This is a genomic window from Curtobacterium sp. VKM Ac-2887, from assembly GCF_015350935.1.
Classification (GTDB): domain Bacteria; phylum Actinomycetota; class Actinomycetes; order Actinomycetales; family Microbacteriaceae; genus Curtobacterium.
This window is the reverse complement of the sequence record NZ_JADKSB010000001.1, coordinates 449,814-562,416: the sequence shown is the minus strand read 5'-3', so window position 1 is coordinate 562,416 and position 112,603 is coordinate 449,814. Positions and strand designations below refer to the sequence as shown.

107 protein-coding genes, 1 tRNA gene and 1 pseudogene are annotated in these 112,603 nt (G+C 71.8%); 55 read left to right on the top strand and 54 right to left on the bottom strand.

Going from position 1 to position 112,603, the window contains the following annotated elements; genetic code table 11:
- Positions 1-118: 118 nt before the first annotated feature.
- From ITJ69_RS02775 to ITJ69_RS02760, 4 genes are all read right to left on the bottom strand, one after another.
- Complete coding sequence (locus ITJ69_RS02775) at positions 119-3,220, bottom strand: choice-of-anchor G family protein (protein ID WP_194671918.1); 3,102 nt, start codon at positions 3,218-3,220, stop codon at positions 119-121.
- 192 nt (positions 3,221-3,412) lie between these two features.
- The gene (locus tag ITJ69_RS02770) at positions 3,413-5,398 is read right to left on the bottom strand and encodes a potassium transporter Kup (RefSeq protein ID WP_185094282.1); all 1,986 of its coding nucleotides are present in this window, start codon (positions 5,396-5,398) and stop codon (positions 3,413-3,415) included.
- Between the two features lie 290 nt (positions 5,399-5,688).
- Positions 5,689-6,399 carry a 5'-methylthioadenosine/S-adenosylhomocysteine nucleosidase gene (gene mtnN / locus ITJ69_RS02765; RefSeq protein ID WP_123340234.1) on the bottom strand — a complete coding sequence of 237 codons (711 nt, stop codon included), beginning with the start codon at positions 6,397-6,399 and terminating at the stop codon, positions 5,689-5,691.
- A 104-nt stretch (positions 6,400-6,503) separates the two neighbouring features.
- Positions 6,504-7,400: a serine hydrolase domain-containing protein gene (locus ITJ69_RS02760; protein ID WP_194671916.1), complete on the bottom strand. Its 897-nt coding sequence runs from the start codon at positions 7,398-7,400 to the stop codon at positions 6,504-6,506.
- Between the two features lie 269 nt (positions 7,401-7,669).
- Here ITJ69_RS02760 and ITJ69_RS02755 point away from each other — a divergent pair, with 269 nt between their 5' ends.
- The 3 genes from ITJ69_RS02755 to ITJ69_RS02745 all read left to right on the top strand — a co-directional run bounded on the left by ITJ69_RS02755 (position 7,670) and on the right by ITJ69_RS02745 (position 10,728).
- Positions 7,670-8,752: a Fic family protein gene (locus ITJ69_RS02755; protein ID WP_323742917.1), complete on the top strand. Its 1,083-nt coding sequence runs from the start codon at positions 7,670-7,672 to the stop codon at positions 8,750-8,752.
- A gap of 156 nt (positions 8,753-8,908) precedes the next feature.
- Positions 8,909-9,925: a zinc-dependent alcohol dehydrogenase gene (locus ITJ69_RS02750; protein ID WP_194671914.1), complete on the top strand. Its 1,017-nt coding sequence runs from the start codon at positions 8,909-8,911 to the stop codon at positions 9,923-9,925.
- Positions 9,925-10,728 (top strand): hypothetical protein, encoded by an 804-nt coding sequence (locus ITJ69_RS02745; RefSeq protein ID WP_194671913.1) that lies wholly within the window; start codon positions 9,925-9,927, stop codon positions 10,726-10,728. The genes ITJ69_RS02750 and ITJ69_RS02745 overlap by 1 nt, the downstream gene beginning before the upstream one ends.
- Here the strand turns inward: ITJ69_RS02745 and ITJ69_RS02740 are convergent.
- Together ITJ69_RS02740 and ITJ69_RS02735 are read right to left on the bottom strand one after the other, a co-directional pair.
- Positions 10,621-11,283: a response regulator transcription factor gene (locus ITJ69_RS02740; RefSeq protein WP_194671912.1), complete on the bottom strand. Its 663-nt coding sequence runs from the start codon at positions 11,281-11,283 to the stop codon at positions 10,621-10,623. The two genes, ITJ69_RS02745 and ITJ69_RS02740, sit on opposite strands and share 108 nt — an antisense overlap.
- Positions 11,280-12,458 carry a sensor histidine kinase gene (locus ITJ69_RS02735; RefSeq protein WP_123293818.1) on the bottom strand — a complete coding sequence of 393 codons (1,179 nt, stop codon included), beginning with the start codon at positions 12,456-12,458 and terminating at the stop codon, positions 11,280-11,282. Before ITJ69_RS02735 ends, ITJ69_RS02740 begins: the two co-directional genes overlap by 4 nt.
- A 146-nt stretch (positions 12,459-12,604) precedes the next feature.
- Here ITJ69_RS02735 and ITJ69_RS02730 point away from each other — a divergent pair, with 146 nt between their 5' ends.
- Positions 12,605-13,165, top strand: a complete 561-nt coding sequence (locus ITJ69_RS02730) for a hypothetical protein (RefSeq protein ID WP_194671911.1) — start codon at positions 12,605-12,607, stop codon at positions 13,163-13,165.
- Positions 13,166-13,181: 16 nt separating this feature from the next.
- On the top strand, positions 13,182-13,706 hold the full coding sequence (locus tag ITJ69_RS02725) for a hypothetical protein (RefSeq protein WP_194671910.1): 525 nt from the start codon (positions 13,182-13,184) through the stop codon (positions 13,704-13,706).
- 86 nt (positions 13,707-13,792) lie between these two features.
- On the opposite strand, the gene ITJ69_RS02720 is transcribed toward ITJ69_RS02725, so the two are convergent.
- From ITJ69_RS02720 to ITJ69_RS02710, 3 genes are all read right to left on the bottom strand, one after another.
- The gene (locus ITJ69_RS02720) at positions 13,793-13,987 is read right to left on the bottom strand and encodes a ferredoxin (RefSeq protein ID WP_123293815.1); all 195 of its coding nucleotides are present in this window, start codon (positions 13,985-13,987) and stop codon (positions 13,793-13,795) included.
- Complete coding sequence (locus ITJ69_RS02715; RefSeq protein ID WP_194671909.1) at positions 13,984-15,261, bottom strand: cytochrome P450; 1,278 nt, start codon at positions 15,259-15,261, stop codon at positions 13,984-13,986. Before ITJ69_RS02715 ends, ITJ69_RS02720 begins: the two co-directional genes overlap by 4 nt.
- A 61-nt stretch (positions 15,262-15,322) precedes the next feature.
- Positions 15,323-16,585 carry an NAD(P)/FAD-dependent oxidoreductase gene (locus tag ITJ69_RS02710; RefSeq protein WP_194671908.1) on the bottom strand — a complete coding sequence of 421 codons (1,263 nt, stop codon included), beginning with the start codon at positions 16,583-16,585 and terminating at the stop codon, positions 15,323-15,325.
- A 107-nt stretch (positions 16,586-16,692) separates the two neighbouring features.
- On the opposite strand from ITJ69_RS02710, the gene ITJ69_RS02705 reads away from it, so the two are divergent.
- On the top strand, positions 16,693-17,250 hold the full coding sequence (locus tag ITJ69_RS02705) for a cysteine hydrolase (protein ID WP_194671907.1): 558 nt from the start codon (positions 16,693-16,695) through the stop codon (positions 17,248-17,250).
- A 141-nt stretch (positions 17,251-17,391) separates the two neighbouring features.
- The gene (locus ITJ69_RS02700; RefSeq protein ID WP_194671906.1) at positions 17,392-18,222 is read left to right on the top strand and encodes an SDR family NAD(P)-dependent oxidoreductase; all 831 of its coding nucleotides are present in this window, start codon (positions 17,392-17,394) and stop codon (positions 18,220-18,222) included.
- Positions 18,223-18,254: 32 nt separating this feature from the next.
- Here ITJ69_RS02700 and ITJ69_RS02695 read toward each other — a convergent pair whose 3' ends face one another.
- Positions 18,255-18,926: a TetR/AcrR family transcriptional regulator gene (locus ITJ69_RS02695; RefSeq protein ID WP_228504506.1), complete on the bottom strand. Its 672-nt coding sequence runs from the start codon at positions 18,924-18,926 to the stop codon at positions 18,255-18,257.
- A 132-nt stretch (positions 18,927-19,058) separates the two neighbouring features.
- Here ITJ69_RS02695 and ITJ69_RS02690 point away from each other — a divergent pair, with 132 nt between their 5' ends.
- From ITJ69_RS02690 to ITJ69_RS02670, 5 genes are all read left to right on the top strand, one after another.
- On the top strand, positions 19,059-20,030 hold the full coding sequence (locus tag ITJ69_RS02690) for an alpha/beta hydrolase family protein (protein ID WP_194671905.1): 972 nt from the start codon (positions 19,059-19,061) through the stop codon (positions 20,028-20,030).
- Positions 20,027-21,004 (top strand): SDR family NAD(P)-dependent oxidoreductase, encoded by a 978-nt coding sequence (locus ITJ69_RS02685; protein WP_194671904.1) that lies wholly within the window; start codon positions 20,027-20,029, stop codon positions 21,002-21,004. Before ITJ69_RS02690 ends, ITJ69_RS02685 begins: the two co-directional genes overlap by 4 nt.
- A 31-nt stretch (positions 21,005-21,035) precedes the next feature.
- Positions 21,036-21,905 (top strand): PrsW family glutamic-type intramembrane protease, encoded by an 870-nt coding sequence (locus ITJ69_RS02680; RefSeq protein WP_194671903.1) that lies wholly within the window; start codon positions 21,036-21,038, stop codon positions 21,903-21,905.
- A gap of 77 nt (positions 21,906-21,982) precedes the next feature.
- Positions 21,983-22,735, top strand: a complete 753-nt coding sequence (locus ITJ69_RS02675) for a CPBP family intramembrane glutamic endopeptidase (protein ID WP_228504504.1) — start codon at positions 21,983-21,985, stop codon at positions 22,733-22,735.
- A gap of 146 nt (positions 22,736-22,881) precedes the next feature.
- The gene (locus tag ITJ69_RS02670) at positions 22,882-23,781 is read left to right on the top strand and encodes a helix-turn-helix transcriptional regulator (RefSeq protein ID WP_194671901.1); all 900 of its coding nucleotides are present in this window, start codon (positions 22,882-22,884) and stop codon (positions 23,779-23,781) included.
- Positions 23,782-23,805: 24 nt separating this feature from the next.
- Here the strand turns inward: ITJ69_RS02670 and ITJ69_RS02665 are convergent, their stop codons facing one another.
- Positions 23,806-25,179 (bottom strand): MFS transporter, encoded by a 1,374-nt coding sequence (locus tag ITJ69_RS02665; RefSeq protein WP_323742916.1) that lies wholly within the window; start codon positions 25,177-25,179, stop codon positions 23,806-23,808.
- Between the two features lie 79 nt (positions 25,180-25,258).
- Here ITJ69_RS02665 and ITJ69_RS02660 point away from each other — a divergent pair, with 79 nt between their 5' ends.
- The 4 genes from ITJ69_RS02660 to ITJ69_RS02645 all read left to right on the top strand — a co-directional run bounded on the left by ITJ69_RS02660 (position 25,259) and on the right by ITJ69_RS02645 (position 29,373).
- On the top strand, positions 25,259-26,860 hold the full coding sequence (locus tag ITJ69_RS02660; RefSeq protein WP_194671900.1) for an alpha-L-fucosidase: 1,602 nt from the start codon (positions 25,259-25,261) through the stop codon (positions 26,858-26,860).
- A gap of 178 nt (positions 26,861-27,038) precedes the next feature.
- The gene (locus tag ITJ69_RS02655) at positions 27,039-27,665 is read left to right on the top strand and encodes an ABC transporter permease (RefSeq protein ID WP_307860918.1); all 627 of its coding nucleotides are present in this window, start codon (positions 27,039-27,041) and stop codon (positions 27,663-27,665) included.
- 2 nt (positions 27,666-27,667) lie between these two features.
- Positions 27,668-28,435 carry an ABC transporter permease gene (locus tag ITJ69_RS02650; RefSeq protein WP_194671899.1) on the top strand — a complete coding sequence of 256 codons (768 nt, stop codon included), beginning with the start codon at positions 27,668-27,670 and terminating at the stop codon, positions 28,433-28,435.
- Entirely contained in the window at positions 28,435-29,373 is a 939-nt protein-coding gene (locus tag ITJ69_RS02645; RefSeq protein WP_123671902.1) for an ABC transporter substrate-binding protein, read from the top strand. The genes ITJ69_RS02650 and ITJ69_RS02645 overlap by 1 nt, the downstream gene beginning before the upstream one ends.
- 70 nt (positions 29,374-29,443) lie before the next feature.
- Here ITJ69_RS02645 and ITJ69_RS02640 read toward each other — a convergent pair.
- Positions 29,444-29,515: transfer RNA gene (locus tag ITJ69_RS02640), tRNA-Gln, on the bottom strand.
- A 79-nt stretch (positions 29,516-29,594) separates the two neighbouring features.
- Here ITJ69_RS02640 and ITJ69_RS02635 point away from each other — a divergent pair.
- Positions 29,595-30,089, top strand: a complete 495-nt coding sequence (locus ITJ69_RS02635; protein ID WP_194648573.1) for a MarR family winged helix-turn-helix transcriptional regulator — start codon at positions 29,595-29,597, stop codon at positions 30,087-30,089.
- 10 nt (positions 30,090-30,099) lie between these two features.
- Positions 30,100-30,540: a VOC family protein gene (locus ITJ69_RS02630; protein ID WP_123671924.1), complete on the top strand. Its 441-nt coding sequence runs from the start codon at positions 30,100-30,102 to the stop codon at positions 30,538-30,540.
- A gap of 6 nt (positions 30,541-30,546) precedes the next feature.
- On the opposite strand, the gene ITJ69_RS02625 is transcribed toward ITJ69_RS02630, so the two are convergent.
- From ITJ69_RS02625 to glp, 8 genes and pseudogenes are all read right to left on the bottom strand, one after another.
- Entirely contained in the window at positions 30,547-31,893 is a 1,347-nt protein-coding gene (locus ITJ69_RS02625) for an ABC-F family ATP-binding cassette domain-containing protein (RefSeq protein ID WP_416354922.1), read from the bottom strand.
- A gap of 56 nt (positions 31,894-31,949) precedes the next feature.
- Positions 31,950-32,316: pseudogene (locus ITJ69_RS21055) on the bottom strand (ATP-binding cassette domain-containing protein); the annotation flags it as partial.
- 498 nt (positions 32,317-32,814) lie between these two features.
- On the bottom strand, positions 32,815-33,213 hold the full coding sequence (locus tag ITJ69_RS02620; RefSeq protein ID WP_194671898.1) for a PLDc N-terminal domain-containing protein: 399 nt from the start codon (positions 33,211-33,213) through the stop codon (positions 32,815-32,817).
- 75 nt (positions 33,214-33,288) lie between these two features.
- Positions 33,289-33,912, bottom strand: coding sequence for a hypothetical protein (locus ITJ69_RS02615; RefSeq protein ID WP_194671897.1), 624 nt, complete (start codon positions 33,910-33,912; stop codon positions 33,289-33,291).
- Positions 33,913-33,946: 34 nt separating this feature from the next.
- Entirely contained in the window at positions 33,947-34,330 is a 384-nt protein-coding gene (locus ITJ69_RS02610) for a molybdenum cofactor biosynthesis protein MoaE (RefSeq protein WP_235035953.1), read from the bottom strand.
- 50 nt (positions 34,331-34,380) lie between these two features.
- The gene (locus ITJ69_RS02605) at positions 34,381-34,893 is read right to left on the bottom strand and encodes a molybdopterin-binding protein (protein WP_194671896.1); all 513 of its coding nucleotides are present in this window, start codon (positions 34,891-34,893) and stop codon (positions 34,381-34,383) included.
- On the bottom strand, positions 34,890-35,405 hold the full coding sequence (moaC, locus tag ITJ69_RS02600) for a cyclic pyranopterin monophosphate synthase MoaC (protein ID WP_194671895.1): 516 nt from the start codon (positions 35,403-35,405) through the stop codon (positions 34,890-34,892). The genes ITJ69_RS02605 and moaC overlap by 4 nt, the downstream gene beginning before the upstream one ends.
- Complete coding sequence (glp, locus tag ITJ69_RS02595; RefSeq protein WP_194671894.1) at positions 35,402-36,628, bottom strand: gephyrin-like molybdotransferase Glp; 1,227 nt, start codon at positions 36,626-36,628, stop codon at positions 35,402-35,404. Before glp ends, moaC begins: the two co-directional genes overlap by 4 nt.
- 105 nt (positions 36,629-36,733) lie before the next feature.
- On the opposite strand from glp, the gene ITJ69_RS02590 reads away from it, so the two are divergent.
- The 7 genes from ITJ69_RS02590 to pgm all read left to right on the top strand — a co-directional run bounded on the left by ITJ69_RS02590 (position 36,734) and on the right by pgm (position 43,159).
- Positions 36,734-37,678: an MTAP family purine nucleoside phosphorylase gene (locus ITJ69_RS02590; protein WP_194671893.1), complete on the top strand. Its 945-nt coding sequence runs from the start codon at positions 36,734-36,736 to the stop codon at positions 37,676-37,678.
- Entirely contained in the window at positions 37,675-38,745 is a 1,071-nt protein-coding gene (locus ITJ69_RS02585) for an NAD-dependent epimerase/dehydratase family protein (protein WP_194671892.1), read from the top strand. Before ITJ69_RS02590 ends, ITJ69_RS02585 begins: the two co-directional genes overlap by 4 nt.
- A 311-nt stretch (positions 38,746-39,056) precedes the next feature.
- Positions 39,057-39,842 carry a glycosyltransferase family 2 protein gene (locus tag ITJ69_RS02580; RefSeq protein WP_323742915.1) on the top strand — a complete coding sequence of 262 codons (786 nt, stop codon included), beginning with the start codon at positions 39,057-39,059 and terminating at the stop codon, positions 39,840-39,842.
- Positions 39,839-40,471: a TIGR04282 family arsenosugar biosynthesis glycosyltransferase gene (locus ITJ69_RS02575; protein ID WP_159573255.1), complete on the top strand. Its 633-nt coding sequence runs from the start codon at positions 39,839-39,841 to the stop codon at positions 40,469-40,471. Before ITJ69_RS02580 ends, ITJ69_RS02575 begins: the two co-directional genes overlap by 4 nt.
- Positions 40,468-41,130, top strand: coding sequence for a class I SAM-dependent DNA methyltransferase (locus ITJ69_RS02570; RefSeq protein ID WP_194671891.1), 663 nt, complete (start codon positions 40,468-40,470; stop codon positions 41,128-41,130). Before ITJ69_RS02575 ends, ITJ69_RS02570 begins: the two co-directional genes overlap by 4 nt.
- A gap of 59 nt (positions 41,131-41,189) precedes the next feature.
- A complete protein-coding gene (locus tag ITJ69_RS02565) occupies positions 41,190-41,435 on the top strand; it encodes a hypothetical protein (protein WP_194671890.1) in 246 nt (81 codons plus the stop codon).
- Between the two features lie 104 nt (positions 41,436-41,539).
- On the top strand, positions 41,540-43,159 hold the full coding sequence (gene pgm / locus ITJ69_RS02560) for a phosphoglucomutase (alpha-D-glucose-1,6-bisphosphate-dependent) (RefSeq protein ID WP_131846971.1): 1,620 nt from the start codon (positions 41,540-41,542) through the stop codon (positions 43,157-43,159).
- A gap of 39 nt (positions 43,160-43,198) precedes the next feature.
- Here the strand turns inward: pgm and ITJ69_RS02555 are convergent, their stop codons facing one another.
- Genes ITJ69_RS02555 through ITJ69_RS02535 form a run of 5 tightly spaced genes read right to left on the bottom strand, consistent with a single transcriptional unit; the run spans position 43,199 to position 49,965 of the window.
- The gene (locus ITJ69_RS02555) at positions 43,199-44,473 is read right to left on the bottom strand and encodes a glycoside hydrolase family 125 protein (protein ID WP_323742914.1); all 1,275 of its coding nucleotides are present in this window, start codon (positions 44,471-44,473) and stop codon (positions 43,199-43,201) included.
- Positions 44,470-46,803, bottom strand: coding sequence for a glycoside hydrolase family 3 protein (locus tag ITJ69_RS02550; protein WP_194671888.1), 2,334 nt, complete (start codon positions 46,801-46,803; stop codon positions 44,470-44,472). The genes ITJ69_RS02555 and ITJ69_RS02550 overlap by 4 nt, the downstream gene beginning before the upstream one ends.
- The gene (locus ITJ69_RS02545; RefSeq protein WP_123293697.1) at positions 46,800-47,654 is read right to left on the bottom strand and encodes a carbohydrate ABC transporter permease; all 855 of its coding nucleotides are present in this window, start codon (positions 47,652-47,654) and stop codon (positions 46,800-46,802) included. The genes ITJ69_RS02550 and ITJ69_RS02545 overlap by 4 nt, the downstream gene beginning before the upstream one ends.
- Positions 47,655-47,706: 52 nt before the next feature.
- On the bottom strand, positions 47,707-48,645 hold the full coding sequence (locus tag ITJ69_RS02540; protein ID WP_131921229.1) for a carbohydrate ABC transporter permease: 939 nt from the start codon (positions 48,643-48,645) through the stop codon (positions 47,707-47,709).
- Between the two features lie 30 nt (positions 48,646-48,675).
- Positions 48,676-49,965 (bottom strand): ABC transporter substrate-binding protein, encoded by a 1,290-nt coding sequence (locus ITJ69_RS02535; protein WP_194671887.1) that lies wholly within the window; start codon positions 49,963-49,965, stop codon positions 48,676-48,678.
- 121 nt (positions 49,966-50,086) lie between these two features.
- Between ITJ69_RS02535 and ITJ69_RS02530 the strand changes: the two genes are divergently transcribed.
- The 3 genes from ITJ69_RS02530 (at position 50,087) to ITJ69_RS02520 (ending at position 55,036) form a co-directional block, all read left to right on the top strand.
- Entirely contained in the window at positions 50,087-51,133 is a 1,047-nt protein-coding gene (locus ITJ69_RS02530) for a LacI family DNA-binding transcriptional regulator (protein ID WP_194671886.1), read from the top strand.
- Between the two features lie 13 nt (positions 51,134-51,146).
- Entirely contained in the window at positions 51,147-52,391 is a 1,245-nt protein-coding gene (locus ITJ69_RS02525) for a glycoside hydrolase 5 family protein (RefSeq protein WP_131921232.1), read from the top strand.
- 146 nt (positions 52,392-52,537) lie between these two features.
- A complete protein-coding gene (locus ITJ69_RS02520) occupies positions 52,538-55,036 on the top strand; it encodes a DHA2 family efflux MFS transporter permease subunit (protein ID WP_323742920.1) in 2,499 nt (832 codons plus the stop codon).
- Positions 55,037-55,392: 356 nt separating this feature from the next.
- Here ITJ69_RS02520 and ITJ69_RS02515 read toward each other — a convergent pair whose 3' ends face one another.
- The gene (locus ITJ69_RS02515) at positions 55,393-56,283 is read right to left on the bottom strand and encodes a DNA-methyltransferase (protein WP_194671884.1); all 891 of its coding nucleotides are present in this window, start codon (positions 56,281-56,283) and stop codon (positions 55,393-55,395) included.
- A 102-nt stretch (positions 56,284-56,385) separates the two neighbouring features.
- Here ITJ69_RS02515 and ITJ69_RS02510 point away from each other — a divergent pair, with 102 nt between their 5' ends.
- Positions 56,386-56,670, top strand: a complete 285-nt coding sequence (locus ITJ69_RS02510) for a GNAT family N-acetyltransferase (RefSeq protein ID WP_123293692.1) — start codon at positions 56,386-56,388, stop codon at positions 56,668-56,670.
- A 14-nt stretch (positions 56,671-56,684) separates the two neighbouring features.
- On the opposite strand, the gene ITJ69_RS02505 is transcribed toward ITJ69_RS02510, so the two are convergent.
- From ITJ69_RS02505 to ITJ69_RS02495, 3 genes are all read right to left on the bottom strand, one after another.
- Positions 56,685-57,014 (bottom strand): hypothetical protein, encoded by a 330-nt coding sequence (locus tag ITJ69_RS02505; protein WP_123937560.1) that lies wholly within the window; start codon positions 57,012-57,014, stop codon positions 56,685-56,687.
- A gap of 170 nt (positions 57,015-57,184) precedes the next feature.
- Positions 57,185-58,234, bottom strand: coding sequence for a lipoate--protein ligase family protein (locus tag ITJ69_RS02500; RefSeq protein WP_194671883.1), 1,050 nt, complete (start codon positions 58,232-58,234; stop codon positions 57,185-57,187).
- Between the two features lie 85 nt (positions 58,235-58,319).
- Positions 58,320-59,198: an alpha/beta hydrolase gene (locus ITJ69_RS02495; protein WP_194671882.1), complete on the bottom strand. Its 879-nt coding sequence runs from the start codon at positions 59,196-59,198 to the stop codon at positions 58,320-58,322.
- 87 nt (positions 59,199-59,285) lie between these two features.
- On the opposite strand from ITJ69_RS02495, the gene ITJ69_RS02490 reads away from it, so the two are divergent.
- Both ITJ69_RS02490 and ITJ69_RS02485 read left to right on the top strand, forming a co-directional pair.
- A complete protein-coding gene (locus ITJ69_RS02490) occupies positions 59,286-60,446 on the top strand; it encodes an inorganic phosphate transporter (protein ID WP_194671881.1) in 1,161 nt (386 codons plus the stop codon).
- A gap of 11 nt (positions 60,447-60,457) precedes the next feature.
- Complete coding sequence (locus ITJ69_RS02485) at positions 60,458-60,727, top strand: hypothetical protein (protein ID WP_131880778.1); 270 nt, start codon at positions 60,458-60,460, stop codon at positions 60,725-60,727.
- A 117-nt stretch (positions 60,728-60,844) separates the two neighbouring features.
- Here ITJ69_RS02485 and ITJ69_RS02480 read toward each other — a convergent pair whose 3' ends face one another.
- Complete coding sequence (locus ITJ69_RS02480) at positions 60,845-61,597, bottom strand: SDR family NAD(P)-dependent oxidoreductase (RefSeq protein ID WP_194671880.1); 753 nt, start codon at positions 61,595-61,597, stop codon at positions 60,845-60,847.
- Positions 61,598-61,691: 94 nt separating this feature from the next.
- Here ITJ69_RS02480 and ITJ69_RS02475 point away from each other — a divergent pair, with 94 nt between their 5' ends.
- Entirely contained in the window at positions 61,692-62,102 is a 411-nt protein-coding gene (locus ITJ69_RS02475; protein WP_111085532.1) for a MarR family winged helix-turn-helix transcriptional regulator, read from the top strand.
- The gene (locus ITJ69_RS02470; RefSeq protein WP_323742911.1) at positions 62,099-63,445 is read left to right on the top strand and encodes an MFS transporter; all 1,347 of its coding nucleotides are present in this window, start codon (positions 62,099-62,101) and stop codon (positions 63,443-63,445) included. Before ITJ69_RS02475 ends, ITJ69_RS02470 begins: the two co-directional genes overlap by 4 nt.
- A 177-nt stretch (positions 63,446-63,622) precedes the next feature.
- On the opposite strand, the gene ITJ69_RS02465 is transcribed toward ITJ69_RS02470, so the two are convergent.
- A complete protein-coding gene (locus tag ITJ69_RS02465; protein ID WP_194671879.1) occupies positions 63,623-64,516 on the bottom strand; it encodes an alpha-E domain-containing protein in 894 nt (297 codons plus the stop codon).
- A 163-nt stretch (positions 64,517-64,679) separates the two neighbouring features.
- Between ITJ69_RS02465 and ITJ69_RS02460 the strand changes: the two genes are divergently transcribed.
- Entirely contained in the window at positions 64,680-65,198 is a 519-nt protein-coding gene (locus ITJ69_RS02460) for a MarR family winged helix-turn-helix transcriptional regulator (RefSeq protein WP_131921240.1), read from the top strand.
- Positions 65,199-65,208: 10 nt separating this feature from the next.
- Positions 65,209-65,412, top strand: coding sequence for a hypothetical protein (locus ITJ69_RS02455; RefSeq protein ID WP_111085536.1), 204 nt, complete (start codon positions 65,209-65,211; stop codon positions 65,410-65,412).
- Between the two features lie 45 nt (positions 65,413-65,457).
- Here the strand turns inward: ITJ69_RS02455 and ITJ69_RS02450 are convergent, their stop codons facing one another.
- The 6 genes from ITJ69_RS02450 to ITJ69_RS20840 all read right to left on the bottom strand — a co-directional run bounded on the left by ITJ69_RS02450 (position 65,458) and on the right by ITJ69_RS20840 (position 71,540).
- Entirely contained in the window at positions 65,458-66,294 is an 837-nt protein-coding gene (locus tag ITJ69_RS02450) for an NAD(P)-dependent oxidoreductase (RefSeq protein ID WP_323742919.1), read from the bottom strand.
- 82 nt (positions 66,295-66,376) lie between these two features.
- Entirely contained in the window at positions 66,377-66,976 is a 600-nt protein-coding gene (locus ITJ69_RS02445; protein ID WP_323742909.1) for a M23 family metallopeptidase, read from the bottom strand.
- A gap of 256 nt (positions 66,977-67,232) precedes the next feature.
- Positions 67,233-67,586, bottom strand: coding sequence for a hypothetical protein (locus ITJ69_RS02440; RefSeq protein ID WP_194671877.1), 354 nt, complete (start codon positions 67,584-67,586; stop codon positions 67,233-67,235).
- Positions 67,587-67,720: 134 nt separating this feature from the next.
- Positions 67,721-68,467 carry a lysophospholipid acyltransferase family protein gene (locus ITJ69_RS02435; RefSeq protein ID WP_194671876.1) on the bottom strand — a complete coding sequence of 249 codons (747 nt, stop codon included), beginning with the start codon at positions 68,465-68,467 and terminating at the stop codon, positions 67,721-67,723.
- 91 nt (positions 68,468-68,558) lie between these two features.
- Entirely contained in the window at positions 68,559-70,412 is a 1,854-nt protein-coding gene (recQ, locus tag ITJ69_RS02430) for a DNA helicase RecQ (RefSeq protein ID WP_194671875.1), read from the bottom strand.
- Positions 70,413-70,421: 9 nt separating this feature from the next.
- The gene (locus tag ITJ69_RS20840) at positions 70,422-71,540 is read right to left on the bottom strand and encodes a CPBP family intramembrane glutamic endopeptidase (RefSeq protein ID WP_194671874.1); all 1,119 of its coding nucleotides are present in this window, start codon (positions 71,538-71,540) and stop codon (positions 70,422-70,424) included.
- A 36-nt stretch (positions 71,541-71,576) separates the two neighbouring features.
- Here ITJ69_RS20840 and ITJ69_RS02420 point away from each other — a divergent pair, with 36 nt between their 5' ends.
- Positions 71,577-72,506 (top strand): EamA family transporter, encoded by a 930-nt coding sequence (locus tag ITJ69_RS02420; protein WP_194671873.1) that lies wholly within the window; start codon positions 71,577-71,579, stop codon positions 72,504-72,506.
- A 9-nt stretch (positions 72,507-72,515) separates the two neighbouring features.
- Here the strand turns inward: ITJ69_RS02420 and ITJ69_RS02415 are convergent, their stop codons facing one another.
- Positions 72,516-72,944: a GNAT family acetyltransferase gene (locus ITJ69_RS02415; RefSeq protein ID WP_194671872.1), complete on the bottom strand. Its 429-nt coding sequence runs from the start codon at positions 72,942-72,944 to the stop codon at positions 72,516-72,518.
- Positions 72,945-73,036: 92 nt separating this feature from the next.
- On the opposite strand from ITJ69_RS02415, the gene ITJ69_RS02410 reads away from it, so the two are divergent.
- Positions 73,037-73,849, top strand: coding sequence for a class E sortase (locus tag ITJ69_RS02410; protein ID WP_323742907.1), 813 nt, complete (start codon positions 73,037-73,039; stop codon positions 73,847-73,849).
- Positions 73,846-74,022 carry a hypothetical protein gene (locus ITJ69_RS02405; protein ID WP_159573240.1) on the top strand — a complete coding sequence of 59 codons (177 nt, stop codon included), beginning with the start codon at positions 73,846-73,848 and terminating at the stop codon, positions 74,020-74,022. Before ITJ69_RS02410 ends, ITJ69_RS02405 begins: the two co-directional genes overlap by 4 nt.
- 41 nt (positions 74,023-74,063) lie before the next feature.
- Here the strand turns inward: ITJ69_RS02405 and ITJ69_RS02400 are convergent, their stop codons facing one another.
- From ITJ69_RS02400 to ITJ69_RS02385, 4 genes are all read right to left on the bottom strand, one after another.
- The gene (locus tag ITJ69_RS02400; protein ID WP_194671871.1) at positions 74,064-77,039 is read right to left on the bottom strand and encodes an AAA family ATPase; all 2,976 of its coding nucleotides are present in this window, start codon (positions 77,037-77,039) and stop codon (positions 74,064-74,066) included.
- The gene (locus tag ITJ69_RS02395; RefSeq protein WP_194671870.1) at positions 77,039-78,202 is read right to left on the bottom strand and encodes an exonuclease SbcCD subunit D; all 1,164 of its coding nucleotides are present in this window, start codon (positions 78,200-78,202) and stop codon (positions 77,039-77,041) included. The genes ITJ69_RS02400 and ITJ69_RS02395 overlap by 1 nt, the downstream gene beginning before the upstream one ends.
- Positions 78,203-78,263: 61 nt before the next feature.
- Positions 78,264-79,442: a S24/S26 family peptidase gene (locus ITJ69_RS02390; RefSeq protein WP_194671869.1), complete on the bottom strand. Its 1,179-nt coding sequence runs from the start codon at positions 79,440-79,442 to the stop codon at positions 78,264-78,266.
- A gap of 91 nt (positions 79,443-79,533) precedes the next feature.
- Positions 79,534-80,133 carry a hypothetical protein gene (locus ITJ69_RS02385; protein ID WP_111085548.1) on the bottom strand — a complete coding sequence of 200 codons (600 nt, stop codon included), beginning with the start codon at positions 80,131-80,133 and terminating at the stop codon, positions 79,534-79,536.
- 203 nt (positions 80,134-80,336) lie between these two features.
- Between ITJ69_RS02385 and ITJ69_RS02380 the strand changes: the two genes are divergently transcribed.
- Complete coding sequence (locus ITJ69_RS02380; protein WP_123937540.1) at positions 80,337-80,879, top strand: MarR family winged helix-turn-helix transcriptional regulator; 543 nt, start codon at positions 80,337-80,339, stop codon at positions 80,877-80,879.
- A gap of 36 nt (positions 80,880-80,915) precedes the next feature.
- Positions 80,916-81,425: a mycothiol transferase gene (locus ITJ69_RS02375; protein WP_194671868.1), complete on the top strand. Its 510-nt coding sequence runs from the start codon at positions 80,916-80,918 to the stop codon at positions 81,423-81,425.
- A gap of 128 nt (positions 81,426-81,553) precedes the next feature.
- Here ITJ69_RS02375 and ITJ69_RS02370 read toward each other — a convergent pair whose 3' ends face one another.
- Together ITJ69_RS02370 and ITJ69_RS02365 are read right to left on the bottom strand one after the other, a co-directional pair.
- Positions 81,554-83,701, bottom strand: a complete 2,148-nt coding sequence (locus ITJ69_RS02370) for a DEAD/DEAH box helicase (protein ID WP_194671867.1) — start codon at positions 83,699-83,701, stop codon at positions 81,554-81,556.
- Between the two features lie 268 nt (positions 83,702-83,969).
- The gene (locus tag ITJ69_RS02365; RefSeq protein ID WP_258373280.1) at positions 83,970-84,824 is read right to left on the bottom strand and encodes a PPK2 family polyphosphate kinase; all 855 of its coding nucleotides are present in this window, start codon (positions 84,822-84,824) and stop codon (positions 83,970-83,972) included.
- A 187-nt stretch (positions 84,825-85,011) separates the two neighbouring features.
- On the opposite strand from ITJ69_RS02365, the gene ITJ69_RS02360 reads away from it, so the two are divergent.
- Together ITJ69_RS02360 and ITJ69_RS02355 are read left to right on the top strand one after the other, a co-directional pair.
- Positions 85,012-86,022 (top strand): alpha/beta hydrolase, encoded by a 1,011-nt coding sequence (locus ITJ69_RS02360; protein ID WP_123937537.1) that lies wholly within the window; start codon positions 85,012-85,014, stop codon positions 86,020-86,022.
- 243 nt (positions 86,023-86,265) lie between these two features.
- Positions 86,266-86,604, top strand: coding sequence for a hypothetical protein (locus ITJ69_RS02355; RefSeq protein WP_194671866.1), 339 nt, complete (start codon positions 86,266-86,268; stop codon positions 86,602-86,604).
- A gap of 27 nt (positions 86,605-86,631) precedes the next feature.
- Here ITJ69_RS02355 and ITJ69_RS02350 read toward each other — a convergent pair whose 3' ends face one another.
- The 3 genes from ITJ69_RS02350 to ITJ69_RS02340 all read right to left on the bottom strand — a co-directional run bounded on the left by ITJ69_RS02350 (position 86,632) and on the right by ITJ69_RS02340 (position 92,084).
- Positions 86,632-89,799 (bottom strand): efflux RND transporter permease subunit, encoded by a 3,168-nt coding sequence (locus ITJ69_RS02350; RefSeq protein ID WP_194671865.1) that lies wholly within the window; start codon positions 89,797-89,799, stop codon positions 86,632-86,634.
- Between the two features lie 52 nt (positions 89,800-89,851).
- Positions 89,852-90,538, bottom strand: a complete 687-nt coding sequence (locus tag ITJ69_RS02345) for a DUF6518 family protein (RefSeq protein ID WP_194671864.1) — start codon at positions 90,536-90,538, stop codon at positions 89,852-89,854.
- Positions 90,539-90,632: 94 nt separating this feature from the next.
- Complete coding sequence (locus ITJ69_RS02340; protein ID WP_194671863.1) at positions 90,633-92,084, bottom strand: PLP-dependent aminotransferase family protein; 1,452 nt, start codon at positions 92,082-92,084, stop codon at positions 90,633-90,635.
- A 61-nt stretch (positions 92,085-92,145) separates the two neighbouring features.
- Between ITJ69_RS02340 and ITJ69_RS02335 the strand changes: the two genes are divergently transcribed.
- The 3 genes from ITJ69_RS02335 to ITJ69_RS02325 all read left to right on the top strand — a co-directional run bounded on the left by ITJ69_RS02335 (position 92,146) and on the right by ITJ69_RS02325 (position 94,432).
- On the top strand, positions 92,146-92,799 hold the full coding sequence (locus ITJ69_RS02335) for a YczE/YyaS/YitT family protein (protein WP_194671862.1): 654 nt from the start codon (positions 92,146-92,148) through the stop codon (positions 92,797-92,799).
- Between the two features lie 134 nt (positions 92,800-92,933).
- The gene (locus ITJ69_RS02330) at positions 92,934-93,854 is read left to right on the top strand and encodes a DUF4097 family beta strand repeat-containing protein (RefSeq protein ID WP_228504500.1); all 921 of its coding nucleotides are present in this window, start codon (positions 92,934-92,936) and stop codon (positions 93,852-93,854) included.
- On the top strand, positions 93,851-94,432 hold the full coding sequence (locus tag ITJ69_RS02325) for a PadR family transcriptional regulator (protein ID WP_131880746.1): 582 nt from the start codon (positions 93,851-93,853) through the stop codon (positions 94,430-94,432). The genes ITJ69_RS02330 and ITJ69_RS02325 overlap by 4 nt, the downstream gene beginning before the upstream one ends.
- A gap of 158 nt (positions 94,433-94,590) precedes the next feature.
- Here the strand turns inward: ITJ69_RS02325 and ITJ69_RS02320 are convergent, their stop codons facing one another.
- Positions 94,591-95,379: a MerR family transcriptional regulator gene (locus ITJ69_RS02320; protein WP_194671861.1), complete on the bottom strand. Its 789-nt coding sequence runs from the start codon at positions 95,377-95,379 to the stop codon at positions 94,591-94,593.
- A gap of 130 nt (positions 95,380-95,509) precedes the next feature.
- On the opposite strand from ITJ69_RS02320, the gene ITJ69_RS02315 reads away from it, so the two are divergent.
- The 4 genes from ITJ69_RS02315 (at position 95,510) to ITJ69_RS02300 (ending at position 99,346) form a co-directional block, all read left to right on the top strand.
- Positions 95,510-97,729, top strand: a complete 2,220-nt coding sequence (locus tag ITJ69_RS02315; protein ID WP_123293661.1) for an APC family permease — start codon at positions 95,510-95,512, stop codon at positions 97,727-97,729.
- Between the two features lie 11 nt (positions 97,730-97,740).
- Entirely contained in the window at positions 97,741-98,496 is a 756-nt protein-coding gene (locus ITJ69_RS02310; RefSeq protein ID WP_111085562.1) for a hypothetical protein, read from the top strand.
- 53 nt (positions 98,497-98,549) lie between these two features.
- Positions 98,550-98,795 (top strand): DUF3072 domain-containing protein, encoded by a 246-nt coding sequence (locus ITJ69_RS02305; protein WP_123293659.1) that lies wholly within the window; start codon positions 98,550-98,552, stop codon positions 98,793-98,795.
- Between the two features lie 110 nt (positions 98,796-98,905).
- Positions 98,906-99,346, top strand: a complete 441-nt coding sequence (locus ITJ69_RS02300; RefSeq protein WP_194671860.1) for a DoxX family protein — start codon at positions 98,906-98,908, stop codon at positions 99,344-99,346.
- Positions 99,347-99,477: 131 nt separating this feature from the next.
- On the opposite strand, the gene ITJ69_RS02295 is transcribed toward ITJ69_RS02300, so the two are convergent.
- Positions 99,478-100,593 (bottom strand): NAD(P)-binding domain-containing protein, encoded by a 1,116-nt coding sequence (locus ITJ69_RS02295; protein WP_194671859.1) that lies wholly within the window; start codon positions 100,591-100,593, stop codon positions 99,478-99,480.
- Positions 100,594-100,751: 158 nt separating this feature from the next.
- On the opposite strand from ITJ69_RS02295, the gene ITJ69_RS02290 reads away from it, so the two are divergent.
- Positions 100,752-100,970 (top strand): DUF3073 domain-containing protein, encoded by a 219-nt coding sequence (locus ITJ69_RS02290; protein WP_111085566.1) that lies wholly within the window; start codon positions 100,752-100,754, stop codon positions 100,968-100,970.
- Positions 100,971-101,212: 242 nt separating this feature from the next.
- Here ITJ69_RS02290 and purM read toward each other — a convergent pair whose 3' ends face one another.
- Positions 101,213-102,310 (bottom strand): phosphoribosylformylglycinamidine cyclo-ligase, encoded by a 1,098-nt coding sequence (gene purM, locus ITJ69_RS02285; protein WP_159573606.1) that lies wholly within the window; start codon positions 102,308-102,310, stop codon positions 101,213-101,215.
- A gap of 73 nt (positions 102,311-102,383) precedes the next feature.
- On the opposite strand from purM, the gene purF reads away from it, so the two are divergent.
- Positions 102,384-103,841, top strand: a complete 1,458-nt coding sequence (gene purF / locus ITJ69_RS02280; protein ID WP_111085568.1) for an amidophosphoribosyltransferase — start codon at positions 102,384-102,386, stop codon at positions 103,839-103,841.
- Between the two features lie 83 nt (positions 103,842-103,924).
- On the opposite strand, the gene ITJ69_RS02275 is transcribed toward purF, so the two are convergent.
- On the bottom strand, positions 103,925-104,320 hold the full coding sequence (locus ITJ69_RS02275; RefSeq protein WP_111085569.1) for a hypothetical protein: 396 nt from the start codon (positions 104,318-104,320) through the stop codon (positions 103,925-103,927).
- A 162-nt stretch (positions 104,321-104,482) separates the two neighbouring features.
- Between ITJ69_RS02275 and ITJ69_RS20835 the strand changes: the two genes are divergently transcribed.
- A complete protein-coding gene (locus ITJ69_RS20835) occupies positions 104,483-107,014 on the top strand; it encodes a helix-turn-helix transcriptional regulator (protein WP_194671858.1) in 2,532 nt (843 codons plus the stop codon).
- A 222-nt stretch (positions 107,015-107,236) separates the two neighbouring features.
- Here the strand turns inward: ITJ69_RS20835 and ITJ69_RS02265 are convergent, their stop codons facing one another.
- On the bottom strand, positions 107,237-107,599 hold the full coding sequence (locus ITJ69_RS02265) for a sterol carrier family protein (RefSeq protein ID WP_131846930.1): 363 nt from the start codon (positions 107,597-107,599) through the stop codon (positions 107,237-107,239).
- A gap of 57 nt (positions 107,600-107,656) precedes the next feature.
- On the opposite strand from ITJ69_RS02265, the gene purD reads away from it, so the two are divergent.
- Together purD and ITJ69_RS02255 are read left to right on the top strand one after the other, a co-directional pair.
- Positions 107,657-108,925: a phosphoribosylamine--glycine ligase gene (gene purD, locus ITJ69_RS02260; protein ID WP_159573604.1), complete on the top strand. Its 1,269-nt coding sequence runs from the start codon at positions 107,657-107,659 to the stop codon at positions 108,923-108,925.
- On the top strand, positions 108,922-109,791 hold the full coding sequence (locus tag ITJ69_RS02255; RefSeq protein ID WP_123293653.1) for a phosphoribosylaminoimidazolesuccinocarboxamide synthase: 870 nt from the start codon (positions 108,922-108,924) through the stop codon (positions 109,789-109,791). The genes purD and ITJ69_RS02255 overlap by 4 nt, the downstream gene beginning before the upstream one ends.
- Before the next feature lie 244 nt (positions 109,792-110,035).
- Here ITJ69_RS02255 and ITJ69_RS02250 read toward each other — a convergent pair whose 3' ends face one another.
- Positions 110,036-111,241, bottom strand: a complete 1,206-nt coding sequence (locus ITJ69_RS02250) for a PP2C family protein-serine/threonine phosphatase (protein WP_131921262.1) — start codon at positions 111,239-111,241, stop codon at positions 110,036-110,038.
- Positions 111,242-111,382: 141 nt separating this feature from the next.
- Between ITJ69_RS02250 and ITJ69_RS02245 the strand changes: the two genes are divergently transcribed.
- Positions 111,383-111,703, top strand: a complete 321-nt coding sequence (locus tag ITJ69_RS02245; protein ID WP_194671857.1) for a hypothetical protein — start codon at positions 111,383-111,385, stop codon at positions 111,701-111,703.
- Between the two features lie 12 nt (positions 111,704-111,715).
- On the opposite strand, the gene ITJ69_RS02240 is transcribed toward ITJ69_RS02245, so the two are convergent.
- Positions 111,716-112,579 (bottom strand): helix-turn-helix transcriptional regulator, encoded by an 864-nt coding sequence (locus ITJ69_RS02240; protein ID WP_194671856.1) that lies wholly within the window; start codon positions 112,577-112,579, stop codon positions 111,716-111,718.
- Between the last annotated feature and the right edge of the window lie 24 nt (positions 112,580-112,603).

The following is a 112,603-nucleotide window of genomic DNA, read 5'->3' as shown; positions in this document are numbered from 1 at the left end:
CGCATGATGCACACGCATGCACCGCACACGCACACGCACACGCACACGCACGCAGGCTCGCACGCTCGCAACAGCGCCCGCCGGGACGGATCCCGACGGGCGCTGCTGGCGGTGCGGACTAGGCCCGACGGAAGCGGCGGGCGATGGTGAGCCCGACGCCCGCGAGCATCAGCAGGATCGCGAAGGCGATCACCGGCGCCGGGTCGCTACCGGTGTAGGCGAGCGTCCCGTTCGGGCCGGCACCACCCGCGCCACCGGTCCCGGCGGTTGCCAGGCGGACGGTGAACGTCACCGGGTCGGACGCCGCCGAGGTGCCGTCTGCGCCGGTCTGGGTGGCGGTGATGGTCACCGTTCCCGGGCCGAAGCCGACGATCGGGGTGCACTTCCAGGTGCCGTCGGCCGCGACGACCGCGGTGCAGACGACGACCGTGCCGTCGGTGACCGTGACGGTCGCGCCGGGCTGACCGGTGCCGGTGATCGGCGGGTTGGGCGTCGTGACGGTGCCACCGTCCGTCGGCGAGGTGATCACCGGCGGCGGGGTCGTCGTGGTCGACGCGGGGTTGTAGGTGTAGACCAGCGGGTCGGACGTGCCACCCGGGGTCGTCACCGTGACCTCGACGTCACCGGCAGCGTGCGCCGGGGTCGTGAAGGTGAGCGTCGTGCCGTCCGCCGACACGCTGTCCGGCGTGATCGGGTCGGAACCGTCCACCGAGACCGTGGAGTCGTCGGTGAAACCGGTGCCCGTGACGGTCACGACCGTGCCACCCGCGGCCGGACCGTTGTCGGGGTCCAGCGCGGAGATCGTCGGGACCGCGGCCAGAGCCGGGTTGTACGTGTACGGCAGCGGCGCCGAGGTGCCGGAGCCGTTGGTGACGGTCACGGGGACCGCACCGGCGGTGTGCGCCGGCGTCGTGAACGTCAGCTCGGTGCCGTCGTCCGACACGCTGTCCGGCGTGATCGGGTCGGAACCGTCCACCGAGACCGTCGAGTCGTCGGTGAAGCCCGTGCCGGAGACCGTGACGACCGTGCCACCGGTGACCGGACCGTTGTCGGGGTCCAGCGCTGTCAGCGTCGGAGCCCCGGCGGGTGCCGGGTTGTAGGTGTACGTCAGCGGGTCCGAGGTCCCGGCGTCGGTCGTGACCGTCACGTCGACGGGACCGGCGACGTGCGCCGGGGTCGTGAACGTCAGCTCGGTGCCGTCGTCGGAGACCGACTCCGGGTCGATCGGGTCGGACCCGTCGACCGAGACGGTCGCGTCGTCGGTGAACCCGGTGCCCGTGATGGTGACGAGCGTGCCGCCACCGACCGGCCCGTTGTCGGGGTCGAGCGTCGTGAGCGTGGGCACCGCTGCGGGTGCCGGGTTGTACGTGTAGTCGAGCGGGTCGGATTCACCGGCGGGCGTGGTGACCGTGACGTCGACCGTCCCGGCGTCGTGCGCCGGCGTCGTGAAGGTCAGCTCGGTGCCGTCGTCCGAGACGGAGTCCGCCGCGATCGGGTCGGAACCGTCGACCGACACCGTGGCGTCGTCCGTGAAGCCCGTCCCGGTGACGGTGACGACCGTGCCACCGGCGACCGGCCCGTTGTCCGGGTCGAGCGTCGTGATCGTCGGGACCGCAGCCGCGTCGTCGGTGTAGGTGAAGTCGAGCGGGTCGGATTCACCGGCGGGCGTGGTGACCGTGACGTCGACCGTGCCGACGTCGTGCGCCGGCGTCGTGAAGGTCAGCTCGGTGCCGTCGTCCGAGACGGAGTCCGCCGCGATCGGGTCGGAACCGTCGACCGACACCGTGGCGTCGTCCGTGAAGCCCGTCCCGGTGACGGTGACGACCGTGCCACCGGCGACCGGCCCGTTGTCCGGGTCGAGCGTGGTGATGGTCGGGACCGCGAGCGGACCGGCGTTCGGGCCGACCGCAGCCGAGGCGAGGTTGACGACGGCGGTGCCGGCGGCCGGCACCAGTGCGACGCGCAGGGCACGCTGGGTGAAGACGCCGTCGGCGCTGGTCTCCTGCACGTTGGCCTGCAGCGACACGACGGTCGTCAGGGCGTTGGCGAGGGGCGTGACGACCGTCTCACCGAGGCCGGCGACGACCTGGTTGATCGGGGCGACGACCTGCGCGATGACCGGGTTCACGACGTCGAGGAGCTGACCGATCGGCAGCGGGAGCCCCGCCACCGTGACGGTGAGCCCGCGGAGCGACTGGGTGAGCTGGGTCACGACCCCCTGCAGCGCGGTGGTGACCGCCGGCAGGAGCTGGGTCGTGAGTGCCTCCGTGATGTACGGCAGCAGCTCGGTGTTCGCCGGCAGGTTGTTGATGTCCAGGCCGGCGTTCGTCAGCACTGCGGCGACGTCGACCGTGATCGCACCGGTCTGCAGGTTCGCCGTGATCGAGCCGTCGGCGCTGGTGACGTCGCCGGTGGCCGAGTCGAGCACCGTGACGAGGTCGGGCAGGCCCTGGACCTGCACGAGCGGGCCGAGCGCGTTCAGGGTGTCCTCGACGCCGTCGACCGTCGGCTGGAGCGTGCCGAGGGTGGTGCGGAGCCCGGAGACGGTGGTGCCGAGCGCGGGGCTCGTCAGCGACAGGTCGAGTCCGGCGATGCCGTAGTCGCCCGTCTGCGCACCGTCCGGGCCGGCTGCCTGCGCAGCGGTGGCCGACACGGCGCCGACCTCGAGCTGGGCGTTCGCGAGGGCGCCCGCCAGGTCGGCCCCGATGAGACCCGACAGGTCGAGCGTGGCGTTGGACTGCGGGACGCCGTCCTGTCCGCCGACGCCGATCCCGCCGGTGTTCGTCACCGCGCCGGACGCGGCGACGGAGCTGCCGTCGGCGTTGGCGGCGGCGTACTGGTTGACGGCACCGAGGGTGAGGATGCCGTTGTTCCCGAGCAGGTTGAGACCCCCGCCCAGGTTGACGTTGACCGCGTTGAGCGCGGTGACGTCGAGCGGGTGGACGTCGGTGTCCGTGGCCCCACCGGTGTTGACCGCGTCCGCCGGGGTCACGGTGAGGATGTCGTCGAGGTTCAACCCGAGCGCGGAGCCGCTGAGGAAGCGCCCCTGCCCGGTCGACGCGACGGGCGCTGCCGTCGCGGGGGCGGCGGCGAGGATGCTGCCGCCGGCGCCGAGGAGGGCTGCGGTGACGATCGCGACGCCCTTGCTCCGGCCTGACCATCGGGTGGAAGTGGACGCCCGTGGGTCTTTCTGGGCGCGCTCGAGTACTCCAAGCCTCATGTGGCTTCGCTCCTGATCCTGGTGCTGGTCCGGCAGTTGGTGATGCTGCCTGCAGCTGTGGTGTGGTTCCGATGAGCGTAACCCTGAACGGGTGCACAAGACCATCACCCCCGAACGGGGGCCTGCGCTCTGCGGATGCGGATGCCGATGCAGAACGCCGGAGCACGACGCGGTCAGATCTCGACGACGCGGTCAGATCTCGACGTCGCTGCCCATCGTCACGGTGCGCTGCGCGGGGAGCCCGAAGCGTGCTGCGGGGTCGGCGGCGTTGTGCGCGAGTCCGACGAAGAGCTTCTTCCGCCAGGCCACCATCCCCCGGTTGCCGGGCATCGGACGGAGGGCCCCGCGGGAGATGAAGTAGGACGCTCGGAGCACTTCCTCCGGGTCGATGTCCAGGACCTCGGCCAGGCAGGCGGCGTGCAGGGCCTTCGGCAGGTCTTGGTCGTCCGAGAACCCGAACTTCACCGTGATGTGGTCGATGCCGTCGTCCTCGTAGCCGAGGTCGTCGCGGAAGAACGCCTTCGCGTGTGGGACGTGCGGCACGTTGGCGGTGAGCACCGAGACGATCAGGACGGTCCGGTGCACGACGTGGTTGTGCTCGACGTTGGCCCGGAGCGCCAGCGGCGTGGTCTCCTTGTTCGGGTGCGGGAAGACCGCCACCCCGGGCACCCGCGGGATGTGCTCGTGGTTGATGCGGTCGATGAAGTCGGCGAGCGACCCTTCGCGCTCCTTGCGTTCCTCCTGCACGAGCGCCCGGCCACGGCGCCACGTCGTCATCACGGTGATCACCGCCAGTGCGATGAGGAGCGGCACCCAACCGCCGTGGATGATCTTCGACAGGTTGCCGGCGAGGAAGGTCAGCTCGAGGCCGCCGAACGCCACCGCCGCGACCACGAGCTTCCAGGTCGCCCACTTCCACAGCGGGCGGACGACGAGCAGGAGCAGGAGCGTGTCGACGACCAGGGCTCCGGTGACGGACACCCCGTACGCGGTGGCCAGGTTCGCCGACGACCGGAACGCGAGCATGATCGCGAGCACGCCGATGAACAGCAACAGGTTGACCGCGGGCAGGTAGATCTGCCCGCTCTCCCGCCGCGAGGTCTGCCGGATCGTGAGTGGCGGCAGCAGCCCGAGCTGGACGGCCTGGCGGGTGAGCGAGAACGCCCCGGAGATGACGGCCTGGCTCGCGATCACCGTCGCGAGCGTCGCCAGCACCACCACCGGCAGTCGCAACGCGTCCGGGAACAGCAGGAAGAACGGGTCCTTCGCCGCCGACGGGTCGCGCAGCACCAGCGACGCCTGCCCGAGGTAGTTGAGGACGAGCGCCGGGAACACCACGAAGAACCAGGCCTTCAGGATCGGCGACCGTCCGAAGTGCCCCATGTCGGCGTAGAGCGCCTCGGCACCGGTGATGACGAGCACCACCGCCCCCATCGCCACGAACGTGATGTACGGGTGCGCGAAGGCGAACGAGATCGCCCACGTCGGCGAGAGGCCCTGCAGGACGCCGGGGTGCTCGAGGATGTGCGGGACGCCGGCGGCGGCGATCACGACGAACCAGAGCAGCATCACCGGGCCGAACAGGTTGCCGACCTTGCCGGTACCGAAGCGCTGCACCGCGAACAGCACGACCAGGATGACCGCGGCGATCGGCACGATCAGGTGCTCCACGGACGGCGCTGCGGTGCCGAGCCCCTCGACCGCGGACAGCACCGACACCGCCGGGGTGATCACGGAGTCGCCGTAGAAGAGCGAGACCCCGACGATGCCGATCACCAGGAAGATGACCGCACCACCGCGACGCTTCGCGTAGAGCCGGCGGGCCAGGGCGGCGAGCGCCATCACCCCGCCCTCGCCGTCGTTGTCGGCGCGCATCAGGATCAGCACGTACTTGATCGAGACGATGATCGTGATGCTCCAGAACATCATCGAGATGACGCCGTAGACGTCTTCCTGGTTCGCCTTCACCAGGCCGTCGTCGATCGTGAACACGGTGCGCAGGGCGTAGAGCGGACTCGTCCCGATGTCGCCGAACACGACACCGAGTGCGGCGAGCGCCAGGACGGCGACGCCCTTGCGCGGGCCGTGGCCGCCGTCGTCGGTGGCCTCGGTCGTGGGGGTGGTGTGGTCCGTCGGCTTCGACGGTTCCGTCGGGGTCTCGGAGCGGGTCTCGGTCACGCTCGGCACTTCCGTCTCCGGCCGTCCGGGCGACGGCCGCCGCTCATCATCGCACCGTGCGCGGGATGCGCTCGCAGGTGGCGCACATGCGTGCGCACCGCGGCTCTCGACGTGCGCCGGGGGCGGACGGGAGGACCGTGGCGGGCCCGCACCGCGCCTCCCGTCCGACGGCGGCCGGGCCCACATCCGCGAAAGCGACAGCGTGCCGCGAACTGTTCGCGGAGATGTGTCGCGATGCCGGACCGGACGGTGCCCCGTGCCGCAGGACTGTCGCTTTCGCGGGCCGGGCCTCAGGGACGCAGGCCGCGCACCAGGTCGTGGACCACGCGGGCGGCGCGCGCCGCGGCGCCGTCCAGGTGCTCGCGGAACTCGGCACCGTCGGGGGCGCAGAGGTCGCTGATGCAGCGCACCGACACGAACGGCATGTCGTGCACGTGGGCGAACTGGGCGATGGCAGCCGACTCCATGTCGACCGCGGCCACGTCGGGGAAGGCGCCGCGGAGCGTCCGGGCGCGCCCCTCGGTGACGAAGACCTCGCTCGAGCCGATCGTCGCCGAGCGCAGCGGCCAGGCGATGTCGGCGGCCATCGCCAGCTCGACCAGTCGGGCGTCCGGGGCGTACCCGGTCGGCATGCCGGGCACCTGGCCGAGGGCGTAGCCGAACGCCGTGGCGTCCGCGTTGAGGTTGACGTACCGGTCGCCGACGACGACGTCACCGATCGCGATGCCGTGCATGAGGCCGCCGGCGGTCCCGACGCTGATCACGGGGATGCCGGGTCCGAAGTCGTGGAAGCCGTGTGCGACGGCCGCCGTCGCGTTCGTGAAGCCGATGCCGCTGCGGCGGACGGCGACGGTGGCGCCGCCGATGTCGAGCAGCTGGTGCGGGTCGTGGCCGCCGACGGGGCCGTCGAGGATCGGGACCCCGCCGAACAGGTCGGCGAAGGCGGAGACCTCTTCGCTCATGGCCGCGATGATGATCGCGACGGGCGTCTGTTCCTGCACTGATCGATCCTCGCACGGCGAGGACGCGACGGCTGCCAGCGACGGCTGCCGGCGACCGCAGCCGGCGACCGCTGCCGGCGACCGCAGCCGGCTGCGGCTGCTGGCTACCGCTGCCGGGCGAGCTCCTCGGCGACGAACGCGGCCATCGCGTCGGCGCCGAAGTGGTCGTCGGCGGTGATCGTGACCACGGTGTCGCCGTCGGGGTGGTCGTCGAACAGCAGCATCTGCCCGTACGCGCCGTGCAGCCGCCACAGCTGCCCCGGACCGCCCCATCCGGCCATCGCGTAGCGGTGGTACCCGGGTCCGGTCCCCTCGCGCTCGACCCAGTCGGAGTGCATCGCGTCGCACCAGCGGGCGCCGACGATGCGCTGCCCGTCGACCACGCCGCCGTCGCGGATGAGCCGACCGAGGCGCGCGAGTTCCTCGGTCCGGAGCGCCAGTCCTTCACCGGCGGCGACGTACCCGTTCGGGCAGCGCAGCCACTCGACGTCCTCGATGCCGAGCGGGTCGAACAGGCGTCGGGACACGAACGCGCCGACGTCGCCGACGCGGGTCTCGAGCACGCGCATGGCGGTGTAGGTGCTGACGTTGGCGTACTGGAACACGCGACCCCGCGAGGGCCGCCGCAGGAACTCGGCCGCCAGGTCCGGCCAGTCGGTCAGCTCGGTCGCCGACCAGGGCATGTCGATCCCGCTCGTCATCGTGAGCAGGTGCCGGAGGGTGACCCGGTCCGCGCCGTCCCCGAACTCGAACCCGGGCAGCGAAGCGGCGATCGGTTCGTCGACGTCCACCAGACCCTCGTCGGCGGCGATCCCGGTGGCGAGCACGCAGATGCCCTTGGCCGCGGAGTGGATCTCCTCGCGCACGTCGGGCGTCCAGCGGTGCTCGGCGACGTCGTCCGCGGTGCCGCCACCGGTGCGGACGTGCAGGCCGTGGGCGCCGAAGCCGGTGTCGTCGACCTGCCGGACGATCGCGTCGAGGATGGTGGTCGCGGTGGTCACACCGCCATCCTCTCGCGTGGCACCACCCTGGTGCCGCCGTGTCCCTCACGCGAGAAAGGTGCGGAACCGAGGGCGTTGGTTCTATATTCGTCGTAAGTGTTACCAACGCGAGCGGAGATGAACGGTTGAGCGACCCTTCCGGTGGTCCCGAGCGTCCTCGATGGCCTGCCCTGCAGGATGAACAGCGCTCATGGCACGCCGTGGAGGACGACGGCGGCACATCCCGACGCGCTCGCCTGGCAGCACGTGGACCGTACACGGCTGCCGTCGTGCCGACCATCGCCAGCACGAGCGTCCGAGTGTCCCCGGACGTGCTCGCGGACGCCGCTGAGGCAGCGGTCGCGATCGGACGGTTCGACGCGGAACTCGGTTCGTCCGTCCTGCCGTTCGCGTCCATGCTGCTCCGCAGCGAGTCCGCGTCGTCGTCCCAGATCGAGAACCTGACCAGTGGCGCACGCGCGATCGCCGAGAGCGAGCTCGGTGAGCGCACGAGCGGGAATGCGGCGCTGATCGTCCGCAACGTCCGTGCGATGCAAGCTGCGTTGGCGCTCAGCGACCAGATCGACGAAGCCGCGGTGATCGAGATGCACGAAGCACTGCTCTCCGATTCGGCGCTGCAGATGACGGGCCGGTTCCGCCAGCAGCAGGTGTGGATCGGTGGCACGGAGTTCAGTCCGCACGAAGCGGCCTTCGTGCCGCCGCACCACAGCCGCGTCGGCGATTCGATGGCCGATCTGGTCGGGTTCGTGCGGCGGCTCGACGTCCCGGCGCTCGCGCACGCGGCGATCGCGCACGCCCAGTTCGAGACGATCCACCCGTTCCCCGACGGCAACGGACGCACTGGCCGGGCACTGGTGCACGCGATGCTGCGGCAAGCCGGTGTGACGAAGAACATCGCCGTCCCCGTGTCCGCGGGGCTGCTCCACGACGTCGATGGGTACTACGAGGCGTTGACGGCCTACCGCGACGGCGACGTCGACGTCATCGTGCGGGCGTTCACCCAAGCGGCCTGGTTCGCGGTCGCCTCGGGCAGACGACTCGCCTCGGACGTCAGCGCCGTGCGTGTCAGCTGGGCCGACGCCACTTCGGATCTCCGCTCCGACAACCGAGCGCGGGCCCTGGTCGACCTCGCGATCGAACATCCGGTCCTCAACGCCGGTCTCATCCAGGATCGTCTCGGTGTCGCTGCGCCGACCGCGTACCGTGCCGTCGAGACCCTGGTGCAACGCGGTGTCCTCCGACCGGCGAACTCGAAGCAACGCAATCGGATCTGGATCGCCGAAGCGCTCATCGAGGCGCTGGAGGCCTTCGCGGCTCGCGCCCTGCGGCGCGGTCCGGCACAGCGGCCCTGAACCGACGACCAAGCTGACGGGAGGCCCGTGGCGCGCCCGCCACGTGCCTCCAGTCCGATGACCCGGCGCTACTGCGATCGCAGTACGTGCGCAGGTCGCCGTCTTGGTCAGATGGTTCCGTCCCGAGCCGCCCGTGCTCGTGACGTGAGGAGCACCATGCGCACCGTCGTCGTCACCGGCCCCGGATCCGTCGAGATCCGCGACGAGCCCGTCCCCGAGGTCGGCCCCGCCGACGTCCTGATCGCCGTCAAGGCGTGCGGGGTCTGCGGCTCCGACGCCTTCTACGCCGCGCGCGGCGGCATCCCGCCGCGTGAGGGGCACACGCCCCTCGGGCACGAGGTCGCCGGAGAGGTGGCCGCCGTCGGCGACGCGGTCGAGGGCATCGCCGTCGGCGACCACGTGGTGGTGAACCCGATGGGCGACCCACGCGGAATCATCGGCAACGGCGGCCCCACCGGCGGGCTCTCCGAGTTCCTGCTCGTCGAGCAGGCCGTGCTCGGCACCAGCATCGCCCTGGTCCCGAAGGAACTGCCCTGGCAGGTGGCCGCGCTCAACGAACCGATGGCGGTCGCCCTGCACGCCGTGAACCGGACCGCGCCGCGACCGGGCGACACGGTCGTCGTGTTCGGTGCCGGCCCGATCGGGCTGGGCGCCGTGCTCAGCTACAAGGCGCTCGGCGTCGGGCACGTGGTCGTCGTCGACGTGATCGCGTCGCGGCTCGAGAAGGCCCTGCTCGTCGGAGCCGATGCCGTCGTGAACTCGGCGGACGAGCCGCTCGACGAGCGCCTGATCGCCCTGCACGGCGAAGCACGGGACGGCGTGGGGCACGGCGGGAAGTCCGGCACCGACGTCTGGCTCGACGCCGCCGGGGTGCCGGCCACCGTGCAGACGGCGCTGCGTCTGGCGAAGCACCGCGCGACGATCGGCGTCGTGGCGGTGCACAAGCGGCCGGTGGAGGTCGACTTCGGTGACCTGCTGGCCGTCGAGCCGACGATCGTGACCGCGATGGGGTACCCGACCGAGATCTTCGACGTCACCGAGCACATCATCGCGAACCCTGAGGCGTACGCGCAGATCGTCAGCGACGTCTTCCCGGCGAGCGACGTGCTCGAGGCCCTCCGGGTGGCTGCGACCCCCGGGGCGGCCGACAAGGTCGTCGTCACGTTCGACTGATGCCGGTGACCAGGAAGGTCGCCGTGCAGTACGCCGTCACGGTGTGGCGGGATCGGCCGCGGCGCGGGCTCGTGCTCGCCGTGCTGTCGGTGCCGAGCAGCCTCGTGATGGCGGGGTGGAAGGTCGTCCTGTTCTGCGCGGCCCCCTCGTTGTTCCTCGCCGCGACAGTGGTCTTCACGCTCGGGGTCGCGGCCGCGAAGGTCTGGGCCGTCCGTCGGCACCGACTGTCGTTCGCGTTCGATGCGGCGAGCGGCGACCGGATGCGGTTCCGGCAGGCCGGACACCGGTGGATCGGGGGTGCGGTGACCGCGATGTCGGTCGTGTTCGTCGGGTGCAGCGTGCCGATGCTCGTCGGGCGGGCGCACCCCGTGCACTACGACCAGTGGGTGGCGATCGTCATCGCGGCGGCGACGTTCGCGGAGCTGGGCATCGGGGTCTGGGGTGCGGTGACCGCGCGCAAGGACGGGGAACCACTCGTCGAGGCGACGAAGCTCGTGAACGTCGCCGCCGCGGTGGTCCTGCTCGTGCTGACCCAGTCGGCACTGCTCTCGTTCGCGGGAAGCGCCGAGGACGCTGCTGCGTCCACGGGTGCGAGCGGGGTGTTCCTCGGCGGTGTGGCTGCGGTGATCGGGCTCGCGATGGCGCTGCGACGGTTCCCGGAAGCGCCGGCGGCGAGGGTTCGGCCGGCGGCGACCTCAGTCGACCAGGCCGGCCTGGAACGCGAACGCCACGAGTTGGGCCCGGTCGCGGGCGTCGACCTTCGCCATGGCCCGGTTCACGTGGGTCTTGACCGTGAGTGGTGAGAGGAAGAGCTCGGCGCTGATGGCGTCGATGCCCTGACCTCGGCTGACCATCACCACGACGTCGCGCTCGCGAGCGGTGAGGGCCTCGAAGCGCCGGGTCATCTCCGGGTCGACGGAGGACGCGGGGGTGCGGGCGACCTGTCCGATGAGCGCCGCTGCGGCCGCCGCGGACAGCGCCCCTCCGCCCGCTGCCACCTCCTCGATCGCCGCGACGAGCTCTGCGGGCCCCGCGGCCTTGCTGAGGAACCCGTTCGCCCCGGCACGCAGCGCCGCGAAGACGAGTTCGTCCTGGTCGAAGGTCGTCAGCATGACGATGCGCACCTGCTCGTCGGTGCGCTCGGCGCGGATCCGTCGGGTCGCCTCGACCCCGTCGATGCCCGGCATCCGGATGTCCATCATGATGACGTCCGCCGGGACCGACAGCGCCGTCTGCACCGCGACGAGCCCGTCCCCGGCCTCGCCGACGACCTCGATGCCGTCCTGGCGGTCGAGGATCGCACGGAGCCCCAGTCGGATCATGTCCTGGTCGTCGACCAGGACCACTCGTGTGGTCATCGTGCTCCGTTCGCGGTGGGCAGGCGGACGCGGACGACGAACAGGACGCCGTCCGCCGCGGCCTGGACGGACCCTCCGACGGCGGCGACGCGCTCGCGCATGCCGACCAGACCGAGCCCGCTGCTCCGGCCTGCGACGGGGTCGCTCGCCGGGGTCCGCCGGCGGGGGTTGCGGACCTCGAGCACCAGGTCGTCACCGGCGCGGGCGAGGGTGACGGTCGTCCGGCCCTCGCCGTGCCGGTGGGCGTTGGTGAGCGACTCCTGCACCACCCGGTAGACCGTCACACCGATCGGCACGGAGACCGGGCCGACGTCGTCCAGTCGGGCATCGACGTCGAGGCCGATCCGTTCGTACGACGCGATGAGTCCGGGGAGCTGCTCGATGCCGGGGGCCGGAGCCGTCGGGTCGTCGAGGTCGGCGCCGCTGCCCGACGCCGAACGGAGCACCGTCAGGACGTGCTGGGTCTCCGTCAGGACGTTCCGCACGCCGTCCCGGGCGGCGTCCAGCGCACGCCGGGCCTCGTCGGCCCCGGCGGGCAGGGTGACCTCGGCGACCCCGAGCTGCATGCTGACCACCGCGATCTCGTGCCCGATGACGTCGTGCAGGTCCCGCGCGATCCGGACGCGTTCCTCGGCCACGCGGCGCTCGGCCTCGAGTTCCCGCGTGGCGACGGCATCGGCGGCGCGCTGTTCCAACGACGCCCGGTACTGGTGCTGTACCCGCAGCCCCGAGCCGATGGCCGCCGCGGCGACGACGGAGATGAGGGCGCCGAGGGCGGTCGGTACCGCACCGCCCTCCCCCGGCGCGAGGAGCGTGCCGATGACCACGCCGGGAGCGACGATCGCCGCGGCGCGGACCGGGTGCCCCTGCCGCGAGGACACCGCGAACAGCAGCAGCACCGCGCAGCTCCAGGTCACGATCGGCGACCACCCGGACAGGCCACCGAGCACCGGCGCGACCGTGGCGAGGCCGAGCGCCGTCCACGGTGTCCACGGCGCCGCGACGACGGCGAGCACGGTCGCGGCGACCGCGATGCCGGGCCCCGGGCCGGCATCGGCCGCGATCACCCGGCCCGACTCGATCGCGCACGCGAGCAGGACGACGGCGGCGGTGCCGCGGAACACCCAGCGGTCGTCCGGACGCCACGAACCCCAGATCGCTCGCAGTCGCCGCATGCACTCATCCTGTCGTGCGGGTCAGCGGTCCGGCTACTGCGAACGCAGTAGTCGGGGGTACCACCGATCGGGGACCTGCCCGCGGCCCGTCCCCGGGACGATCGACACCAGGCCGGAACGATCCGGCACCGACCGGAGGACCCACCATGACGCTGACGAACACCGCCGCTCCCGCTGCCACCACGTACGACTACTGCACGGTCGACGTCCCGCGCGGCAAGGACGCCCTGTACGCGGACACCTACCGCAACTTCGGCTGGACGTCCGACGGCTCGGACCGGACGGGCGCACTGAACCGCCGGCGCACCCTCGGCCTCCGCCGCGACCGTGCCGTCCGCTCCGTCGAACTGACCGAGCTCCAGCAGAACGCCGAGACCGCCCTGGCCACGATCGACGCCCTCGAACGGTCCCGCACGACCGCGGCGTCGGTGGTCGCGTACGCCCTCGGCGCGATCGGCAGCGTCCTGCTGGCCGCCTCGGTGTTCGCCATGCAGGACACCGTGGCGGTCCCCGACCTGCTCGGCGGGCTCCACCCGGTCACGGTGTTCCTCGTCGGGGCCGGTGGGCTGGTCAACTGGGCGATCGCTCCCGTGGCCTTCCAGCTCGTCCGCGCGGCGCGCACCAAGCGGATCCGTCCGGCCGTCGACCGCCAGTTCGACGTCGTCTACGGCGCGTGCGAGGCGGCCAGTCGCCGCCGGACCGCCTGAGCGCGGGCCGAGCCCGATGACGAACACCATCGCCCGGGAAGACGCTGTCCTGCACGCGCCGGTCCCCCGCCACCTGGAGACCCGGGTGCTGTACGCACCGACCGCGTTCGTGCCGCTCCACCGGCACACCCTGGAGCAGTTCGGCTGGACGGTGACCGTGCAGGGCGGACGGCTCGGCACGACGTCCCTGCTGCTCCAGCGGCTGCGCACCCGGCCCGACCCGGCACGACCGCTCCTCGAGCGTCGTGCCGAGCGGGCGCTGGCCCGGATCGCCGCCCTCGAGCAGCAGCCGGCCCGGTTGGCTGGTGTGGTCGCCACCGCGGGTTCCGCAGTCGCCGCGCTGGCGGTCGCGCTCGGCGGTCTGCTCGCCCTCGGCGGGGACCCGACGCTCGTGCCGGTCCTCGTCGGTGCCGGCGTGTGGATCGCCGCCGTGGCCGCTGCGCCCGGCATCCGGTCGTGGCGCACCGAGCGGAACCAGACCGCACTCAGCCGGGAGTACGCCGCGATCGACGCGTGCACGCACCCGGCCGACGGGTCGTGACGGCGGCGGAGCCCCGCGCACGACGCACACAGGAAAACGGCCCGGTGGGATCCCCACCGGGCCGTCGTGTGTACGGAACCGACGGGTCAGTCCGCCAGGCGGATCGCCAGGGCCGGGCAGACCGCTGCGGCGTGCCGCACCGCCTCGACCTGGTCGTCGGCGACCTCGTCGGTCAGCAGGACGGCGATGCCGTCCTCGTCCCGCTGGTCGAAGACGTCCATCGCGGCCATGACGCACTGGCCACTCGCGACGCACTTGTCCTGTTCGAGGATGACCTTCATGATTCGTTCCCTCCGGTGGTCGAGCTCGCGCTCGTGGTGGTGTGGTGGTCGACGGGGCACCACGTGACGGGGAGCTCGTACACCCCGTAGACGGCACCGTCGTGCTTGAACGGGACCTCGTCGAGCGGGACCGCGCGAGCGAGGGTGGGGATCCGACGGAACAGCGTCGGGTACACGACCTGCAGTTCGACCCGGGCGAGCGGCTGGCCGAGGCACTGGTGCACGCCGAACCCGAACGCCACGTGGTTCCGCGGGTTGCGGGTCAGGTCGAGCCGGTCCGGGTCCGGGTAGACGTCCGGGTCCCGGTTCGCCAGGTCCGTCGCGACGATCACTCCGTCACCGGCGCGGATCGTGGTATCGGCGACGTCGAGGTCCTCGGTCGCCACGCGCTTGCGTCCGTCGTGCGTGATGGTCAGGTAGCGCAGGAGCTCCTCCACCGCCGAGGCGACCAACGCCGGTTCGGGGTCGTCGAGCAGGCGGTCGCGCTCGTCCGGGTGCTCGAGCAGGGCGAGCGTGCCGAGGGCGATCATGTTCGCGGTCGTCTCGTGCCCGGCGATGAGCAGCAGGATCCCCATCTGCACGGCCTCGCCCTCGGTCATGTCGCCGGCGGTGACCCGGGCGGCGATGTCCGTGAGCAGGTCGTCGCCGGGTTCCGCCGTCTTGCGGCGGAGCAGCGACGTCAGGTACGCACCGAGCTCGCGGAACGCCTGCTGCCGTTCGTCGTCGGTCGTGGTGCGGCGGATGATGGTCTTCGAGTGCGCCTGGAACCGGTCGTGGTCCTCGTACGGCACGCCGAGCAAGGCGCAGATCACCAGGGACGGCAGCGGGAGCGCGAACGCCTCGACCAGGTCGACCGGGTTCGGGCCGGCGAGCAGCTGGTCGATCAGGTCGTCCGTGATCCGCTGCACCACGGGGCGGAGCGCCTCGATGCGTTTGATCGCGAACGGCGCGGTCACCATCCGCCGCAGCCGGGCGTGGTCGGGGTCGTCCATCAGGATGAAGGACAGCCCGCCGCCACCGCCCGAGGCGCTGGCGGAGGGGTACCCCGGGTTGGCCGCGTCGGCGCTGACGGACAGGCTCGACAGCACCTGCTTGCCCTCGTCGTAGCGGGTGACGAGCCACGGCTCGCGGCCGTCGGCCAGCGTCACGCGGTGGACGGGGCCGTCCTCCTGCAGCACGCGGGCCGCCGGCGGCGGGTCGAAGGGACACCCGGCAGTCCGGCGGTCCATCGGGAACGTGTCCGGTCGGTCGACGGTGATCGGTGGGTCGGTCATGGTCTGCTCCTCTGTGTTCGGGTGACGGCCCCGGTCAGGCGACCGGAGCGGACGGCACCGGTCAGCCGACCGGTGCCGGGCTCTCGGCGGCAGACGCCGCAGACGCGGCAGACGCGGCAGACGCGGCTACCGGCACGTACCGGGGACGCAGGCGCATGCTGGCGATCCGCGCCTGCTTCGGCATCCCCCACCCGAGTGCCCCGACCGCCTCACCGGCGTGTTCGGCCACGGCGACGAACCGGCCGTCCTCGGGGTGCCCGTCGACGACGGTGACCCGGTCGGCCGAGGTCATCTGCCCGAAGACCTGCACGCGGGTGCCGTGCTGGTCCGTCCAGAAGTACGGCACCGGCGTGTACGGCACGCGGCGCCCGAGGACGTTTCCGGCGACGACCTGCGCCATCTCGGTCGCGTTCGTGCGGTTCTCGAGCCGCATCGAGCGCCCCATTCCGACGTGGTGGAAACGGGCGACGTCGCCCACGGCCCAGACGCCGGGTGCAGCGGCTCCGAACGCGTCGCAGTCGACGCCGTCCGTGACCTCCAAGCCGGACGCCTCGAGCCACCCGGTCGTCGGGCGGGACCCCACGGCGACGACGACGACGTCGGCCGCACGGCTCGGGCCGTCGACGAACTCCACCGTGTCCGCGCGACCGTTCCGGCCGCGCACCCGCGCGGCGCGGACCCCGCCGAGCAACCGGATGCCGGCCGCCTCGTGCTGTGCCGCGAGGAACTGCGAGCCGAACCCGCCGAGCTGCCCGGACATCGGCGCACGGATGCTGCCCGCGAGCGTGACGTCCACGCCGAGGGACGCGGCGGTCTGTGCCACCTCGCTGCCGAGCACGCCGTTCCCGAGGACCAGCAGCGGCCCCTGCAGCGTCTGCAGTCCCGCTCGGAGCCGGTCCGCGTCGGCCCGGGTGCGGAGGACGTGCACGCCGTCGAGCCCGACCCCCGGGATCGCACGCGGCGTGACACCGGTGGCGATGACGACGTGGTCGGCGGCACGGGTGGTGCCGCTCGTCGTGGTCACGGTTCGGGTCGCGACGTCGAGGGCGACCGCGCGGTCCCCGAGCACGAACTCGGCGTCGAGGCCCGCGAGCTGCTCGGTCGAGCGGAGCACCAGGGCGTCGGCGCCGATCTGCCCGGCCAGGTACTGCTTCGACAGCGGTGGCCGGTCGTACGGGTCCTCGGTCTCGCCGTCGAGCAGTGTCAGCCGGCCGACGTGCCCGTGGCGGCGGAGCGCCTCGGCCGTCGCGACACCGGCAGCCGAGGCGCCGACGACGAGGACGGATGCGTGGGGATCGGTCCGAGGGACTCCGGTACTGGCCATGCTCCGAGCCTCGCCGGGCCCAGCAGTGCCGGACTACTCCGGGCGGACCGACCGGGATACCGCAGACGCAGTACGCGCCGCGCCCGACGATCGAGGACCCTGGACCGGTGACCCGCACCCGCACCCGCACCGAACACACCGCCCTGATCGTCGTCGACCTGCAGGCCGGGACCGCGCCGTACCAGCGCACCCACCCCGTCGAGGCCGTCGTGGCCAACGTCGAGACTCTCGCCCGCGCCACCCGTGGTGGCGGCGGCACGGTGGTGTTCATCCGCCACGACCCTGCCGCGACCCCGGCAGGCGCCACCCAGTACGGCGGCGGGCCCCGCCCGGCTCCGGTCGCCTACGGCTCCCTGCTGCTCGAACGGGCCGACGACGACGGCAACATCACCCGCGGCGGGTGGAGCGCCTTCGCCGGCACCGGTCTCGACGAGCGACTGCGCACCGACGGCGTCACCGAGGTGGTCGTGGTCGGCCAGGCGACGACCTTCGGCGTCGAGTCCACGGCTCGGGCCGCGTACGACCTGGGCTACGACGTCGTCCTCGTCGAGGACGCCACCAACGACCCGGACCCGGACGCCCACGCCGCCCGGTTCCGGTCGGTGTTCCCCGCCCTCGGCGTCGTCGTGCAGACAGCCGACCTGGCGGGGCCGGGCGCGGCCTGAGCGGCGACCGGGCGGCGGACGGGAGGCCCGTGGCGGGCCCGCCACCTGCCTCCCGTCCGTCACGTGCACCGTTCAGGGCCGACCCTGTAGGACGGACGGAGCCGAGCGCACGCTCGCCCCGACCCGACCCGAGGAGCACCCATGGCCGCGAAGACCATCGTCATCACCGGCGCCAGCGACGGCATCGGCGTCGCCGCTGCGCGGGAGCTCGTCCGCCGCGGGAACGAGGTCGTGGTGGTCGGTCGCAACCCCGCGAAGACCGAGCGGGTCGCCCGCGACCTCGGCGTCGACCACTTCGTGGCCGACTTCTCGGACCTGTCCGCCGTCCGGGGGCTCGCCGACGACCTGCTCGAACGCTGCCCCCGGATCGACGTGCTGGCCAACAACGCCGGCGGGATCTTCAGCGCGGGCCGCCAGGTCACCGTCGACGGTCACGAGCTGACGTTCCAGGTCAACTACCTGGCGCCGTTCCTGCTCACGGAGCTGCTGATGGACCGGCTCGTCGCGTCCGGGGGAACGGTCATCAACACCTCGAGCGTCGCGAACAAGCTCTTCGGCCGCGTCGACATCGGCGACCTCGACGCCGAGCGGCACTTCCGGGCCACCAAGGCCTACGGCGACTCGAAGCTCGAACAGATCCTGTTCACCAAGGAACTCGACCGCCGGTACCGCGACCGAGGTGTGACGTCGACGGCCTTCCACCCCGGCACGATCAGCACCGGGTTCTCGAACGACAAGACCTCGCCGATGTACCTCGTGTACCACACGCCCCTGCGCCACGTGTTCCTGACGACCCCGGAGAAGGGCGCCGACACACTCGTGTACCTGGCCGACAACACCCCCGGTCGCGACTACCCGACCGGCGAGTACTACGTGAAGCGCAAGGTGGCGGCGCCGAACGCGCAGGCCGAGGACGCCGACCTGGCGCGCGAGCTGTGGGACCGGAGCCTGGCGATGCTGCACGCGGACTGACCGGGCGCGCTCCGCGATGGGTCGTCGGCGCGCTACGCATCGGTCTCCGGCGCAGGGGTGACCGGCGGCTGCGCCTGCCGCAGGCCGGTGACCAGCAGCGTCACGATCGTCCGCACGTCGTAGTCCGGGTCCTGGGGGCTCCACGCGACCAGGTCGCCGACGGCGCGGAGCAGCTGGTACGGCGACACCGACGCGACCACCTCGCCCGATCGCCGTGCGGCGTCGAGCATGCGGCCGAGCACCGGGACGAGCTCGTCGACGAACAGCGTGTGCAGCGCGGTGAAGCCGTCGGCGTCGCCCTCCCACACCCGCGCCAGGCCGTGCTTCGTGCCGAGGAAGTCGACGAACTGGTGCACCCAGCGCAGGATCGCGTCGAACGAAGTCGGCGCCGAGTCGAGCAGCACGGGGCCGGCCTCGGCCAGGGCCTCGATCTGGTGCCGGTAGACGGCGACGACCAGGTCCGAGCGGGTCGGGAAGTGCCGGTAGAGCGTACCCACTCCCACGCCGGCGGCGGCGGCGACCTCGCGCACGGGCGCACCGACGCCGGACGCGGCGAAGACACCGGCCGCGGCGTCGAGGATCGTCCGCTCGTTCCGTTCGACGTCGCGGCGACGCCGGGGCGGGGCGGTGTCGTTCGACGGCGCGGTGTCATTCGAGGGCGCGGTGTCGTTCGAGGGCGCGGTGTCGTTCGACGGCGTGCTCATCCCCCGATCATCGCACGGTCTGCACACAGAACGGAACAGCGCTCCGTTTCACTTGCAATCCGGAGCACTGTTCCGTATCGTTCCGGAACGTTGCTCCGTTTCGAGCGACGACCGCTTCCGGAAGGACTCCCGATGTCAGCAACAGCACCGCTCCCCCAGGTGATCAGCGTGCGCCCCGTCACCCTGCCCGCGCCATCACGCGGCCACGACCTCGAGGTCCGGATCACCGCCCCGATCACGGGCACCGAGCTTCCCGTGATCGTCTTCGCCCACGGCTTCGGGCAGTCGATGACCGGCGGCGATCCCCTCGTCGACCACTGGACCGCCAACGGGTTCGTCGTCGTCCAGCCCACGTTCCTCGACTCGACGAAGTACGGCCTGACACTCGACGACCCGCGCTACCCGACGATCTGGCAGACCCGGGTCGACGACCTCGAGCGGGTCATCGACGACCTCGACGTCCTCGTCGCCGCCGTCCCCGGTCTCGCGGGACGTGTCGACCAGGCGAACCTCGCGGTCGCCGGGCACTCGTGGGGCGGCCAGTCCGTCGGCATGCTCCTCGGCGCCCGGGTGATCGGGTCGGACGGACAGCCGGGCGAGGACCGCACCGACCAGCGCGTGCGGGCCGGGGTCTTGCTCTCCACCACCGGGTTCGGTGGACCCGACCTGACGCCGTTCGCGCAGGAGCACTTCCCCTTCATGAGCCCGGACTTCAGCCAGCTGCGCACACCGTCGCTCGTCGTCGCCGGGGACCACGACCAGTCCCGGCTCTCCACGCGCGGGCCGGACTGGTTCACCGACGTCTACCACCACAGCCCCGGCGCCCGGCACCTGGTGACCGTGCACGGCGGGGAGCACCTACTCGGCGGCATCCAGGACTACGCGTCCACCGCCACGACCGACGAGAGCCCGGAGCGCGTGGACCTGGTCCGCCGCACCACGACGGCGTTCCTCCGGACGGCGCTCGGGCTCGACGCCGACGCGTGGTCCGCGACGGCCGACGCAGTCGCCTCTGCCGAAGCCGGCGACGCCGTCGGCCACACCGACGCAGTCGGCCACATCGACGCCGTCGGCCACATCGACTCGAAGGAGGACCACTCGTGATCACCGACCAGCACCCGCTCTCCACCCCCTTCACCGCATCGTCCACCGCCACCGACGTCCTCGACGGCGTCGACCTGACCGGCCGGGACGTCGTCGTCACGGGCGGTCACGGCCGCCTCGGACGCGAGACCAGCCGCGCCCTCGCAGCCGCCGGCGCCGCCGTCACCGTCGCGTCCCGCGACACCGACCGCGCGAGCGCCGCCGTCGCCGGCATCCCCGGGGTCCGGGTCGAGCAGCTCGACCTGACCGACCCGGCGTCGATCGACGCCTTCGCCGCGCACTGGACGGCCTCCGGACGCCCGCTCCACGCCCTGGTCAACAACGCCGCGATGCTCTTCACCCCGGACCGGCGGCTCGACGCCCGCGGCAACGAGCTGTCGTTCTCGACGTCCCACCTCGGGCACTTCCGGCTCACGCGGGCGCTCCTCCCTTCCCTGCTGGAGGCCCGTGGTGCGCGGGTCCTCAACGTCACGTCCGGCGCCGCCCGCTTCGGGCAGATCCGGTGGGACGACCCGGCGTTCGCCAGCGGCTACGACGCCGCTGCGGCCTACGGGCAGGCCAAGCGGGCGAACGTGCTGTTCGCGGTCGAGCTGGACCGCCGGTACGCCGACCAGGGCATCCGATCCTTCGCCGCGCACCCCGGGGTGGTCATCGGCCCGGGCCCGCACGACGACTCCCGGATCGCCTCGTACCGCGAGCAGGGGCTGGTCGACGACGACGGTTCGACGGTGGTCGACCCCGAACACGGCAAGAAGACGATCGAGCAGGGGGCGGCGACCCTCGTGTTCGGTGCCGCGAGCCCGCTGCTCGACGGCGTCGGCGGGGTCTACCTGAAGGACAGCGACGTCGCGGTGATCGACGACGAGGTCCGGCCGCTCACCGCGGACAGCATCCCGTCGGACGCGAACTCGGCGATGCTCGACGCCGACGACGCCCGGCGGCTGTGGGAGGTCAGTGTGCAGCTGACCGCCTGAGGGCGTCGTGCCCGCTGGTAGCTTCGTTCCCATGACGCGACCCCGTGGGACCGCACCACTCATCGTCGGCCTCGCGGGCGCTGCCGCCGGTGCGCTCCTCGGGTACTGGGGTGGCAGCCTGATGCTCTCCGGCGGCCGCGGGGCCACGGTCGGGGACGGCCTGCCGCCGTACTCGCTCGTGGTGGTGGTCATCGCCGCGATCATCGGCATCGGGGTCCCGCTCGTGGCCATCGGCTGGTACTTCCGGCAGAAGGTCTCCCTCGCCGGTCAGCCCCACCGCGTGCAGGCGCTGTGGCTCGGCTTCGTCTGGGGGACCATCGCGATGCTGCTCGCCGGAAGCCTGAACGGCATCGCCAGCCTGCTGCCCGGCGGCCTGATCTGGCCCGGTCTCGTCGAGGAGTTCCTGAAGCTCCTGGTGCCCGTCATCCTGCTGCTGTCCTCGCGCACGTACCGGTCGCCGCGACTGGCGGTGTGGCTCGTGTTCGTCGCCGCCGCCTGGTTGGGGTTCCTCGAGGGCATCAGCTACATCATCACCTCGCTCGACCCGATCCTCGACGGCGGATCCGCTCCGTCCGATGCGCCGTTCATCATGATGATGGACGTCATCGTCCGCATCATCGCCGAGGTCTCGCACCCGCTGATCACCGTCGGGGCCGCGGTCCTCATCTGGCTCGCCGCGAAGACGCTGCCGACGAGCAGGGCGATCGGCGTCGGCGTGCTCGCGTACCTCGGCGCCGCTGCGATCCACGGCCTCAACGACGCCGTGATCGACGGGCCGGTCCGCGACTGGAACGTGCCGGTCAGCATCGTCCTCGAAGCCCTGTACGTCGTCGCGGTCTTCGCGTTCTGGTTCCGGCCGCAGGTACGGCGGCTGCAGGCCGACGGACCAGCGCACCGATGACCGGCTCCGCCGGTACCTTCTCTTCTGGTGCAGACGACATGCACCACAGGGCGATGCAACGCACGAGGGGACACACCATGGCCACGGAGGCTCGACGGTACGGCAGGGCAATCGAACGGCAGGACGGCCGGGACTTCCCGTTCTACGACGGAGACCCGATCCGGATCCCCGCATGGCAGTGGGTGACCATCATCGTCGCGTGCGTGGCCGGCATCACCGTGCTGAGCTTCTACCCGGCGGCGGACAACATCCAGTCGCTCGTGCCACGGTTCCTCTTCACCGCGATCATGCTCGCCGTCCTCATCGCCTTCACGAGACGACACTGGGCGCGCATCTTCCAACGCACCACTGCACGTGACTTCGGCACCATGATCGTGTTCGCGATCCTCAGCCTGATCGTGTCGTTCACGGTCGGGATCATCGTCAAGGCGATCTTCGGCACCAACGCCAACACCGCGACCGACGGCATCCACGGCGCGGGTGAGATCGTCGCGTTCTACGTCGGGACCGCGATCCAGCTGTTGGGCGAAGAGCTCTTCACGATCCTGCCGTTCCTGGCGGTCATGGCGCTGTGCCACCGCATCGGACTCACCCGCACCCAGGGCATCCTCATCGCCTGGCTCGCGACCGCGATCTGGTTCGGTGCAGCGCACCTGCCGACCTACGGGTGGAACTTCGCGCAGGCGTTCCTGATCATCGGCATCGCACGACTGGTCCTCACGCTCGCCTACATCCGCACGAAGAACATCGCGGTCAGCACCGGCGCGCACATCATCAACGACTGGGTGCTCTTCACCGCCGCGATCATCGGGGCGACAGCGAGCGCCTGAACGGCGTCGCGCGCATGATCACGCGCGGGGCGCGTTGGACGCGCCACAGGGCGGACGGGAGGCGCGGTGCCAGCTGGCACCGTGCCTCCCGTCCGGTGTCCTGGCAGTGCACCCCGCGCCCCGGCGCGGCCTCGTAGGGTCGCCTCATGAGCACGAACCGCGACGACGTCAAGGACTTCCTCGTCAGCCGCCGTGCCCGGGTACGCCCGGACCAGGTGGGCCTGCCCGGTGGGCCCAACCGGCGCGTGGCCGGCCTCCGCCGCAGCGAGGTCGCGATGCTCGCCGACGTCAGTGTGGAGTACTACTCGCGGCTCGAGCGCGGCAGCCTCGCCGGCGTCTCCGACGGCGTCCTGCACGCCATCGCCGGTGCGCTGCTCCTCGACGACGCGGAGCGCGACCACCTGTTCGACCTCGCACGGGCGGCGAACGCCTCCCCGGTCCGTGGACAGCGCCGTGCAGCGACGCCGAAGACCCTGCGCGTCGGGCTGCAGTACACGCTCGACGCGTTCACCGGCGGGCCGGCGTTCATCCGCAACGACCGACTCGACCTGCTCGGTGCGAACGCACTCGGCCGGGCGCTCTACGCGGACCTGTTCCGGAAGGCGGAGCGGCCGAACCTCGCTCGTGCCGCGTTCCTGGACCGGGACTGGGCCGACGCGTTCCACCCGGACTGGGACGTCGCCGCCGACCAGAGCGTCGCGATCCTCCGCACTGCGGCCGGCCACGACCCCCACGACGAGGACCTGCAGGCGCTGATCGGTGAGCTCTCGACGCGCAGCCCGGAGTTCCGGGCGAAGTGGGGTGCGCACGACGTCCGTCGGCACGCCACCGGCGAGAAGCACTTCGTCCACCCGGTCGTCGGCGCACTCGACCTGCACTTCGAAGGCACCCGGCTGATGAGCGACCCGGGTCTGAGTCTGCTCCTCTACAGCGCGGAGCCCGGCTCCCCGACCGCGGACGCGCTCCGGCTGCTCGGTTCAGTCGCTGCGACCGACCGACGCGACGCGGTGGACGCCGCTGGGCGTGGCGCGGCCGACCGGAGCTGACCCTGCGTCGACACGACGTACCGGTCACTCGGTCCTGATGCGGATCGCTGCGAGAGCAGCGACGAGGAGCACCACGGCTGCGACCACGAAGCTGGTCTGCGTCCCGACGACGAACTGCGACCGGTCGGCCAGGAACGCCCCGAAGACCGCGATCGCCACCGCCCCACCGACCTGCCGGAAGGTGTTGAACACCGCACTCGCCGTCCCCGACCGTTCAGCGGGGACGCTGGCGAGGACGACCGACGTCGCGGGCGGCATCGCGACCGATCCGCCCGCACCGGTCAGGATCGTGCACACCGCGACCGCGACGACCGAGTCGTACGGCGCGAGCACGATCATCACGACGAGGCCGATCGCCATCGTGGTGAGTCCCGCGACCACGGGGACACGAGCTCCGAACCGGTTCACGAGGGTACCGCTGACGATGTTGCCGACGATGCTGAACGCTGCGGACGGCAGGAACACCAACCCGGCAGCCAGTGGCGACAGGCCGAGGTGCTGCTGCAGGTAGAGACTCAGGACGAAGACGCTGCCGAAGTTGCCGACCATGAACGCGAACCCGACGCCGAGCGCGATCCGCATCCCACCGGAGCGGAACAGGTCGAGCGGCATCATCGGGTTCCGACCGTGGGCCTGCACGAGCAGGAACCCGACGACCGCGGCAGCAGCGACGAGCAGTGCGACGACCACGTCCCAGCGGCCGAAGCCCGATGCACCGCCTTCGATGAGCCCGAAGACGAGCCCGCCGAGCGCGAGCAGGGCGAGGACCTGACCTGCCGCGTCGAACCGGGCCGCTCGTCGAGGCGACGGTGTCACCCGGACGAGCATCCCGAGCATCACGGCGCACACCGGCAGGTTGATGGCGAACACGAGGCGCCAGTCGAGCGTCGTCAGCGCGCCGCCGAGGATCGGCCCGACCGCCCCGGCGACCGCACCGCCGACGGCCCAGATGCCGAGGGCGTGCGCCCGCTCGCGCGCCTCGGGGAACGCCTGGCGGATGAGCGCCATCGAGGCGGGCAGCATCACCGCGGCGGCCGCGCCCTGGACCGCACGCGCCGCGATCAACGCGCCGAGCGACGGGGCGAGGGCACAGGCGACGGACGCCACGAGGAACCCGGCGATGCCCCAGCCGATCGCCCGCTTCGCGCCGATCCGTTCGGACAGGTTGCCCGCGAACAGCAGCAGCGAGGCGAACAGCAACGTGTACGCGTCGATCACCCACTGCAGCCCGGCGGTGCTGCCGCCGAGCTCTCGCCCGATCGTCGTCAGCGCCACGTTCACGATGAGGATGTCGAGCGTGATGAGGAAGAAGCCGAGCGAGGCGAGCACGAGCGTCAGCCGCGCAGCTCGGTGCGGGCCTCGATCGGTCGGGACGTCGGCTGCGGTCGGAGCGGTCACGGTTCGATGTTCTCCTGGCTGCGCTCGTCGGGGGATGCCCTGACCGGGAACCCCTCGCGACAGATCGAACAGACATAGGATGTCTCACGCTCCCGACATCGCCGTCGCGAGCTGCCGCAACCGATCGGAGCACGTCGTGCACGAACCGCTCACCCCGCTGGACCCGGCCACGCTGCCCGAGCCCGTGGACGTTTCGGACAACTCCGCGGCCCTGGCCGCGGTCGACGCCGTCGTGCGCTCGGGCCCGTACGACGCGACCTGGGCGTCGCTGCAGCAGTACCGCGCACCGCTCTGGTACCAGGACGCCAAGTTCGGGATCTTCGTCCACTGGGGCGTCTTCTCGGTCCCCGCGTTCCGGAACGAGTGGTACTCCCGCGACATGTACCGCGCCGGGACGCCCGAGTTCGCGCACCACGCCCGGACCTACGGCCCGCTCGACGCGTTCGGGTACAAGGACTTCATCCCCTCGTTCACGATGGAGCACTTCGACGCCGCGGCGTGGGTGCGGGTGTTCCGCGAGGCCGGCGCACAGTTCGTCGTCCCGGTCGCCGAGCACCACGACGGCTTCGCGATGTACGACACCGACCGCTCCCGCTGGAGTGCCGCGCAGCTCGGGCCCGGGCGTGACGTGTTCGGCGAGCTCCTCGTCGCCGCGGACGAGGCATGGATGGTCCGTGGCGCGTCGTCCCACCGTGCCGAGCACTGGTTCTTCATGAACGGCGGGACGAAGACCCCCTCGGACGTGCTCGATCCGCGGTACACCGACTTCTACGGTCCGGCGCAGCGCGAGGAGACCGCCCCGAACGAGCGCTTCCTGGAGGACTGGCTGCTCCGCACCGTCGAGCTCATCGACAAGTACCGCCCGCAGGTGCTCTGGTTCGACTGGTGGATCGAGCAGCCCGCGTTCCAGCCGTACGTCCGGACCCTCGCGGCCTACTACTACAACCGCGCCGCCGAGTGGGGCCGCGAGGTCGTCATCAACTACAAGTGGGAGACCTTCGCCCCGGGCAGCGCCGTGTACGACATCGAGCGTGGAGCGATGGCCGGCACACCGGAGACCGTCTGGCAGAACGACACCGCGATCGCGAAGACCGCCTGGAGCTGGATCGAGGGCCACGACTACAAGACCGTCCGCGACCTGGTCGCCGAACTCGTCGACGTGGTCGCGAAGAACGGTGTGCTGCTGCTCAACACCGGGCCGAAGGCCGACGGCACCCTGCCCGAGGACGAGGTCCGCATCCTGCGGTGCATCGGCTCGTGGCTCGCGGTGAACGGCGAGGCGATCTACGGCACCCGGCCGTGGACGATCTCGGGCGAGGGGCCGACCACTCGTCCCGCGGGTTCGTTCGTCGACGCCGACACGGTCGAGTACACCGCCGAGGACGTCCGGTTCACCACGCGCCACGACGTCACCGGCGACGCCGTCTACGCGACCCTGCTGGCCGATCCCGACGACGGGTCGGCGCGGATCCGGGCGTTCGGGTCGGCCTCGGGCCTGCTCGGCCGCACCATCCGGTCCGTCGCCGTGCTCGGCCACGCCGGCGAGGTCGACTGGGAGCAGCGCCCCGAAGCGCTCGTGGTCGCGCTCGACGGCATCACCAGCGTGGACTCCGGTCCGGTGGTCCGGGTGCGGCTCGCGCCGGTGGTCGAGCAGGAGCGGCAGGACTTCCTGCACCAGTGACCGGGGATGCCGGCGCAGGGACGCCGGCGCGACGATCCGTCGCGGTCAGAACGGTGCGGCGCGACTACTCTCAGGCGAACGGTCGTCCGACGAGGATTGGGATGCTGACCTGAACTGGATCTTCGCGAACTTCGGTCTCGTCTGGGGCCTCACCGTCACCCACGCGGGTCTCGCGGCCGTGCCCATCGTCCTCGGGTTCGTCGTGGCGGTGCCGTTGGGGTGGGTGGCGAACCGGTGGCAGGCAGTCCGATCGGTCATCGTCGGCGGCGGCAGTCTGCTCTACACGATCCCGTCCCTGCCGCTCTTCGTGATCCTGCCCTACCTGCTCGGCACCCGCATCACGGATCCGGTGAACATCGTGGTGGGGCTGTCCGTGTACGCGGTCGCCATCATGGTGCGGTTGGCAGCTGACGCGTTCGCTGCTGTCCCGGCGGACGTCGTCGACTCGGCCACCTCGGTCGGGTACTCCGCCTGGGGACGTTTCTGGACGGTCGAGCTCCCGTTGGCGGGTCCCGTCCTCCTCGCAGGGATGCGGGTGGTCTCGGCGAGCACCGTCGCCCTGGTCTCGGTCGGCGCCCTGGTCGGGTCCGCGAACATCGGTTTCCTGTTCACGGACGGGCGACAGCGTCAGTTCCTCGAGGAGATCCTCGTCGGCGTGGCAGCGAGTCTCTTCGTCGCGCTGGTCTTCGACACCGTCCTGGTGGCGCTCGGGCGCGTCCTGATGCCGTGGTCGCGACGGATCCAGGTGCGGTCGCGTCGGTCGCGCCGTCGGGCCGCGCTGGCGACGATCGAACGGGGGGCCTGACCGTGCAGTTCTTCCTCCATGCCGTCGCCTGGCTCCTCGACCCGGCGAACTACCGCCCTGGCCTGCAGACCCCGCTCCCGATCCAGGACCGGATCGGCGAACACCTGCTGTACACGTTCATTTCGGTCGCCATCGCCGCCCTGATCGCGCTGCCACTGGGCCTGTACATCGGTCACACCGGGCGCGGGCGCAGCTTCGTCATCGCCTTCAGTGGCTCCATGCGCGCGCTGCCGACGCTGGGCCTGCTCGGCACCCTCTTCGTCATCATCGGGATGACCGTGCCGTTCACGCAGACCGCCTTCATCGCGTTCGTCGTCCTGGCGATCCCCTCGATCCTCGCCGGGGCGTACTCCGGTGTGGAGTCCGTGGATCCGCAGACGGTGGACGCCGCGCGCTCGGTGGGGATGACCGAGTTGCAGATCCTGCTCAAGGTCGAGGTGCCGCTGTCACTGCCGCTGATCATCGGCGGGATCCGTGCCTCGGTCCTCCAGGTCATCGCGACCGTCGTGATCGCGTCGTACATCTCGCTGGGCGGCCTCGGCGCGATCATCTCGACGGGCATCAGCCTGAACGACAACGACCTCATCCTCGGTGGTGCGTTGCTCGTGACGGTCCTCGCCCTCGTGATCGACGGCTTGTTCGCCCTCGCCCAACACCTCACCCGCCGCGGCCCCGAGGGGCAGACCCGCCGGCGCCGCACACACGTCCGCGCGCTGCCACTCCGGCGCCGCGCGGTGACGGCACTCTCCGTCGACGAAAGGGACCACTGATGTTCACAGCAGGCACCAGGACACGCATCCTCGCGGGTGTGATCGCGGTCGGGGCGATCGTGGCACTCTCCGGTTGTTCCACCTCAGACCCCACGAAGCCGGCATCGGGCGGGGGCGACGGATCGGGCAGCACGCCGATCGTGGTCGGTTCGTTCAACTTCCCGGAGAGCGAGATCCTGGGCAACATGTACGCGCTCGTCCTGAAGGACGCCGGGTTCGACGTGACGACCAAGTTCAACCTCGGCCCGCGGCAGACCACGATCCCCGCGCTCAAGGACGGTTCGATCAACCTCATGCCGGAGTACAACGGCAACCTGCTGTTCTTCTACGACACCAAGGCCACCGCGAAGACGACAGCGGAGGTCGACGCCGCGCTGAAGACCGAGATCCCGAAGGACTTCCAGGTGCTCGAGCCGTCTCCGGCCGAGGACAAGGACGCCTACGTCGTGACCCAGGCCGAGGCCGAGAAGAACGGCCTCACGTCGATCGGTGACCTCTCCAAGATCGAGCCGTTCTCGCTCGGTGCCAACCCGCAGTTCGGCACCCTTCCGTACGGCATCCCCGGGCTCAAGTCCACGTACGGCGTGGACAAGGTCACGTTCAAGTCGATCGAGGACTACGGCGGGCCCGACACGGTCAAGGCACTCGTCGACGACACCGTGCAGGTGGCCGACATCTACACGACGTCACCCGACCTCGTGACGAAGAAGCTGCTCGTGCTGAAGGACCCCGAGAACCTGATCGCGTCGCAGAACATCCTGCCGTTCCTGAACAAGGACATCTACAGCGCGAAGCTCGCGTCGACGTTGAACAAGCTGTCCGAGAAGCTGACGACCGATGACCTCATCGAGCTGCGCAACCGTGTCGAGGGCAGCGAGAAGGCGCAGGCCGCGACCGCCGCGAAGGACTGGCTGACCAAGGAGGGGCTGCTCAAGTAGCCCGGGAACGACGCCGGGTGCGGCGAGGCGGGGCTGCGCGCAGGAGCACCCCGCCCGCCACGGCCGTCGGCTCCGCCTCCAGGATTCGAACCCGGACCTAACGGCACCAAAGGCCGTCGTGCTGCCATTACACCAAGGCGGAACGCACCCGTGGGTGCTCGTCCATCCTCCCATGACCGACGAGGCTGGCCGTCCGCCCCGGGTTCGGCCAAGATGGAGGGATGCCGCACCAGGACGAGGTCGACCGGATCGTCGCGGCGTGGGGGCGTGAGCGTGCCGACCTCGACTTCGGCCCGCTCGAGGTCCTGTCCCGCGTCGACCGGCTCGCGCGGCACCTGGACCGCGCGCGGCGAGCGGCGTTCGACGCGGGTGACATGGAGCCGTGGGAGTTCGACGTGCTGTCGGCCCTGCGACGGGCGGGTGAGCCGTACGAGCTGAGTCCGAAGACCTTGCTGCAGCAGACCCTGGTGTCGAGCGGCACGATGACGAACCGGGTCGACCGTCTGACGGCGCGTGGGCTCGTGGGGCGTCGGACGGACCCGAAGGACGGCCGCGGCATCCTCGTGTCCCTGACGACGAAGGGCCGGGTCGCGGTCGACGCCGCCATCGCGGACCTGTTGACGGCCGAGCGGGACATCCTGTCCGGGGTGTCCGACGCCGAGCAGGACCAGCTGGCCGGGCTGCTCCGGCGGCTCATCCTGGGCCTCGGGGACTAGTCTCCGGCCCATGCACGCGATCACCCTGGCCGTCGCCGACGTCGCACGATCGGCGGACTTCTACCGCGCCCTGCTCGGGATCGAGGGCAGCGGCGTCATCGGCACCGAGTACCCGCCGACCGAGACCGAAGCGGGCGGCACCACGGCGATGTTCACCCTGGACGACGGTCTGATCGTCAGCGTCTACGGGCGGGACGACATGGCGAAGGACTCTGGTGTTGCCCTCGCCGACGGCCCCGCGGCGACGATCGGGCACTTCGTCGACAGTCAGGCCGACGCCGAAGCGTTCCTCGACCGGGCCCGGATCGCCGGCGCGACGATGCTCGCTCCCCCGTACACGCGGCCCTGGGGCATGTGGTCCGGGTTCTTCCAGGACCCGGACGGGCACCTGTGGGAGGTCGTCGCGAACCCCGGCGGCGGGGCTCCCGAGGACGCGAAGCCAGCGGAGTAGACCCACTCAGACCCCGAGCAGCTCCGCGACCTCGAGCCAGCGCTCCTCGAGCTGCTCGATCTCGGCCTCGTGCGCCGCGAGCTTCGCCTGCAACTCCCCGAGCCCGGCGTAGTCCGACTGGTCGTGGGTGGCGAAGTCGTCGAGCAGCTTCTTCCGGTCCGCACCCACCTTCGCGATCTTGCGGTCCAGCGCCGACATCTCCTTCTCGGCCGTCCGACGCTCCGCGCCCGACAGGCCCGAGGCGGCCGCAGCCGACGCGCCGGAACCGGCTGACGCACTGGACCCGGCCACAGCACCGGCCGAGCCGGTCCCGCCAGCGGTGTCGGGCCTCCCGGCAGACGCGGCGGCAGCCGCAGAGGCGGTCCCGCCACCGGTGCCGGCCGCACGGAGCCGCATGTACTCGTCGACGCCGCCGGGCAGGTGCCGCAGGTGCCCGCCGAGCACGGCGTACTGCTGGTCGGTGACGCGCTCGAGCAGGTACCGGTCGTGGGAGACGACCAGCAGGGTGCCCGGCCAGGTGTCGAGCAGGTCCTCCATGGCGGCGAGCATGTCGGTGTCGAGGTCGTTCGTGGGCTCGTCGAGGATCAGCACGTTCGGCTCGTCGAGCAGGATGAGCATGAGCTGCAGGCGGCGCTTCTGGCCACCGGACAGGTCCTTGACCGGTGTGGAGAGCTGCTCCGCCGTGAAGCCGAGGCGTTCGAGCAGCTGCGCCGGCGTCATCTCCTTGCCGTCCGCGACGTAGCTCGTCTTCTTGCGGGCGACGACCTCGCGCACGCGGTCGTTCGCGAACTGCGCCAGGTCGGCGAGCTGCTGGTCGAGGATCGCGACCTGCACGGTCTTGCCGGTCTTCACCCGGCCGCTCGTCGGCGCGAGCGTGCCCGAGACGAGGTTGAGCAGCGTCGACTTGCCGGCGCCGTTCGGGCCGAGGATGCCGGTCCGCTCCCCCGGTGCGATGCGCCACTCGATGCGGTCGAGGATCTGGGTGCCGTCGAACGAGACGCTGACGTCGAGCAGGTCGACGACGTCCTTGCCGAGGCGGGCGGTCGCCGTCTTCGCCAGCGCGACCGTGTCGCGGATCGGCGGGACGTCGTCGATCAGGGCGTTCGCGGCGTCGATGCGGAACTTCGGCTTGCTCGTCCGGGCCGGTGCGCCGCGGCGCAGCCAGGCGAGTTCCTTGCGGGCCAGGTTCTGGCGGCGCTGCTCGCTGGCGGCTGCCTGCCGGTCGCGCTCGACGCGCTGCAGGATGTACGCCGCGTAGCCGCCCTCGAACGGGTCGACGACGCCGTCGTGGACCTCCCACGTGTCGGTCGACACCGCGTCGAGGAACCACCGGTCGTGCGTCACGACCACCATGCCGCCCTGGTTCGACGACCAGCGACGGTTGATGTGCTCGGCGAGCCACTGGATGCCCTCGACGTCGAGGTGGTTCGTGGGCTCGTCGAGGAACAGGACGTCCCAGTCGCCGACGAGCAGCCGCGCGAGCGCCACGCGGCGGCGCTGGCCACCGGACAGCTCGTCGACACTGACGTCCCACGGGATGTCCGACACCAGACCGCCGATGACGTCGCGGATCTTCGGGTCACCGGCCCACTCGTGCTCTTCGAGGTCGCCGACGACGGTGCTGCCGACGGTCGCGCCCTCGGGCAGGATGTCGCGCTGGTCCAGGTAGCCGACGGTCAACCCGCGGCGGTGCGTGACGCGGCCGTCGTCGGGTTCGAGGCGCTGGGACAGCAGCGCGAGGAGGGTCGACTTGCCGTCGCCGTTGCGTCCGACCACGCCGATCCGGTCCCCCTCGTCGATGCCGAGGGTGACGTTGTCGAAGACGACCTTGGTGGGGAACTCGAGATGCAGGTTCTCGGCGCCGAGGAGATGAGCCACGCGTCAAGGGTAGGCGGCGTGGCGGGGTGGTCGGTGCGGGGGGGGGTGTGTGGGGCGGTGATGCGGGGCCGGGCGCACGGTGCGGGCTTGTTCGAGTGGTGCGAGGTTGACCGCTCGGTGCGAGGTTGTAGCGGCGCACGGAGCGTGCAACCTCGCACCAGCCGACGGACCGCGCACGGTGCGACGGCGCGTCGGCCGGGAGGCCCGGGTCAGCTCGCCCCGCACGGTGCAGCCGTGCTCGGGTGGTGTGAGGTTGACCGCTCGGTGCGAGGTTGTAGCGGCGCACAGAGCGGTCAACCTCGCACCAGCCGACAGACCGCGCACGGTGCGACGGCGCGTCGACCTGGAGGCCCGGGTCAGCTCGCGGGGGCTGGCTCGGCTCCCGCGGTCGGCACGTCAGCTCGCGGGAGCGGCGTCGCCCTCGCCTGCGGCTTCCTTCGCGCGCTTCAGGCGAGCCTGCGCCTCCCAGTACTCGATCTCGCGCTCGAGTTCGGCGAGCTCCTGCTCCGTTCCGCTGATGCGCTTGGCGCCGTGGGCGTTCCGGGCATCGCCGAGGGTGGCGTACCGGTCCTCGTGACGGGCGGGTTCGATGTAGCGGCCGTGGTTCCGCTCACCTGGGGCCCAGTCGTGGCCGATGGCGAACCAGACGATGCCGCCGACGACAGGGACCAGGATCACGAGGATCACCCACGCGATCTTCGGGAGTCCGCGGATCTGGTCGTCGTTCTTCGTCAGGATGTCGATCAGGGCGAAGACCAGCAGGATGACGGTGATCCCGGGCAGCAAGACGCTCATGTTCGCGATTCTATGGAGAACCTGAGGGCTGTCGCCACGCCCCGAACGCGTGCCGGTGTTGCGATCCGGACACGGTCAGCTGCGGGGCCGTACAGGGTCGACGTCCGTGCGGTGCTGAGCTGCGAGACAGCGCCGCGCGAGCACGGCGCGACGCACCGACCACACGAACTGGGCGACCGTGAACAGACTTCCGATCAGGTAGACCGACCAGAAGGCCGTCCCCGCGACGGCGATCGACGACCAGACGACGAGCAAGCCGGCCTGCATCGGGAGGGCGGCACCGCTCGCGAGGTCGGTCGCGACGGCGTCGACCACGATCCGTCGATCCGCCGGCGCGTCCGCCTGGCCGATCGCCGCACGCGAGACCGCACGCTGCTCACGCTGCGACAGCGACGCGACGACTTGATCACGGACGACAGCGTGTCCTGCACGGCGTCGGAACCGGAACGCACGGATGATCTCCACCACCAGGATGAGCACCGCGATGCTGGGTCCGACGGTCGAGAGCATCAGCCGTGCGTCGGAGTCCGGGGGCAGCGCGACGCCGACGAGCACCAGCAGCGCGATCACCAGGGCCACCGCCAGGACGAACCCGCGGATGGGCAGGACACGACGATCACGCGGCTGCGCGAGGTACGCCTGCGCCCGGATCTCCGCGTCGGCCCACCGCCGGTCGGCGGTCGTCTGTGCTTCGTTCACCGATCTGAGCGAACCAGCATGAACTGAGCATCCGTCACAGCGCCGCGACCCACTCGTCCGTGCCGTCGGTGAACCGCTGGTGCTTCCAGATCGGCACCCGCTCCTTCACCAGGTCGACCAGCTCCCCGCACGCCGCGAACGCCTGCGCCCGGTGCGACGACGCCACTGCCGCGGCGAGCGCGACGTCCCCGATGCCGAGCGATCCGACGCGGTGCAGCACGGCGATCCGGACGTCGGGGTGGGCTGCGGCGACGGTGCGGGCGACCTCGGCGATGACGTCGCCGGCGCTGGGGTGCCGCTCGTAGTCGAGCGCGGTGACGCCCTTGCCGCCGTCGTGGTCGCGGACGACGCCGGCGAAGGTGACGACGGCGCCGTCCTGGTCGGTGGCGACGACGGCGGAGACCTCATCGACGGTGATCCCCCGGTCGACGACGTCAGCGAGGACGACGCGTGCGTCCAGCGCCGCGGTCACGACGCGCTCCGGGGCGCGTGGCCCTCGCCGTGTACCTGCGCGAGCACGTGCTCGAACAATCCGTCGAGCACGGCCAGTCCGTCCGCCACCCCGCCGCGCGACCCGGGCAGCGTGACGATCAGGGATCCGCCGGTGCTGATGCCGGCGACGCCGCGGCTCAGCAGTGCGGTCGGACCGGCCCCGGCGAGCCCGCGACGACGGACCTCTTCGAGGACACCGGGCAGCTCCAGGTCGATGAGGGGCGCGACGGCCTCGGGCGTCCGGTCGGTCGGGGTGACGCCAGTGCCCCCGGTCGTGATGACGATCCGGGCCCCGGCGAGCAGTTCGGCGGTCACGGTCTCGGTGATCGCCCCGCCGTCGGGGACGATCACGGGCTCGGCGACGGTGAAGTCCCGCTCGCGCAGCCACCCCGCGATGACGGGCCCGGTACGGTCGAGTGCCGGATCGGCGGCGGCCTGCGTGGACACCACCACGACGGCGGCACGGCCCCTGGTCGGCTGCGAGGTCATCGGTTGCTCCAGTCTCCCGACCGACCGCCGTGCTTCTCGAGCACTCGGACGTCCGTGATCGAGGCCGCCCGGTCGACGGCCTTCACCATGTCGTACACGGTCAGCGCGGCGACGCTCGCGCCGGTCAGCGCTTCCATCTCGACGCCGGTGCGCGAGGTCGTGCGGACCGAGACCTCGATCAGCACGCGGTCGTCGGCACCGGTGATGTCGACCTGCACTCCGGCGATGGGGAGCGGGTGGCAGAGCGGGATGAGGTCGGAGGTCTTCTTCACGGCCATGATCGCGGCGATGCGGGCGGTGCCGATGACCTCGCCCTTCGGCAAGGAGCCGTCGAGGATGCGAGCGACGACGTCGGGCCGGGTGACGAGTGTGGCGGTGGCGGTCGCCGAGCGGTCGGTGACGTCCTTCGCGGACACGTCGACCATGTGCGCGGAGCCGTCGGCGCGCACGTGCGACAGCTCGGCCGCGTCGGACGGATCGACCTGCTCGGACGTGTCGGCGGGTTCGGTCATCGGAGGCTCCAGACGGTCAGGACGTCACCGGGTTCGACGGCGTCGGCCCCCACCGGGACGTGGACGAGGTGCGTGGCGGCGGCGTAGTGCGCGAGCAGGTGGGAACTCGGGCCGCCCACGAAGTGGACGACCCCGTCGGCCACCCGTCCACGCCGCACCTGGTGCTTGCCACCCGGTGACTGCGCAGCCGAAGCAGCGGGCAGGTGCAGCACGGGGCGGTCGGCCGGCAGCCCGACGAGGGGCGCGAGCAGCGGACGGAGGAAGACCTCGAACGAGACGAGCGCCGACACCGGGTTGCCGGGGAACGACACCACCGGCACCGGTCGACCGGCGAGCTCCACGCTGCCGAACGCCTGCGGCCCGCCGGGCTGCATCGCGACCGGGGTGACCGCGAGCCCGCGGGGTTCGAGTGCCTGCCGCACGACCTCGTACGCACCGGCACTGATGCCCCCGGTGGTGAGCACGAGGTCGGCCCACTCCCCGACGGCGTCGTCGAGCGCGGTGACGAACGCGTCGACGTCGTCGAGAACCCGGACCGTGCGGGACGAAGCACCGACCTCGGCGAGCGCCGCCCGCAGCGCGATGCCGTTCGCGTCGCCGATCGTCGCCGCGTCGGTGTCCGCGCCCTGCAGTTCGGACCCCGTCGAGACCACGAGCACCCGCAGTGGTCGACGAACCTGCACGGTGGACACTCCGGCGGACGCGAGCGCGCCGAGCAGGGCTGGGGTGATCGGCGCACCGGTCGGAGCGATCGACGCACCAAGAGCCAGGTCACTGCCGGTCGCTCGCACGAAGGTGCCCGGCACGAGGTCAGCGGGCACCGTGACGTGCCCCAGTTCGAGCGCAGCCGGGAAGGACCCCGGCGACGTGGCCTCCACCGGGAAGACGGCATCGGCACCGTCGGGGATCCGCGCGCCGGTCATGATCGGTGCCGCTGTGCCGGCGGAGAGCGGTGCGGGGACGACCCCGGCGGGGATGGGCGCGACGACCCGGACGTCCTGCCCGGCATCGGCCACCCGGACCGCGAAGCCGTCCATCTGGCTGTTGTCGAAGGGCGGCAACGGGACCGGTGAGGCGACGGGTGCAGCGAGCACGCGGTGCCCGTGACCGGCACGGCCGTCGGCGGCCAGGTCGTCGATCCGCCACGACGCACCCCCGAGGCCCGCCAGGACCGGCGCGAGCAGCGCTGCCAGGTCGTCGCGGTGCTGACCGATCGTTCGCACAGGTGCCTCCGAACAGGGATGGTGTCGCCGCTCCCGGTTCGTCCGGGGCCGGCGTCAGTAGCGTATCCAGCGCGCAGACCGCGCCGACGACCTTTCGGAGGACCTGTGGAGAACGACGAAGCCGTGACGATCGGTGTCATCGGGGGCTCCGGCCTCTACCAGCTGTTCGAGGAGGGGACCGCCGAGGAACTGGACGTGCCGACACCGTTCGGCCCGACGTCGAGCCCGATCAGCATCGGCACGATGTCTGGCCGTCGGGTCGCGTTCCTCACCCGGCACGGTCGTGAGCACTCCGTCGCCCCGCACCGCATCAACCACCGCGCGAACCTCTGGGCGCTCCGCTCCCTGGGCGTCCGGGCGATCGTGTCCTCGAGCGCCGTCGGTGGCCTGCACCCCGACTACGCCCCGGGCACCTTCGTCGTGACCGACCAGCTCATCGACCGCACCTTCGGCCGCGCGGACACGTTCTTCGAGGACGACGTCCAGCACCTGTCGTTCGCCGACCCGTTCGACCCGACGCTGCGGCGCGCGGCCGTCGACGCGATCGCAGCACTCGACGTGCCGTTCCGTCCGACCGGCACGTGCGTCGTCATCCAGGGCCCCCGGTTCTCGACGCGCGCCGAGTCCGTCTGGCTGCGCGAGGCCGGCGGCCACACCATCAACATGACGATGACCCCCGAGGTCCCGCTCGCCGCCGAGCTCGGCATCGCGACCGTCAACCTGTCGTTCGTCACCGACGCCGACGCCGGCCTGGCCCCGACCGAGGACGAAGCCGCCGCAGCGGCCGCCCACGCGGCCACGGCGGACGCAGCGGCCACGGCGGACGCAGCCGACGACGCCGGCGCCCCCGTCACCCACGCCCTCGTGATGGAGCGTCTCGCCCGCGCCAACGAGGTGATCGTCCGCGCCATCGGCAGGATCGTCGGCGCGATCCCCGCCGACTTCACGCCGCGCGAACTCGTCCCGGCGAGCGCCAGCGCCAGCATCATGCAGACCCAGCCCACCGCCGCCGGCACGGGTCCCGCCACCACCGCGGGCACCACCGCATGACCCGCCTGCTCGTCACCGGCGGCGCCGGCTTCATCGGCTCCGCGATCGTCCGCCGCGCGCTGGCCGACGGCCACAGGGTCCGCGTCCTCGACTCCCTCCGCGACGACGTCCACGGCGACCCCGGCGAGGTCGTGCGGGCCCACCAGCAGCAGGGCATCGAGTTCGTGCACGGCGACGTCCGCGACCGGGTCTCGCTCGACGCCGCGCTCGACGGCGTCGACGTCGTCTGCCACCAGGCCGCCAAGGTCGGCCTCGGCGTCGACTTCCAGGACGCCCCCGACTACGTCTCGTCGAACGACGCCGGCACCGCGTACGTCCTCGCCGGCATGGACCGGCACGACATCGGCCGACTCGTCGTCGCGAGCTCGATGGTCGTCTACGGCGAGGGCGCGTACACGACGTCCGACGGCGAGTCCGTCCGGCCGCCGGCCCGCCGTCGCGAGGACCTCGACTCCGGCCGCTTCGACCCGATCGGCCCGGACGGTCACCCCCTGCTGCCCGGACTGATCGACGAGTCCGCCGCGCTCGACCCCCGCAACGTGTACGCGCAGACGAAGGTCGCGCAGGAGCACCTGGCCTCGAGCTGGGCGCGCGCGACGGGCGGCCGGGCGATCGCGCTCCGCTACCACAACGTCTACGGGCCCGGCATGCCCGCGAACACCCCCTACGCCGGTGTCGCCTCACTGTTCCGCTCGGCGCTGGCCCGCGGCGAGGCTCCCCGCGTCTTCGAGGACGGCGCCCAGCGCCGGGACTTCGTGCACGTCGACGACGTCGCCGGAGCGAACGCCGCCTCGATCGCCGCGACCGCCGACCAGCCCGCCGACTCGTTCCGCGCGTACAACGTCGGGTCCGGGGTCGTGCACACGATCGGCGACATGGCCGCGGCGATCGCGGGCCCCGACGGCCCGCAGCCGATCGTCACGGGCGAGTACCGCCTGGGCGACGTCCGGCACGTCACGGCGAGTTCGGACCGCATCGCCGCCGAGCTCGGCTGGCGCGCCGAGGTCGACTTCGCGGCCGGCATGCGCGACTTCGCGACCGCTCCCCTCCGGAGCGCCGTCCAGTAGCCCCACTTCGTGAGCAGGAATGGTCGGGTCACCGGACGAGACCCGACCATTTCTGCTCACGAAGCGCGCGCACCGCGCACCGACCCCGCGCCCCGCGCCCAGCGCGACCACGCGGCGGACGCGACCGGACCAGAACGCCCGCCACGGGCCTCCCGTCCGCCTGTCCCCCGTTCTGGGGACCCCGCCCCGAAACAGTGCGCTGACTGACCAGCGGGTACAGATTTCCTGTACCCCGACGCGCGTCGTCGTGTTACGTCGAGTGCATGACAGGACAGACCCGTCGATCTGACGACCGGCACCGAATGACGGACATGAGTGTCGACGTCATCCTCCCGTGCCTCGACGAGGCCGATGCCCTGCCGAAGGTGATCGCTCGCCTTCCGGAGGGCTACCGCGCGATCGTGGTGGACAACGGCTCGACCGACGGTTCCGCCGACGTCGCCCGCGCGCACGGCGCCCTCGTCGTCACGGAACCGGTGAAGGGCTTCGGCTCCGCCTGCGCCGCGGGCGTCGCGGCCGCCACCGCCGACTTCGTCGCCTTCTGCGACGCGGACGCCTCGATGGACCCCGCCGAACTGCCGCCGCTCGTCGACCGCGTCGCGAGCGGCCGCGTCGACCTGGCGCTCGGCCGACGTGTCCCGACGAGCAAGGGCGCGTGGGCGCCGCACGCCCGGTTCGCGAACCGCGTCCTCGCCGTCCTCATGCACCGCGCGACCGGCTACCGCCTGCGCGACCTCGGCCCGATGCGCGTCATGCGCCGCGAGGACCTCGTCGCCCTGGACCTGCAGGACCGCCGCAGCGGCTACCCGCTCGAGATGGTGCTGGCCGCGCACGCGGCGGGCTGGCGCGTCGACGAGTCCGACATCGGCTACGCGCAGCGCATCGGCGACAGCAAGGTGACCGGCACGCTCCGCGGCACCATCAACGCGGTCCGCGACATGACCCGCCTGCTGCGCGCGTACCGCCGGGAGGCCCGCGTCCGGGTCGTCGCACCGGCGTCCGTCCGCCACGTGGCCGGCTCCACCGCCGCGACCGGTTCCGCGGCACGGCCCGACTCCGCACCCGTCACCGCCTCGGTCGAGGGGACGCGCGCATGACCGCCGGCATCACCGTGGCCGTGGTCGCGAAGGAGTGCCTGCCCGGCAAGGTGAAGACCCGCCTGACCCCGGCGCTCTCCCCCGAGGGTGCCGCCCGTGTGGCGTCCGCGAGCCTCGCCGACACCCTGTCGACCGTCCGCGCCCTGCCCGCAGAGCGCCGCGTGCTGTTCTTCGACGGCGACGTCGTCCCGGAGTCGGCCGAGGGCTTCGACGTCCTCCACCAGCCCGGCGGCGGGCTCGACGAGCGCCTCGGGTTCCTGTTCGACGCGATCGACGGCCCGTTGCTCCTCGTCGGGATGGACACCCCGCAGGTGTCCACCGACGCGCTCGCCCCGGTGTTCGACCGGCCCGAGCGCGACGCGTGGTTCGGCCCCGCCGAGGACGGCGGCTTCTGGTCGCTGTACCTGCAGGCCCCGACCGGCGACCTGCTCCGGGGCGTCCCGATGTCGCAGGACGACACCGGCGCCGTCCAGCTCGCACGTCTGACCGACGCCGGCCTCGACGTCGGGATCCTCGGCGAGCTGCTCGACGTCGACACGATGCCCGACGCCGAACGCGTCGCCGAACTCGCGCCGGACTCCGGCTTCACCCAGGCACTCCGTGCCGAGACCGTGGGGAGTCTCCGATGACCATGCACGCACCCGTCTCCTTCGGCGCCGGCGGCGGCGAGCCCTACGCCCGGGCACTGCGCTCGGACGGACGGCTCCGGCTGACCGACCCGGACCGCCCCGACGTCGTCACGACGATGGACGTCGGCCGGTGGAGCGCCGCGGCCGACCGGGTCGACCGCTCGCTGCTCGACGACGCCGACGGCCCCGTGATCGACATCGGCTGCGGCCCCGGGCGGATGCTCGTCGCCGCGCGCAACCGCGGCATCCCCGCACTCGGCGTGGACGTCTCCGCCGAGGCCGTGGCGATCGCCCAGCGGTCCGGTGGCACCGCGATCCAGGGGTCGGTGTTCGACGCGGTCCCCGACGAGGGGCACTGGGACACCGCCCTGGTCATCGACGGCAACATCGGCATCGGTGGCGACCCCGCCGCCCTGCTCGAGCGCTGCGCCGAGATCCTCCGCGCCGGTGGCCGGGTGATCGTCGAGACGAACCCCGACCCGCTGGCCGACCGGGTGTACACCGCCCGCGTGGTGGACGCCGACGGCCACGAGAGCGCCGGGTTCCCCTGGGCCGAGGTCGGACTCGACGCGCTGCACCGGCACGCGGCGGACGCCGGCCTCGTGGCGCGGCAGAGCTGGACGGTCGCGGGCCGGAGCTTCTGCGAGCTCATGGCCTGATCACGCACGTTCGTGCACTTGTTTTGCATCATGCAAGACAGCCACGTACGGTCGAGCGCATGACGAACAGCACCTTCCCGCTCGGCGGCACCTTCGTGTCCGGACTCCGCGACCGTGACGAGCGCGCGTCCTTCACGGGCACCCGCTCCACCGAATCGGTGGGCACCTACACGGGCGCGCCGATCACCGGGCGCCTCGGGCGCTTCACCGACACGCAGCGGTCGCGTCCCGGCACCTGGACCGCCTCCACCCGCACGGCCACCGGCTCGTTCCGCACGGCGACCGGCTCCTTCCGCACCGCCTGAGCCGTGCCGTCGCCCCGGTCGGCGGACACGGCTCCGGCCGCGCTCTGCGGCCCGGGCTGTGCGCCGGCCGGACGCGTCCGGGTGCGCGATGCCAGGATGGACCCATGAACGACCGCGCCGGCACCCCCGCGACCGCAGACGACCTCGTCGACATCGACGCGCTCGTCGCCGCCTACTACGACCGTGTGCCCGATGTCTCCGTCGCCGAGCAGCAGGTCGTGTTCGGCACCTCCGGCCACCGCGGCTCCTCGCTCGACTCCGCCTTCAACGACACCCACATCGCCGCGATCACGCAGGCGATCGTCGAGTACCGGCAGTCGCAGGGCACCGACGGCCCGCTGTTCATCGGGCGCGACACCCACGCCCTGTCCGGCCCCGCCGAGCGCACCGCGCTCGAGGTCCTGGCAGCGAACGGCGTGCACGTGCTGGCCGACAGCGACAACGGCTACGTGCCGACCCCCGCGCTCAGCCACGCGATCATCCGCTACAACCGCGCCGGCAACCCCGACACGGCGGACGGCATCGTCATCACGCCGAGCCACAACCCGCCCCGCGACGGCGGCTTCAAGTACAACCCGCCGCACGGCGGCCCCGCCGACAGCGACGCCACGAGCTGGATCGCCAACCGAGCGAACGCGATCATCGAGGGCGGCAACGCCGAGGTGCAGCGCACCGAGCACGCCACCCCCGACCGCTACGACTTCCTGCACACCTACGTCGCCGACCTCGAGAACATCATCGACATCGCCGCGATCAAGCGTGCCGGGGTGAAGATCGGCGCCGACCCGCTCGGTGGTGCATCGCTGCCGTACTGGAACCTCATCCGCGACCACTACGGCCTCGACCTGACCGTCGTGAACCCGGACGTCGACCCGACCTGGTCGTTCATGACACTCGACTGGGACGGCAAGATCCGGATGGACCCGTCGAGCCCCTCGGCTATGGCCTCGGTCCTGGCGCACAAGGACGAGTTCGACGTCCTCACGGGCAACGACGCCGACTCCGACCGGCACGGCATCGTCACGCCCGACGGCGGCCTGATGAACCCGAACCACTACCTCGCCGTCGCGATCGAGTACCTCTACGCACACCGTCCAGCCTGGCGCGACGACGCCGCCATCGGCAAGACCCTGGTGTCGTCGAGCATCATCGACCGCGTCGCAGAATCGCTCGGGCGCCGTCTCTGGGAGGTCCCGGTCGGCTTCAAGTGGTTCGTGCCCGGCCTGATCGACGGCTCCGTCGCGTTCGGTGGCGAAGAGTCGGCAGGAGCGTCGTTCCTGCGCACCGACGGCACGGCGTGGACCACCGACAAGGACGGCATCATCCTGGCGCTCCTGGCGTCCGAGATCGTCGCCGTCACCGGCAAGACCCCCTCGCAGCTGTACGTCGAGCTGACCGAGCGCTTCGGCGACCCGGTCTACCAGCGCGTCGACGCCGCGGCCTCGAAGGAGCAGAAGGCCCGCCTGTCGAAGCTCGACGGCGACGCCATCACCGCCGAGACCCTGGCGGGCGACCCGATCACCGCCAAGCTGTCGAAGGCCCCCGGCAACGACGCGGCCGTCGGCGGCGTCAAGGTCGTCACCGACAAGGCCTGGTTCGCCGCACGACCGTCCGGCACCGAGGACGTCTACAAGATCTACGCCGAGAGCTTCGTCGGGCAGGAGCACCTGGAGCAGGTGCAGCGCGAGGCCAAGGAGATCGTGGACGCCGCGCTCGGTGCCTAGCCGACCACCCGCAGGACCCGCACTGGCGGCGGTCGAGGATCAGTCCTCGGCCGCCGCCAGTGCCAGTTCGCAGAACATCGCATCGGCCCACGAGAACCACGGGCGCGAGAACTGCGCCGGGTCCTCGACGTCGAACGACTCGTGCATGTCGCCGGTCCCGCCGTCGGTCGCCACGAGCATGTCGAGCAGCTCCCGGCGACGCTCCGGCGACCCGGACACGAGCCCCTCCACCGCCAGGGCGATCGGCCACACCCGCTGCGGCAACGTGTGCGGGCTGCCGACGCCGGCCGCCGCGGTGCCGCTGAACCAGTACGGGTTCGCCGGTGACAGCACGAAGTCCCGCGTCGCCGCCCACACCGAGTCGTCGAGCACCGACGGCGCCGACAACGGCAGGGACAGCAGCGACGGGGTGTTCGCGTCGTCCATGAGCAGCACGCCGCCCAGCCCGTCGACCTCGTAGGCGTAGACGTCCTCCCCCGCGGGCCCGGGCACGACGCCGTGCTGCCGGACGCCGTCCAGGATGCTCGCGCGCAGCACGTCGGCGTCGTCCGCCAGGCCGGTGTCGGACCAGACGTCACGCGCGATGGCGGCGACGGCGAGCAGCGCCTCGGCGGCGAACAGGTTCGCCGGCACGTTGTAGCCGTACGTGCAGGCGTCGTCCGACGGGCGGAACCCGCACCACGTCATGCCCGTCACCGCGACCGGGGAGCCGCGGCCGTCGCGCGCGAGGGTCTCGGTCGGGATCGCCCCGTCGCGCACGAACCGGTAGGCCGATGCGTCGTGGTCCTGTTCGGTCCGCCACTGCGCCACGATCGTGCGGAACACCCGGTGCGCCCGTTCGTCCAGCACCGCGGTCGACCCGGTCGCCCGCCACAGCGCGTACGCGAAGGTCACCGGGTAGGCCAGGCTGTCGACCTCGTACTTCTGCTCCCACACCAGCGGGTCGGCGTTCAGGTCGTCGGGGTCGTAGTGCGCGCCGTTCGGCTCGCGGTTGAACGAGTTGGCGTACGGGTCGTGCTCGATCAGCCGGAACTGCCGCCGCACGACCGCCCAGAGCAGGTCCGCGAGCGCCGGGTCGTCCGCCACGAACCGCAGGTACGGCGTCATCTGCGTCGTCGAGTCGCGGAGCCACATCGCCGGGATGTCTCCCGTGATCACGAAGGCGCCGTCGTCGTCGAGCGAGATCGTGTCCCGCAGCGTGCGGACGAGCGCGCGCTCAACGCGGTCGCCGACCTCGGTGCCGACCGCGGCCCGGACCCGGTCGGCGGCCGCCACCAGCGTCGGCGTGATCTCCTCGAGCTGCGTCTGCGTCACGACACCCATCGCACTGACTCCTGTCCGTCGGTGACGAGGACGGTCCGCGTCGACCCGGGTGGATCGAGCACGTCGTCCGTCCAGCAGTCGAGTTCGAGCGGCCGTGCACCGAGCCGGAGACCAGCGTCCCACGTGCCGAGCGCATCGAGTCCGAGCGCGTACGCGGTGTCGACGGTCCCACCGGCGGGCACGTCGACCGTCACCAGGGCGAGCAGTCGTCGTCGCCGCGGACGGACACCGGGTTCACGCCGCCGCCCCCACAGGGGCACCGAGACCCGACGGGGTGCGTCCGACGTGTTGCGCACCGTCACCGGGACGGTCACCGTCCCCCCGGCCAGGAGGCGCACAGCAGTCACCGCGTCGCTCCCCTCCGCCAGGCGGACGTCCACCCCGCCACCCGGCCCGGGTGCACCGGTCACGGTCGAGCGACTGGTCACGTCGACGTAGCCGCGTGCCGTCTCGAGGCGCTCGTCGTGCGCCACGGGCAGGACGCCGTCGGCGCCGGGCCACGTCGCGGGGAGTCGCCCCTCGGCCGGGGCGCCGAACAGCACGTCCGCGACGGCTCGACCGCCGGAGGGCCCCGGGAACGGCACGACCAGCACGCTGTCGGCCAGGGCGAGCACCTCGGTCAGGACCCGCGGTCGACCGTCGACGACGACCGCGACGACCGGCAGACCGCTCTCGCGGGCGGCGCGGAGCACGTCGAGCTGCGCCTCGGGCACGGCGATCGAGGCGAGGTCGACCCCCTCGCCGTTCGTGGTGTCCGGTGCCGGACCGCTGACGGCGCCGTTGTCCTCGAAGCCGTCGTCGTACGCGCGACGACTCGAGCCGCCGAGCACCACCACCGCGACGTCGGCGCCGAGGAGCGCCGTGCGGACCGCGAGGAGCCCGTCGGGGCCCGGCAGGGGCTGTCGGAGCCCGCTGCCCCGGGCGGTGCGGATCCGGGCGGGGCCGAGCCGGGCCTCCAGGGCGGACCGGACGGTGGACGCACCGGGGTCGACGGGCGGCCTCGGGGGTGAGTAGTCGCCGAGCAGTGCGTCGACGTCGTCGGCGTTCGGGCCGACCACGGCGACGACGGCGTCGGGTGCGATCGCGGGCAGCGCTCCGCCCAGCGCGACCACGGCGCGGTGAGCGGCGCGTTCAGCGAGCGCGATGGTCGCGCGTTCCGGTGGCTCGGCGCGCGTCGCTGCTGGTGCTGGTGTCGTTGGTGGTGCTGGTGTCGGCGTCGCGAGCAGGCCGACGCGGCGCTTCAGGGCGAGCACGCGGTCCACCGCCTGGTCGAGGTCGTCGGTGCTGATCAGGCCCCGGTCCAGTGCCTCGTCGAGGTGCGTGTACGCCTCGTCCCACAGGCTCAGGTCGACCCCGGCACGGAGCGCGAGCGCAGCCGCCGAGGCCGGGTCGGGGGTGACGTCGCGCAGCCGGTCGATGGCGGTGCCGTCGGCCATCACGAGCCCGTCCCAGCCCCACGTGTCGCGGATCGTGGTGGTGAGCAGGTCGCGGTTGCCGCAGCACGGCACCCCGTCGACGTCGTTGTACGCCGCCATGAACCCGGCGACGTGTTCGCGTGCCGCGGCGAGCGCCGGCGGCAGGTGCACCTCGGCGAGCTCGCGGCGGCCGATCGGGGCACCGGAGCCGTTCCGCCCGCCGATGCCGGCGCCCTGCCCGGCCAGGTGCTTCGCGACGACCGCGACGTGTCGGTCGTCGATCGGGCCCGGGCCGCCGCCCTGCATGCCCCGGACGGTGGCGGCGACCATGATCGCGGCGAGCGCGGCGTCCTCCGACCAGCACTCCTCGCTCCGGCCCCACCGGGGATCGCGCAGGACGTCGAGCCCGGAGACGAGGGCGACGTGGGTGCCGCGGGCGCGGACCTCGGCGGCGACCGCAGCCGCGAGGTCCTCGACGAGCTGCTCGTCCATCGCGGCACCGAGCGCGAGGTTCACCGGCACCGTCGTGCCGCCGAGGGCCTGCAGCCCGTGCGGGACCTCTTCGACGAAGAGCGTCGGGACGCCGCCGTCACTGTGCGCGACGACGTGGTCCTGCACGGCGGCGTAGGCCTCGGCGGAGCGTTCGGGCGGGATGCCGTTGCCCCAGTGCACGCCGGACCAGGGGTCGGCGCGGAGCACTCCGTAGACCGCGCCGATCCCGCCCCACCGGTCGACCTCGGCGCGCAGGACGTCGGTGATCCGCGGGCGGCCGTCGACCCAGCGGACGGCCTCCCAGCCCTTCAGTCGCTGGTTGAGCTGGCCGATGCGGGCGCGGACGTCGAGGCTCCTCGCGGTCGGGTGGCCGGTCGGCGGCTCGGTCGGGTGCGCGGTCTGGTGCTCGGTCATCCCTTGATCGCTCCGGAGACCAGGGCGCGCTGCATCTGGCGCTGCAGGATCGAGTAGACGAGGTACACCGGCAGCAGCGTGAACAGCGTGCCGGCCATGAGCATCCCGTAGTCGGTGCCGGCATCGACCTTCAGCGTCGGGAGCGCCACCTGGATCGTCCGCTGCGCGGTGTCCGGCCCGATGAGCACCAGGGCGTAGAGGTACTCGTTCCAGAACGACAGGAAGTTGAGCAGCAGCACCGTGGCGATGCCCGGGATGCAGATCGGCAGGTACACCTGGCGCATCACCTGCCACGCCGAGGCGCCGTCCATCGACGCGGCCTCCTCCAGCTCGCGCGGGATCGTCCGCATGAACTGCGTCAGGATCACGACGGCCAGCGGCATCGCGGTCGCCGGCAGCAGGAGCACGAGGAACGTCCGGGTGTGGAACAGCCCCATCCCGGCGGCGAGCAGGAACGTCGGGAACAGCGCCGCGAACGACGGGATGAGGAACCCGAGCGAGAACAGTCCCTCGACGATGCGTCCGGCGCGGCCGGTGGCCCGGGCGAGGGCGAACGACGCCGGCAGCGCGAGGACGAGGGTCAGCACCAGGGCCGCCACCGTCGTGATCGCCGAGTTCGCGATGGCCGGTCCGAGCGAGGCCTGGCGGATCGCCTCGGTGAAGTTCGACAGGTCCCACGACGCGGGCAGCGCCAACGGGGACTCGAAGATGCCGTCGTTGTCCTTGAACGACGACACCACGAAGTAGTAGAAGGGCAGGATCAGCAGGGCGGCGTAGATCCACGCCACGGTGCCGCTCGTGATGGAGCCGATCCGGTCTCGCAGCCGGATGCCGGCGGTGGGTTTCGCCATGGTGGTCTCCCGGGGTCTGTCGGTCAGGGGCGGTCGGTCAGGGGTGTCACGGTCAGTGGGTCTTGCGCAGGACCCGGCGGATGACGAACATCCCGCCGAGTCCGAGCACGAACAGGACGACGCCGACGGCCTGGCTGTAGCCGAGGTCGGTGTCGACGAACGCCTTCTGGTACACGAGGTACGACAGCGTCGTGGTCGCGGTGCCCGGGCCGCCCTGGGTCAGCAAGAGCACGTTCTGCGCGGAGCTGAACAGCATCGACAGGAACTGCAGCATCGCCACCACCCCGATGAAGTCGCGGGCGATCGGCCAGTACACACCCCACGCCAGCCGCCACGATCCGGCGCCGTCCATGCGGGCGGCCTGCACGACCTCGGTGTCGACGCCGTCGAGCCGGCTCGCGATGAGCACCGCGGAGTACCCGATGCCGGCCCACAGGTCGACGACGATGAGCGCGCCGAGGGCGGTCGCGGGGTCGGCCAGCCAGGCCTTGCCGCCGATGCCGAGCGTCGCGAGCACCCCGTTGACCAGGCCGTCGGGATTGAGCATCGCGTAGAACATCATCGCCGTGGCCGGTGCCGAGATGAGCGCCGGGATGAAGAGCAGGTAGCGGAGCACCTTGTGCCCGCGCGGCTTCTGCACGACGTGGAAGGCGAGCAGGAACGCCAGCACGATCATGATCGGCAACCCCACCACGATCTGCACCGTGCTGTTCCGGACCGCGGCCCAGAACGTCTCGTCGGAGAACAGCACCCGGAAGTTGTCGAGCCCCGCGAACGTCGGCGAGACGAGCATGCCGGGCCAGCTCAGGAAGGCGATCACGATCATCGCGACGACCGGCCCGATCATGAACAGGCCGTACCAGACCAGCGCCGGGATCGCGAAGGTCGGGAAGCTGCCGCGGGTGCTGCCGACGGCGCGGGATCCGCGGCGGGCGGGCCCGGGCGGGGTCGACGCCGACCGGACGGGTGGTTCCTCGACGAGCACTGCCATGGGGAGCTCCTTCTCGCAGGGTCGGGTGGGTCAGGCGGCCGTGTAGGCGCGCTCGAAGAGGTCGATGATGCGGTCGGCCGAGGTGCCCGAGCCGTACGCCAGGCTGGTCGCACGGATCATCGGCTCGTACGCCGAGTCGGGCACGAGCAGGTCGGGCAGCATCACCGGGGTGACCTGGTCGTCGGTGAGCTTCGACGCCTGGGCGACGAGCGGGAAGTCGCGGCTGACGGTGTCGGTGATCCGGCTCATGTCGCGGCCGGAGTCGAGGACGAACTCGTTCGTCACCGCCGACGAGTACAGGTACTGAACGAACGGCTTGATGAGGTCGAGCTTCGCCCGGCCGTTCTCGCTGATCCAGATGCCGTGCCCGTTGTAGCTCTTGATGACGCTCGGGTGCGCGATGGCCGCGTGCTGCGAGGGGACCGGCCAGCCGCCCACGGTGACCTCCTTCGCGCGTTCCTTCGACACCAGCGCCAGGGCGGAGGACATCGCGGGGACGATCGCGGCCTTGCGCGTGGTGAACTGCGTCAGTTCGGAGTCCGAGGTGAACCCCTGCACCGAGTCCACGAAGACCCCGGCGTCGCGGAGCTCGACGAAGTGCTCGACGCCGCGGACCGCACCGGCGCTCTCCGAGATCCTGCCCGTGGAGAAGACCTTCGCCGCTTCGTCCTGGGACACGAACCCCTGGATCACCTGCATGAGGAGCTTCTGCCCGCTCCAGTCCGACCCGCCGACGGTGACCGGCCCGATGCCGGCGGAGCGCAGGCGGTCGGCTGCGGCGATGAGCGCGTCCGAGGTCGTCGGGATCTCGCTGACTCCGGCCTGTTCGAGCAGCGCCGTGTTGAACGACACCGGCCAGTTCGTCCGGGTGAACGGGAACGCCCGGAGCCGGCCCTGGTCGTCGGTCCACTCCTCGAGCGCCTCGGGGATGATCTTGTCGCGCAGGTCCCACTCGTCGAGGTACCGGGAGACGTCGATCGTGGCGTCCTCACCCGTCCAGGACAGCGTCCGCCCGACCATGTTCACGATCGCGACGTCGGCTTCCTTGCCGGCGAGGGAACTCGTCTCGAAGACGATCGGCAGGTCGGACCCGTTCGACAGCAGGGCGACCTTGCGGTCCGTGCGGCGGCGGTAGGCGGCGACGACGTCCGTGAACGTCTGCGCACCCGCGACCGCGCCGCTGAGCTGGGTGTGCACGCTCAGCGTGCCGGGGCCGCTCGAGGCCGGGGTGAGCGCGCTGCACCCGGCCAGGATCGGCGCGAGGATGCCGGCGCCGAGCCCGGCCCCGATGAGGGTGCGCCTACTGATGCCGTCCGTCACGGTGCCTCCCTGGCAGTGGATGGTGGAGCGATCGCGATGCATTTGGTACAGCGGTGTACTTCAGGTGACGAGCAACGTATACCGCTTTACACGACGGGGTCAAGCCTCTACGCTCGACGGCATGAGCGACACCACTGCCGGAGCCGTCGACCGACGCCGTGTGACCATCGCGCAGGTCGCCAAGCGCGCCGGCGTCTCGACCTCGGCGGTCTCGCACGTGTTCAACGGGCGGCCGAACGTGTCCGCCGCCACCGCGGCCCGGATCCGCAAGGCCGCCGACGACCTGAACTGGCGGCCGAACCTGGCGAGCCGCAAGCTCTCCGGCAACGCGGGGCACAGCCTGGGACTGGTCCTCGCCCGCTCACGCGACACCTTCCAGCGCGACCCGTTCACGATGCGGCTGATCGCCGGCCTGACCGAACCCCTCGCCGCGATCGGCTGGTCGCTGTCCGTCACCCTCGTGCAGGCCGACGACGAAGCCGCCGTCTACCGGCAGTGGTGGACCGAGCAGCGGGTCGACGGCTTCCTGCTCGTCGACGTCCGCACCGACGACCCCCGCATCCCGATGCTGCAGCACCTGGCGGCCCCGGCCGTCATGCTCGGCGCACCGATCGCCGGCAGCACCGTCCCGGCGGTCACGGTGGGCGACGCCGACGCGACCGAGTCCTTGCTCGACCACCTCGGTTCGCTCGGGCACCGCCGGATCGCCCGCGTCGGGGACGGTCCGGCGCTCGCGCACACCGGCGCCCGCGACGCCCGCTTCACCGCGGCAGCCGCGCGCCGGGGGGTGGACGCGCTCGTGCTCGGGTGGCGAGCCGACGCCGAGGACCCGGTGGCCGACCTGCTCGCCCGGCTGGACCGCGCCACGGCGATCGTCCTGGACGGCGAGGCGATCGCGGCCGAAGTGATCGCGCACGCCCCCGAGCTCGGTGTCCGCGTTCCCGAGGACCTGTCCGTCGTCGCGTGGGAGGACTCGTGGGTCTCGTCGATCGTGCGTCCGTCGCTGACCGCCCTGGACGCCCCCGTCGAGGAGTCCGCCCGCACCGCCGTCGCCCTGGTCGAACGACTCGTCCGGGGCGACGAGGTCACCGATGCCAAGGTCGGCGGGCGTGCCCTGCACGTCCGCGGCTCGACCGGCCCCGCCCCAGCCGCCGCCACCGTTCCCTGATCGAAGGAGACCGATGACCACCGCCACGCGCTTCGGCGTGAACTACGTGCCCTCGACCGACTGGATGTTCCAGTGGCAGTCGGTGGAGGAATCCGCGATCCGCCGTGACCTCGAGGCGATCGCCACCCTCGGCCTCGACCACGTCCGGCTGTTCCCGCTGTGGCCGACCCTGCAGCCGAACCGCACACTCATCCGCCGACGCGCCCTCGACGACGTGGCCCTGGTGGTCGACATCGCCGCCGAGTTCGGGCTGGACGCCAGTGTCGACGTCGTCCAGGGGCACATGTCCGGATTCGACTTCGTCCCCGCGTGGCTCGTGAACTGGCACGACGGCAACATGTTCACCGACCAGCCGGCGATCGACGCGCAGGCCGCCCTCGTCGCCGCCGTGTACGACGCGGTGCGCGACCGCCCGAACTTCACCGGGCTGACCCTGGGCAACGAGCTCAACCAGTTCCAGCCGCCGAACCCCGCCGCGATGCCCGCCGACACCGCGCAGGTGACGCACTGGCTCGAGTCCCTGCTCGGCGCACCCCACGACAAGGACCCGCGGCACGTCGTCACGCACTCCGAGAACGACCACCTCTGGTACCGCGACGGCCACCCGTTCGTACCGGCGCACGCCAGCCGGCTCGGGGACGTCACGACCGTGCACTCCTGGATCTTCAACGGGGTGGCCGGTCGGTACGGGGCACTCTCCGACGAGTCCGTCCGGCACGCCGAGTGGATGATCGAGCTCGCCCGCGCCTTCGCCACCGACCTCGAGCGGCCCGTCTGGCTGCAGGAGGTCGGGGCACCCGACCGGCACCTCGCCGAGTCCGAGATGCCCGAGTTCCTCGAGCGCACGGTCGCCGCGGCCCTCACGACCGAACGCCTCCACGCGGTCACGTGGTGGTGCTCCCACGACGTCTCCCGCGACCTGGGCGACTTCAAGGACCTGGAGTACTCGCTCGGTCTGCTCGACGTCGACAACCGCGTGAAGCCGCTCGGCCGGCGCTACGCCGAGGTCGTCGCCGACGCACGGCGCTCCGCCCCGATCCCGACCCCGCGGACGAGTGCCGTGGTGGTCGACGTCGACACAGCCGACCTGCCGATCCGTCGGGCGGACCTGGCACCGGGCGGCCCGGTCTTCGAGCGCTGGCACCGCCTGCGCGCGGCCGGCGAGGCCGTGACCGTCGTGACGAGCCGGACCGTAGCCGACCCCGCGGCGCTGGCGGCACGGGGTGTGACCCGGGTCGTGGAGACCGCAGCGGTCTGACGGGGCCGAGCCGGGCCTCCTGGCCGTGGACCGGGATCGTCACCGAGCCCGCGATCCGGGCGTACCGTGACTGCCGATCCACACAGGAAGCCGCTCCTGAGCAACCGAGCACTTGCGGCAGATGTAACTTTGCAGGCAGCGCAAAAATCGTTTCGCCAGCGCATCGGTACCGGGAGACCCTGCTCATGACCCAGACGGCGACCGCACCCGCGGCCCCCACCACGGCGTCCAACGTCGTGATGAACCACCGACAGATCCTGTTGGTGATCTACGGCCTGATGGCCGGGATGTTCCTCGGAGCCCTCGACCAGACGATCGTCGGCACCGCGATCCGCACCATCGGTGACGACCTGCACGGCCTCGACCAGCAGGCCTGGGTCACCACCGGGTACCTGATCGCCTCGACCGTGACGACGCCGATCTACGGCAAGCTCTCCGACATCTTCGGTCGGCGGCCGCTGTTCATCACGGCGATCGGCATCTTCATCGTCGGGTCGTTCCTCGCGTCGTTCTCGACCTCGATGCTCATGCTCGCCGGGTTCCGTGCGCTGCAGGGTCTCGGTGCCGGTGGCCTGATGTCCCTGCCGCTGGCGATCATGGGCGACATGCTCGCTCCCCGCGAGCGGGCGAAGTACCAGGGCTACTTCCTGGCCGTCTTCGGCATCTCGTCCGTGATCGGTCCGCTCGTCGGTGGCGTCTTCGCCGGCGCGAGCGAGCTGCTCTTCATCTCCGGCTGGCGCTGGGTGTTCCTGATCAACGTGCCGATCGGCGTCATCGCGCTGTTCATGGTGCTGACGTTCCTGCACCTGCCGAAGTTCGGTGACCGTGGCAAGCCCCGGATTGACTGGTGGGGTGCGACGCTCGTCATCGTCACCCTCGTGCCGTTGCTGCTCATCGCCGAACAGGGCCGCGAGTGGGGCTGGAGCTCCCCCGGCGCCTTCGCCTGCTACGGCATCGGTGCAGCCGGTCTGATCGCGTTCATCATCGTCGAACGGGCGATGGGCAGCGACGCGATCCTGCCGATGAAGCTGTTCGGCTCGCGGGTGTTCTCGATGTCCGCGATCCTGTCCGTGCTCGTCGGCTTCGGCATGTTCGGCGCGATGCTGACCATCCCGCTGTACCTGCAGATCGTGAAGGGCGTCACCCCGACCGAGTCCGGGTTCGCGATGCTCCCGATGGTGCTCGGTCTGATGATCTCGTCGATCGCCTCGGGCCAGATCATCTCGCGGACCGGCAACTACCAGGTCTTCCCGATCACGGGCACGGCATTCACGGCCATCGGCTTCACGGTCCTGACGTTCCTGACCGCCGACCGCCCCCTCTGGTTCCTGATGCTCGGCATGTTCGGCATCGGCCTCGGGCTCGGGCAGCTCATGCAGACGCTGACCCTCGCGGCGCAGAACTCGGTGTCCCCGCGGGACATCGGCGTCGCCACCAGCGCCGCGACGTTCTTCCGGCAGATCGGCGGCACCATGGGCACCGCCGTGCTGCTGTCCGTCCTGTTCACCCTGATGCCGACGAACATCACCGCGGCGATGCAGAACGAGACCGACCTGAAGAGCGCCCTCAACGCCGCGCTCACCCCCTCGGTCGCGAACGCGTCCGAGAACAAGGGCGTGATGGACCAGATCTGGACGAAGATCGTCGATCCCGTGCAGAAGAACGTGCAGGACGGCCTGAACGACGGCGCCGTGCAGGCGAAGGAAGCCGCCGACGCCGCCGTCACGAAGCAGGTCACCGCCGCCGTGCAGCAGCAGGTCGCGGCCGGCAAGCTCCCCGCCGCCGCAGCCGACACCGTCATCGCCCAGCAGGTCGACGACGCCAAGCCGGCCGCCGAGCAGCAGGCCCTCGAGACGGCTGCGGCCAAGGCGAACGCGACCGTCGTCGACGGCACGCTGCAGGTCGACTACTCGGACAAGGCACAGCGCGAGAACGTCGTCGACGAGGTCGCCCCGACGCTCATCAAGCAGCTGAAGAGCGGCGACTCGAGTGCGAGCTCATCCGGTTCCGCGGCGACGAGCGACACCTCGTTCCTGAACGGCGCGGACAAGCGACTCACCCGTCCGTTCCTGGTCGGCTTCAGCGACTCGGCCGTCCGCGTGTACTACGTCGGCCTCGCGGTGATCCTGCTCGCGTTCGTGCTGACCTGGTTCTTCCGGGTGCCGCCGCTGCGCAAGACCTCGGCGCTGCAGGAGCAGGCGGACGCCGCACGGACCGCTGACGCTGCGGCTGCCGGTGCGGGCGCGGGTGCTGCCGGCGCCGGATCGGGTTCGGCGGCGCTCGCGTCATCCGAGGCAGTGCCGACCTCGCCCGACGTGCCTGCACAGCCCCGGTCGGCTCGCGCTGCCGGATCATCGGACGTGTCGGTGCTGCCGAACGACGTGCCACCGAACGACGTCGCCACGGACGGCACTCGCGCGCCGCTGCCCGACGCCACGACGCACGGCGCCCACTCGGCGGCCGCGCCCGTGGACGAACCCCCGACGACGACCGGTGCCATCCGGACCCGGGCTGCCCATGCTGCCCCGGTGGTGGACGCCGGAGCCCCTGCGACCGGGGCCGACGCTGCGGAGGCGAGCCGTGCCTCCCGGCTGGACGACGCCGACGACGCGGCGCACCCGCACGGGCGGCACTCGGCCGAGTAGGCGCGGGCGCAGGTCGGCCCTGCCGACTCGGAACGACAAGGTCGACGTCGCACGACGTCGACCTTGTCGTCTCTGCGCGCGTGCAACTGTTGCGGGCGCGCGGTTGCATCGTCCTCGATGTCGTACGACGTCGAGGATGTCGCACTGCGCGCGCACTCGGTGCGTGCGCATGTTCCGACGATCCACGCGTCGATCACCTCGTGGATCGTCGCAGCATGCACCCGCATCGTGTGCGTGTGCATGTTCCGACAGAACACGCGTCGATCACCTCGTGGATCGTCGCACGATGCACCCGCATGTACCCGCCCACGCGCACCCGCCACGCGCACGCACCCGCGCCCCCGCGCCCCCGCCCGTCAGCCCGCCGGCACCGCTCCCGCGCGACCACCCGGGGCCGCACCCGCCACCTCGAACGACGCCCCCGGCAAGCGCTTCCGCATCACGTCGATCGCCGCCGGGTTGTCGTCCACCAGCACGTACCGCCGCCCGAGCGCCGACGCCACCGCGCCGGTCGTCCCGCTGCCGGCGAAGAAGTCGAGCACCCAGTCGCCCTCGCGCGAAGAGGCCTGCACGATCCGCCGCAGCACCCCCTCGGGCTTCTGCGTCGGGTAGCCGGTCTTCTCCTTGCCGGTCGGCGACACGATCGTGTGCCACCAGACGTCGGTGGGGAGCTTGCCGCGCTCGCGCTTCTCCGGTGTGACGAGCCCCGGCGCCATGTACGGCTCGCGGTCGACCGCCGACGAGTCGAACCAGTACTGCGACGGGTCCTTCACGTAGACCAGGATCGTGTCGTGCTTGGTCGGCCACCGCGACTTGGACTTGGCACCGTAGTCGTAGGCCCAGACGATCTCGTTCAGGAACGACTCGCGGCCGAACAGCGCGTCGAGCAGGACCTTCGCGTAGTGCGACTCGCGGTAGTCGAGGTGCAGGTACAGGGTGCCGTCGGTGGTGAGGAGTCGCCAGGCCTCGATCAGCCGAGGCTCGAGGAACGTCCAGTAGTCCTCGAACCGGTCGTCGAACCGCATCAGGTCACCGCGGACCCGCTCGTAGGTCCGTCCGTGGAACCCCATCACCGGCCCGTCGGCGCTCGGTACTGCGGACGAAGCATGCCGCCGCTGGTACCGCCCCGTGTTGAACGGCGGGTCGAGATACACGATGGTGAACGTCCCGTCGGCGAGCGCCGGGGTCACGTCGAGGGCGTCGCCGAGGACGACGCGGTCCGGGCCTCGGTCGTCTCCCGTGTGCACGGGACCATTGTGGCGCAGCCAGCGGCGACGCACCGGTCCCCGCGCTGAAAGCGCAGCCAGCGCAGCCAGCGGCGACTCGGCCTCGCGGCGTAGCCTCGGCGCATGGCAGCACCCGAGGTCCGCAACGACACCGACAAGCAGCAGTACTCCCTGGTCGAGGACGGCGAGGTCATCGGCTTCGCGGCGTACGAGGTCGACGGCGACGAGATCCGCTTCGTCCACACCGAGGTCGACCCGTCGCACCGCGGTGGCGGGCACGCGTCGATCCTCGTGCAGCACGCGCTCGACGACGTGCGCGACGGCAGCCTCCGGGTCGTGCCGCAGTGCAGCTACGTCCGCGCGTGGATCGAGCGGCACCCGGACTACCAGGAGCTCACGACGCGCTGACGCGCAAGCACCGGTCAGTACGACCGGTCGTGCGTCCCGATCCGCGCTTCGTGCCGACCGGCGCTCCGCACCGTCGGCACCTTGATGAGCACGCTGCCGCTGAGCAGGTCGTGGTCGTCGTCCGCCGGTGACGGGGCCTCCTTCGGGAGGCGCGACTGCCGTTCGTACTCGGCTTGCGTCTCGTGGCGGGTCGGCGCGAACACCTCGTCCAGCATCCCGCCGATGCCTCCGGATCCGCCGCTGCGCGTGGACTTGTTCGACAGGTCGATCCACCCCACGCGATCGGCGATCCACACCACGACGGCCACGGCGGCCACCGCCCCCAGGAAGATCAACCAGTTCACGCGAGCGACGCTACGTGGACGATCCGGCCACGACATCAGCCGCGCGGGGGATTCTCATGATCCGCACGTGTGATTCATGGAGTCGGTCGTCACACTGGTCGAGCGGCGGCCGGAGCGTCCCCCCTCTGCTCCGGCCGCCCACCACGAGCCCGCTCACCGGCAGTGCCCGCTCAGGGCACCCGCTCGAGCCACTCCTTCGTCGCGAACTTCGTCCGCACCAGCTCCTGCGCCTTCTCGCGCTCGGCGTCGGTCACCGCGCCGGGAGTCGCCCCGTACAGCTTCGTGAACGTGCCGATCAGCCGGTCGATGATCTCGGCGCGGGACAGCCCGGTCTGCGAGCGCAGCGGGTCCACGCGCTTCGCGGCCGACGTGGTCCCCTTGTCGCTCATCTTCTCGCGCCCGATCCGCAGGACCTGGACCATCTTCTCGCCGTCCATGTCGTAGCTCATGGTGGCGTGGTGGAGCAGGGACCCGGTGCCGAGGCGCTTCTGCGCAGCGCCGCCGATCTTGCCCTTGGCTGAGGTGATGTCGTTGAGCGGCTGGTAGTACGCGTCGATGCCGAGGGACTTCAGCGCCTCGATCACCCACTCGTCCAGGTAGGCGTAGGAGTCTGCGAACGTCATGCCCTGCACGAGGTCGGCGGGGACGTAGAGCGAGTACGAGATGATGGCGCCGGCGTCCATGAACATCGCGCCGCCGCCGGAGATCCGCCGGACGACCTGCACGCCGAACTTCTCGGCACCGGCCGGGTCGACCTCGTTCTTCAGCGACTGGAACGACCCGATGACGACGGCGGGCTGGTCCCATTCCCAGATGCGCAGGGTCGGACCGCGGCGCCCGGCGCCGACTTCTTCGGTCAGCACCTGGTCGAGTGCGAGGTGCTCGTTCGGGCTGATCGGGCCTTCGTGGATGATCTGCCAGTCGTAGTCCTGCCACGACGATGCGCGGGACAGCGCGCGGCGGACGGCGACCCCGACGGACTCGGGTGTGAAGCCGAGCAGCACGGCGTCGGCGGGGAGCGCCGCACGCACGGCCGTGGCGATGCCGGCGGCGTCGGTCGTCGCCGGCAGCCCGTTGACGGCCGCGTCGATGAGCGGCAGCGCGTCGTCGGGTTCGAGGAAGAAGTCGCCGGCGAGCCGGAACTCCTGGATGTCCCCGTCCACCACGTCGAGGTCGACGACGACCAGTTTTCCACCTGGGACCTTGTACTCACCGTGCACGCGTCGAGCCTACGCCCGCCACCTGTCGGACTGGAGGCGCGGGTCGGCGCCGCCACGGGCCTCCCGTCCGCCAGCCGGTACCGTCTCAGGACGCGGCGCGCCCCGTCACCCGGTCCAGCCACGCGACCAGGTCGGCCACGACCTCATCGCGGTTCGTCTCGTTGTAGACCTCGTGCCGCGCGCCCTCGTAGACCTGCACCGTGACGTCGGACAGTCGTCCGCGCCGCCGGTAGGCCTGCGCCAGCCGCTCGACCGACCGCGGCCCACCGAGGGCGTCGTCGGACCCGACCTGCAGCAGCATGGGCAGGTCGTGTGGGATCCCCCGCCGCGGGACCCCGAGCAGCCGGAGCGTGTCGGGCAGGCCGAACAGGCCGATGACGTCGGCCTCGACGGCGAGCGGGTCGACGGACATCGCGTCGATGATCTTCCGGTCGCGGGTGAGCCACTCGAACTTGGTCGGACCGGAGCCCGCGTGCCGGGCGTTGAGGTCGCCGCTGTTCATCCAGCCGGGCAGCCGGTAGGCGGTGGCGGAGAGCACGACCCCGTCCCACGACTCCGACGAGCTGTTCACGATCCGCTGCGCCATGAGCGAGCCCCACGAGTGCCCGAGCAGCACCAGGGGCACGCCGGGGGTGTCCGCACGGGCGACCTCTCCCATCTGCTCGACTGCGGCGATCGCGGCGCGCAGTCCGCCGGGGCCGAGCCGACCGAGCTTGGCGTGGTCGCCGTCCCACTGGCCGAGGCCGGTGCGCCCGTGCCCGCGGTGGTCGTTCGCGTGCACGGTGTACCCGGCGCGGACGAGGTCCTGTGCCAACGGCTCGTACCGCAACCCGTGCTCGCCGACGCCGTGCGCGATCTGCACGATGCCCTTGGGGCGTGCGGCTCGCCAGGTCGAGTAGACGATCTCGACGCCGTGGGCGTCGGTGAACGAGGCGTCGCCTCGCGCTGCGGAGAAGATGGGCACGTGAGGATCCTCGCAGACGGGTACTCCCACGCACCTGTTCATCCGGCGTTCACGCAGCGGGTTCGAGGCGGGCCTACCGTCCCGGTCATGGACGTCCTCGTCATCGTCGTGCTCGTGATCGTGGTGGCCCTCGTGTTCGACTTCACGAACGGGTTCCACGACACCGCCAACGCCATGGCCACGTCGGTCGCCACCGGGGCGCTCAAGCCCCGGACCGCCGTGCTCATCTCCGCCGTCCTCAACGTGGTCGGCGCGTTCCTCTCCACCGAGGTTGCCAAGACCGTCTCGCAGGGCATCATCCGCGAGGGCCAGGACGGCGTCCACATCTCCCCCACGATGATCTTCGCCGGGCTGGTGGGCGCGGTCCTCTGGAACCTCGCCACGTGGTACCTCGGGCTGCCCTCGTCGTCGACGCACGCGCTGTTCGACGGGCTGATCGGCGCATCGATCATCGGCGCCGGGCTGAACTCGGTGGACTGGGCGACGGTGGTGTCGAAGGTCGTGCTGCCGGCGCTGCTCTCACCGGTCATCGCCGGGGTCATCGCCCTGGTGGCCACCTACCTGGCGTACGTGCTCACGAAGAACGCCACGACGCACGGTGCGGCGACGGGCTTCCGGCACGGCCAGACCGTCTCGGCATCGCTGGTGTCGCTCGCGCACGGCACCAACGACGCGCAGAAGACGATGGGTGTCATCACGCTCACGCTCATCGCCGCGAACTACCAGGACAGCGGGACCGGCCCGGCGCTCTGGGTGATCCTGGCCTGCGGACTCGCGATCGGCCTCGGTACCTACACGGGCGGCTGGCGGATCATGCAGACGGTCGGCAAGAAGATCTCCGACGTGCAGTCCCCGCAGGGCTTCGCGGCCGAGACGAGTTCCGCAGCGACGATCCTCATCTCGTCGCACCTCGGCTTCGCCCTGTCGACGACGCACGTCACCAGCGGTTCGGTGATCGGGTCCGGGCTCGGCAAGAAGCTCGCCGACGTGCACTGGTCGGTCGTCGGCCGCATCGTCGTCGCGTGGGTGATCACGCTGCCGGCAGCCGCGGTGGTCGGCGGGTTGGCGACCTGGCTCGCCTCGACCTCGGCGGTCGGCCTCGTGCTGGTGGCGGTGCTCGCCCTGGCCGGCGGGCTGACCTTCACCGTCCTGGCCAAGCGCAAGCCGATCTCGCACGACGACGTCGCCGCCGGATCGACCGAACCCACCGACCAGGCCGAGCCGCAGCCGGCCGGCGCGCAGAGCTGAGGGGAACGACGATGGAGATCGACTTCACGAGCATCGGCCTGGTCGCGGGCGTCGGCTTCGTGGCCGCGGTGGGCATCGTGCTCGTCTACACGCTCGGCCTGCGGCTGCTCGGCGCCGGGCAGCCGCTCGACACCGGCGGCGAGCGCACCCAGTACTCCGAGGAGACCCCGCGGTCCGGGCACACGCCGCCGGCAGCACTGGCGGGTGCCGTCCTGTGCTTCGCGGTCTGTGCGGCAGCCGTGCTCGCTGGCATCTGGCTCACGATCCCCCAGTTCCACTAGCACGTTCCTTCCCATCGCCCCCGCGCTGGGAAACGGAAACGGGCGTACCTGGTCGAAACTTCCGACCAGGTACGCCCGTTTCGACCAAGTACGCCCGGAACGCCTACGCGCCCGATGTCAGTGGGCGCTGTAGCCGCCGTCGACCAGGTGGTAGCTGCCCGTGATGAACGAGGCCTTGTCGCTCAGCAGGAAGAGCACGAGCGCGGCGACCTCCTTGTCGGTGCCGAGACGCTTCGTGGCGTGCTCCGCTTCCAGCGCCGAGATGGCCTCGGGCGTCATGGCGTTGCGGAGCAGCGGGGTGTCGATGAAGCCCGGGCCCACGGCGTTCGTGCGGACGCCCTGCGCCGAGTACTCGAGCGCGGCGACCTTGGTCAGGCCGGCCAGGGCGTGCTTCGACGCGACGTACGCGGCGTTCTGCGCGATGCCGACCGTGCCGAGCACCGACGCCATGTTCACGATCGAGCCACCGCCGGCGGCGACCATCGCGGGCAGCTCGTAGCGGAGGCCGTAGAAGACACCGTCGAGGTCGACCGCACGGACGCGGTCCCAGGCGGCGATGTCGTACTCGCCGATCTTCTGCGGGGCGGCACCGATGCCGGCGTTGTTCACGGCGAGGTGCAGCGCGCCGTACGTCTCGACGGCGTACTGGACCATGCGCTCGTTGTCGGCGGCGACGGCGGAGTTGGCCTCGAACGCGCTGGCGGTGCCGCCGGCCTCCGTGATCTCGGACGCGACCCGCTGGGCAGCGTCGAGCTTGATGTCGGTGACGACGACCGTGGCATCCGCCGCGGCGAGCTCCTTCGCGACGGACTCGCCGATGCCGCTGCCACCACCGGTGACGATGGCGACCTTGCCCTCGAACTCGGACATGATTCCTTCTCTCTGAACAACACCTGTTGTCCAGGACAACGGTACACCCGAAAACCAGTTCGTTCACTGAACTAATGAGCTAGGCTAACGACCTGTGACCGACGCCACCGACCTCCGCATCGCCGTGAACCGGCTGTCCCGGACGCTCCGCGCGCAGAAGGCCGACACGACCGTCACCGACGCCCAGTTCGCGGCGCTCGCCCGGCTCCACCGCGACGGCGCGATGACCCTCGCCGACCTGAGCCGCCAGGACGGCGTCACCCCGCCCTCGATGACGAAGACCATCGCGGTGCTGGTCGAGCGTGGCCTGGTGTCCAAGGGCGGCCACGACGACGACCGGCGCAAGGTCGTCCTCTGCGCCACCCCGGCCGGAGCCGCGTTCGTCGAGGAGACCCGTCGCCGCCGTGACGGCTGGCTCACCCCGCGGCTCGCCGCACTCACCCCCGTCGAGCGCGCCACCCTCGCCGACGCCACCGAGATCATGAGGAGGCTGGCCCAGCAGTGACCGCCATGTTCCGCTCCCTCGCCGGACGCAACTACCGCATCTGGTTCGCCGGTGCCCTGGTGTCGAACGTCGGTACCTGGATGCAGCGCACCGCCCAGGACTGGATCGTCCTGACCCAGCTCTCCGACAACGACGCCGTCGCGGTGGGGATCACGATGGCGCTGCAGTTCGGCCCGCAGCTGCTGCTCCTCCCCCTGACCGGCCTCGCCGCCGACCGCTTCGACCGTCGCAAGATGCTCATGCTCACCCAGGCACTGATGGGCCTGCTCGGGCTGGGCCTCGGTGTCATGGTCCTCACGCACACCGCGACGCTGCTCGCGCTGTACGGCTTCGCCCTCGCGCTCGGCATCGTCGCCGCGTTCGACACCCCGATCCGCCAGGCGTTCGTCTCCGACGTCGTGCAGGGCGAGAACGTCGCGAACGCCGTCGCACTGAACTCCGCCTCGTTCAACGCCGCCCGCCTGATCGGCCCCGCGGTCGCCGGCGTGCTCATCGCCGCCATCGGCTCCGGCTGGGTGTTCGTCATCAACGCCGGCTCGTTCCTGGCGGTTCTCATCGCCCTGCGCTTCGTCGACCCCGCGCAGCTCGCCGAGCGGGTGCACGCCGGCCGCGGCAAGGGGCAGATCGTCGCCGGCTTCCGGTACGTGCGGACCCGGCCGGACATCATCGTCGTGCTCTGCATGATCTTCGTCGTCGGCACGTTCGGCGTGAACTTCCCGATCTTCACCTCGACCATGGCCCGGGTCGAGTTCCACCAGGGTGCCGGCGAGTTCGGCCTGCTCAACTCGGTGATGGCGATCGGCTCGGTGTTCGGCGCCCTGATGTCCGCCCGCCGGGACAAGCCGCGGATGCGCACGCTGGTGCTCGCCGCCGGGGGCTTCGGCCTGGCGTGCACAGCTGCCGCCCTCGCGCCCACGTACTGGACGTTCGCGTTCGTCCTGGTGTTCGTCGGACTCGCGGCGCTGACCTTCATGACCACCGCGAACGCCCTGGTCCAGACCACCACGAAGCCCGCGATGCGCGGCCGCGTGATGGCGCTCTACATGGCCATCTTCGCGGGCGGCACCCCCATCGGCGCCCCGATCGTCGGTGCCATCGCGGACGCGTGGGGTCCCCGCTGGGCCATCGCGGTCGGAGCGGCGTCGGGCTTCGTCGCGCTCGCCATCGCGATCGTCTGGCTCGTCCGCTTCCAGCGCCTCCGGCTCCGGTACGACGCGGACACCCGCCTGCACCTCGCGGTCACGCACGCGATGCCGGTGGTCGGCACCCGCGCCTCGCGCGCCGCGCTCCGCCAGGAGTTCGAGCGGGAAGAGGCGGTCGCCGACCGCTCCAGCGCCGTCTGACGCGTCCACTCCGCGAACGCGACAGATCTCCGCGACGCGGCAGCGTCCATCTCGCGAAAGCGACAGATCTCCGCGAACCGTTGGCGGGTGTCTGACGCTTTCGCGTGGCGGACGGGAGGCACGGGTCGGGCCCGCCACGGGCCTCCCGGCCGTCACCGGTCCGGTCCAGGGCCGCGATCAGTGCGCGGGTTCGGTCACCGCGAAGACGCGCTCGTCGAGCGCCGCGGTGACGCGGTCCGCTGCGGCCGCGAGCCGGTCGCGGGCATCGCCGACGACGCCGAGGGCCGCGTCCGTCGGGACGGCCTCGAGCCGGTCGCGGGCGGCGGAGAACGCCGCGACTTCCTCCGCGACGCAGGACGGAGCCACGTCGGCCAGGCACTCGGCGGCCCGTCGGACGGTGAAGCGCAGCGACCGCGGACTGTGCTCGTCCAGGAGCAGGAACGCCGCGGCGTCGTCCGGCACCGGATGGTGGTCCCGGCCACGCAGGAAGGCCTCGCCCGCACCGCAGGCCCGGAGCGCCGCCGTCCACGAGGTGACCGAGTCCGGTTCGAGCAACCCCGAGGCGAGCAGTCGGGCGGTCGAGGCGACCCGGGTCAGGGAGCGGCCCAGGGTGAAGAACTCCCAGACCTCGTCGCGACTGGCGTCCCCTTCGACCACGCCGATCGCGAGGGCGCTGCGTTCCCGCGCCCAGCCGAGGAACTCGTGCGCGCGGCCCGGGGCGATCTTGCGCGGCATGCGCGAACGGGTGACGTCGAGGCAGTCCCAGAGTTCGCTCGAGACGACCTCGCGGGCTCGACGGGCGTGGTCCCGCGCGACGGCGACCGCGGCGGCGATGGACGCCGGCTCGTGGCGGTCCAGCGCCAGGGCGTCGATGGTCGCGGACCGGTCGGCGTCGTTCGCCGGTCCGGCGGTCCCCACCACCGAACGGAGCTCCGCAGCGACGGCCCGGTCGTCCTCGACGGTGCCGGGTTCGCGTCGGGCGACGTAGACGTCGAGCAGGCGTGCGACCACGTCGGTGCGCTCGACCGCGCTCCCCACGTGGAAGACGTTCCCCGCGAGTCGGCTCAGCACGGCTGCTCCTGCATCCCCAGAACCTAACCAGCGGGCGTTGCGGGAGTGTTTCGGAGCCGCGTCACGGGTGTTGCAGTGTCCGATGTCCGCGCACGGGCCTGGGTCTCCGCCGCGATCACGGCCCCTCGCTAGCCAATCTAACTAGAGCGTCTAGCATTGCAGGATGACGTCCGAGGTCCTGACCAGCACCGCGGGGTTCTGGTACGAGGACTCCCCGGTCACCGCCGTCGACGTCCTGAACGCCCTGCGCCGGTACCGCACCGCCGAGAGTGCCGCGCAACGTCGGGCTCGTGAAGCCCTGGGCATCGGCGAGAACGCACTGCTCGCACTGCGGGTCCTCATCGACGCCGAGCACGACGGCCGGACCGTCAACGCGAAGGACCTGGCCGAGCGCCTCGAGATCACGGCGGCGTCGACCTCGGCACTTGTCGACCGGCTGGTCCGGAGCGGCCACGTCGAGCGGCACCAGGACCCGATCGACCGCCGCGGCGTGATCCTCACCGCCACGGGGACGTCGATGGGCCATGCCCTCCGCGTGATCGAGGAACTCGACGCCCGTGCCCTCGAGGTCACCGAGCACGTGCCGACCGACGAGATGGCCGTCGTCGTGGACTTCCTCGACGAGATGGTCCGCGTGGTCGACGACGTCGACGCGGGCGCCCGCACGCTCCGCCGCGCGTAACCTGCTGTCCATGGACCCTCGCGGCACGCACGACCCCGAGGACGACATGCCGTTCGCCGAACTCGACTCCCGGGCACGCGCCGACGCCGCACTCCGACGGATCCAGGGCGGGGCCGATCCGACGCGCGAGGCCTTCGACCTGGCGAACACCATGAACGACGAGGCCGTGGGGCGGCTCACGGCGCGGCTGCGACGGTTCCTCCGCCGCGACTGACGCGTCGGCGCGCGAGTCGACTCGCGCGTCGACTCGCGCGTCGATTCAGAAGGCGGTGCCGACCGCCGCGATGTCGTCGCCGCCGTGCCCGGCCGCACTCGCGTCGGCGTAGACCCGCCCCAGGGCGTCGAGGAGCGTGGTGGACACGTCGTTCGCCCGCGCAGCCTCGGCGATGAGGCCGATGTCCTTCCGCAGCCCGTCGAGTGCGAACTGTGCCGGGAACTCCCCCGCGATGATCGCCGCGCCCTTGGTGTGCGCGTAGGCCGAGTCGCTCGCGCTGCCGTCGATCGCGTCGAGGAACAGCTGCGGATCGAGCCCGAGCGCCGCGGCGAGGGCGAGCGACTGCCCCGTGGCCGCGGTGATCGAGGCGATCCAGGCGTTGGCCGCGAGCTTGAGCGCGGTCCCGTCGCCGACCCGCTCGCCGGCGCGGATGGTCTTCGCGCCGATCGCGTCGAGCACGGGGACGACGCGGTCGACCTGGTCGGCGGGGCCGGCCGCCAGCATGGTGAGCTTCCCCTGCTCCGCCGGGGCCTTCGTGCCGAGCATCATCGCTTCGACCAGGGTGATGCCGTACTTCGCGGCGAGCTGCACGACGGTCTCGGTGCCGTCGACGCCGATCGTGGACGCCTGCACCCACACGGCGTCGGTCGGAGCGTCTCCGGCGGCCTGTTCGAGCACGTCGACCACGGCGTCGGTGTCGAAGAGGGTCAGGAGGACCACCTCGGCGTGCTCGACGGCGGCACCCGGGTCCGTGGCGACCGTCGCACCGAGCTCCCCGAGTGGTGCGGCCTTGTCGGCACTCCGGTTCCAGACCGTGACCTGGTGCCCCTCGCGCAGCAGTGATCCCGCCACGCCGGCACCCATCGCCCCGGTCCCCAACACCGTCACTCGCACGTGCGTCTCCGTCCCGCCACGGCTCGGTGCCCCGGCGTTACCGACGCTACGCGCTCGACCGTCGTCGCTGTCAGAGGAGCCCGCGGGCCTGCAACCAGGTGGCCGGGTCGACCGGGACCCCGTCGACGATGACCTCGAAGTGCAGGTGCGCCCCGGTCGAGACGCCGGTGTTGCCGACCGCGCCGAGGCGTTCGCCGGCCGACAGGACCTGACCGGGTCGCACCCCGATCGCCGACAGGTGGCCGTACCGGGTCTGGGTGCCGTCGGCGTGCTGGAGCAGGACCTGGTTGCCGTACCCGCCCAGGACCCCGGCGGAGACGACACTGCCGGGCATCGCGGCGACGACGGTGGTGCCGATCGGAGCCGCGAAGTCGATGCCCTGGTGGTTCGTCGAGCAGGCGGAGCACCCGGTCACCCAGCGCGAGCCGAACCCACCGGCGGCCGGCACGTTCCCCGCGGTGGGGCGGGCCGCCGCGTCCGACGAGCCGACGGCGGTCGCACGTGCCTGGGCGGCAGCGGCTCTGCCGATCGAGAAGCCGTCGCGGTCGACGGAGAGCCGGGCGGAACCGTCGGCGACGAACTGCTGCACGCCGGGCACGGGACTGCTCGGCGACGGGGTCGATGCCATCGCGGTCTGCGGGGAGCCGACGGCGACGAAGAGACAGGTCACCGCGGCGGTCGCCGTCGCGGGCAAGGCGCGGCGGACGGAACTGCGGAAGGAGGAGGGGGAAGCCGGGGTGGCGGAAGGGGGAGCCACCACCCCGGCGGCTCTGGGGGCGTCCGGACGCGTGCCGTGCCCAGCACAGCGCCGCTCGGACGCTTCGGGACGGCGGGTGCGGAGGCGGTTCGCGGCCCGCCGTTCGGCACCGCGCGGGCGCAGCGGGAGGCCGTCAGCGGGCGTCGTCATCGCTCGGGGACCGCCGGGCTCAGACGCGGACGACGCCGTCGCGGGCGATCCGGTCGAGTTCGGTCGCGACGGCGTCGACGACCGCTCGGGTGATGGCGTCGGCGACGGTCTCGACCAGGACGAGCTGCTCGGGCTGCACGCGGAGCTCGGTGACCACCGACGGGGTGACGCGGACCGTGATGTCGTCGATCGCGGCGACGAGGGCCGCGGGCACGAGGGTCGAGTCACCGGCACGGACGGGAGCGGTCATCGGTGAGGTCGGTGCGGGCGCTGCGGCCGCGCGAGCCGGGGTCGGAACCGGTGCCGGGACGACGGGGGCCTCGGGCTGGTCGCGTCGCTGGGCGATGGAGTCGAAGAGCGGGGTGGAGGACATGCTGCTGACCGTCCGATCTGAGTCGTGGTTGCGGGCCGTTGTCGGGCGACCCGTCGGGGATGCGTGCCGTGCGGCACGTCCCTCATTCAACCATCGATATTTCAGATGTGCAATAGTGACCGAACAGATCGCGATCAGTCGGGGTCGACGGCAGCCGCGGTCGGGTCGTCGGGCTGCAGTGCCCGCTTGACCCGCTCGACGATCGTCGCCGGCGGGTTGTTGTACGTGTTCGCCGGCTCCTGCCCGCTGAGCTCCTGGATCGCGGTCATCACCGCATCGGTCGCGTGACGGCGCGCGCGTCCGGACGATGCCTCACCGAACGCGGACAGGTCGATCGGCTTCCCGAACTCGATCGTCACCTTCGCGAGCTTCGGCAGCTTCGAGCCGACGGGCTGCACGTCCTGGGTCCCCGTCAGCGCAACGGGCACCACGGGCGCGCCGCTCGTCAGGGCCAGCCAGGCCACACCCGTGCGGCCCTTGTAGATCCGGCCGTCCAGGGAGCGGGTGCCCTCCGGGTAGATCGCGAAGGCCTCGCCCTCGTTCAACCGCGCGAGCCCCAGGTCGAGCGCCTGCTGCGCCGCCGCCCCCGCACCACGTTCGACGCCGATAGCACCGATGCCGCCGAAGAACGCCCGCGACACCGCGCCGCGGAACCCGGTGCCGGTGAAGTACTCCTGCTTCGCGAGGAAGGCGACCTTCCGCGGTGCCATCAACGTGATCGCCGGGGAGTCGATGAAGGAGCGGTGGTTGCTCGCGAGGATCACCGGCCCGCGCTTGGGAACGTTGCGGCGTCCGATGATCTTCGGTCGCCAGAGCATCCGCGCGAGCGGTGTCACCACTGCGCGGCTCAGCACGGTGGCGAACTTGGTCGAACCGGACACCGGGCCTCCTCGTCGTGACGGCGAACTCCCGAGTGTAATCACGCCTGCGAGCAGTACATGCCCACGGCGGCATGCACGTCGGGCCGTGGGGTCAGTCGGCCTCGGACGCGACGACGTCGAGCACCGCGCGACCGTACCGCTCGAGCTTCGCGGCACCGACCCCGGAGATCTCGGCGAGCTGGTCGACGTCGGACGGACGCACCGCCGCGATGCCGCGGAGCGTCGCGTCGTTGAACACCACGTACGCCGGCACACCCTGCTCGCGCGCCTGGGCTGCACGCCAGACCCGGAGCGCCTCGAACAGGCCGACCGCATGCTGGGGCATGTCGGTGACGACGGTCCGGCGGGACGACCGGCTCGCCCGCGGCGCCTTCACCGGGTCGCGACGCATCCGCACCTGGACCTTGCCGGTCAGGACCTCGGCGCTCGTCGGGCTGAGGACGACCGTGCCGAACCCGTCGCCCGAGACCGCGGCGTAGCCCTGCGCGAGCAGCTGCCTGGCCACAGCGCGCCACTCGCCGTCGGACAGGTCGGAACCGATGCCGAAGGTCGCCAGGGACTCGTGCTGCAGCTCCTGCACCCGCGGTGACGGCTTGCCGACCAGGATGTCGACGAGGTGGGCGACGCCGTACCGCTGGCCGCGCTCACGCTCGAGCCGGACGACCGTGGACAGCAGCTTCTGTGCGGGCACGGTGCCGTCCCACGACTCGGGCGGGGCGATGCACGTGTCGCAGTTGCCGCAGGCCGTGGACGGCTGCCCGAAGTACGCCAGGAGCCGCACCCGCCGGCACTCGATCGTCTCGCACAGGCTCAGCATGGCGTCGAGGTGGGCGCTGAGCTGCCGACGGTGTGCGGCGTCGCCCTCGGACTGGTCGATCATCCGTCGCTGCTGCACGACGTCGTTCAGGCCGTACGCCAGCCACGCGGTCGAGGGCAGGCCGTCGCGCCCGGCACGACCGGTCTCCTGGTAGTACCCCTCGACCGACTTCGGCAGGTCGAGGTGCGCCACGAACCGGACGTCGGGCTTGTCGATGCCCATGCCGAAGGCGATCGTCGCGACCATGACGATGCCGTCCTCGCGCAGGAAGGTCGACTGGTTGCGCGCACGCACCCGGGCGTCGAGCCCTGCGTGGTACGGCAGCGCCTGGATGCCCTGTTCGGCCAGTGCGGTGGCGGTCCGCTCGACCGACTTGCGCGACAGGCAGTAGACGATGCCCGAGTCGCCGCTGTGCTCGGTGCGGATGAAGGTGAGGAGCTGCTGCAGCGCGCCGGTCTTCGGTTCGATGCGGTACTGGATGTTCGGGCGGTCGAAGTCGGCGACGAAGTGTGCGGCGTCGTCGAGGCCGAGCCGCGCCGAGATCTCCTGGTGGGTCTGCGGGGTCGCCGTGGCCGTGAGGGCGATCCGGGGCACGGTCGGCCAGCGCTCGTGCAGGACGCTCAGCTCGAGGTAGTCCGGCCGGAAGTCGTGGCCCCACTGGGCGACGCAGTGCGCTTCGTCGATGGCGAACAGCGACACCCGCGCCCGGTCGAGGAGCGCGCGCGTGGACTCGAGCCGGAGCCGCTCGGGCGCGAGGTAGAGCATGTCGACCTCGCCCTGGACGACCGCACGCTCGACCCGGGCACGCTCGTCGGGCCCCTGCGTCGAGTTGAGGAAGGCGGCACGCACCCCGTTCGCCGCGAGGGCGTCGACCTGGTCCTGCATGAGCGCGATGAGCGGCGACACCACGACCCCGACGCCGTCGCGTACGAGCGCGGGCACCTGGTAGCAGAGCGACTTGCCACCGCCGGTGGGCATGAGCACCAGGGCGTCACCACCGCCGACCACCTGGTCGATGATCGCCGCCTGCTCGCCACGGAAGTCGTCGTAGCCCCACACGCGGTGCAGGACGTCGAGCGCTGCGGCTCGCGAAGCAGACACGGCGGCGGGCGCGGGCGTGGTGCTCATGCCACGAGCCTACGGGCGACCGGCGACACCCACGGCACTGTCCACAGCGGCACGGTCCACGGCGGCTGCGTCGACGTCGTCGGCACGAGCCGGCGCGACGGCCCAACCCGAGCCCGCCGGGCCGAACCACCGCTTGCCGCCCGCCCAGACCGGCGGCGTCCCGCGGAACCGCGGTGCCTCGTGTCCGGCGAAGGTGCGATCGAGCTTCCGCCACCAGGCCAGGAACTCGACCATGCCCCAGAACGCGAGCGAGGTGCCGAGGGTGACGAGCCAGCCCTGCCAGGTGCCGTTCGCGTCCTGTGACTGCAGGTCCACCTTCGACCACCCAGGTGCCTGCAGCACGAAGATCATGATGTTGTTGAAGGCGTGCTGCAGCACGGTGGCCTCGAGGCCGCCGGTGCGGAGCACGATGATCGCCGCGATCAGGCCGAACGAACCGACGTCGAGGATGCCCCAGACGTTGTAGCCGTTCGGGATGTGCAGCACCGCGAAGACGACGGTCGACACCGCCACGGCGATGATCGTGCCGGTGCGTCGCGGGATCCACGAGGCGATCGTCTGCATGAGGAAGCCACGGAAGATGAACTCCTCGGCCGCGCCTTGGAACGGCACGAGCAGCACGACGAGGACGATCGTCAGCGTGAGGGTGCCCAGGGACACCGTCGACTGCCCGATCGCAGCGTGGTCCCAGCCGAAGCCGCCGTCGAACGTGAACATCCCGCTGGTCTGCACGAGGAACATCACCACGGCGATGACGAGGGTCGGCAGCACGCACCACGCCGTCCACGCCCACCGCACCCGGAAGCGCGTCGACGTCAGGATCGCGCCGGGCCCGAGGCGTGCGACCTTGACCGCCAGCAGGATGCCGGGCAGCAGGATGACCAGCGACACCAGGGTCAGCGACAGGATCAGCGGATCGGTCGGGTCCAGGGCGCCACGCTGCAGGTCCTCGAGCAGGTCGAACACGCCGGTCTCGCCCTGGACCGCCGCAACGGGGATGAAGTACGCCACGGTGATCAACACCTGCGAGGCGAAGTACCAGCCCGCCAGGAACGCGAGGGCGACCAGCGGGCGCCACCACCTCCATCGTGCGTCGACACGGGTCAGGCGGTGGTAGGGAACACTCACGCCCCGCAGGCTACCGGGCCGGGCAGGATGGGACCCGTGCTCACCGTGCTCTTCGGCCTGACCGGAGCCGTCGTCTACGGTTTCGCCGACTTCCTCGGCGGGCTCGCGTCGCGGCGCATCCGTCCGGTGGCGGTCACCGCCGTCGCCGCGGCGATCGGGATCCTGCCGCTGCTGATCGGTCTGGCCGTGCTCGGGGGGACGCCGTCGTGGGCGGGCATCCTCTGGGGCGCCGTCGCCGGACTGTCCGGCGCGGTCGGAGTCCTGCTGCTCTACGCCGCGTTGGCGATCGGCCCGATGAGCGTGCTGTCCCCCCTGACCGCGGTGTTCGCCGCCGTCGTCCCGGTCCTGGTGGCCGTGGCCCGCGGGACCGTCCTGTCACCGCTGGCCGTCGCCGCGGTGGTCGTGGCCGTCGTCGCGGTGGTGCTGGTGGCGGCCGTGCGGGACACCTCGGGTGCACGACTCACCGTGCGTGGGGTCGTCGCGGCCGCGGTCGCCGGGTGCGGGTTCGGCGGGATCGTGCTGGCGTACGACGCGACCCCACCCGGCGCGGGCGTCCACCCGCTCGTGGTCGCGCGGGTGCTGCAGACGGTGCTGCTGGGTGCGGCGGCGCTCGTGGTGACGGTGCGTGCCGGGCGCGGGGCGCGGCCTGGAGGCGCGGCAGACCCCGCAGCGTCGGTCGGCGTCGCGGGGTCTGCCGTGCCTCCAGGGCGCTGGTGGCCGCCGCGCCTGCTGCTGACGGTCGCGGCGTGCGGCGTCCTCGACGCCCTGGCGAACGTGTGCATCCAGGCGGCGCTGCACGCGAGCGACGACCCGGGCACCCTGCCCGTCGTGAGCGTGCTCAACGCGCTCTACCCGATCGGCACGGTCGTGCTGGCCGGGGTGGTGCTGCGGGAGCGGTTGACCGCGCCGCAGTGGGTCGGCATCGCGCTGGCGTTCATCGCGTCGGTGGGCCTGGCCCTGGCGTGACCGGACGACTCAGACGTCGGGGATGAGTCGCTTGCCGAGCGACACGGTGCCGTCGTCGGAGTACCCGAGGGACTCGTAGAAACCGAGCACCCGCTCGTTGCCGGCACGGATCTGCAGGTTGAGCTTCGGGCAGCCGAGGTCGGTGAGCAGCCGCTCGAACTCGGCCATCAGCGTCCGGCCGAGACCGGAGCCCTGCAGGTCCGGCTGCACGGCGAGGTAGTTGACCCAGCCGCGGTGCCCGTCGAAACCGGCCATTCCCGCGGCGACGACCCCGCCGGCCTCCGACTCCGCCACCAGGAAGAGCTCGGGCTGGACAGTGGCCTTGCGCGCGATGTCGCGGCGGGGGTCGTTCCACGGGCGGACGAGACCGCACGATTCCCAGAGGGCGACGACCGCTTCGGTGTCGTCGGCGCGGAACGGGCGGATCCGGTACTCCATCCCCCCACGTTACGGGGTGTGGAGAACGTCCTCACCGGGCCGTCGTCGTGATCTGATAGACCTGTCCGACCGACCAGCCGATCAGGAGCCCCGTGACCGCACACGACACCATCCCGTCGCGCCGCAGCGCGCGGGACGACGACGGCGGCAGACGGTCCGGGCGCCGCTCCCCCCGGCGACGGCAGACGGTCGGCGGCGCGATCGTCTCGCTCATCGCCGAACTGCTCATCATCGCGGGTGCCGGCACCGGGCTGTACGTGGTGTGGACGGCGTGGTGGACGGACGTCGTGGCGGTCAACGAGCAGTCGAAGCTCGTCGAGGGGCTCGACCAGTTGAAGACCCCGGACGGCGCCGGAACCGAGCACCGCGGCACCGCACCCGTGCTCGCCGAGCCACCGGATCTCTCCGACGTGTTCGGCACGATGCAGATCCCCCGCTTCGGCAAGGACTACAACCGGCCGATCGGCGAGGGCACCGACCGTGAGAAGGTCCTCAACACCATCGGGCTCGGGCACTACCAGGACACCGCGATGCCCGGGGCCCCCGGCAACTTCGCCGTCGCCGGACACCGCGTGACCTACGGCAAGCCGCTCAACCAGATCGCGGAGCTCAAGACGGGCGACTCGGTCGTCGTGCGGGTCACCGACGCGAAGACGAAGTTCGACGTCTGGTACGTCTACAAGGTCACCGACAGCCAGATCGTGACGCCGGACCACATCGAGACGATCGCGCCGGTGCCGAACAAGCCCGGAGTCGACCCCTCGGCGTCGGACCGGTGGCTGACCCTGACCGCGTGCCATCCGATGTGGTCGGCAGCCGAACGGTTCGTCACGCACGCGAAGCTCGACTACTGGATGCCCGCGTCCGAGGGCACCCCGAAGGAACTGTCGGAGACGGCCAAGTGATCTTCCCCCTGGTCTGGCGGCTGCTGCCCGGCCCCACGTTCCTGAAGGTGCTCGAGCTGCTCGTGCTGCTCGCCGCGATCGTGTTCGTGCTGTTCCAGTGGGTGTTCCCGTGGATCGCGGCGGACATCCTGCCGCCGCCGGACGGCACCGTGGAGTCCACGCCGACCCCGTAGCGGTCGGCCACGGCGGTGACGGCCGACGGCGACCGACGGCGTCAGACGGTCGTCGTGACGTGCGAGCCGCCGGCCGCCGTCCGGCGCACGGCGATCCGCTCCGGGATCCGCTGCTTGAGTTCCTCGACGTGGCTGACGATGCCGACTTGCCGCCCACCGGCGGTCAGTCGCGACAGCTGCCCGATGACGTCGTCGAGGGTCTCCGGGTCGAGCGTCCCGAACCCCTCGTCGACGAAGAGCGTGCCGAGCGAGACGCCACCGGCCTCGGCTTGCACGACGTCGGCCAGCCCGAGCGCCAGGCACAGCGACACCGTGAACGTCTCGCCGCCGGACAGGCTGCGGGGGTCCCGGACGGTGTCGGTGGTGTGGTCGTGCACGGCGAGTGCCAGGCCGGTCCGGCGTGCCCGTGACCCGGACTCCCGCTCGTCCGAGGTCTCGAGCGTGAACCGCCCCGCGAGCATCGCCCGGAGTCGGTCGTTGGCCGCGGCGACGACGTCCTCGAACCGGCGCATGAGCACGTAGGTGCCCAGGGTGATCCCCGTCGGGTTCGCCGCGGTGACCCCGTTCGCGATGTCGGCGAGCCGGACCACGGCGCGGCTGCGTGCCGACGTCTCGTCGCGGGCACGGGCCGCCCGGGTGACCTCGGTCGCGCACCGGTCGACCGCGTCGGCACGGTCGACCGCGGAGACGGCGACCGCGGCGGCCTCGTCGAGTGCAGCGGCAGCGCGCTGGCGTCCGGCCCGGGCACCGTCGAGGTCGAGGCGTTCCGCGGAGTCCTCCGCCGCGGCGACCACGGCGGTCTCGGCCAGACCGGCCACGACGACGGCCCGCTCGGCCTCGGCCGCGCTGATCCGCGCCCGCAGCCGGTCGGTGCTGTCGGGGTCGAGCCGTCCGGCCCGCGCTGCGGCGAAGTCGGCGAAGTCCTGGTCGTCGAGGACCCGGTCGACCTCGGCACGGCGGTCGTCGCGGGCACGGGTCGCGGCGGCCACCCGTTCGTCGGCCTGCACGACCGCGCGGTACGCCTCGAGTCGCTCGTCGAGGAGCTCGACGGCCGTCCGGAGCGTCGCGGGACGCTCGTCGAGGAGTGCTCCGAGCCGCTCGAGCGCCGCGGCCACGGTGCCGAGGTCGGCGTCGAGCCGCTCGGCGTCGGCCAGCGCGGTCGAGACCAGGACGGTCCGCCGTGCGTCGAGGTCGTTCCGCTCGCGCTGGAGCCGACCGGTCGTCGTGTCGTGCTCCGCCCGCTGCCGCTCGTGCTGCAGGACGAGCGCCGCAGCGTCGTGCGCGGCCCGGACCCGTTCGTCGGCGGCCGCGGTCAGGGCGTCGAGCGCGGCGGTGTCGACCGTGCCGACGACGTCGACGAGCCGCTGGTGTTCGGCACGTTCGACCGCCAGGTCCGACGCGGCGTCGGCGAGGTGCTGGTCAGCGCGACGGGTGGCGTCGCCGGCAGCGTCGACGGCCGCGGTCGTCGGGTGGTCGTCCTGCGGCGTTGCCACCGAGGGGTGCGCCGTCGACCCGCAGACCGGGCACGGGTCGCCGGTCGTGAGCGCCGCGCCGAGTTCTCCGGCGAGCCCGGCGATCCGGCGTTCGCGGAGTGCCCGCTCGGCCGCGAGGGCGTCGGTCGCCGACCGGCGCGCGGTGGCGACGGACTGCTCGGCCGTGGCGACCCGCTGCGCCGCGTGGTCGCGCGCCACGAGGTCGGCTCGGAGGGACCGGATCCGGGTGACCTCGTGCGCGGCGGCGTCCGAGTCGGCTGCCGTGCGGGCCGCGGTGCGTGCGGCCTCGACGATGCGGGCCCGCTCGGTGGGACGGGCGTCGAGTGCGGCGTCGCGTTCGAGCAGCTGCTCGGCGATCTGCTCGGCGTCCGCGGTGGCCCCGGCGATGGCGGACCGACGGGCAGCGGCGCCGTCCTCGACCGCGACGAGGTGCCGGACGGCCGACAGGTCGTCGGCCAGGGCGTCGCGTCGCAGCACGACGGCGTCGGCGTCGGCGGTGATCCCGTGGCGGTCACGCAGCGACCGGGCGGCCGCAGTGGTCTCGTCGGCGCGCGTGACTTCGGCGTCGAGTCCGTCGGCCACGGCGGTCACCCGGGCAGCGCGTTCGCCGAGGGCGACGGCCGACCGGGCGGCGTCGACGGCGGGGGCGTCGTCGTCGAGCGCGGCCCGTCGCACGAGCAGTCCCGCGCGTCGTTCGAGGGCGGTCGCACGCGCCGTGACCGCCTGTTCGTGCTCGGCAGCGGTCGTCGCCGCCTCGGCTGCTGCAGCACGGACGGAGGCAGCGGCATCGGCGGCCGCACGGACCGACGCCACCGTCGACGGCACGACGGTCTCGTCGGCGTCGTCGAGACCGGCGGCCTGGGCGAAGCGGTTCAGGGCATCGCGCACGCGGTCGTCGGCACCGTCGACCTCGGCCTGCACGGCACGGCGCCGCGCGGCGAGTTCGTCGGCCGTGCGGTCGTAGACCTGCGTGCCGAACAGGGACTGCAGGAGCTTGCGGCGCTCTTCGCCCGGGGACCGCAGGAACCGTGCGAACTCGCCCTGCGGCAGCACCACGGTCTGCAGGAACTGCGCACGGTCGAGCCCGACGATGCGGCCGATCTCGACGCCGACCTCGGGGATGCGTGACGACATCGGTTCGCCGGCGACGTCCGACGGGTTCGCCAGACGGAAGAGCTGCACGGACGCCTGCTGCTTGACGGTGCCGGTCCCCCGCTGCTTCGGGCGGTCGTACTGCGGGGTGCGGCGGACCCGGTAGGTCCCTGCGCTGGTCTCGAAGACGAGCTCGACGAACGGCTCCACCGCCGGGTCGGCGTGCTGGCTGTGCAGCCGGTCGGAACTGGCGTCGGACCCGGCGAGCCCGCCGTACAGGGCGAACACGACGGCGTCGATGATGGTCGACTTGCCGGAGCCCGTCGGCCCCTCGAGCAGGAACACCCCAGAGGCCGCGAGCGCTGCGAAGTCGATGGACACCAGGTCGGGGTAGGGCCCGATGGCGCGGAGTTCGAGTCGGTGCAGGTACATCAGCGGTCCCCCTCGCGCTGCAGCGCCAGCACCGCGGCCTCGTACGCCTCGGTCAGGACGGCGTGTTCGTCGTCGTCCGGGGCGGCACCGGTGGCGAAGGCCACGAAGTCGGCTGCGACCTCGACCGGGTCGGACGTCGCCGTGACCGCACGGGCCACCGAGGCCGGACCGCGGTCGGCGGGTTCGTGCGTGATCGCCAGCGCGTGCGGGAAGTGGTCCTTCACCCGGGCGTACATGCGCTCGGGGTGCACCGTGTCGGTCACGGCCACCCGCACCCAGGCGTCGGCGTCGGCCCGGAAGACCCCGGACTCGATGTCGTCGATGCTCCCGCGCACGTCGACCAGGCGGCGCGGCACGGGAGCGGGCACGAGTTCGACCGAGACGCCACCGGCCGCGTCGAGCTCGGCGATCGTCACCGACTTCTGCTGGTGCCGCTCGCCGAACGAGAACGCCAGCGGTGAGCCGGCGTACCGGATCCGTCCACCGTCGCCGACCCGCTGCGGGCCGTGCAGGTGCCCGAGGGCGACGTAGTCGAAGCCGTCGAAGACCGACTCGGCCACCCGGTCGACACCGCCGACGCGGATGTCCTGCTCGCTGTCGCTCGGGTCCGCCCCGCCGACGAAGGCGTGTGCGACGACGACGCTGCGGGTACCGCCGCGCAACGCGAGGTCGGACCGGATCCGCTCGGTGGCGGCGTGCACGACGGCGTGGTGCGACCGCGCGAGGGGCTCGTCCGGCACGTCGGCCAGTGCGTAGCGGGTGAGGTCGGGGTGCAGGTACGGGATGCCGTAGACCGCCACCGGGCCGTCGGCGTCGTTGACGAGCACCGGGTCCGCGATCCGGGCGGGTTCGGCCAGGATGCGGACGCGGCGGTCCATCACGCCGGCGCCGAAGCCCAGGCGTGCGGCGGAGTCGTGGTTGCCGGGCGTGAGCACCACGGTCGCCGTCTCGGCCAGGCGTTCGAGCACCCGGGACAGCATCCGGACCGCGTCGATCGGCGGGATCGCCCGGTCGTACACGTCACCGGCGATCACGACGAGGTCGACGGAGCGGTCCCGCACGAGGTCGACGAGCCAGTCGGTGAACGCCGCCTGGTGCTCGAGGAGGTCGGCACCGAGCAGCGTGCGGCCGAGGTGCCAGTCGCCGGTGTGCAGGATGCGCATGCGGACACGGTAACGCCGGCCGGGGACATCGCCGGACGGCCGCGCGCCGCCTGTGGAGAACTCAGGGCACGCAGCTCGCCGCCGCCAGGCCGAGGACCGAGACGACCCGCACCTTGACGGTCGGTGTGCTGGTCGCGGTCCAGTTGTTGCCGAGGTTCGTGCGGAGGTTCAGCGTGTAGGTCGTGCCCAGGTCGAGCAGGCCCGCCCCGCCGTAGACGAGCGAACGTTGTCCAGCGGTCGTGGCGGTCGCGAGCTGGGTCGACCCGTTCATGAGGTCGAACGAGTTCGGCACGGTCGGGTTCGTGTAGGTCCAGGCGATCGTCACGGTGCTCGACGACGCGGCCGTGCAGGTCAGCGTGGGGACACCGGTGGCCGTGCCCGCCGTGAAGTCCGAGACGGGGTTCACGGTCGTCCGCGACCACGGCACGGCCACCGCCTGCGCCGGCACGAGCACCCCGATGCTCCCCGCGATGACGAGGACCGCCGCCGCGCCGCCGAAGCGGCGCAGCCGCTGCACGCGACGCTCGTGCACCCGGAGCGAGCGACGGGTGACGACGGTGGTCCCGCCGGACGGGAGGCGCGTGGCGGCGTCGTCCCGCGCCTCCCGGCCGGTGTCGGTACCGTCCGACGGCCCGTCACCCGACCCGTGGGCGGTGTCGCCCCCGTCCGAGCCGTCGTCGTCGATCGCCGTGAGGCGGCGGAGCGAACCGTCGACCGTGCAGAGCGCGAGCAGCGCCGTCAGGCCGAGTGCGAGCACGACGACCTTGACCCACTCCCCCTGCCGGAGCCACAGGACCGGCGCCCCGACGAACGGGATGCGGAGGAAGGCAACCCCGTGCACGGCCGAGCGTTCGAGCGGCGTGGAGTCCTGCTGCGGGTTCGCGTCGCCCTTGGTGACCAGGGTGCCGCCGGGGCCGTCCTCGACGTACCGGTGCATGCGGAGGTGACCGGGCTGGTCCGGGTCGTCGGCGAGCAGGATCTTGCCCGTCCGGACCTCACCGGACGCGACCGGGCGCGAGACGACGACGTCGCCCGGCGTGAGCCGCGGCTCCATCGACCCGGTCATCACCGTCGTCGGTTGCCAGCCGATCAGCGCGGGGGCGGCCGCCCACAGCGCGAGGCCGAGGAGGGTCGCGACCACACCGCGTGCGACGGTGCCGACGACGACGCGCCCCCAGTCGACGACGTCACGGAGCACGGCGTGCGGTGTGGGACCACCGTGCACTGCGATGCTGCTCATGACTGCCTTCGACCGGGGGCGCGTTCTCGGGGGTGGTGACCGGGGCGGGCTCGGGCCGAGCCCCGGTCACCGGGTGGGGAGGGCTCCCGGCTCAGCTGTTCTGGGCCTCCCAGGTGAGGCCGAGGGACGCGGTGCCGCCCTGCACCGTGTTCGGCGCGGTGCTCGAGACCGTGTAGGTGAAGCGGTAGACGCGCGACTCGGACGCGGACCCGGTCGGGGCCCAGGTGCCGAGGCCGGTGGCGAAGTTCGTCGAGCCGGTGCCGAACGCGGCGAGGGTGCCGTTGTAGAGCGTTCCGCTGGTCGCGGCCGGGGTGAAGCCGGTGCAGGAGCCGAAGCCACCGCCGGTGCCCTGCTCGACCTGCAGGTTGATGTTGCCCGAGAGGTTGTTCGTGGTGGCCGGGTTCGTGCCGTACAGCTTCACGGTCGAGGCCAGCGAGCCGGTCGACGTGACCGTGATGCAGTTGGCGCCGGTGGAGCCGGGCTTGAGGCCCGTCGCGGTGAAGAGCGCGGTGTTGTTGTCGTCGTCGGTGAGGGCGACACTGCCGGCGGTCCAGTTGCTGGTCGGGTTGACGGTGGTGGCCGAGAACGCCGAGTAGGACGCGGTCGAGACGACGACACCCGAGGCGACGAGGGCGGCGGGGATGGCGATCCAGGCCGCGAGACGGGCGGCGCGAGGGGTGACACGAGACATTGCGGGAGCTCCTGATCCGGAAACGGTGGCGCCGTGGTCGCGGTGGTTGGTCGCGTCGGTGCCGTGGTGTTTGCTACGACGATCAAGTTACTTTTCCGCCGAGCAACTCACAAGGAAAGGAACCACCCCCGCGCTGGGGGTGTCTTGACGAGTGAGATACTTGTTGACTGAGTCTTCCCACCCCCTGCCGAGAAGAGCCGCCGATGACGGACACCACCCAGCCCGTCCTGCCCGACACCCTGCCGCCCGCGCCCGTGTCGCCGACCGTCTCCGTGCCGGAGCGCGTGGACTCGGACACCGACCTCGCGAAGCTCCTCACCGCCTTCCGCCTGCTCCAGACGCAGCACGCCCGCGTCCTGCACCACGAGAGCGTCGTGCGCGGGCTGAACGCCACCGACACCCGCTTCGTGTTCTTCCTGGCCGCGGCCGACGGCGAGGGGATCACGCCGAAGCAGGCCGGCGAGTACCTCGAGCTCACCACCGGCGCCATGACCTCGCTCGTCGACCGGCTCGAGCAGCGCGGACACCTCGAGCGCCGCCCGAACCCGCAGGACCGTCGCAGCGTCCTGCTGCACCTCACGGCCTCGGGCGCCGAGGTGGCCCGGCAGATCGGCGCCGTCTACTCGGACGCCTTCCGCGAGGTCGTCGCCCCCGCCGACCGGGTCCGCCTCGCCGCCGCGTTCGCCGGGCTCGGCGACGCCCTCGACCGCCACTCGCGCGCGGAGACCGCAGCCCGCTCCGCGTGACCTCGTGTGTCGGGGCGCGCGCGTAGCGTGGTGCGCATGACACCGTCCGAAGTCCTGATCGAAGCGTTCTCCCGCGTCCCCGAGACCGTCGAGCGTGCCGTCGACGGCCTGTCCGAGGACCAACTCGCAGCGCGTCCGGCCGCCGGGGCGAACACCCTGGCATGGCTCGCGTGGCACACCGCCCGTGGGCAGGACGTCCAGATCGCCGACCTCGCCGGCACCGCGGAGGTGTGGACCGCCGACGGCTGGTACGACCGGTTCGGCCTGCCGTTCCCGGCCGAGGCCCTCGGCTACGGCATGTCCCGTGACGACGTCGGTCGCGTGCGTGCCTCGGCCGAGCTGCTCACCGGGTACCTGCGTGCCGTCCACGACCGCACCGTCGCGTACCTCGGCACGCTCGGCCCCGACGACCTCGACCCCGTGGTCGACGACGCGTGGGACCCGCCCGTCACCGCCGGTGCCCGGCTCGTGAGCATCCTCGACGACTGCACGCAGCACGCCGGCCAGGCCGGCTTCGTGCGCGGGTTGCTGTTCTTCAACCGCTGACGCGGTCGCTTCGTGAGCAGAAATGGTCGGGTCCGATTTCGGGACCCGACCATTTCTGCTCACCACGTGACGGACGGGAGGCCCGGTACCAGCTGGTACCGGGCCTCCCGTCGTGCGTCTGGTCGCGACTAGCGCGCGGCGAGCTCCGACACGATGCCGTCACCGGGGGCGGCCTGCACGAGGTCCGCCGCGATCTCGGCACGCTCGAGGATGCCCTCGATCTTGCGGATGCGACCACGCGGGACCAGGGTCACGACGGTGCCCTCCTTGCCGGCACGACCCGTCCGGCCGGAGCGGTGCATGTACGCCTTGTAGTCGTCCGGGGCGTCCGCCTGCACGACGAGCGACACGTCGTCGACGTGGATGCCGCGGGCGGCGACGTCAGTGGCGACGAGCACGTTCACCCGGCCGCTCGTCAGGAGCTGCAGGTTCCGGGTCCGGCGCGACTGGTTCAGGTCGCCGTGGAGCGACGTGGCACGGATCCCGGCGTCCTCGAACTGGTCGGCGAGGCGCTCGGCGTAGGCACGGGTCCGGGCGAAGACGATCGTCTTGCCGTCGCCGGCGACGAGCTCCTCGAGGACACGGTCCTTCTCGCGCTGCTCGACCACGAGGACACGGTGGTCGATGGTCGAGGACGCCTGGTCCTCACCCGCGACCTCGTGCACGCTCGGCTCGTGCAGGAACTGCTCGACGAGCGCCGCGACCTGGGTGTCGAGCGTCGCGCTGAACAGCAGCTTCTGTGCACGGTTGCCCTGCGGGGTGACCTCGGCGGTGGCGGAGAGGATCTCCTGCACCGGCTCGAGGAACCCGAGGTCGCACATGTGGTCGGCCTCGTCGAGCACGGAGATGACGACCTCGCTGAGGTCGAGCTTCCCCTTGTTCATGAGGTCCTGCACACGACCAGGGGTGCCGACGATGATGTCGACGCCACGCTCGAGCGCACCCTCCTGACGGCCGTACGGCACGCCGCCGTAGATCTGCGTCGTGAAGAGGCCCACCGAGCGGGCGATCGGCTGCACCGTGCGGTCGATCTGCAGGGCCAGCTCGCGGGTCGGCGCGAGGATGAGCGCACGCGGGGCGCGGCCCATCTTGCGCTTCGTGCCGCCGCCGTGCTCCATGAGCTTCTCGACGAGCGGGGCGCCGAACGCGATGGTCTTGCCGGAGCCCGTGCGGCCACGGCCGAGGACGTCCTTGCCGGCGATCACGTCGGGGATCGTCGCGGCCTGGATCGGGAACGGGCTGCTCGCGCCGAGCTCCTGCAGGGCGCGGGAGATGTTGCCGCCGATGCCGAGGTCGCCGAAGGTCACGCCCTCGACGTCGGACGCCACGGTGGACTCGGCCTGGAGCTTCGCGAGCTTGACGTCGTCGGCGGGGACGAACTTGCCGCGCTCGGGCTCGTCGAAGGAGCGGCGGGGAGCGCTGCGATCGTCGCGGTCGAAGCTGCGACGCGGGCGGTCGTCGTTGTCACGACGGGGCGCACGGTCATCGCGGTTGAAGCTGCGGGGAGCACGGTCGTCGCGGTCGAAGCTGCGACGGGGACGGTCGTCGTTGTCACGACGCGGGGCACGGTCATCGCGGTTGAAGCTGCGGGGAGCGCGGTCATCGCGGTCGAACGAACGACGGGGACGATCGTCGTTGTCACGACGGGGCGCACGGTCGTCGCGGTTGAAGCTGCGCGGGGCGCGGTCATCGCGGTCGAACGAACGACGGGGACGATCGTCGTTGTCACGACGGGGAGCACGGTCGTCGCGGTTGAAGCTGCGCGGGGCGCGGTCATCGCGGTCGAACGAACGACGGGGACGGTCGTCGTTGTCACGACGGGGAGCACGGTCATCGCGGTCGAAGCGACGGGGACGGTCGTCCTGGTCACGACGGGGAGCGCGGTCGTCGCGGTTGAAGCTGCGCGGGGCGCGGTCGTCGCGGTCGAAGCTACGACGCGGACGGTCGTCGTTGTCACGACGCGGCGCGCGGTCGTCGCGATCGAAGCGACGGGGAGCACGGTCGTCACGGTTGAAGCCGCGACCACCGCGGTCGTCGCGCTCCGGGCGGCGCTGGCCGCCGCTGTCACGGGGCTCCCAGTTCGGGCGCGCGGGGCGCTCGCCCTGCGCCGAGCGGCCGCGACGCTCCTCGGCGTCCCAGCGCTGCTTCTGACGCGGCGCGGTCGGCTCGGCGGCGCGGAACCCGCGGTGCTTGCTGCTGCGTGCGGCGGGGGTGCCGTTCGGGTGGCGGGGACGATCGGAGGCGCGGTTGTCCGCGCCCTTGTTGTACGGAGCCATGACTGCTTTCTCGGGTGCGCAACGAACCGCAGCGCCCGACAGCGACATCGGCGGGGGCTGCTTGCGGAGAGGGGGTTCATCCCGTCGCGATTCGACGTGATTCCAGCCCTCGAGCAACACACACCCAACAAAAAGCCCGTGATCACGATGTCACGGCGTCGAAGGCCGACCGAGCGAGTCTACGCGACCCCGCGCTCTGATGCCAGCCCCGTCGTCGACGGACGGCCGCGAGCCGGACCCGGCCCGTGCCTCCCGGCCTGCCCGTCGGTCAGGACTCGGCGAGCCGCTGTCGTTGCTCGGCCACGTCGAAGTCCGCCTTCGGCCACGAGAGCTGCATGTCCTCGAGGGCCCGGAGCAGGAGCTGCTGCACCGCCAGGCGGGCGTACCACTTGCGGTTCGCCGGCACGACGTACCAGGGCGCCTGCGGGGTCGAGGTCCGGTCGAACACGATCTGGTACGCGTCCTGGTAGCGGTCCCACAGCAGGCGCTCGTCGATGTCGGCCGGGTTGAACTTCCAGTGCTTGTCGGGACGGTCGAGTCGCTCGCCGAGGCGTTCGCGCTGCTCGTCCTTCGAGATGTGCAGCATCACCTTGACGATGGTGGTGCCCTCGGCGGTGAGGCGGTCCTCGAACTCGGTGATCGCGCCGTAGCGTCGTTCGATCTCGTCCGGCGCCGCGAACGCCCGGATGCGCTGGATGAGGACGTCCTCGTAGTGCGAGCGGTCGAAGACGCCGAGCTGCCCGGCACTCGGGAGCTGCCGCTCGATGCGCCAGAGGAAGTCGTGCTCGCGCTCCTCGGCCGTCGGGGCCTTGAAGCCCGCGTACCGCACGCCGTTGGGGTCGACCGCACCGACGACGTGCGAGACGATGCCGCCCTTGCCGGCGGTGTCCATCGCCTGCAGGACGAGCAGCACCCGGCGCTGGTCGCCGGCGGTCGACGCCGCGTACAGCCGCTCCTGCAGGGCGGCGAGGCGGGACGCCCCCGCGGCGAGCGCTTCGAGCCCGTCGATCTTGCGGCCGGGGAAGCCCGGCGTCGCATCCGGGTCGACCTGGTCGAGGCGGAAGCCCGGTTCGACGCGGAGCAGTGGTTCGGGATCGGCGTTCCAGGCCTTGCGACGGCTCACGGGTCCTCCTGCGGTCCTGGCGGCGGGTGCCCCCTGCTCTCATCCTGGCACTGTGTCGGTTCCGCCGTCGGGCGGCGCCGTCCGGGTGCGCGGTCGGGTGCGCGGTCGGGTGCGCGGTCGGGTGCGCGGTCGGGGTTCCTCCGCTGGGGTGACGTGGCCGGCCTCGGGTGCGGCTACCGTGGAACCGATGAAGTCCGGCCGCCGCACAGTGCTCGCGCTCGTCGCCGCGGTCGTGGCGCTCGGCGCGGTCGCGTCCTGCAGTACGGACCCCGTCGGCGACGAGAACGCGACGGTCACCGCGGACAGCGTCATCTACCCGCTGTCCCTGCAGTACCACGGCATCGACGTGGTCGCGGATGTGCCGTACGGCACGGCTCCGCTGCAGCGACTCGACGTCTGCCTGCCGGCCGACAGCGCCCCGGAGACGACCGCGACCCCCACGGCGACGCCGTCCGCCACCCCGACGGCCGACCCCGCCGAGGCCGCAGCCAGCACCGGTCGGCCCGCGGTGCTGATGATCCACGGCGGCAGCTGGTCGCACGGCGACAAGGCCACCGCCGCCTACCGGTCGGTGTGCAAGTACCTGGCGTCCGAGGGCTTCGTCACATTCAACGTCGACTACCGGCTCGCTCCCACCGACCCGTTCCCGGCCGGTCTCGACGACGTCCGACGGGCGCTCGACTACGTGTTCCGCCCCACGACGCTCTCCACGTACGACGTCGACTCCCAGCGGGTCGGGGTGTTCGGCGGGAGCGCGGGCGGCAACCTGGCGGCGATGCTCGCGGTGACCGACCACGAGTCCGCCGCCTACGCCGAGGGCGACCGGATCCATGCGGTCGTCGACCTGAGCGGCCCCACGAACCTGACGTCACGCTCGACCCGGGCCGACGGGGTGTCCGCGTCCTTCCAGCGGAAGCAGCTGCTGTACCTCGGCTGCCGGACCTACGCGAAGTGTCCGGCGGCGACCCGGGCGTCGCCGGAGTACCACGTCACCTCGGACACGGCGCCGTTCTTCATCGGGCACTCGACGGACGAGTTCATCCCGCTGTGGGAGTCGCAGGAGTTCGCGGCGACGCTCCGGTCGCACGACGTGCCGGTCACGTTCGTGCAGGTCGAGGGGACCGCGCACTCGATCGCGCAGCTCGACGAGGCGATGAGCCGCCGCGTGGCGACGTTCTTCCGGACCCAGCTGGGCTGAGGCGCTGCGGGGGCGCCGTGCGCGGGTTCGGCCGCGGGCGGGTTCGGCCGCGGGCGGGTTGTGTGCCGCCGAAGCGACATTTCTCGCCGACGAGCGGCCGTCCGTGCCGCGAGAGCGACGTTGTGCCGCCGATGTTCGGCGGAGAAGTGTCGCTTTCGCGGAGCCGCACTGCCGCGTGCCCCGGGTGGGTGGCACCCGGAGTCGGGACTACTGCCGACCGGCGCCACGTCGCAGACTTCCGGGGTGACCGACACCTCGACCCGCCCTGCACGCGCCGCCGCGACCCGCTGGGACCGTTCCGCGCTGCAGACCTCTGCGGAGTTGCTGCTCGGGCTGTCGTTCGCCGCCACCATGGCCTTCGGCGGGTACGCGGCTGCGACCGGGCACCTCGCTGTGTTCGCGCAGGGCGCCGGGGTCGTCTTCCTCGTCACGCTGACCTGCGTGCTCGTGTCCTGGTTCCGCGCCGTCGAGCGCGAGGAGCGTGCCGACCACCGGGCCACCGCGCCCGTCGTGCCGGCCTCGGCCTCGGTGCCCCTCACGACCGCCGCCATCGCGGCCGTCGACGCCGAGTACCGCAGGTAGCGGGGCCCGGCGCCGGCAGCGCCGCCGCTAGCCCGCCGCGGCCGCCGCAGCCCGCCGATCAGCCCGCCGCTCCCGCGCCCGCTCCACCACGTAGTACAGCGCCGGCAGCACCACCAGGGTCAGCAACGTCGACGACACCAGCCCGCCGATCACGACGAGCGCGAGCGGCTGCGAGATGAACCCGGACTTGCCGGTCAGCCCGATCGCCATCGGCACGAGCGCGAAGATCGTCGCCAGTGCGGTCATCAGGATGGGCCGGAGTCGTCGGGTGGCCCCTTCGACCAGGGCCTCGCGCACCCGCAGTCCGCGCCGCCGGTACTGGTTCACCAGGTCGATGAGGACGATCGCGTTCGTCACGACGATGCCGACGAGCATGAGCACGCCGATAAGCGACGCCACTCCGAGTGGGATGCCCGACGCGATCTGCAACAGGATCGCGCCCGTCGCCGCGAACGGCACCGAGACGAGCAGCAGCAGGGGCTGGAGCAGGCTCCGGAACGTCGCGACCATCACCACGTAGACGATCAGGATCGCGACCAGGGCGGCGAGCAGCAGCTGGCTGAACGCCGACGTCTGGCTCGAGGCGACGCCGCCGATCGACGCGGACGCGCCCTTGGGCAGGTCGAGCTGGTCGACCGCCGTGGTCACCGACTGCACCGCCGCGCCGAGGTTCGACGCGTCCGGGGTCACGGTGATCGTCGCGGTGCGGACGGCGTCCGAGGTGGTGACGGTCGTCGGTCCCTCGGCACGTTCGACGGTGGCGACGTCGGACAGTGGCACCGGGCCGGTCGAGGTCGGGACCGACAGTGCGCGGAGTGCCGTGATGGTCCTCGGCGGCGAGGGTGCGGCGATGTAGACGTCGAGCGAGGCGTCGTCGATCTCGACCGTCCCGGTGTCGCGCGGCGACACCGAGGCTGCGACGATCCCGCCGACCTGGGTCTCGGTCAGTCCGAGCGCGGCGGCCTTCTCGCGGTCGACCCGGACGGCCAGGTACGGCTCGGCCGAGGACAGGTTGCTCGTCGCCCCCGTGGTGTCGTCGACCGTCCGCATCTCGCGCAGCACCTGCGACGCGGCGGTCCGGAGCTGCGCCTGGGTCGGCGCGCTGACGTCGACCTCGATGTCGCTGCTGCCGCCGAAGCCACCGCCCGACGACGCGACCGTGAGCTCGCCCTGGTCCTTGAGCCCGTCGAGTCGCTTCCGGGTGTCCGACTGCACCCGGGTCTGGTCGGCGCCCTCGTCGGTGGTCACCGAGTACTGCACCGATGCCGTGCCGCCGCCACCGAACGCGGCCTGGATCGACTCGCCGCTCGTGCCGATCGTGGTCTGGACGGTCTCGACGCCGTCGACCGCGCGGAGCTGGCGCTCGACGGCGCGCGCCGCGTCGGACTGCGACGCCAGGCTCGTGCCGGGCTCGAGGTCCTGCGTGACGGTGAAGGTGTTCTGCCCGGAGTCACCGAGGTAGTTCGTCTTGACGAAGGGCAGCGCCGCTGCGGTCCCTCCGAGCACGAGCACGGCGAGCACGAGGACCACCCACGGTGCGCGGAGCGCCCACCCGAGCACCGGCTGGTAGCCGCGGCGCAGCCGGTCGGGTGCGGACGCGTCGTGCAGGTCTGCCGCACTCGCGAGTGCACCGTCCGTCGCAGAGCTGACGGGAGGCACGGCCCCCGCCGCCCCGTCGGCGTCGGTCCCCGACACGGCCGGCTGCACCGCCCCGGCGTGCTTGTGCCCCTTCGGCGCGCGCAGGAACCAGTACGCCAGCACCGGCACGATGGTCAGGGAGACCAGCAGCGAGGCGACCAGCGCCATCGTCACAGTGAGGGCGAACGGCCGGAACAGTTCGCCGACGAGCTCGGCGACGAACGCGACGGGCAGGAACACGACCACGGTCGTCACGGTCGACGCGGTCACGGCGCCGGCGACCTCGCGGACGCCGTCGAGCACCGCCCGTTGCCGGTCGACGCCGGGTTGCAGGTGCCGCTTGATGTTCTCGATCACGACGATGGAGTCGTCGACCACACGGCCGATCGCGATGGTCAGGCCGGCGAGCGTGATGATGTTGAGCGTGTAGCCGGCGGCCAGCATGCCGATCGCGGCGAGGAGCACCGACGTCGGGATCGAGATCGCGGTGACGATCGTCGACCGGACCGACAGCAGGAACAGCAGGATCACGAGGACGGCGAACGCCAGGCCGAGCAGTCCTTCCTCGGCCAGGGAGTCGATCGACTGCTGGATGAAGGGCGCCTGGTCGAACACGACGGTGAACCGGGGGTCGCCGTCGATCTTCGCCTCGATGCCGGGCAGGGCGTCACGGACGGTCTCCGAGACGTCGACGGTGTTCGCCTCCTGCGTCTTCGTGATCGCGATGGTGAGTGCCTGTTCGCCGTTCACGCGGCTGATCGAGGTGCGCGGTGACTCCTTGATGGCGACGGTGGCGACGTCGCCGAGGGTCGTCGCCGAGGTGCCGCCCGTCAGCGGTAGGTCCTCGATGTCGGCGACCGAGGCGATGCGTTCGCCGGTCTGCACGGAGAGCGTCGAACCGCTCTGCGTGATCGTGCCACCGGGGATCAGGGTGCCGTTGTCGTCGAGCGCGTCCGAGATCGCCGTCTCGCTGAGGCCCCGGGCTGCCAGGTCGTCCTGGTCCGGGGTGATGACGACGCGGCGACCGGGGTTGCCGTAGACGTCGGCGGCCCGCACCCCGTCGAGCTTCTCGAGGTCGGGCACCGCGGTGGCGTTCAGCCGTTCGACGAGCTGTTCCTGGTCGCCCTTCGCCGACACCGCGAGCTGCAGGACGGGCAGGTCGTCGAACGACCCGGTCACGATCTGGGTCTGCACGGAGTCGGGCAGCGAGAGTGCGTTGACGACGGTCTGGATCTTGTCCTCGGCGCTGGCCAGGTTGGAGCCGTAGTCGAACGAGGCCGACACGATGCTCTGCCCGGTGGACGAGGTCGCCGAGGTCGACTCGAGGTCCGGGACCGCCTGGATCCCCTGCTCGATCTTCGTCGAGACGTCGTTGGACACCACCTCGGGCGTGGCACCCGGGTACGCGCTCACGATCGCGACCTGCGGGAACTCGACGCTCGGGATCAGCTCCTGCTTGAGGTTCGACAGCGCGATGCCACCGAAGATCGCGACGACGATGGTGACGAGCGCGATGAGGGCCCGGTTGCGGAGGCTGAAGACCGAGAGGAGGTGCACGTCATCGATCCTCGCAGCCGCAGCCCGTGCGCGTCCGCATCAGGCCGTCGCATCAGCCACCGAGCAGCAGGTACGTGCCGAGCACGCCGACGGTGCCGAGCACGCCGCTGCCGAGGGCGATCACGCGGCCGACCGACGACCGGGCGGTGGCCACCCCGACGACGAGCACGAGGATGCCGACGACGATCTCGACCACCCAGGTCACCGGGCCGGTCGTCGCCACCACCTGCAGCAGCGCCCGCACCCCCTCGCCGATCAGGATCGCGGCGGTGACCCCGAAGGCGCCGGCACGCCAGCGGGCGTCGCGGGAGCGGACGAACACGGCGACCGCACCGGCGAGCAGTCCGGCGGGGACGCCGAGCAGCACCCACAGGTTGGTGACGGACAGGAAGTCCGGGTAGCCGCGCAGGTTCGTCGTGGCCCAGTAGCCGACGTGCATGAGTTCGAGCAGCACGACGCCGAGCAGCAGCGCGAGCGGCAGGGCGAACCGGCCGGCACGAGCTCCGGCCCCGATGCACAGCGCGACGGCGACCAGGAACCAGGGGCCGGCCGAGTTGGCGACCGAGGACAGCGCGGGCACGGTCTGCCCGAACGAGGTCAGCACGCCGGCGAGCAGCGCACCGCTCAGGGCCATCGTGACGCGCACCAGAGCCGGCACCGCGGGGCACGGCTCGGACGGCGACGCGGACGACGGGGACGCAGCAGCGGCCGGAGCACCGGCGGACAGGGTCGCGTTCATGGCATCAGCATCGCGTCGTCCGCCGCCGCGCACATCGCCCCACGGAGCGAGAACGACCCCAGCCCATCACCCCAGAGGATGACCCCACGACTCCTCACACCACCGCGGCGAGCGACCCCCGCACCCCGGCGGACTCCCCACCGACCCGCGCCCACGCCCGTTCGAGCACGTCCACCAGACGACCGCGGTCCGCCGGCGCCATCGTGAACGGCACCCGCAGGAACCGTTCGAACCCGCCGTCCGGGCCGAACACCCCGCCGGACGCCAGCACCACGCCCTCGGACCGCGCGGCCAGCACGAGCGCACTCGACACCGGTCGCCCGAGGCCCACCCACGTCGTCAGCCCGCCTGCGGGCGACGGGACGTCCCATTCCGGGAGTCGTGCCCTAAGCGCGCCCACGACGTCGTCGCGACCCTGTCGCAGGTACTCGCGCCGCGCCTCCAGGACGGCCGCCGTGCGTGGGACCAGCTCCCGCGCGACCAGCTGGTCGAGGACGGGGGTGCCGAGGTCGCCCGTCGGGCGGGCGGCGAGCAGCCGCTGCAGGAGCGCCGGCGCGGCGCGGATCCAGCCGATCCGCAGGCCGCCCCAGAAGACCTTGTCGGCCGACCCGATCATCACGACCGACGCCCCCGACGGGTCCGCTGCTGCCAGCGGCAGCGACGGCGCGCCGTCGATCCGCAGCTCGCCCATCGTCTCGTCGGCGACCACCGTCGTGCCGACCGACGCCGCGACCGACAGCAGCAGCTGGCGGGTCGACGTGGACATGGTCGCTCCGGTCGGGTTGTGCAGCTCGGGCATGACGTAGGCGACGGCCGGGGCGGTCCGCCGCAGCGTCGTCTCGAGCGCGGCGGCGTCCCACCCGGTCCGCGCGTCGACGGGCACGCCGACGAGTCGTCCGCCGGCCTCGCGGAACGCCTCGTGCGCGTGCGGGTAGGTCGGGGACTCGACGAGCACGGCGTCCCCGCGACGGACGAGCACCCGTGCGAGCAGCGCGATGGCGTGCTGCGCGCCGATCGTCACGATCACCTGGGACGGGTCGGTCGGCAGTCCGCGCTCGGTGTACCGGTCGGCGATGGCGGCGCGGAGCCCGGGGTCGCCGACGGTGTCGTACCCGATGCCGGCGAGCGCCGCGGGCACGTGTCGCACCGCCCGCTCGACGGCCTCGGCCATCCCCGGTGCCGAGTGCAGCGCGGCCTTGCGCAGGTCGAGGAGCTCGCCGTCGACCACCCCGCCGAGCCGTTCCGGGTCGGGACGACCGATCAAGGACGCGGGCAGGTGGACCACGCTGCCGGAGCCACGGACCGACACGACGAACCCGTCGGACCGCAGTCGGGCGTAGGCGTTCGCCACGGTCGTGCGGGAGATGCCGAGCGCGGTCGCGAGCCCACGCTCCGCCGGCAGTCGCACGCCCTGTGCGACTCGGCCGTCGATGACGAGGACCCGGATGGCGTCGGACAGTGCTTCGTACGCGGGGGCGTCGGTGCCGTCGCGCCAGTCGGTGAGCAGCAGGGCAGCAGATCGGGCACTCAGCAGCACGGGTGTCATGGGTCCACGGTAGCGCGATTGGCTCTCGACCAGCAGTCCAATCCGCATCGACGATGAACCCATGTCCCGCAGCACCGCCCTCACGTTCCGCTTCGTCCAGCTCTTCGTCGGCCTGTTCCTCTACGGCGCCTCCACCGCGCTGCAGGTCCGAGCGGTCGTCGGCGTCTCGTCGTGGACCGTCCTGACGCAGGGCCTCGAGAACGTGGTGCCGTGGTCGTTCGGCGTCATCACCGTCGTGTCGAGCGGCGTGATCCTGCTGTTCTGGATCCCGTTGCGCCAGAAGCCGGGCATCGGCACCCTGCTGAACGCGCTGGCGATCGGGCCGAGCGCCGACCTGGTGCTCTGGCTCGTGCCGGAGCCCTCCGGCCTGCTGGCACGGATCGCCCTGTTCGTCGCCGGACTGGTGCTGCTCGCCGTCGCGACGGCGTTCTACATCGGCGCAGGGTTCGGCACCGGGGCCCGTGACGGCCTGATGGTCGGGCTGCACGAGCGCCTCGGCTGGCCGCTCTGGCTCGCGCGCACCCTGGTCGAGGTGTCCGTCGTCGTCGTCGGGTGGATCCTCGGCGGGAACGTCGGCGCCGGCACCGTCATCGCCGCCTTCGCGATCGGCCCGATGGTGCAGCCGCTCATGCCGTTCTTCCGCCGGTTCCCGTGGAGCCCTGAGCGCCGGGTCGTCCGGGAGGCCCGTCCCACCGCCGTCGCGCACGCTTCGTGAGCAGGAATGGTCGGGTCGCAGGGCCCCACCCGACCATTTCTGCTCACCATCCGCCCGGCACCCTTGCGGCGTCGCGAGTCGCGATATAGCGTGACCTCCACAGACGCGATACATCGCGAGTTGGAGGAAGCAACATGACGCAGGAGAAGTGGCTCGTCGACGAGCCCAAGGTCATCGACACCGGCATCGTCCGCACACTCCGTGTCGGACTCGTCGGTGGTCAGGTGGACGTCGTGGCACACGACGAACCCACCGCACGGGTCGAGGTCCACAGCGTGTCCGGCAAGCAACTGAAGATCGAGGTCGACGGCGACACGCTCACCGTCGACCACCCGCAGATCCGGTGGGACGACCCCATCGGGTTCCTCAAGTCGTTCCGCGGCAAGGCCCACGCGGACGTCAGCATCCTGGTCCCCCGCGACGCCTCGGTGCACCTCGGCGTCGTGTCGGCGGGTGCGCTGCTGTCCGGCACGAACCGCGGCGCGATGCTCAACACGGTGTCCGGCGACCTCGTCGTCGACGGTGTCGCCGGCGACGTCACGGTCAACGCCGTCTCGGGCGCGACGACCATCCGCGAGCTCGACGGCGCCCTGACGGTCCACACGGTCTCGGGTGACGTCGTGGCAACGGGCGAGATCCCGCGGTTCCAGGCGGACGGGGTCTCGGCGGACGTCGTGCTCGACCTGCACGGCGTGCCGGAGTCGGCGCGCGTCAACACGGTCTCGGGTGGCGTGAGCGTCCGGCTCGAGGACGGTGTCGCCTACCAGTGCACCGTCAGCACGGCGTCCGGCAAGCTGCAGTTCGACGACTCCGAGATCCGCGGCGTGCGCGGCTCGTACGTCAAGCAGGGCGGCGAGCTGGCCGGCCAGTGGCTGGACCTGCGCGTGAACTCGGTCTCCGGCGACATCGCGGTGCTGCACGCCCCGCCGGTCGCCGCCGAGCCGACCGCACCCCCGGCACCCCCGACGGCGCCGGTCCCCCCGACGGCGCCCGTGCCCCCGACGGCGTCCGTGCCCCCGACGGTGCCGACCAACGACGGCGAGGCGCCCGCATGAGCCCCGTCTTCGCCCACGGCCACCTTCGCCTGTACCTGCTCGTGCTGCTGGCGGACCACCCGATGCACGGCTACGAGCTCATCCAGGCCCTCGGCGACCGGTTCGGCGGCACCTACGTGCCGAGCGCCGGCACCGTGTACCCGCGGCTCGCGAAGCTCGAGGAAGAGGGCCTCGTCTCGAAGACCGCCGACGGCCGCAAGACCGTCTACGCGATCACCGAGGCCGGCCGCACCGAACTCGCGGCCCGTGCCGACGAGATCGCCGCGGTCGAGTCCGGGGTCGCCGACTCGGTGAAGTCCCTGGCCGACGGCGTCCGCGCCTCGGTCGGCGAGGCGATGCGGTCCCTCCGAGCCGACCTCGCCGCCTCGGCGGAGAGCCCCGGCGCCGGTTCCCACGAGGACCCCGTCTCGGTGCCGTCGGAGAGCGCCCGTGCCCTGCGCGAGCTCGAGATGGCGCTGTCGTCGTTCCGGCAGCAGGTCCGCGCGGACCTGCGCCGACGTGCGACCCGCGGCACGCTCCGTGCGGACACCGTGACGCGCCTGCGTGACGGCCTGGAGGCCCTGCGCAAGTCGCTCTGACGGCCCGCGGCCGACAGGCGGTCGCGACCCGTGCCTCCCGGCCGCCCGTCGCACCGCCCCACCCACGGAACCAGGTTCCGGACACAGCACCACGCCGATCCGTGGTGTCGTGACCGGAACCTGGTTCCGTTCGCGCACGACGGCCCGCGGTTCGTGCGCTACAACCCGCGGTCGGCGAACGCGACCATCGCATCGCGCAGCGCACGTGCCGCACCCGCTCCGGCCCAGTCGTAGGCGTGCGCGAACCGCTCGTCGTGCACGTACATCTCGGCGAGTGTCCGGAACCGCTCCGCGGTGAGGTCCGCCGGCGGCGTCGACTCGGCGAGCCACGCGAACTGCCGCCGCGCCAGTGCCTGCGCGGCCGGCGAGTCCGAGCCGTCTCCGGACGCGGCGAGCGCTGCGGCGTCCCGGGCGATCGCGCGCAGTTCGTCCTGGAACGCCTGCTTGCCCGCGGTGTCCTTCGCGTCCCACCAGGCGGTGCCGCGCTGCCAGGCGTCCGCCCCCCAGCGCTCCTCGACCTCGTGCTTGAAGCGGGTCTGGTCGAACCCGTCGAAGGTGTCCGTGGCGTTCATGGTGTCCCCGTTCTCGATCCTGGTGATGGTGGTGCGCACGGCGGCGAGCTGCCGGGCGAGGCGGTCCCGCTCGCGTTCGAGCCAGGCGACGTGCGCGGTGAGGGCGGCGACGTCGTCCTGCTCGCCGTCGAGGACCCGGCGGATGTCGGGCAGCCCGATGCCGAGGCCGCGCAGCAGCAGGATGCGCTGCAGCCGGACGAGTGCCCGGTCGTCGTAGCGGCGGAGTCCGCCGTCGCCGACGGCGGTGGCCGGCAGCAGCCCGATGGCGTCGTAGTGCCGGAGCGTGCGACTCGACACCCCGGCGGATCGCGCCACGTCGGCGATGCCGTGGGGTGCTTTCGCAGCTGCGGTGGCGATGTCTGACGGATCCCTCATGCAGTCCACCGTAGAGGTTGACGCAGCGTCAACCGCAAGCGGGGATCGGGGTGCAGAGTCGACGACACGCGACCGACCGGGAATGACCGCCCGGGGACCCGTGTTGACTCCCGCCCGGAACTGAGTAGGTTTGCCGCTCGTGACGAACGAGGTCCGGTCGCTGAAAGCGCGACTGATCGGGGATCCGCTCCCCTCTGAGAAGCTCGAAGGACAGCTCCTCCCGAAGCACCTGGCACTGCCGATCTTCGCGAGTGACCCGCTGTCCTCCGTCGCGTACGCACCGCAGGAACTCCTGATGATCCTGCTGCTCGGCGGGATGTCGTTCCTGACCTTCGCACCGTGGGTGGCCGCGCTCGTCGTGCTGCTGCTCGTGGTGGTCGTCGCGTCCTACCGACAGCTCATCAAGGCGTACCCGTCCGGCGGCGGCGACTACGAGGTCGCGCACCGGAACCTCGGCGAGAAGGCCGGGCTGGTCGTCGCGAGTGCGCTGCTCGTCGACTACGTGATGACGGTCGCGGTGTCGGTGGCCTCCGGCGTGGACAACATCATCTCGGCGCTGCCGATGCTGAACGACGTCCGCGTCGAACTCGCGCTCGTGTTCGTCGTGCTCCTCGCCGCCACGAACCTGCGCGGCGTGCGGGAGTCGAGCAAGGCGTTCGCCATCCCCACCTACCTGTTCGTGGCGTCGGTCTTCGTGATGGTCGTCACCGGCCTGGTCCGCGTCGCCGCCGGGCACGCCCCGGTCGCCGAGTCCGCCGGCTACACGGTCGACAACGTGGAGCACACGACGCAGGCGGCGTTCATCCTGCTGCTCCTCCGGGCCTTCGCCTCCGGCTGCTCGGCCCTGACCGGCGTCGAGGCCATCGCGAACGGCGTGCAGGCCTTCCGGCGCCCGAAGATCAAGAACGCGCAGGCGACCCTGGTGGCGATGGGCGGCATCGCGATCGTCCTGTTCATCGGGCTCATCACGCTCGCGCTCGTGTCCCGCGTGCACTACGCCGAACGCGCCTGCGACCTGCAGGGGTTCGCGGACTGCGCCACGACGCCGCAGCGCTCCCTGATCGCCCAGATCGCGGCGGCGACGTTCGGTGACAACTCGGTGCTGTTCTTCGTCATCCAGGCGACGACGGCCGCGGTCCTGCTCCTCGCCGCGAACACGGCGTTCAACGGGTTCCCGCTGCTCGGCTCGATCCTGGCCCGCGACTCGTACGCCCCCAAGGCCCTGTCGACGCGCGGCGACCGGCTCATCTACTCGAACGGCGTCATCGTCCTGGCGCTCGTCGCCGCGGCGCTGCTCGTGGTGTACCGGGCGAACGTCACGAGCCTCATCCAGCTCTACATCATCGGCGTCTTCGTGTCGTTCACGCTCGGGCAGACGGGAATGGTCGTGCACTGGACGCGCCTGCTGCGCGCGGACCGGGCCGGCACCGCCGACCCGTCCGTCAACCGTGCACAGGTGGTGCGTTCCCGCACCATCAACGCGATCGGTGCCACGTTCACCCTGGTCGTCCTGGTCATCGTCACGATCACCAAGTTCACGCACGGCGCCTGGCTCGTGTTCCTGATCATGCCGATCCTGTACGTGCTCATGCTCGGCGTGAACCGTTACTACCGCGACGTCTCGCACGAGATCGAGGCCGACGTCGAGACCGAGTTCGGTGCCACCGGCGACCACGCCGTCGTGCTCGTGAACAAGCTGCAGAAGCCCGTGCTCAAGGCCCTCGACTACGCGATCGCCGCCGAGCACGCCAGCTGCGAGGCGGTCCACGTCGCGATCGACGACGCCGACGCCCAGCACCTGCGCGACCAGTGGGCCGAGTACGGCATCCGGATGCCGTTGACCATCGTGCCGAGTCCGTACCGCGACATCTCGATGCCGCTCATCAAGTACATCAAGGCGCACCGGCTCGAGCACGGCTCCGAGGTCGTCACCGTCTACACGCCGATCTTCATCGTCGGTCACTGGTGGGAGGGCCTGCTCCACAACCACCGCGGCCGTCGCATCCGCAAGAAGCTCCTGCTCGTGCACGGCGTCACCGTGGCGCTGGTGCCGTGGCTGCTCGACTCGTCCGAACTGCTGTACGGCCGCCGGTCGCGTCCGCTCCCCGGCCAGGAGCGTCGCGGCGAGCCCGTGCGGCCGCCGCTCCGCCGGTCCCTCGCCGGCTCGGCCGGAGCGCCGGTCGACGGTGTCGTCGACGATCGCCTGGCCCGGTCCGCGCAGCGGAACAGCCTGCAGCCGCGTCGCGCGACCCGACCGGCCGGTCCCGCCGAAGGCGTCGACCCCGCGCAGTGCACCGGTGAGCTGCACGCGCTCGTGCCGACCTCGCCGCGCCGGGGCGACGAGTCGTAGCATCTGACGTCATGACGATCACCGACCTGCGGACGTTCGCCACGTTCGACGGCCACGGCGGCAAGGTGTCGAAGCGCGTCGAGGTGCTGGACCACGAGCCCGTCGCGGGCAGCCGCCACGAAGGACTCGTCGCCGTGCGCGGCGAACACCCCCTGGGTGCGCTCGACGAGCGCGCCGCCGACGAGTCGGCAGCGCTGTCGCGCGGCGTCCCCAGCGTCGGGTGGGTCGACCCGTCGACGCTCCGCGACTGGTACCGCCCGGACCGCGTGGTCATCACCCGGCTCGAAGCGCGGCAGTCCGGCATCGAGCCCGGTCTCTACGCCGATTCGCGCGGTCGCGGACGGGTCCGGATCGACGGCCTGGAGGCACGGCTCGCCCCCGACGGTCGCCCCGCCTTCCGCGCACTGGCCGGTTCCGAGGCGCCCTGGGTGGTCGACGTCCCCCTGCCGACGGACCAGGCGGTGCGCCTCGTGGCGGTCGCCGAGGTCGACGAGGGCTTCGAGGTCGTGACCGCTCCGGTGTCCCCGTTCCTGCAGCCCGGCGAGTACGCGGCGTACGACGACGACGTCCCCGGTCTGCCCCCGCGGCCGTCCAGCGGCCGGGTCGTGGTGTCCGCGACCGTGCTGCTCGACGGCTCGCTGCACGAGGTCGAGCGGATCGACGAGCAGGCCGCGACGATCTGGGTCCGTCGCGAGGGACGGACCGTGCCGATCGCCACGAGTGCGGTCGGCCCGGACCTGGTGCGGTACTCGGCCACGCCGGTCTGACGGGGGACAAGGGCCTGCGGGGTGCGTCGGAGGTGCGGCGTAGCGTCCTCGGCATGAGTGATGCAGAAGAGACCCTCGGCGGCGCCCGTCCGGACCCGTCGACCGACGCGAGCAAGGACCCCGAGCAGTGGGTCACCGGTGACGAGCCGATGACCGGACCCCAGCGGAGCTACCTCGACACCCTGGCCCGCGAAGCCGGCGAGGAGCTCTCCGCTGACCTGACCAAGGCCGAGGCCTCGGAGCACATCGACCGCCTGCAGCAGCAGACCGGCCGCGGCACCGACACCACGGGTTCCTGAGAGCGGGTCCGCCCTTCGGCGGACCCCAGCCTGGGCATGTTCTGGTGATGTCCGGGCAGACCCCCGGACGAGGGTCTTTCGATGACGTGTCACCGGATACCTTCGTGGCCATGCGAACGACATCGACCTCCATCGGCCTGACCGCGCTCCGCATCGTCCTCGGGGTGGTGTTCATCGCCCACGGCGCGCAGAAGTTCGCCCAGGGCATCCCGAACGTGGCCCAGGGCTTCTCCGGCATGGGCGTCCCGCTCGCCGACGTCGCTGCACCCCTGGTGGCGGGCCTCGAACTCGTCGGCGGTGTGCTGCTCGTGCTCGGCGTCGCGACCCGCGTCGTGGGCGTCCTGCTCGCCGTCGACATGGTCGTCGCGGGGTTGCTCGCCCATGCGTCGTCCGGCTTCTACTCGCAGGACGGCGGCTTCGAGTACGTGCTCGTCCTGGCGGTCGGGTCGTTCGTCGTGGCACTGACCGGCCCGGGGCGGTTCTCGCTCGACGCCGTGTTCCTGGCGTCGTCCCGTCGCCGTCGTGGCGTGCAGGAGCCCCTGCCCGCCTGACCCGCGGTGCGGGCGTGCGGGCGTGCTGCGCCGCGGCCTGCCACCGCGTGCGTGTGTGCGTGCGGCCTGGCGTGCTGCTGCCGCCTGGCGCGCCGCCCCGTCGCGCTGCGCACGGTGCGAGGTTGACCAGCTCACGCGGCGGCGAGCACGTCCATCACCTGGCGGGCGATGAGCCGTCCGGCCCGGTTCGCCCCGATCGTCGACGCCTGCGGCCCGTAGCCCGCCAGGAACAACCGTGGCTCGTCGACCGAGCGCCCGTCCGCCACGACGACCCCGCCGGCCCCGGTCCGCAGGTGCAGCGGCGCGAGGTGCCGCAGGTCGGCCCGGAACCCGGTCGCCCAGAGCACCGCGTCGGCGTGCACGTGCGTGCCGGCGGCCGTCACCACGCCGGTCTCGTCCATCCGGGTGAACATCGGCTGGTCGCGAAGCACCCCGCGGTCGATGCCCGCGCGAATCCGCCGCGAGACCGGCACGCCCGTGCCGCTCACGATGCTCGGCAGCACCTCGCCGGCACGGGCCGCCCGGTCCTGCTCGTCGACCGCTGCGACCGCCGACTCGAGGTCGAGCGACGACGAGTCCGCCCACACGATCGGCCGCCGGACGAACCAGTGGGTCGACCGCGCGACGCCGTCGAGTTCGAGCAGGAAACCGATGGCACTCGTCCCGCCGCCGACCACGACGACGTCCTGCCGGGTGAACTCCGCGGCGCTGCGGTACTCGGTCGTGTCGAGCTGTCGTCCGCGGAACGCGCCTCGGCCCGGGTACCACGGCACGAACGGCGTGCCCCACGTGCCCGATGCGTTCACCACGACGTCGGCGCGGATCCGGGTCTCGGTGCCGTCGGCGGAGCGGGTCGTGACGCACAGTCGGCCGTCCGCGGTGCGCGAGACCGACGGCACCGAGACCGGACGCCGGACCCGCAGGTCGTAGTGCTGCTCGAACCGCCGGTAGTACTCCCCCACGACGTCGCGGGCGGGTCGTGACCGATCGGCGTCGTCGAACTGCAGCCCCATCGCCCGCATCCCCGGCAGGTCGTGCACGCGGTGCGCCGCGCCGAGCCGCAGGGCCTCCCACCGGAACTGCCAGGCACCGCCCGTGCTCGGCGCACGATCGAGCAGCACCACGTCGGTGCCGGGTACGAGCCCCAGGCGGCGCAGGTGGTATCCCACCGACAGTCCGGCTTGCCCCGCACCGATGACGACGACACGGGCGGACTGGTCGGCTGCGTTCTCGAGGGGTTCGGTCATCACTTCGATTCTCCTGTGCGCGGAGCCGTCGCGGCGACGTCCAGATCGAGGTACATGGTAGAGTGATCGGCAGATTTCAAACCACGAACCGTCTGGTTCCCCGAGTGATCTTCCGTCATTCGCCAGGACCGGACCAGAGCCGAACGAGGGGGTCACGCATGGGGCGCGGCCGTCAAAAGGCGAAGCACACCAAGGTCGCCCGTGAGCTGAAGTACTTCAGCCCGCAGACGAACTACGGTGCACTCGAGCAGGAGCTCTCCGCCGGACAACACTCCGATGACGATCTCGTCGACCGCTGGGCGGACCAGTACGGTCCCGAAGCGGCAGACGAATCCGACGAGTTCGAGACCGAAGCGGACCAGAACAAGTCCGCCTGACCGGCACAGCCGTCACGCCGCGCGCCTCCGGGCAGCGCGGCGTTTCTGCGTGCCCACGCGGGTGACGCGGACCGGTCACGACTCCCCACGCGGGGAACGCCGAGTGGTCGCGAAGTGCCGCCCGCGGCCGGACCGAGCGGCACTTCGTGGCCACTCGGCGGACACCTGACGGCAGGTCGTGCGGCCTGGAGGCACGACGAACGCCCGCCACGCGGCCTGCGTGACGGGCGTGGCCGGCCGGGTCAGGCGGCGTAGCTCCCGACGAGCCGCACCGCGCCACCGTCGACACCCTTGGCACCCTGCTCGAAGCCGGACAGGTCGCGGGCCGACGTGGCGATCGTGCCGACCGGCCACGCGGGCATCCCGGCGACGCCGAGCGACTCGATGACGTCAACCGCGGCGCTGGCGGACACCACGGCGAACATGCCGATGCCCAGGTTCCAGGTGCCCTCGGTGTCCTCGATCGGCGTCCCTGCCATGTCGGCGAGCACCCGGAAGACGGGGAGCGGCTGCCAGGTCGAGCGGTCGACCTCGATCCACGAGCCGACGGGCAGCACGCGCGCCAGGTTCGCCGCGATGCCTCCACCGGTCACGTGCGACAGGGAGTGCACGGCGCCCGGGTGCTGCTCGAGCAGCTCCAGCAGCGGCGTCGTGTACAGGCGGGTGGGCTCGAGCAGGGCTTCACCGACCGAGACGCCGCCGAACTCGGCCAGCTGGTCGGTGTACCCGACCCCGCGCGACGCCAGGATGTGCCGGACGAGCGAGTACCCGTTCGAGTGCAGCCCGGACGACTCGATGGCGAGCACGACGTCGCCGTCCTGCACCAGGTGGGCACCGAGCTGCGAACCGGCCTCGACGACACCGGTCGCGGCGCCGGCCACGTCGTAGTCGTCCGGGCCGAGCAGCCCGGGGTGCTCGGCGGTCTCGCCACCGACCAGCGCGGTGCCCGTCGCCGAGCAGCCGCGGGCGATCCCGGCGACGATGTCGGCGATGCGGTTCGGCACGACGCGCCCGCAGGCGATGTAGTCGGTCATGAACAGCGGCTTCGCACCGACCACCACGATGTCGTCGACGACCATGCCGACCAGGTCTTGCCCGATGGTGTCGTGCTTGTCGATCGCCTGGGCGATGGCGACCTTCGTGCCGACGCCGTCGGTCGAGGTCGCGAGCAACGGGTGTGAGAAGTCCTTCAGGAAGGACACGTCGTAGAGTCCGGCGAAGCCGCCCACGCCGCCCAGCACGTGGCTGTTGTGCGTCGCCGCGACTGCGGACTTCATGAGTTCGACGGCCAGGTCACCGGCAGCGGTGTCCACTCCGGCTTCGGCGTACGGGTTGGGCATGCGGAGTCCTTCGCGGTGACATGGCAGACTTGTTCGGTACCCCCCGATTCTACGGTCTGGAGCACACCCGCGAATGTGCGGCATCGTCGGCCTCGTTGCACAGGGCCCCGCCAACCAATCCATCTACGACGCACTGCTCCTCCTGCAGCACCGCGGGCAGGACTCGACGGGCATCGCCACGGTCGAGGGTCACGTGCACCACATGCACAAGACCCGCGGCCACGTGCGGGAGTCGTTCCGAACCCGTGACATGCGCGCCCTCCTCGGCACCATGGGCCTCGGCCACGTGCGCTACGCCACCAAGGGCGCGGCGAGCAACGAGGAAGAAGCGCAGCCGTTCTACGTGAACGCGCCGTACGGCATCGTCCTCGTCCACAACGGCAACCTCACCAACACGCGGGAACTGACGCGTGAACTGTTCGACATCGACCGTCGGCACCTCAACACCACGTCGGACACCGAGCTCCTGGTGAACGTGCTGGCGCACGAGCTGCAGGGACAGGTCCGCGGGACCGACCTCGACCCCGGGCAGGTCTTCGACGCCGTCGAGCGCGTGCACGAGCGGGTCGAGGGCTCCTACGCCACGATCGCCACGATCGCCGGCCACGGGCTCCTGGCCTTCCGCGACCCGTTCGGCATCCGGCCGCTCATCCTCGGCCACAAGTTCGACGAGGCCGGCCAGCCCGAGTGGGTCGTCGCGAGCGAGTCGCTGGTGCTCGAGTCGGGCGGCTACGAGATCGTGCGCGACGTCGCTCCGGGCGAGGCGATCTTCATCGAGATGAACGGGCAGATGCACGCCCGGCAGTGTGCGAAGAACCCGCGGCTCGTGCCGTGCTCGTTCGAGTACGTGTACCTGGCTCGTCCCGACTCGGTCATGAACGGCATCTCGGTCTACGACGCCCGCCTGCGCCTCGGCAACCGGCTGGCGGACACGATCGAGCAGTACGCGCCGACCGGTGACATCGACGTCGTGATGCCGATCCCGGACTCGTCCCGACCGGCTGCCATGCAGGTCGCGCGGAAGCTCGGCATCGAGTACCGCGAGGGCTTCTACAAGAACCGCTACGTCGGCCGGACCTTCATCATGCCGGGTCAGGCGGAGCGCAAGCGGTCCGTCCGGCAGAAGCTCAACGCGATGTCGTCGGAGTTCAAGGGCAAGAACATCCTGATCGTCGACGACTCGATCGTGCGCGGCACGACGAGCAAGGAGATCGTGGAGATGGCCCGCGCCGCCGGTGCGAACGAGGTCACCTTCACGAGCGCCGCTCCCCCGGTCCGGTTCCCGCACGTGTACGGCATCAACATGCCGACGCGCGACGAGCTCATCGCGCACGACCGGAAGATCCCGGAGATCAACCGCGTGCTCGGCAGCGATCACCTGATCTACCAGGAGATCGGCGACATGCGGGACGCCATCATCGAGGGCTCCGACGTGACCGACCTCGAGATGAGCTGCTTCACGGGCGAGTACGTCACGGGCACCGTGAGCCCGGAGTACCTGTCCTGGGTCGAGGCGAACCAGCTCAGCTAGGTCGCGTCCGAAACGCACCCACCTGACAGACGGGAGGCCCGTGGCGGTGTCGCCACGGGCCTCCCGTCTGGAAGCGGTTGCGGCTACGGCCGCTGGTCGCCGTGCTCGTCGATCTCGCCGTCGACCGTCTCGGGCGGCAGCTCGACCTCGACACGCTCCGCCGTCAGGCGGGCCGCGCGCCGGGCGAAGACCCGGTCGAACACGACGGCGACGACCGCGCCGACGAAGGCGCCGATCGTGACGCCCCACAGGCTGAAGTAGCCCACCAGGCTGCCGAAGCTGGACTCCTCCTGCTGGCCACCGAGGTTCATGGTGAGCGAGACGACGATCAGGGTCGCGATGAACCCGAGCACCGCACCGCCGACGATGAACACCCCGAACTTCGGGGCACGACGGATCGTGACCTCGTCAGAGGTGGAGACGGCGTTCGGCGCAGGGGCCGGGACCGGCTGGTCGTCGGGTCGATCGGTGTTGCTCACCCACCCATTGTCCCCCACTGTGGGACGTCTCCCGGCCTGTCCGCGCAGTCCGATCCAGGAGAGGATGATCCGTACGCGTTGGTATCCCAAGGGCTGGAGGTGACACGGATGCGAGAACGGACCGTACGGGGGCGAGGTCGCACCCCGAGCACCCCGGCGCGCGTGACCTGGCCCGTGATGCAACGCCACGAAGAGGACCGTGCCGTGTCCGTCGTCGCGGAGCACCAGTGGAGCGTCGCGCTCGTCGGCGCCCCGGGTCTCGGCAAGAGCACCGTCGCCGCCCGCGTCACCGATCGCGTCGCCGGACGGGACGCCACCGGGCGCACGATCGTGGTGCCCATCACCGCCGTCGCCTCCGGGCGGTCGATGCCCTTCGGCGCGATCTCGGACCGCTTCGGCGAGCTGCCGGCGACCCTGTCGGAACTGTCCGACGGCGCCGGGGCCGAGCAGCGCCTCCGAGCGATCGCCGACCTGGCGGACCGCGACGTCCTGCTGCGCGTCGACGACGCCGACCACCTCGACGCGATCTCCGCCCGGTACGTGGCGTGGCTCGTCCGGCACCAGGGTGCGCGGCTCGTCCTGACCTGCCGTGACTTCACCGCGCTGCCGGAACCGCTCCGCGCCCTGTGGCAGGACGACCTGCTCGAGCGCATCGACCTCGAGCCGCTCACCCTGCGCGAGACGTCGGCCCTGGTGGCCGAGGCGCTGGGCTCGCAGCTCGAGAACGCCTCGGCCGAACGGGTGCACCGCGCGACCGCCGGCAACCCGCTCTACCTGCGCGAGGTCGTCCGCGCCGCCCGCACCTCGGGTGCCCTCGAGCACACCGCGTCCGGGTGGTACTGGCGCGGCCGGGTGACGGCGTCGAACAGCCTCGCCGACATGTACCGGACGGAACTCGGCTCGTTGCCGGAGGACCTGCGCGACGTCGTCGACATCGTGGCGCTGGCCGACCCGATCCCGCTCGCGCGACTGCTCGGCCTGGTCAGCGGCGGCGACGTCGACCGCGTGGTCGCGCTCGGGCTGGTCCGGATCGACTCGCTCGACGACGGCGCCGCGGTGGCCCGTCCGCAGCACCCGCTCGTCGGCGACGTGATCCGCGGCCTGGTGCCGGTCGCCCGCCGCACGGCACTCTTCGCCCGCGCGAACGCCTTCCGCACCGACAGTCCCGAGGGCGCCCCGCCCGCCGCACGGTTGCGGTCAGCGCTCTGGGCGCTCGACTGCGGTGTCGTGCCCCCGGTCGAGCAGCTGCTCGACGCGGCGCAGGTCGCGGTGCGGCTGCAGGAGCACGAGAGCGCGATCGCCCTCGCCTCCGCAGCGCTCCGGCGGACGCTGCACCCGAACGAGCAGGTCGCCGCGCGCTGCCTGCGGTCGCTGGCGTACTCGTACACCGACGGGCGCGAGGCCGGTCGCGCCGACGCCGAGGCTGCCTGGGCCGTCGCCCGTGCAGACCCCGGCACGGTGGACGACGCCCTCGTGGTCGAGGCCTGCGAGATCCTCGCCAACATCCGGCAGTTCCACGACGACGACGTGCTGGCAGCGGTCGCGCTCACCGACGTCGCCAGCCGGCTGGTGTCCGGCGACGCGGTCGAACGGCTCCGCCTGCTGCGACTCGCACACCTCGGGTGGGGCGGACGGTTCGACGAGGTGCGGGCCGAACTCGAGCACAGCGGCATCGTGCACGCCCCGACCATCCCGTTCGCGTTCCTGTGCGTCGCCCCCTGCGCGATCATGGCGCTCGCCACGGCCGGCCGGCTCGACGACGCCTCGGCCCTCGGTCGCCGGGCACTGGCCACCGCGATCGAGCACCTCGAGGACGCACCGTGGAGCGTCGGCGAGATCTTTTCAGTGCTGCACCAGGTGCAGGTTTGGCGCGGCGACCTCGCCGACCTGCTCACCGAGGTGCCCGTCCGACGGTCCAACCCGTACCTGAAGTACGACTTCACCCTCGAGCTCATCGGCGACGGCAACCTCGCCATCGGCCAACGGCGCTGGGACGACGCGATCGCGGCGTTCTCGGCAGCCTGCGAACGGTACGACGTCGCGGACCACGGCGGCTTCGCTGCCTACCCGTGGGCACGGCTCGCGATGGCGTACGCCTACGCCGGTCGCACCGAGGACGCCACGCGTGCGCTCGACCGGGCGAGGGCCACCCCGCAGCGAGCGATGCGGATCACCGGGGAGCAGGTCGCGGTGACGATCGCCTGGACCGAGGCGGTGCTCGGCAACCCGGCCGGGCTCCGGCACGCCGACGACATCATCGACCGCGGGACGGCGAGCGGTGGGTGGACGCACGTCATGTACGCGCAGACGCTGCACTACGCGATGGACATGCTGAACGGACGCGAGACTGGTACCTCGCTCGGTCGCATGCGCGAGGCAGCGGCTCGGGTCGACGGTCCGCTCGCCGCGGCGATCGTCGAGTACGCCGACGCCCTGACCGCACGCGACCGGACGCGGGTGATCGCGGCGCAGGGGGCGCTCGCGTCGCACGGCATGGCGGTCACGGCCGGCCGGCCGAAACCACCGCTCACGAACCGCGAGTACCAGGTCGCCGAGCTCGCGGCGCAGGGGTTGAGCAACCGCCTGATCGGCGAGGAGCTCGGGCTCTCGACGCGGACCATCGACGCGCACCTGTCGCGGGTGTTCGGCAAGTGGGACCTGCATGCTCGTTCGGAGCTCGCCGGACTCTTCTGAGTCCTCTCGTGACGCAAGAACGTTGCGCATTGCAGCACGACGCGCCGCGGCGGTTGACACGTTGTGTGGAACATCGCGTACCTTGGTCCCTGTCGCCGGGTTCGGACCCGTTCGGGTCGGGTCCGAATCCCGGCGACTTCAAGCGTAGGTTCGCAGTGCATGCGCCCGCATCGGTAGGGACTACCTAATTCGGTTCGTCCGCCTAGGTAGTGCTGAACGCGACTAGAGCGCGACCCGCACCGGCAGGAACGCCGTCAGGTCCGCACGTGAGCCGGAAGCGCTGACGCGTGACTGCGCGACGGCTTCGTCCCAGGTCAGCTCAGCGGTCGCGAGCGCGAGCCAGGTCGTGGCGTCCGTCTCGACAACGTTCGGCGGCGTGCCACGGGTGTGGCGCGGGCCGGGGACGGCCTGGACCGCGGCGAACGGCGGCACCCGGACCTCGACGCTGTTGCCCGGCACGTCGTCAGCGAGGCGCTGCAGGGTCCACCGGACGGCCGTCGCGACGGTCGCCCGTGCCGTGTCGCCCTGCTGCACCGCGGTCAGTGCGGCACGGCCGGCGGCGTCCTCGATCCTCCTGGGTGGCATCTCCACAGGCTAGCCGTCGCCTCGCGGGGGGCGAGTCCTGATCGGTAGGGTGATCGGGTGCGAATCCTCGTCCTCGGTTCCGGTGCCCGCGAGCACGCGATCATCACGGCCCTCCTCGCTGAACAGGCGGGCCACGTCATCACGGCTGCTCCCGGCAACGCCGGCATCGCCGCCGATGTCGAGACCGTCTCCCTCGACCCCACCAACGGCGCGCTCGTCGCCGAGTACGCGATCGAGAACGACGTCGAACTGGTCGTCGTCGGGCCCGAGGCGCCGCTCATCGCCGGTGTGGCCGACCCCGTCCGCACCCGGGGCATCCCGGTCTTCGGGCCGGGCAAGGCCGCCGCGCAGCTCGAGGGCTCGAAGGCCTTCGCGAAGCGCATCATGTCCGAGGCGAACGTGCCCACCGGCCGCCCGGTGTACGCCGGCACGGCGGAAGAGGCCGTCGCCGCGATCGACGAGCTCGGCGCACCGTACGTCGTGAAGGCCGACGGGCTGGCCGCGGGCAAGGGCGTCCTCGTGACCGAGGACCGTCAGGCCGCGATCGACCACGCCACCTACTGGCTGCAGCACGGGCACGTCGTGGTCGAGGAGTTCCTCGACGGCGAAGAGGTCTCGTTGTTCTTCCTGAGCGACGGCCACGACGTCCGCCCGCTCAGCCCCGCGCAGGACTACAAGCGCCTGGCCGACGGCGATCTCGGGCCGAACACCGGCGGCATGGGCGCCTACTCGCCGCTGCCGTGGCTGGCCGATCGGTGGGCGTCCGAGCAGGCCTTCGTCGACGAGGTCACCGAGCTGGTCGCGCTGCCCACCGTCCGTCGTCTCGAGCACGAGGGCACCCCGTTCGTCGGGCTCCTCTACTGCGGGCTCATCGTCACCGAGCAGGGCGTCCGGGTCATCGAGTTCAACGCCCGCTTCGGCGACCCGGAGACCCAGGTCGTCCTCCCCCGCCTGGCGACGCCGCTGAGCGGACTGCTGCTCGCCGCCGCAACGGGCCAGCTCGGGGGCACCCCGGCACCCTCGTTCCGTCCGGACGCGGCGGTCACGGTCGTGCTCGCGAGCGAGGGCTACCCGGAGAACCCGCAGACCGGCCGTCCGATCACCGGCATCGACGCCGCGAACGCGCGCGACGGCGTCTCCGTCGCACACGCCGCCACCGGGGTGCTCGACGACAGCCTCGTCGCCACCGGCGGTCGCGTGCTCAGCGTCGTCGCGACCGGGGCCGACTTCGCCCAGGCACGGGAGCGCGCCTACGCGGGCCTCGGTGACATCACCCTGGAGGGCGCGCAGTACCGCACCGACATCGCCGCGAAGGTCACCCGATGAGCGCCGCGCCCGTGATCGCCGGCTGGGACCACGTCTCGTCGGGCAAGGTCCGCGAGCTCTACGTGCCGACCGGCACCGCCGACCTCCAGAGCGCGTCCGAGCTGCTGCTCGTGGCGTCCGACCGGGTCAGCGCCTATGACTTCGCACTCGAGCCACCGATCCCGGGCAAGGGCGAGCTGCTCACCCGCCTGTCGCGCTTCTGGTTCACGCAGCTGAGCGACGTGCCGAACCACATCATCGGCCCGTCGTCCGGTGGCACCCCCGTACCGGCCGAGGTCGAGTCGCGGTCGATGCACGTCATGCCGCTCGAGATGTTCCCCGTCGAGTGCGTCGTGCGCGGGTACCTGGTCGGCAGCGGCTGGGCCGAGTACCAGCAGACCGGCAGCGTCTGCGGCGTCGCCCTGCCCCAGGGGCTGTCGAACGGCGACCGCTTGCCCGAGCCGATCTACACCCCCGCCTACAAGGCACCGCAGGGCGAGCACGACGAGAACATCTCGTACGAGCAGACCGTCGACCTGGTCGGCGCCGAGGTCGCGGCGACCCTGCGCGACCTGTCGCTGCACGTGTACACCGAGGCAGCGGCGATCGCCCTGGAGCGCGACGTCGTGATCGCGGACACCAAGTTCGAGTTCGGGCAGGACGCCGACGGCCGGATCCGGATCGCGGACGAGGTCCTGACCAGCGACTCGAGCCGGTACTGGGACGCCCGGGCCGACGGTCGGACGGACTCGTTCGACAAGCAGATCGTGCGCGACTGGCTGAGCGCCAACTGGGACCGCCAGGGCACGCCCCCGGTGCTGCCCGAGGCGATCGTGTCCCGCACCGCCGCGCGCTACGCCGAGCTCATCGAGCGCCTCGGCGCCTAACTGATTCCTGCTGCAGGCCTGCTGCGCGGACCCCGAGCGTGCCCCGAGCGGGCCGCGACCGGTCACGACACCCCGCTCACATCCGGCGACCGGTCACGAGCCGTCGTTCAGACCCCCGGTACCCGACCGCTCGTGACCGCCCGGCGGCGCGCCGACGGCACGTCGTGACCAGTCGACGAGCGACCAGTCCTGACCTGCCGACGACCGACGCACGGCCTGCCGACGATCTGCCGACGGCTCGTCGTCAGAGGTCGCGCGCGACCACGACGACGGTCAGGTCGTCGCCCGGGTCGTGGTCGACCGCACGTGAGCGCACCCGCTGCAGGAACGTCGCGATGTCCGGCGAGCCGCGGTAGAGCTCCCCGAGCTGCGACAGCGACGCGAGCGTGGAGTCCCACAGCTCGAGCGCGCCGTCGCTGACCACGATGACCACGTCACCCGGACGCATGACGAGCGACCCGGAGGCACGTTCGATGCCCGCGGGGTGCAGCCCGATCGGCAGGTCCGACGACCGCAGGATGCGCTCGGCGCCGTCGTCGCGGAGCTGCAGGACGAGCCCGTGTCCGGCGTCGGTGAAGTCGATCCGGCCGGTCGAGGGTGTGAGTCGGCCGTGGAACATCGTCGCGAACGACTCGGCGCGGCTGAGGTCTGGTGCGACCTGCGCCTCGAGCTCGGCGACGGCGACGTCGGGTGCCAGGTCGCCGCGGGCGAGCAGTGCGCCGCGGATGTTCGCGGCGAGCAGCCCAGCCGACATGCCCTTGCCCATGACGTCCGCCACTGTGAGGTGCACGGCATCGTCGCCGGAACGGTGCCAGTCGTGGAAGTCGCCGGAGACGACGCCGTGCGGCACCGACAGCCCCGCGATCCGGTAGCCGGGCACGTCGACCGTGCCGGGTTCGAGCCCCGCGAGCACGGACCGCAGGCGGTCCTCGTCGGCGCCGGCTGCAAGTTCCCGCTCGGCCCAGACACCGAGCTCCTGGAGCAGGGCGACCTCGTCGGCGTCGAGGGTCCGTGGTTCCGGGTCGATGAGGCAGAGCGTGCCGACCTTGACGTCGTCGTCGCCGAGCCGCAGCGGGACCCCGGCGTAGAAGCGGACGTTCGGGTCACCGACGACCATCGGCATGTCGGAGTAGCGGGCGTCGATGCGCGCATCCGGCACGAGCACGGGGCCGCGCTCCCCCAGCGTCCGCCCGCAGAAGGTGTCCTGCAGCGGGATGACCGGTCCGAAGTGGCTGTCGCTCTGCTGGGACTTGATGGTCAGCGAGGTCTCGCCCGCCAGGTTCAGGAAGGAGCCGGAGACACCGAGGGCTTCACGCGCGATGCGGGTGATCCGGTCGAAGCGCTCTTCGGCGCCACCCTCGACCACGTCGAGTGCGGCGAGCAGCGCTGCTCGGCGCACGGCGTCGGGCGCGCCGGTGACTGGGACGGTCGTCGCTGTCTCCGAGTGCATGCACCCACGCTAACGCGCCAACCGGACAGGTCCTGTCCCCACTACGGAGGACGCACCACCCCAGTCCGCGGGGCAGGCGCGCCGAGTGTTCGGCGGCCGACCCTGGTCCGGCGCGGCCCGGCGCCGGACTACCCTGGACGCGTGTCCCGCCGTGTCCTGCCCGCCGTCGCCCTCGCCGCGGCGGCCCTGGTGACGCTCGCGGGGTGCGGTGCCCACGACTCGACCGGTCAGGTCTCGGTCACCGTGTCGGACAACGCCGCCGACCACCCGTACGAGGTCAAGGTCTTCGCGTCGACGGGCAAACTCTCCGAGCACCAGCGGGTGTTCCCCGGTGGCACCGCGGACTTCGCGGGCGTCCCGCTCGGCAAGGTGACGATCCGCGCGGGCTCGCTGTGCCCGCAGACGACGACGGTGACGAACGGCGCCGTCGCGACGGTCACCCTGACGACGACGGGCTGCTGAGCGCGGGTCGGTTCAGACCGCGCCGGGACCCCGTGCGATCGTCTCGTGCGGCTGCTCGCCGAAGCGTGCGCGGTAGTGGGCGGCGAAACGCCCGAGGTGCGAGAACTGCCAGCGCCGGGCGACGTCGCTCACCAGCAGCGCGCCCGAACGCGATCGGCCGAGTTCGAGGTGGACCCGGTCGAGCCGGACCTCGCGCAGGTACTGCATCGGTGTCACCGCGAGCCGCCGGCGGAAGAGGTCCTGCACACCGCGCTCGCTCAGGCCGCACGAGTCCGCGATGTCGCCCACCGAGAGCGGCCGGTCGGCCTGGTCGTGCACGAAGCGGATCGCACGACGCATCCGGTGCTCGACGTCGGACCGCGACGGTGAGAACGTCGACAGCACGACCGTCGCGATGCGTCGGTTCAGGGCGGCCCGCTCGTCGGCCGGCAGCGCGGGGTCGAGGACGCGACCGGTGACGTCGCGGAGCAGTGCTCGGAGGGGTTCGATCCGAGGGTCGGCGGCGTCCGGTTGCCGGAACTCGGCCGCTGGGCCGCCGCCGCGGTCGCCGCCGCGGTCGCCGCCGCCGCCGTCGCGGTCGCCGTCGCCGTCGCGTCCGCCGAGCAACGCCGGCGACAGGTGCAGCAGGGTCATCGCCGTGGCGTCGGTGTCGAAGCCGTACGCCACCGAGGCGGAGAGCATCATCGGGCGTTCGGCGCCGACGTCCCAGCTCGAGCCGTCGTCCGCGGTCAGGCGAGCACGGCCGTCGGCGAGCCAGAAGACCACGTGATCCGGTCGGGGGCCGATCGTGCCGGAGCGGTGTCCGTGCGTCCCGATGCGCCGGATCGACAGCTCTGCGTCACCCCCGGTCACGTAGTCCATGGGCACAGCGTCCATGGGCACAGCGTCCATCGGAACAGT

What these genes read in the sequence shown, in the direction of transcription:
- ITJ69_RS02725 (WP_194671910.1), top strand. Translation starts at nt 13,182, where the DNA reads ATGACGAACACCATCGCCCGGGAAGACGCTGTCCTGCACGCGCCGGTC.
- ITJ69_RS02645 (WP_123671902.1), top strand. Translation starts at nt 28,435, where the DNA reads ATGTTCACAGCAGGCACCAGGACACGCATCCTCGCGGGTGTGATCGCG.
- ITJ69_RS02630 (WP_123671924.1), top strand. Translation starts at nt 30,100, where the DNA reads ATGCACGCGATCACCCTGGCCGTCGCCGACGTCGCACGATCGGCGGAC.
- ITJ69_RS02750 (WP_194671914.1), top strand. Translation starts at nt 8,909, where the DNA reads ATGCGCACCGTCGTCGTCACCGGCCCCGGATCCGTCGAGATCCGCGAC.
- ITJ69_RS02385 (WP_111085548.1), bottom strand. Translation starts at nt 80,133, where the DNA reads ATGTCTCGTGTCACCCCTCGCGCCGCCCGTCTCGCGGCCTGGATCGCC.
- ITJ69_RS02415 (WP_194671872.1), bottom strand. Translation starts at nt 72,944, where the DNA reads ATGGAGTACCGGATCCGCCCGTTCCGCGCCGACGACACCGAAGCGGTC.
- pgm (WP_131846971.1), top strand. Translation starts at nt 41,540, where the DNA reads ATGAACGACCGCGCCGGCACCCCCGCGACCGCAGACGACCTCGTCGAC.
- ITJ69_RS02775 (WP_194671918.1), bottom strand. Translation starts at nt 3,220, where the DNA reads ATGAGGCTTGGAGTACTCGAGCGCGCCCAGAAAGACCCACGGGCGTCC.
- ITJ69_RS02250 (WP_131921262.1), bottom strand. Translation starts at nt 111,241, where the DNA reads ATGCACTCGGAGACAGCGACGACCGTCCCAGTCACCGGCGCGCCCGAC.
- ITJ69_RS02400 (WP_194671871.1), bottom strand. Translation starts at nt 77,039, where the DNA reads ATGTACCTGCACCGACTCGAACTCCGCGCCATCGGGCCCTACCCCGAC.
- ITJ69_RS02730 (WP_194671911.1), top strand. Translation starts at nt 12,605, where the DNA reads ATGACGCTGACGAACACCGCCGCTCCCGCTGCCACCACGTACGACTAC.
- ITJ69_RS02575 (WP_159573255.1), top strand. Translation starts at nt 39,839, where the DNA reads ATGACCGCCGGCATCACCGTGGCCGTGGTCGCGAAGGAGTGCCTGCCC.
- ITJ69_RS02485 (WP_131880778.1), top strand. Translation starts at nt 60,458, where the DNA reads ATGGAGATCGACTTCACGAGCATCGGCCTGGTCGCGGGCGTCGGCTTC.
- ITJ69_RS02380 (WP_123937540.1), top strand. Translation starts at nt 80,337, where the DNA reads ATGACGGACACCACCCAGCCCGTCCTGCCCGACACCCTGCCGCCCGCG.
- ITJ69_RS02455 (WP_111085536.1), top strand. Translation starts at nt 65,209, where the DNA reads ATGGACCCTCGCGGCACGCACGACCCCGAGGACGACATGCCGTTCGCC.
- ITJ69_RS02660 (WP_194671900.1), top strand. Translation starts at nt 25,259, where the DNA reads ATGTCTCACGCTCCCGACATCGCCGTCGCGAGCTGCCGCAACCGATCG.
- purM (WP_159573606.1), bottom strand. Translation starts at nt 102,310, where the DNA reads ATGCCCAACCCGTACGCCGAAGCCGGAGTGGACACCGCTGCCGGTGAC.
- ITJ69_RS02370 (WP_194671867.1), bottom strand. Translation starts at nt 83,701, where the DNA reads ATGGCTCCGTACAACAAGGGCGCGGACAACCGCGCCTCCGATCGTCCC.
- ITJ69_RS02700 (WP_194671906.1), top strand. Translation starts at nt 17,392, where the DNA reads ATGGCCGCGAAGACCATCGTCATCACCGGCGCCAGCGACGGCATCGGC.
- ITJ69_RS02310 (WP_111085562.1), top strand. Translation starts at nt 97,741, where the DNA reads ATGACGATCACCGACCTGCGGACGTTCGCCACGTTCGACGGCCACGGC.
- ITJ69_RS02715 (WP_194671909.1), bottom strand. Translation starts at nt 15,261, where the DNA reads ATGACCGACCCACCGATCACCGTCGACCGACCGGACACGTTCCCGATG.
- ITJ69_RS02255 (WP_123293653.1), top strand. Translation starts at nt 108,922, where the DNA reads ATGAGCGCCGCGCCCGTGATCGCCGGCTGGGACCACGTCTCGTCGGGC.
- ITJ69_RS02240 (WP_194671856.1), bottom strand. Translation starts at nt 112,579, where the DNA reads ATGGACGCTGTGCCCATGGACTACGTGACCGGGGGTGACGCAGAGCTG.
- ITJ69_RS02320 (WP_194671861.1), bottom strand. Translation starts at nt 95,379, where the DNA reads ATGAGGGATCCGTCAGACATCGCCACCGCAGCTGCGAAAGCACCCCAC.
- ITJ69_RS02525 (WP_131921232.1), top strand. Translation starts at nt 51,147, where the DNA reads ATGACCACCGCCACGCGCTTCGGCGTGAACTACGTGCCCTCGACCGAC.
- ITJ69_RS02625 (WP_416354922.1), bottom strand. Translation starts at nt 31,893, where the DNA reads ATGGTGGTCGTGACGCACGACCGGTGGTTCCTCGACGCGGTGTCGACC.
- ITJ69_RS02565 (WP_194671890.1), top strand. Translation starts at nt 41,190, where the DNA reads ATGACGAACAGCACCTTCCCGCTCGGCGGCACCTTCGTGTCCGGACTC.
- ITJ69_RS02510 (WP_123293692.1), top strand. Translation starts at nt 56,386, where the DNA reads ATGGCAGCACCCGAGGTCCGCAACGACACCGACAAGCAGCAGTACTCC.
- ITJ69_RS02295 (WP_194671859.1), bottom strand. Translation starts at nt 100,593, where the DNA reads ATGACCGAACCCCTCGAGAACGCAGCCGACCAGTCCGCCCGTGTCGTC.
- ITJ69_RS02480 (WP_194671880.1), bottom strand. Translation starts at nt 61,597, where the DNA reads ATGTCCGAGTTCGAGGGCAAGGTCGCCATCGTCACCGGTGGTGGCAGC.
- ITJ69_RS02740 (WP_194671912.1), bottom strand. Translation starts at nt 11,283, where the DNA reads ATGACCACACGAGTGGTCCTGGTCGACGACCAGGACATGATCCGACTG.
- purF (WP_111085568.1), top strand. Translation starts at nt 102,384, where the DNA reads ATGTGCGGCATCGTCGGCCTCGTTGCACAGGGCCCCGCCAACCAATCC.
- ITJ69_RS02540 (WP_131921229.1), bottom strand. Translation starts at nt 48,645, where the DNA reads ATGGCAGTGCTCGTCGAGGAACCACCCGTCCGGTCGGCGTCGACCCCG.
- ITJ69_RS02390 (WP_194671869.1), bottom strand. Translation starts at nt 79,442, where the DNA reads ATGAGCAGCATCGCAGTGCACGGTGGTCCCACACCGCACGCCGTGCTC.
- ITJ69_RS02300 (WP_194671860.1), top strand. Translation starts at nt 98,906, where the DNA reads ATGCGAACGACATCGACCTCCATCGGCCTGACCGCGCTCCGCATCGTC.
- ITJ69_RS02585 (WP_194671892.1), top strand. Translation starts at nt 37,675, where the DNA reads ATGACCCGCCTGCTCGTCACCGGCGGCGCCGGCTTCATCGGCTCCGCG.
- ITJ69_RS02460 (WP_131921240.1), top strand. Translation starts at nt 64,680, where the DNA reads ATGACGTCCGAGGTCCTGACCAGCACCGCGGGGTTCTGGTACGAGGAC.
- moaC (WP_194671895.1), bottom strand. Translation starts at nt 35,405, where the DNA reads ATGACCGAACCCGCCGACACGTCCGAGCAGGTCGATCCGTCCGACGCG.
- ITJ69_RS02680 (WP_194671903.1), top strand. Translation starts at nt 21,036, where the DNA reads ATGACGCGACCCCGTGGGACCGCACCACTCATCGTCGGCCTCGCGGGC.
- ITJ69_RS02340 (WP_194671863.1), bottom strand. Translation starts at nt 92,084, where the DNA reads ATGACACCCGTGCTGCTGAGTGCCCGATCTGCTGCCCTGCTGCTCACC.
- ITJ69_RS02720 (WP_123293815.1), bottom strand. Translation starts at nt 13,987, where the DNA reads ATGAAGGTCATCCTCGAACAGGACAAGTGCGTCGCGAGTGGCCAGTGC.
- ITJ69_RS02290 (WP_111085566.1), top strand. Translation starts at nt 100,752, where the DNA reads ATGGGGCGCGGCCGTCAAAAGGCGAAGCACACCAAGGTCGCCCGTGAG.
- ITJ69_RS02360 (WP_123937537.1), top strand. Translation starts at nt 85,012, where the DNA reads ATGAAGTCCGGCCGCCGCACAGTGCTCGCGCTCGTCGCCGCGGTCGTG.
- recQ (WP_194671875.1), bottom strand. Translation starts at nt 70,412, where the DNA reads ATGAGCACCACGCCCGCGCCCGCCGCCGTGTCTGCTTCGCGAGCCGCA.
- ITJ69_RS02570 (WP_194671891.1), top strand. Translation starts at nt 40,468, where the DNA reads ATGACCATGCACGCACCCGTCTCCTTCGGCGCCGGCGGCGGCGAGCCC.
- ITJ69_RS02440 (WP_194671877.1), bottom strand. Translation starts at nt 67,586, where the DNA reads ATGTCCTCCACCCCGCTCTTCGACTCCATCGCCCAGCGACGCGACCAG.
- ITJ69_RS02695 (WP_228504506.1), bottom strand. Translation starts at nt 18,926, where the DNA reads ATGAGCACGCCGTCGAACGACACCGCGCCCTCGAACGACACCGCGCCC.
- ITJ69_RS02265 (WP_131846930.1), bottom strand. Translation starts at nt 107,599, where the DNA reads ATGCCACCCAGGAGGATCGAGGACGCCGCCGGCCGTGCCGCACTGACC.
- ITJ69_RS02375 (WP_194671868.1), top strand. Translation starts at nt 80,916, where the DNA reads ATGACACCGTCCGAAGTCCTGATCGAAGCGTTCTCCCGCGTCCCCGAG.
- ITJ69_RS02345 (WP_194671864.1), bottom strand. Translation starts at nt 90,538, where the DNA reads ATGAACGCGACCCTGTCCGCCGGTGCTCCGGCCGCTGCTGCGTCCCCG.
- ITJ69_RS02675 (WP_228504504.1), top strand. Translation starts at nt 21,983, where the DNA reads ATGGCCACGGAGGCTCGACGGTACGGCAGGGCAATCGAACGGCAGGAC.
- ITJ69_RS02545 (WP_123293697.1), bottom strand. Translation starts at nt 47,654, where the DNA reads ATGGCGAAACCCACCGCCGGCATCCGGCTGCGAGACCGGATCGGCTCC.
- ITJ69_RS02735 (WP_123293818.1), bottom strand. Translation starts at nt 12,458, where the DNA reads ATGCGGCGACTGCGAGCGATCTGGGGTTCGTGGCGTCCGGACGACCGC.
- ITJ69_RS02745 (WP_194671913.1), top strand. Translation starts at nt 9,925, where the DNA reads ATGCCGGTGACCAGGAAGGTCGCCGTGCAGTACGCCGTCACGGTGTGG.
- ITJ69_RS02305 (WP_123293659.1), top strand. Translation starts at nt 98,550, where the DNA reads ATGAGTGATGCAGAAGAGACCCTCGGCGGCGCCCGTCCGGACCCGTCG.
- ITJ69_RS02605 (WP_194671896.1), bottom strand. Translation starts at nt 34,893, where the DNA reads ATGACCTCGCAGCCGACCAGGGGCCGTGCCGCCGTCGTGGTGGTGTCC.
- ITJ69_RS02620 (WP_194671898.1), bottom strand. Translation starts at nt 33,213, where the DNA reads ATGAGCGTCTTGCTGCCCGGGATCACCGTCATCCTGCTGGTCTTCGCC.
- ITJ69_RS02530 (WP_194671886.1), top strand. Translation starts at nt 50,087, where the DNA reads ATGAGCGACACCACTGCCGGAGCCGTCGACCGACGCCGTGTGACCATC.
- ITJ69_RS02325 (WP_131880746.1), top strand. Translation starts at nt 93,851, where the DNA reads ATGAGCCCCGTCTTCGCCCACGGCCACCTTCGCCTGTACCTGCTCGTG.
- ITJ69_RS02690 (WP_194671905.1), top strand. Translation starts at nt 19,059, where the DNA reads ATGTCAGCAACAGCACCGCTCCCCCAGGTGATCAGCGTGCGCCCCGTC.
- ITJ69_RS02335 (WP_194671862.1), top strand. Translation starts at nt 92,146, where the DNA reads ATGTCCCGCAGCACCGCCCTCACGTTCCGCTTCGTCCAGCTCTTCGTC.
- ITJ69_RS02580 (WP_323742915.1), top strand. Translation starts at nt 39,057, where the DNA reads ATGAGTGTCGACGTCATCCTCCCGTGCCTCGACGAGGCCGATGCCCTG.
- ITJ69_RS02635 (WP_194648573.1), top strand. Translation starts at nt 29,595, where the DNA reads ATGCCGCACCAGGACGAGGTCGACCGGATCGTCGCGGCGTGGGGGCGT.
- ITJ69_RS02490 (WP_194671881.1), top strand. Translation starts at nt 59,286, where the DNA reads ATGGACGTCCTCGTCATCGTCGTGCTCGTGATCGTGGTGGCCCTCGTG.
- ITJ69_RS02550 (WP_194671888.1), bottom strand. Translation starts at nt 46,803, where the DNA reads ATGACCGAGCACCAGACCGCGCACCCGACCGAGCCGCCGACCGGCCAC.
- ITJ69_RS02710 (WP_194671908.1), bottom strand. Translation starts at nt 16,585, where the DNA reads ATGGCCAGTACCGGAGTCCCTCGGACCGATCCCCACGCATCCGTCCTC.
- ITJ69_RS02395 (WP_194671870.1), bottom strand. Translation starts at nt 78,202, where the DNA reads ATGCGCATCCTGCACACCGGCGACTGGCACCTCGGCCGCACGCTGCTC.
- ITJ69_RS02330 (WP_228504500.1), top strand. Translation starts at nt 92,934, where the DNA reads ATGACGCAGGAGAAGTGGCTCGTCGACGAGCCCAAGGTCATCGACACC.
- ITJ69_RS02670 (WP_194671901.1), top strand. Translation starts at nt 22,882, where the DNA reads ATGAGCACGAACCGCGACGACGTCAAGGACTTCCTCGTCAGCCGCCGT.